The organism is Corynebacterium sp. HMSC074E01 (assembly GCF_001808885.1).
Taxonomy (GTDB): Bacteria; Actinomycetota; Actinomycetes; order Mycobacteriales; family Mycobacteriaceae; genus Corynebacterium.
The window spans coordinates 1-114433 of the sequence record NZ_KV794805.1; the positions used below are offsets into that span (position 1 = coordinate 1).

The 114433-nt window shown below is 62.6% G+C and carries 105 protein-coding genes and 1 tRNA gene (1 of these 106 cut by a window edge); 47 read left to right on the forward strand and 59 right to left on the reverse strand.

The genetic code is table 11. From position 1 onward, the window contains the following. Positions 1–223: 223 nt before the first annotated feature. From HMPREF2537_RS00070 to purD, 5 genes are all read right to left on the reverse strand, one after another. The gene (locus tag HMPREF2537_RS00070) at positions 224–907 is read right to left on the reverse strand and encodes a DUF2334 domain-containing protein (RefSeq protein ID WP_070524526.1); all 684 of its coding nucleotides are present in this window, start codon (positions 905–907) and stop codon (positions 224–226) included. Between the two features lie 108 nt (positions 908–1015). Beyond that, on the reverse strand, positions 1016–3124 hold the full coding sequence (locus HMPREF2537_RS00075) for a S9 family peptidase (protein WP_070524528.1): 2109 nt from the start codon (positions 3122–3124) through the stop codon (positions 1016–1018). A 9-nt stretch (positions 3125–3133) separates the two neighbouring features. After that, positions 3134–3991, reverse strand: a complete 858-nt coding sequence (locus tag HMPREF2537_RS12590) for a phosphoribosylaminoimidazolesuccinocarboxamide synthase (RefSeq protein WP_070524530.1) — start codon at positions 3989–3991, stop codon at positions 3134–3136. 368 nt (positions 3992–4359) lie between these two features. After that, positions 4360–5799 carry an adenylosuccinate lyase gene (gene purB / locus HMPREF2537_RS00085; protein WP_070524535.1) on the reverse strand — a complete coding sequence of 480 codons (1440 nt, stop codon included), beginning with the start codon at positions 5797–5799 and terminating at the stop codon, positions 4360–4362. A 39-nt stretch (positions 5800–5838) separates the two neighbouring features. Further along, positions 5839–7113: a phosphoribosylamine--glycine ligase gene (purD, locus tag HMPREF2537_RS00090; RefSeq protein WP_070524537.1), complete on the reverse strand. Its 1275-nt coding sequence runs from the start codon at positions 7111–7113 to the stop codon at positions 5839–5841. 34 nt (positions 7114–7147) lie between these two features. Here purD and HMPREF2537_RS00095 point away from each other — a divergent pair, with 34 nt between their 5' ends. Then, on the forward strand, positions 7148–7576 hold the full coding sequence (locus HMPREF2537_RS00095) for an HIT family protein (protein ID WP_070524539.1): 429 nt from the start codon (positions 7148–7150) through the stop codon (positions 7574–7576). A 23-nt stretch (positions 7577–7599) separates the two neighbouring features. Here the strand turns inward: HMPREF2537_RS00095 and HMPREF2537_RS00100 are convergent, their stop codons facing one another. The 3 genes from HMPREF2537_RS00100 to HMPREF2537_RS00110 all read right to left on the reverse strand — a co-directional run bounded on the left by HMPREF2537_RS00100 (position 7600) and on the right by HMPREF2537_RS00110 (position 10674). Then, positions 7600–9051 carry a sensor histidine kinase gene (locus HMPREF2537_RS00100; protein ID WP_070524541.1) on the reverse strand — a complete coding sequence of 484 codons (1452 nt, stop codon included), beginning with the start codon at positions 9049–9051 and terminating at the stop codon, positions 7600–7602. Positions 9052–9062: 11 nt separating this feature from the next. Beyond that, entirely contained in the window at positions 9063–9767 is a 705-nt protein-coding gene (locus HMPREF2537_RS00105) for a response regulator transcription factor (RefSeq protein ID WP_070446030.1), read from the reverse strand. Between the two features lie 133 nt (positions 9768–9900). Continuing rightward, positions 9901–10674 (reverse strand): MerR family transcriptional regulator, encoded by a 774-nt coding sequence (locus HMPREF2537_RS00110; RefSeq protein ID WP_070524543.1) that lies wholly within the window; start codon positions 10672–10674, stop codon positions 9901–9903. Positions 10675–10754: 80 nt separating this feature from the next. On the opposite strand from HMPREF2537_RS00110, the gene HMPREF2537_RS00115 reads away from it, so the two are divergent. After that, positions 10755–12044: an MFS transporter gene (locus HMPREF2537_RS00115; RefSeq protein ID WP_070524544.1), complete on the forward strand. Its 1290-nt coding sequence runs from the start codon at positions 10755–10757 to the stop codon at positions 12042–12044. A gap of 50 nt (positions 12045–12094) precedes the next feature. Here HMPREF2537_RS00115 and HMPREF2537_RS00120 read toward each other — a convergent pair whose 3' ends face one another. Beyond that, positions 12095–13840, reverse strand: a complete 1746-nt coding sequence (locus tag HMPREF2537_RS00120; protein WP_070524547.1) for a pyruvate dehydrogenase — start codon at positions 13838–13840, stop codon at positions 12095–12097. 169 nt (positions 13841–14009) lie between these two features. On the opposite strand from HMPREF2537_RS00120, the gene HMPREF2537_RS00125 reads away from it, so the two are divergent. Together HMPREF2537_RS00125 and HMPREF2537_RS00130 are read left to right on the forward strand one after the other, a co-directional pair. Then, on the forward strand, positions 14010–15512 hold the full coding sequence (locus tag HMPREF2537_RS00125) for an MFS transporter (protein ID WP_070524549.1): 1503 nt from the start codon (positions 14010–14012) through the stop codon (positions 15510–15512). Further along, on the forward strand, positions 15496–16023 hold the full coding sequence (locus HMPREF2537_RS00130; protein WP_070524551.1) for a TetR/AcrR family transcriptional regulator: 528 nt from the start codon (positions 15496–15498) through the stop codon (positions 16021–16023). The genes HMPREF2537_RS00125 and HMPREF2537_RS00130 overlap by 17 nt, the downstream gene beginning before the upstream one ends. A gap of 42 nt (positions 16024–16065) precedes the next feature. On the opposite strand, the gene HMPREF2537_RS00135 is transcribed toward HMPREF2537_RS00130, so the two are convergent. Next, positions 16066–16138, reverse strand: a tRNA-Thr gene (locus HMPREF2537_RS00135). Positions 16139–16323: 185 nt separating this feature from the next. Here HMPREF2537_RS00135 and HMPREF2537_RS00140 point away from each other — a divergent pair. Genes HMPREF2537_RS00140 through otsB form a run of 5 tightly spaced genes read left to right on the forward strand, consistent with a single transcriptional unit; the run spans position 16324 to position 21130 of the window. Then, the gene (locus HMPREF2537_RS00140; RefSeq protein WP_070524553.1) at positions 16324–18000 is read left to right on the forward strand and encodes a threonine/serine exporter ThrE; all 1677 of its coding nucleotides are present in this window, start codon (positions 16324–16326) and stop codon (positions 17998–18000) included. Positions 18001–18050: 50 nt separating this feature from the next. Then, a complete protein-coding gene (locus tag HMPREF2537_RS00145) occupies positions 18051–18410 on the forward strand; it encodes a hypothetical protein (protein ID WP_070524555.1) in 360 nt (119 codons plus the stop codon). 2 nt (positions 18411–18412) lie between these two features. Beyond that, a complete protein-coding gene (locus HMPREF2537_RS00150; protein ID WP_070524556.1) occupies positions 18413–19834 on the forward strand; it encodes an alpha,alpha-trehalose-phosphate synthase (UDP-forming) in 1422 nt (473 codons plus the stop codon). After that, entirely contained in the window at positions 19831–20355 is a 525-nt protein-coding gene (locus HMPREF2537_RS00155; RefSeq protein WP_070524558.1) for a hypothetical protein, read from the forward strand. Before HMPREF2537_RS00150 ends, HMPREF2537_RS00155 begins: the two co-directional genes overlap by 4 nt. Before the next feature lie 31 nt (positions 20356–20386). After that, positions 20387–21130, forward strand: a complete 744-nt coding sequence (otsB, locus tag HMPREF2537_RS00160) for a trehalose-phosphatase (RefSeq protein WP_070524560.1) — start codon at positions 20387–20389, stop codon at positions 21128–21130. On the opposite strand, the gene HMPREF2537_RS00165 is transcribed toward otsB, so the two are convergent. After that, positions 21127–22212 carry a LacI family DNA-binding transcriptional regulator gene (locus HMPREF2537_RS00165; protein WP_070524562.1) on the reverse strand — a complete coding sequence of 362 codons (1086 nt, stop codon included), beginning with the start codon at positions 22210–22212 and terminating at the stop codon, positions 21127–21129. The two genes, otsB and HMPREF2537_RS00165, sit on opposite strands and share 4 nt — an antisense overlap. Before the next feature lie 72 nt (positions 22213–22284). Between HMPREF2537_RS00165 and HMPREF2537_RS00170 the strand changes: the two genes are divergently transcribed. From HMPREF2537_RS00170 to HMPREF2537_RS00185, 4 genes are read left to right on the forward strand one after another with little or no spacing between them, the layout of a single operon-like run. After that, entirely contained in the window at positions 22285–23391 is a 1107-nt protein-coding gene (locus HMPREF2537_RS00170; RefSeq protein ID WP_070524564.1) for a metal ABC transporter solute-binding protein, Zn/Mn family, read from the forward strand. Next, on the forward strand, positions 23392–24093 hold the full coding sequence (locus HMPREF2537_RS00175; protein ID WP_070524566.1) for a metal ABC transporter ATP-binding protein: 702 nt from the start codon (positions 23392–23394) through the stop codon (positions 24091–24093). Continuing rightward, entirely contained in the window at positions 24071–25033 is a 963-nt protein-coding gene (locus HMPREF2537_RS00180; protein WP_210383594.1) for a metal ABC transporter permease, read from the forward strand. Before HMPREF2537_RS00175 ends, HMPREF2537_RS00180 begins: the two co-directional genes overlap by 23 nt. 9 nt (positions 25034–25042) lie before the next feature. Then, the gene (locus HMPREF2537_RS00185) at positions 25043–25882 is read left to right on the forward strand and encodes a CE1 family esterase (protein WP_070524571.1); all 840 of its coding nucleotides are present in this window, start codon (positions 25043–25045) and stop codon (positions 25880–25882) included. 33 nt (positions 25883–25915) lie between these two features. Here the strand turns inward: HMPREF2537_RS00185 and HMPREF2537_RS12305 are convergent, their stop codons facing one another. From HMPREF2537_RS12305 to HMPREF2537_RS00220, 8 genes are all read right to left on the reverse strand, one after another. Continuing rightward, entirely contained in the window at positions 25916–26197 is a 282-nt protein-coding gene (locus HMPREF2537_RS12305; protein ID WP_080550367.1) for an ATP-binding cassette domain-containing protein, read from the reverse strand. 305 nt (positions 26198–26502) lie between these two features. After that, positions 26503–27153 (reverse strand): AAA family ATPase, encoded by a 651-nt coding sequence (locus HMPREF2537_RS00190; protein ID WP_010188886.1) that lies wholly within the window; start codon positions 27151–27153, stop codon positions 26503–26505. After that, on the reverse strand, positions 27150–27827 hold the full coding sequence (locus HMPREF2537_RS00195; protein WP_246818734.1) for an AAA family ATPase: 678 nt from the start codon (positions 27825–27827) through the stop codon (positions 27150–27152). Before HMPREF2537_RS00195 ends, HMPREF2537_RS00190 begins: the two co-directional genes overlap by 4 nt. 75 nt (positions 27828–27902) lie before the next feature. After that, the gene (gene rlmB / locus HMPREF2537_RS00200; protein WP_070524573.1) at positions 27903–28853 is read right to left on the reverse strand and encodes a 23S rRNA (guanosine(2251)-2'-O)-methyltransferase RlmB; all 951 of its coding nucleotides are present in this window, start codon (positions 28851–28853) and stop codon (positions 27903–27905) included. Between the two features lie 42 nt (positions 28854–28895). Further along, a complete protein-coding gene (gene cysS / locus HMPREF2537_RS00205) occupies positions 28896–30302 on the reverse strand; it encodes a cysteine--tRNA ligase (protein WP_070524575.1) in 1407 nt (468 codons plus the stop codon). 47 nt (positions 30303–30349) lie between these two features. Beyond that, positions 30350–30832, reverse strand: coding sequence for a 2-C-methyl-D-erythritol 2,4-cyclodiphosphate synthase (gene ispF / locus HMPREF2537_RS00210; protein WP_070524577.1), 483 nt, complete (start codon positions 30830–30832; stop codon positions 30350–30352). Beyond that, positions 30825–31586 (reverse strand): 2-C-methyl-D-erythritol 4-phosphate cytidylyltransferase, encoded by a 762-nt coding sequence (ispD, locus tag HMPREF2537_RS00215; RefSeq protein ID WP_070524579.1) that lies wholly within the window; start codon positions 31584–31586, stop codon positions 30825–30827. Before ispD ends, ispF begins: the two co-directional genes overlap by 8 nt. Beyond that, a complete protein-coding gene (locus tag HMPREF2537_RS00220) occupies positions 31558–32142 on the reverse strand; it encodes a CarD family transcriptional regulator (RefSeq protein ID WP_010188874.1) in 585 nt (194 codons plus the stop codon). Before HMPREF2537_RS00220 ends, ispD begins: the two co-directional genes overlap by 29 nt. A 288-nt stretch (positions 32143–32430) precedes the next feature. Between HMPREF2537_RS00220 and HMPREF2537_RS00225 the strand changes: the two genes are divergently transcribed. Together HMPREF2537_RS00225 and radA are read left to right on the forward strand one after the other, a co-directional pair. Continuing rightward, positions 32431–33006, forward strand: coding sequence for a hypothetical protein (locus tag HMPREF2537_RS00225; RefSeq protein ID WP_070524581.1), 576 nt, complete (start codon positions 32431–32433; stop codon positions 33004–33006). Positions 33007–33209: 203 nt separating this feature from the next. Beyond that, a complete protein-coding gene (radA, locus tag HMPREF2537_RS00230; RefSeq protein WP_070524583.1) occupies positions 33210–34592 on the forward strand; it encodes a DNA repair protein RadA in 1383 nt (460 codons plus the stop codon). Here the strand turns inward: radA and HMPREF2537_RS00235 are convergent. Then, positions 34579–35319, reverse strand: a complete 741-nt coding sequence (locus HMPREF2537_RS00235; protein ID WP_070524585.1) for a hypothetical protein — start codon at positions 35317–35319, stop codon at positions 34579–34581. The two genes, radA and HMPREF2537_RS00235, sit on opposite strands and share 14 nt — an antisense overlap. A 107-nt stretch (positions 35320–35426) precedes the next feature. Further along, positions 35427–36050 carry a carbonic anhydrase gene (locus tag HMPREF2537_RS00240; protein ID WP_070524587.1) on the reverse strand — a complete coding sequence of 208 codons (624 nt, stop codon included), beginning with the start codon at positions 36048–36050 and terminating at the stop codon, positions 35427–35429. Between the two features lie 41 nt (positions 36051–36091). Here HMPREF2537_RS00240 and HMPREF2537_RS00245 point away from each other — a divergent pair, with 41 nt between their 5' ends. Further along, on the forward strand, positions 36092–36952 hold the full coding sequence (locus HMPREF2537_RS00245) for an HhH-GPD family protein (protein WP_070524589.1): 861 nt from the start codon (positions 36092–36094) through the stop codon (positions 36950–36952). Here the strand turns inward: HMPREF2537_RS00245 and HMPREF2537_RS00250 are convergent. Together HMPREF2537_RS00250 and HMPREF2537_RS12310 are read right to left on the reverse strand one after the other, a co-directional pair. Next, a complete protein-coding gene (locus HMPREF2537_RS00250; protein ID WP_070524593.1) occupies positions 36918–38234 on the reverse strand; it encodes a threonine/serine exporter family protein in 1317 nt (438 codons plus the stop codon). The two genes, HMPREF2537_RS00245 and HMPREF2537_RS00250, sit on opposite strands and share 35 nt — an antisense overlap. Then, positions 38234–38404, reverse strand: coding sequence for a DUF4236 domain-containing protein (locus tag HMPREF2537_RS12310; RefSeq protein WP_010188861.1), 171 nt, complete (start codon positions 38402–38404; stop codon positions 38234–38236). Before HMPREF2537_RS12310 ends, HMPREF2537_RS00250 begins: the two co-directional genes overlap by 1 nt. Before the next feature lie 62 nt (positions 38405–38466). On the opposite strand from HMPREF2537_RS12310, the gene HMPREF2537_RS00255 reads away from it, so the two are divergent. Next, entirely contained in the window at positions 38467–39693 is a 1227-nt protein-coding gene (locus HMPREF2537_RS00255) for a lipase family protein (RefSeq protein WP_070524595.1), read from the forward strand. Between the two features lie 18 nt (positions 39694–39711). On the opposite strand, the gene HMPREF2537_RS00260 is transcribed toward HMPREF2537_RS00255, so the two are convergent. Continuing rightward, complete coding sequence (locus HMPREF2537_RS00260; RefSeq protein WP_070524597.1) at positions 39712–40545, reverse strand: DUF1266 domain-containing protein; 834 nt, start codon at positions 40543–40545, stop codon at positions 39712–39714. A 133-nt stretch (positions 40546–40678) separates the two neighbouring features. On the opposite strand from HMPREF2537_RS00260, the gene HMPREF2537_RS00265 reads away from it, so the two are divergent. The 3 genes from HMPREF2537_RS00265 (at position 40679) to HMPREF2537_RS00275 (ending at position 43065) form a co-directional block, all read left to right on the forward strand. After that, the gene (locus tag HMPREF2537_RS00265) at positions 40679–41239 is read left to right on the forward strand and encodes a hypothetical protein (RefSeq protein WP_070524599.1); all 561 of its coding nucleotides are present in this window, start codon (positions 40679–40681) and stop codon (positions 41237–41239) included. After that, positions 41239–42099 carry a hypothetical protein gene (locus tag HMPREF2537_RS00270; RefSeq protein ID WP_070524601.1) on the forward strand — a complete coding sequence of 287 codons (861 nt, stop codon included), beginning with the start codon at positions 41239–41241 and terminating at the stop codon, positions 42097–42099. The genes HMPREF2537_RS00265 and HMPREF2537_RS00270 overlap by 1 nt, the downstream gene beginning before the upstream one ends. A gap of 75 nt (positions 42100–42174) precedes the next feature. Next, on the forward strand, positions 42175–43065 hold the full coding sequence (locus HMPREF2537_RS00275) for a cation diffusion facilitator family transporter (RefSeq protein WP_070524604.1): 891 nt from the start codon (positions 42175–42177) through the stop codon (positions 43063–43065). A gap of 154 nt (positions 43066–43219) precedes the next feature. Here HMPREF2537_RS00275 and HMPREF2537_RS00280 read toward each other — a convergent pair whose 3' ends face one another. Further along, complete coding sequence (locus HMPREF2537_RS00280) at positions 43220–46003, reverse strand: ATP-dependent Clp protease ATP-binding subunit (protein ID WP_070524605.1); 2784 nt, start codon at positions 46001–46003, stop codon at positions 43220–43222. Positions 46004–46259: 256 nt separating this feature from the next. On the opposite strand from HMPREF2537_RS00280, the gene HMPREF2537_RS00285 reads away from it, so the two are divergent. Then, on the forward strand, positions 46260–47525 hold the full coding sequence (locus HMPREF2537_RS00285; protein WP_070524607.1) for a serine/threonine protein kinase: 1266 nt from the start codon (positions 46260–46262) through the stop codon (positions 47523–47525). Between the two features lie 35 nt (positions 47526–47560). Here the strand turns inward: HMPREF2537_RS00285 and HMPREF2537_RS00290 are convergent, their stop codons facing one another. The 4 genes from HMPREF2537_RS00290 to lysS all read right to left on the reverse strand — a co-directional run bounded on the left by HMPREF2537_RS00290 (position 47561) and on the right by lysS (position 52798). Beyond that, entirely contained in the window at positions 47561–48961 is a 1401-nt protein-coding gene (locus HMPREF2537_RS00290; RefSeq protein WP_070524608.1) for an MDR family MFS transporter, read from the reverse strand. A 170-nt stretch (positions 48962–49131) separates the two neighbouring features. Then, positions 49132–50076: a hypothetical protein gene (locus HMPREF2537_RS00295; protein WP_070524706.1), complete on the reverse strand. Its 945-nt coding sequence runs from the start codon at positions 50074–50076 to the stop codon at positions 49132–49134. Positions 50077–50110: 34 nt separating this feature from the next. Further along, positions 50111–51067 carry a hypothetical protein gene (locus tag HMPREF2537_RS00300; protein WP_070524610.1) on the reverse strand — a complete coding sequence of 319 codons (957 nt, stop codon included), beginning with the start codon at positions 51065–51067 and terminating at the stop codon, positions 50111–50113. Between the two features lie 156 nt (positions 51068–51223). Then, positions 51224–52798: a lysine--tRNA ligase gene (gene lysS / locus HMPREF2537_RS00305; RefSeq protein ID WP_070524612.1), complete on the reverse strand. Its 1575-nt coding sequence runs from the start codon at positions 52796–52798 to the stop codon at positions 51224–51226. A 170-nt stretch (positions 52799–52968) separates the two neighbouring features. Here lysS and HMPREF2537_RS00310 point away from each other — a divergent pair, with 170 nt between their 5' ends. After that, complete coding sequence (locus HMPREF2537_RS00310; RefSeq protein ID WP_070524614.1) at positions 52969–55068, forward strand: PhoX family protein; 2100 nt, start codon at positions 52969–52971, stop codon at positions 55066–55068. 27 nt (positions 55069–55095) lie between these two features. On the opposite strand, the gene HMPREF2537_RS00315 is transcribed toward HMPREF2537_RS00310, so the two are convergent. From HMPREF2537_RS00315 to dacB, 13 genes are read right to left on the reverse strand one after another with little or no spacing between them, the layout of a single operon-like run. Next, entirely contained in the window at positions 55096–56043 is a 948-nt protein-coding gene (locus HMPREF2537_RS00315; protein WP_070524616.1) for a 2-dehydropantoate 2-reductase, read from the reverse strand. Positions 56044–56082: 39 nt separating this feature from the next. Beyond that, on the reverse strand, positions 56083–56856 hold the full coding sequence (locus HMPREF2537_RS00320; RefSeq protein ID WP_371326361.1) for a pantoate--beta-alanine ligase: 774 nt from the start codon (positions 56854–56856) through the stop codon (positions 56083–56085). Next, on the reverse strand, positions 56838–57515 hold the full coding sequence (locus HMPREF2537_RS00325; RefSeq protein WP_083298930.1) for a Rossmann-fold NAD(P)-binding domain-containing protein: 678 nt from the start codon (positions 57513–57515) through the stop codon (positions 56838–56840). The genes HMPREF2537_RS00320 and HMPREF2537_RS00325 overlap by 19 nt, the downstream gene beginning before the upstream one ends. Then, a complete protein-coding gene (locus HMPREF2537_RS13140) occupies positions 57516–58766 on the reverse strand; it encodes a DUF6779 domain-containing protein (protein ID WP_070524712.1) in 1251 nt (416 codons plus the stop codon). It lies immediately after the preceding gene. A 5-nt stretch (positions 58767–58771) separates the two neighbouring features. Continuing rightward, on the reverse strand, positions 58772–59245 hold the full coding sequence (locus tag HMPREF2537_RS00335; RefSeq protein WP_070524617.1) for a DUF3180 domain-containing protein: 474 nt from the start codon (positions 59243–59245) through the stop codon (positions 58772–58774). Next, positions 59245–59718, reverse strand: coding sequence for a 2-amino-4-hydroxy-6-hydroxymethyldihydropteridine diphosphokinase (gene folK / locus HMPREF2537_RS00340; protein WP_070524619.1), 474 nt, complete (start codon positions 59716–59718; stop codon positions 59245–59247). The genes HMPREF2537_RS00335 and folK overlap by 1 nt, the downstream gene beginning before the upstream one ends. Then, positions 59718–60089, reverse strand: a complete 372-nt coding sequence (gene folB, locus HMPREF2537_RS00345) for a dihydroneopterin aldolase (protein WP_070524621.1) — start codon at positions 60087–60089, stop codon at positions 59718–59720. Before folB ends, folK begins: the two co-directional genes overlap by 1 nt. Before the next feature lie 4 nt (positions 60090–60093). Then, the gene (folP, locus tag HMPREF2537_RS00350; protein ID WP_070524622.1) at positions 60094–61023 is read right to left on the reverse strand and encodes a dihydropteroate synthase; all 930 of its coding nucleotides are present in this window, start codon (positions 61021–61023) and stop codon (positions 60094–60096) included. 5 nt (positions 61024–61028) lie between these two features. Continuing rightward, positions 61029–61619 carry a GTP cyclohydrolase I FolE gene (gene folE, locus HMPREF2537_RS00355; RefSeq protein ID WP_070524624.1) on the reverse strand — a complete coding sequence of 197 codons (591 nt, stop codon included), beginning with the start codon at positions 61617–61619 and terminating at the stop codon, positions 61029–61031. Beyond that, entirely contained in the window at positions 61609–64059 is a 2451-nt protein-coding gene (gene ftsH / locus HMPREF2537_RS00360; RefSeq protein WP_070524626.1) for an ATP-dependent zinc metalloprotease FtsH, read from the reverse strand. Before ftsH ends, folE begins: the two co-directional genes overlap by 11 nt. 50 nt (positions 64060–64109) lie before the next feature. Then, the gene (gene hpt, locus HMPREF2537_RS00365; RefSeq protein ID WP_070524628.1) at positions 64110–64697 is read right to left on the reverse strand and encodes a hypoxanthine phosphoribosyltransferase; all 588 of its coding nucleotides are present in this window, start codon (positions 64695–64697) and stop codon (positions 64110–64112) included. Beyond that, positions 64681–65640: a tRNA lysidine(34) synthetase TilS gene (gene tilS, locus HMPREF2537_RS00370; protein ID WP_070524630.1), complete on the reverse strand. Its 960-nt coding sequence runs from the start codon at positions 65638–65640 to the stop codon at positions 64681–64683. The genes hpt and tilS overlap by 17 nt, the downstream gene beginning before the upstream one ends. Then, on the reverse strand, positions 65630–66916 hold the full coding sequence (dacB, locus tag HMPREF2537_RS00375) for a D-alanyl-D-alanine carboxypeptidase/D-alanyl-D-alanine endopeptidase (protein WP_070524632.1): 1287 nt from the start codon (positions 66914–66916) through the stop codon (positions 65630–65632). The genes tilS and dacB overlap by 11 nt, the downstream gene beginning before the upstream one ends. Positions 66917–66985: 69 nt before the next feature. Here dacB and HMPREF2537_RS00380 point away from each other — a divergent pair, with 69 nt between their 5' ends. Beyond that, the gene (locus tag HMPREF2537_RS00380; RefSeq protein WP_070524634.1) at positions 66986–67459 is read left to right on the forward strand and encodes an inorganic diphosphatase; all 474 of its coding nucleotides are present in this window, start codon (positions 66986–66988) and stop codon (positions 67457–67459) included. Positions 67460–67664: 205 nt separating this feature from the next. Next, positions 67665–68501, forward strand: coding sequence for an endonuclease domain-containing protein (locus HMPREF2537_RS00385; protein WP_070524636.1), 837 nt, complete (start codon positions 67665–67667; stop codon positions 68499–68501). A 78-nt stretch (positions 68502–68579) separates the two neighbouring features. Here the strand turns inward: HMPREF2537_RS00385 and HMPREF2537_RS00390 are convergent, their stop codons facing one another. Genes HMPREF2537_RS00390 through HMPREF2537_RS00400 form a run of 3 tightly spaced genes read right to left on the reverse strand, consistent with a single transcriptional unit; the run spans position 68580 to position 71589 of the window. Beyond that, a complete protein-coding gene (locus HMPREF2537_RS00390; protein ID WP_070524638.1) occupies positions 68580–69509 on the reverse strand; it encodes a S41 family peptidase in 930 nt (309 codons plus the stop codon). Continuing rightward, positions 69506–70906: an FtsX-like permease family protein gene (locus HMPREF2537_RS00395; protein WP_070524639.1), complete on the reverse strand. Its 1401-nt coding sequence runs from the start codon at positions 70904–70906 to the stop codon at positions 69506–69508. Before HMPREF2537_RS00395 ends, HMPREF2537_RS00390 begins: the two co-directional genes overlap by 4 nt. After that, complete coding sequence (locus HMPREF2537_RS00400; protein ID WP_070524641.1) at positions 70903–71589, reverse strand: ABC transporter ATP-binding protein; 687 nt, start codon at positions 71587–71589, stop codon at positions 70903–70905. Before HMPREF2537_RS00400 ends, HMPREF2537_RS00395 begins: the two co-directional genes overlap by 4 nt. 98 nt (positions 71590–71687) lie before the next feature. On the opposite strand from HMPREF2537_RS00400, the gene HMPREF2537_RS00405 reads away from it, so the two are divergent. The 7 genes from HMPREF2537_RS00405 to HMPREF2537_RS00440 all read left to right on the forward strand — a co-directional run bounded on the left by HMPREF2537_RS00405 (position 71688) and on the right by HMPREF2537_RS00440 (position 80673). After that, a complete protein-coding gene (locus tag HMPREF2537_RS00405; RefSeq protein ID WP_070524642.1) occupies positions 71688–72392 on the forward strand; it encodes a sensor histidine kinase in 705 nt (234 codons plus the stop codon). Positions 72393–72395: 3 nt separating this feature from the next. Further along, positions 72396–73052: a LuxR C-terminal-related transcriptional regulator gene (locus tag HMPREF2537_RS00410; RefSeq protein ID WP_070524644.1), complete on the forward strand. Its 657-nt coding sequence runs from the start codon at positions 72396–72398 to the stop codon at positions 73050–73052. Between the two features lie 132 nt (positions 73053–73184). Then, positions 73185–75191, forward strand: coding sequence for a hypothetical protein (locus HMPREF2537_RS00415; protein WP_070524645.1), 2007 nt, complete (start codon positions 73185–73187; stop codon positions 75189–75191). Positions 75192–75227: 36 nt separating this feature from the next. Further along, positions 75228–75530 carry a rhodanese-like domain-containing protein gene (locus HMPREF2537_RS00420; RefSeq protein WP_070524647.1) on the forward strand — a complete coding sequence of 101 codons (303 nt, stop codon included), beginning with the start codon at positions 75228–75230 and terminating at the stop codon, positions 75528–75530. A gap of 297 nt (positions 75531–75827) precedes the next feature. Then, complete coding sequence (locus tag HMPREF2537_RS00430) at positions 75828–76157, forward strand: type II toxin-antitoxin system HicB family antitoxin (RefSeq protein ID WP_070524656.1); 330 nt, start codon at positions 75828–75830, stop codon at positions 76155–76157. Between the two features lie 61 nt (positions 76158–76218). Further along, positions 76219–76695 (forward strand): MarR family winged helix-turn-helix transcriptional regulator, encoded by a 477-nt coding sequence (locus HMPREF2537_RS00435; protein WP_070524659.1) that lies wholly within the window; start codon positions 76219–76221, stop codon positions 76693–76695. Next, the gene (locus tag HMPREF2537_RS00440; protein WP_070524661.1) at positions 76696–80673 is read left to right on the forward strand and encodes a Pls/PosA family non-ribosomal peptide synthetase; all 3978 of its coding nucleotides are present in this window, start codon (positions 76696–76698) and stop codon (positions 80671–80673) included. It abuts the gene before it with no gap. An 87-nt stretch (positions 80674–80760) separates the two neighbouring features. Here HMPREF2537_RS00440 and ppk2 read toward each other — a convergent pair whose 3' ends face one another. The 5 genes from ppk2 to HMPREF2537_RS00460 all read right to left on the reverse strand — a co-directional run bounded on the left by ppk2 (position 80761) and on the right by HMPREF2537_RS00460 (position 86719). Then, on the reverse strand, positions 80761–81660 hold the full coding sequence (gene ppk2, locus HMPREF2537_RS00445) for a polyphosphate kinase 2 (protein ID WP_010188788.1): 900 nt from the start codon (positions 81658–81660) through the stop codon (positions 80761–80763). Between the two features lie 153 nt (positions 81661–81813). Beyond that, positions 81814–81948, reverse strand: a complete 135-nt coding sequence (locus tag HMPREF2537_RS13095; RefSeq protein ID WP_256375150.1) for a hypothetical protein — start codon at positions 81946–81948, stop codon at positions 81814–81816. 47 nt (positions 81949–81995) lie between these two features. Next, on the reverse strand, positions 81996–82187 hold the full coding sequence (locus HMPREF2537_RS00450; RefSeq protein ID WP_070524663.1) for a hypothetical protein: 192 nt from the start codon (positions 82185–82187) through the stop codon (positions 81996–81998). Between the two features lie 637 nt (positions 82188–82824). Continuing rightward, positions 82825–84471 carry a chaperonin GroEL gene (gene groL / locus HMPREF2537_RS00455; protein ID WP_070445838.1) on the reverse strand — a complete coding sequence of 549 codons (1647 nt, stop codon included), beginning with the start codon at positions 84469–84471 and terminating at the stop codon, positions 82825–82827. A gap of 274 nt (positions 84472–84745) precedes the next feature. Next, positions 84746–86719 (reverse strand): OPT family oligopeptide transporter, encoded by a 1974-nt coding sequence (locus HMPREF2537_RS00460; RefSeq protein WP_070524664.1) that lies wholly within the window; start codon positions 86717–86719, stop codon positions 84746–84748. A gap of 96 nt (positions 86720–86815) precedes the next feature. Between HMPREF2537_RS00460 and HMPREF2537_RS00465 the strand changes: the two genes are divergently transcribed. The 8 genes from HMPREF2537_RS00465 to HMPREF2537_RS00500 all read left to right on the forward strand — a co-directional run bounded on the left by HMPREF2537_RS00465 (position 86816) and on the right by HMPREF2537_RS00500 (position 96103). Beyond that, positions 86816–88183: a dipeptidase gene (locus tag HMPREF2537_RS00465; protein WP_070524666.1), complete on the forward strand. Its 1368-nt coding sequence runs from the start codon at positions 86816–86818 to the stop codon at positions 88181–88183. A gap of 239 nt (positions 88184–88422) precedes the next feature. Further along, complete coding sequence (locus tag HMPREF2537_RS00470; RefSeq protein ID WP_070524668.1) at positions 88423–91338, forward strand: Na+/H+ antiporter subunit A; 2916 nt, start codon at positions 88423–88425, stop codon at positions 91336–91338. After that, positions 91338–91838: a Na(+)/H(+) antiporter subunit C gene (locus HMPREF2537_RS00475; RefSeq protein WP_070524670.1), complete on the forward strand. Its 501-nt coding sequence runs from the start codon at positions 91338–91340 to the stop codon at positions 91836–91838. The genes HMPREF2537_RS00470 and HMPREF2537_RS00475 overlap by 1 nt, the downstream gene beginning before the upstream one ends. Then, positions 91831–93627, forward strand: coding sequence for a Na+/H+ antiporter subunit D (locus HMPREF2537_RS00480; RefSeq protein WP_070524671.1), 1797 nt, complete (start codon positions 91831–91833; stop codon positions 93625–93627). The genes HMPREF2537_RS00475 and HMPREF2537_RS00480 overlap by 8 nt, the downstream gene beginning before the upstream one ends. Beyond that, positions 93624–94142, forward strand: coding sequence for a Na+/H+ antiporter subunit E (locus HMPREF2537_RS00485; RefSeq protein WP_070524673.1), 519 nt, complete (start codon positions 93624–93626; stop codon positions 94140–94142). Before HMPREF2537_RS00480 ends, HMPREF2537_RS00485 begins: the two co-directional genes overlap by 4 nt. Further along, a complete protein-coding gene (locus HMPREF2537_RS00490; RefSeq protein ID WP_010188770.1) occupies positions 94142–94414 on the forward strand; it encodes a monovalent cation/H+ antiporter complex subunit F in 273 nt (90 codons plus the stop codon). Before HMPREF2537_RS00485 ends, HMPREF2537_RS00490 begins: the two co-directional genes overlap by 1 nt. Then, complete coding sequence (locus HMPREF2537_RS00495; protein WP_070524675.1) at positions 94411–94791, forward strand: monovalent cation/H(+) antiporter subunit G; 381 nt, start codon at positions 94411–94413, stop codon at positions 94789–94791. Before HMPREF2537_RS00490 ends, HMPREF2537_RS00495 begins: the two co-directional genes overlap by 4 nt. An 88-nt stretch (positions 94792–94879) precedes the next feature. Continuing rightward, positions 94880–96103: a glycosyltransferase 87 family protein gene (locus HMPREF2537_RS00500; protein ID WP_070524677.1), complete on the forward strand. Its 1224-nt coding sequence runs from the start codon at positions 94880–94882 to the stop codon at positions 96101–96103. A 165-nt stretch (positions 96104–96268) separates the two neighbouring features. On the opposite strand, the gene HMPREF2537_RS00505 is transcribed toward HMPREF2537_RS00500, so the two are convergent. Genes HMPREF2537_RS00505 through HMPREF2537_RS00515 form a run of 3 tightly spaced genes read right to left on the reverse strand, consistent with a single transcriptional unit; the run spans position 96269 to position 98499 of the window. Then, positions 96269–97405: a glutamate--cysteine ligase gene (locus tag HMPREF2537_RS00505; protein ID WP_070524679.1), complete on the reverse strand. Its 1137-nt coding sequence runs from the start codon at positions 97403–97405 to the stop codon at positions 96269–96271. Between the two features lie 48 nt (positions 97406–97453). Beyond that, positions 97454–98218 carry a LytR C-terminal domain-containing protein gene (locus HMPREF2537_RS00510; RefSeq protein WP_083298932.1) on the reverse strand — a complete coding sequence of 255 codons (765 nt, stop codon included), beginning with the start codon at positions 98216–98218 and terminating at the stop codon, positions 97454–97456. A 26-nt stretch (positions 98219–98244) separates the two neighbouring features. After that, a complete protein-coding gene (locus HMPREF2537_RS00515; RefSeq protein WP_010188760.1) occupies positions 98245–98499 on the reverse strand; it encodes a DUF3263 domain-containing protein in 255 nt (84 codons plus the stop codon). Between the two features lie 16 nt (positions 98500–98515). Between HMPREF2537_RS00515 and HMPREF2537_RS00520 the strand changes: the two genes are divergently transcribed. Genes HMPREF2537_RS00520 through HMPREF2537_RS00535 form a run of 4 tightly spaced genes read left to right on the forward strand, consistent with a single transcriptional unit; the run spans position 98516 to position 102413 of the window. Beyond that, on the forward strand, positions 98516–99130 hold the full coding sequence (locus HMPREF2537_RS00520; RefSeq protein ID WP_010188758.1) for a peptide deformylase: 615 nt from the start codon (positions 98516–98518) through the stop codon (positions 99128–99130). Beyond that, positions 99130–100128: an N-acetylglutamate synthase, CG3035 family gene (locus HMPREF2537_RS00525; RefSeq protein ID WP_070524680.1), complete on the forward strand. Its 999-nt coding sequence runs from the start codon at positions 99130–99132 to the stop codon at positions 100126–100128. Before HMPREF2537_RS00520 ends, HMPREF2537_RS00525 begins: the two co-directional genes overlap by 1 nt. Before the next feature lie 5 nt (positions 100129–100133). After that, positions 100134–100943: an exodeoxyribonuclease III gene (locus HMPREF2537_RS00530; protein WP_010188756.1), complete on the forward strand. Its 810-nt coding sequence runs from the start codon at positions 100134–100136 to the stop codon at positions 100941–100943. Positions 100944–100949: 6 nt separating this feature from the next. Continuing rightward, positions 100950–102413, forward strand: a complete 1464-nt coding sequence (locus tag HMPREF2537_RS00535) for a phospholipase D-like domain-containing protein (protein ID WP_070524682.1) — start codon at positions 100950–100952, stop codon at positions 102411–102413. Between the two features lie 397 nt (positions 102414–102810). Here the strand turns inward: HMPREF2537_RS00535 and HMPREF2537_RS00540 are convergent, their stop codons facing one another. From HMPREF2537_RS00540 to HMPREF2537_RS00555, 4 genes are read right to left on the reverse strand one after another with little or no spacing between them, the layout of a single operon-like run. Continuing rightward, the gene (locus HMPREF2537_RS00540) at positions 102811–103986 is read right to left on the reverse strand and encodes a multidrug effflux MFS transporter (RefSeq protein WP_083298931.1); all 1176 of its coding nucleotides are present in this window, start codon (positions 103984–103986) and stop codon (positions 102811–102813) included. Continuing rightward, the gene (locus tag HMPREF2537_RS00545) at positions 103983–104747 is read right to left on the reverse strand and encodes an ABC transporter permease (protein ID WP_070524686.1); all 765 of its coding nucleotides are present in this window, start codon (positions 104745–104747) and stop codon (positions 103983–103985) included. Before HMPREF2537_RS00545 ends, HMPREF2537_RS00540 begins: the two co-directional genes overlap by 4 nt. Then, positions 104747–105685 carry an ABC transporter ATP-binding protein gene (locus tag HMPREF2537_RS00550; protein ID WP_070524688.1) on the reverse strand — a complete coding sequence of 313 codons (939 nt, stop codon included), beginning with the start codon at positions 105683–105685 and terminating at the stop codon, positions 104747–104749. The genes HMPREF2537_RS00545 and HMPREF2537_RS00550 overlap by 1 nt, the downstream gene beginning before the upstream one ends. A 39-nt stretch (positions 105686–105724) precedes the next feature. Next, positions 105725–106213 (reverse strand): NUDIX domain-containing protein, encoded by a 489-nt coding sequence (locus HMPREF2537_RS00555; protein ID WP_070524690.1) that lies wholly within the window; start codon positions 106211–106213, stop codon positions 105725–105727. Positions 106214–106297: 84 nt separating this feature from the next. Between HMPREF2537_RS00555 and HMPREF2537_RS00560 the strand changes: the two genes are divergently transcribed. The 3 genes from HMPREF2537_RS00560 to HMPREF2537_RS00570 are packed head-to-tail and all read left to right on the forward strand — an operon-like array spanning position 106298 to position 111428. Next, positions 106298–107734: a hypothetical protein gene (locus tag HMPREF2537_RS00560; protein WP_070524692.1), complete on the forward strand. Its 1437-nt coding sequence runs from the start codon at positions 106298–106300 to the stop codon at positions 107732–107734. Further along, complete coding sequence (locus HMPREF2537_RS00565; RefSeq protein WP_070524694.1) at positions 107734–108825, forward strand: glutamate ABC transporter substrate-binding protein; 1092 nt, start codon at positions 107734–107736, stop codon at positions 108823–108825. Before HMPREF2537_RS00560 ends, HMPREF2537_RS00565 begins: the two co-directional genes overlap by 1 nt. Further along, complete coding sequence (locus HMPREF2537_RS00570; protein WP_070524696.1) at positions 108825–111428, forward strand: tetratricopeptide repeat protein; 2604 nt, start codon at positions 108825–108827, stop codon at positions 111426–111428. Before HMPREF2537_RS00565 ends, HMPREF2537_RS00570 begins: the two co-directional genes overlap by 1 nt. Positions 111429–111468: 40 nt before the next feature. Here the strand turns inward: HMPREF2537_RS00570 and HMPREF2537_RS00575 are convergent, their stop codons facing one another. Both HMPREF2537_RS00575 and pta read right to left on the reverse strand, forming a co-directional pair. Continuing rightward, positions 111469–112689 carry an acetate kinase gene (locus HMPREF2537_RS00575; protein ID WP_010188744.1) on the reverse strand — a complete coding sequence of 407 codons (1221 nt, stop codon included), beginning with the start codon at positions 112687–112689 and terminating at the stop codon, positions 111469–111471. Then, complete coding sequence (pta, locus tag HMPREF2537_RS00580; RefSeq protein ID WP_070524698.1) at positions 112690–114054, reverse strand: phosphate acetyltransferase; 1365 nt, start codon at positions 114052–114054, stop codon at positions 112690–112692. It lies immediately after the preceding gene. A gap of 355 nt (positions 114055–114409) precedes the next feature. Here pta and HMPREF2537_RS00585 point away from each other — a divergent pair, with 355 nt between their 5' ends. Beyond that, positions 114410–114433, forward strand: partial view of a glucose PTS transporter subunit IIA gene (locus HMPREF2537_RS00585; RefSeq protein WP_070524700.1) — the 5' end (the start) only. 2100 nt of this gene lie beyond the right edge of the window; 24 of the gene's 2124 nt are visible here — the first part of the coding sequence; the start codon lies at positions 114410–114412; the stop codon falls past the right edge of the window.

Below are 114433 nucleotides of genomic sequence, written 5' to 3' on the forward strand. Positions count from 1 at the left end.
CCGCCAACCACAACCAGGTTGACGGGGATACCGGCGATCCCTAGCCACGATTCACGCGCTTCCCACTGGGGGTTAAGCCCTTAAAGGGCGAAACCCGCCAACCGGATGAAGGTTGACGGGTACTCCGGCGATCCTGGAGGGCGCGTCTCCCTATCCATACAGGCCAGCGGACACCGGGATATGCGGATGGTTTAACGTGACGTGAGGATTCGGGTGGGCACGGCTAGCGCGGCGCAAAGGCCCTGTAGTCAGCGGGGCTGGCGCCTGCTTCGATGGCGCGCTCGGCGGCCTTGAGGAAATCGGACACTACCTTGCGGTCATCGAGGTTGCGGCCAGAGATTGATAGACGGACAGTGTTACCGCGCTGCGCGGAGCGCTCCGCGGCGCGAATAATATTGCGGCGCCACCACTTGGCCGAACCGAAGCCCTCGCCAAAAGACAGGTTGCGGGCTTGGTGGAGCTCGCCGGTGCGCAGGTCATGGATGCCACGGGTGGAGGCAGCAAAGTCGAAATCAAACTCGGGAAGGACTTCTAGTGTTCCCTCCGACATGCGCCAGCGCGGTGGTGCAAAAATAGTCGGCTCAAAGCCGATTCTGGCCATCTGCCGCGTCGCGCCCTTGAGGCGCAGACGCGCCTCGTGCGCATCCAGGTTTGCGAATTCCGCACGACGACCCTGCACGGCTTGATCAAAGCCGTTGAGGATGAGCACTCGGCCTGACTCTGCCTGCTCACGCAACCACGAGCGCGTCGACTCATCCTTAGCTAGGTGCCAATTGCCATCGATGTGGGGTGCCACCAGCAAGGAAACAGGAACGTTTGCTTTGTCGAACTGCATGAGCAGATCTGAGGCTTGGCTTCGGGTGTCGTCGAAGATACTGGAAATCGAAACCAGAAGGTGGCCATGCATAAGAAGAATTATCGCACAGCCACCGCCCCGGCGCGCGCTGAAGGAGATTCGGCGCTCCCCCACATGGGCAGCGTGTAGCTGATTAGCCACACAGCGCACGCGGCAAGCCTAAGACTCAGCACCCGTGGCCTGGTTAATCAGCCACGCATACTCGAATGCCGCCTGCCGCCACTTGGCGTAGCGTCCGGACACACCACCATGACCGGCGGCCATCTCAGTCTTGAGGAGGAATTCGCCGCCGGTGGCGACGTCGCGAAGCTTGGCTACCCACTTCGCCGGCTCCACATAGAGCACGCGGGTGTCATTGAGCGAGGTCAGTGCCAGAATATTCGGGTACTTCTGCGGCGCAATGTTCTCGTACGGCGAATAGGAAGCCATGTAGTCGTAGACCTCCGGGTCGTGGTACGGGTCGCCCCATTCTTCCCACTCCACCACCGTCAGCGGCAGCTCCGGCATGAGAATGGAGGTCAGCGGGTCCACGAAGGGCACGTTGGCTTCGATGGCCTTGAACCTATCCGGCGCCATGTTTGCCACCGCTCCCATAAGCAGGCCACCGGCCGAGCCGCCCTCCGCCACCAGCTGCGAAGGCGTGGTCACGTTGCGCGCGATGAGGTCATCAGCCACCGCGATGAAGTCCGTAAACGTGTTCTTCTTGGCCAGCATCTTGCCATCGTCGTACCAGTTGCGGCCCATCTCACCACCGCCGCGAACGTGTGCCATGGCAAAAATCATGCCGCGATCCATGAGCGACAAACGGAAAACCGAGAAATACGGGTCCATATTCGCCTCATAGGAGCCATAACCATAAAGCAGCGCCGGGTTCGGCTGCGTGCGGTCCAAGTCCGCGCGGTGCACGATGGACACCGGCACCTCCGTCCCGTCCGGAGCCTTAGACCATACGCGGTAGGCCACGTACTCATCCTTGTCATAGCCGCCCGGGACTTCCTGCTCCTTGAGAAGCGTGTACTCGCCAGTGGCCACGCGGTAGTCAAAGAGCTGTGCCGGCTGGATGAAGGAGGTATAGCTCACGCGCAGCACCGGTGCATCCCACTCCGGGTTGCCGGCCACGCCAACGGTGTAGAGCTCCTCGTTGAAGTTGAGCTCGCTAAGAGAGGCCCAGCCTTCACGCACGTCCATCACCGCGGCACGGCCAATGCCGCCGCGGCGATAGCCCACGACGATTTGGTCGCGGTAGCAATCCACGCCCTCAATGCGCACTGTGTCATCATGCGGCATGAGGAGGGTGAGTTCATCTAGGGCAGGCAGATCCTCAGTAACCGGACAGTAGCCCAACGCAAAGTTGGGGCCGGTGGCATTGTGCGTGACCACCCAATAATCGGTACCTGCCACCACTGCGTGGTCGACGTCGTAGTCCACGCCGGCCTCGCGCTCCCAGAGGCAGCGGAACTCCCCTTCGGGATTATCCTGCTCGAGCACCCACGCCTCATTCGTCGTCTTCGAGCCGGAGACAATCATGATGTACTTCTCGCTGCGGGTCGTGCCCACGCCAATGCCGAAACGCGAATCCTCCTCGCGCATGACCACGACGTCCTCCGACTGCGGGGTGCCCACGCGGTGGCGCCACACGGTGTCCGGCCGCCATGCGTCATCCACGGTGGTGTAGAAGATGAACTCCTCCCCCACCCACGTCGCGCCGTAGAAGATGCCTTCCAAGCGGTCCTCCAACAGCTCACCAGTGCGCAGATCCTTGATAAACAGCTCAAAGCGCTCGTCCCCAGCCACGTCGACCGAATAGGCCAACAAATCACCGGAATCGCTCACCGTGGACGCACCCAAGGCGAAGAACTCGTGGCCTTCGGCGAGCGCGTTGACGTCGAGAAGCACCTGCTCCCCGTCGGGAGCGCCTTCCTCCGGAATGGTCGGCGGCGTCCACGGATCAGAGCCTTCCGACACCGGGATGCGGCAGCTGTAGCCGTACTCCTTGCCCTCCTCAGTGCGGCCGTAGTACCAGTACTTGCCGCGGCGCTGGGGCACGGACATGTCCGTCTGCTTGATGCGGGACTTGACCTCGGAGAAGATGTTCTCCGTCAGGGTCTCCAGGTGCGCGGTGCGCTCCTTGGTGTAGGCGTTTTCCGCCTCAAGGTACTCGCGGGTCTCCGGGGCGTCTTTCTCACGCAGCCACTCGTAGTCATCGACGAAGCTGCGGCCGTGGAACTCTCGCGTGATGGGCCGCTTGGCAGCAATCGGGGCGTTCATTCAGCCTCCTTAAAAAGTGGTTCCGGACAGGCGTTCAAAGGCCTCAACATAACGCGCGCGGGTGGCCTGGACAACGTCGTCTGGCAGGCGCGGCGGCGTGGACTCCTTGTCCCACCCGGAGTTGGTGAGCCAATCGCGCACGTACTGCTTATCAAAGGAAGGCTGGACCTTGCCTTCCTCATAGGTATCGGCCGGCCAGTAGCGCGAGGAGTCCGGGGTGAGGACTTCATCGGCCAAGACCAAGGTGCCGTGCTTGTCGACGCCAAACTCGAACTTCGTATCCGCCAAAATAATGCCCTTCTCCTCCGCCAGTGCGGCGGCCGTGGCGTAGATGCGCAGGGTGGCATCGCGCAGCTCCTCGGCGCGTTCGCGGCCGAGCTTCTCCACGACGACATCGAAGGAAACATTCTCATCGTGGTCGCCCTGCTCCGCCTTAGTGGCTGGGGTAAAGATGGGCTCGGGCAGGCGGGAAGCTTCGGTCAGCCCCTCGGGCAGCTCGACGCCGCACACGCTGCCGGATGCCTTGTATTCCTTCAGCCCGGAACCGGTGAGGTAGCCGCGGGCGACGCACTCGAAGGGCAGCATGTCGAGCTTCTGCACGACCATGGCGCGTCCGAGGACTTCTTCGGGAATGCGCTCATCATCGAGCGGGCCGGCGAGGTGGTTCGGGAAGTCAATGGCATCGAAGAAGAACTTCGAGGTCGCCGTGAGCACGCGGCCCTTGTCCGGAATGGCGGGCTCAAGGGCGTGGTCATAGGCGGAAATGCGGTCGGAGACCACCATGAGCAGGGTATTGCCGTCGATTTCGTAGATATCGCGCACCTTGCCGGAGGCGATGTGGGCATAGGAAGAAAGTTCTGGACGCATGACATACATCCTAGACCCGTCTAGGCTGCTTCAAGATACATCCCAAACTTGGGGAGTAAGGCCTGCGCAGCATCGGTGTACAAGAAGGAATCCCGCCGGCACCGGCGCTACCGGTTCAATGCATCCCCAGAATGGTCTAAAAGCTAGTGTTGGGTAGCCCGGGGATGTTGATAGAAGGTCGTTTCGATCAAATAAGGACGAGAAAACTCAATCTGGGCAACCTTATTTGATCGAAACGTACATGGACCGGGCCAGCGCGGTACGTTTTCGTAAATAGAGCGCCGAAAACTCGCGTTTGAGAGGGCTTGTCTGCGAAAACGTACCGCGCCGGGTCGCCCCAGCTCACCGGATACCCCCAGGCGCGTGAGCTAGAGGATTTCGCCCGGGGTGTAGGCCGCGGCCTTCGGGTGCTGGTCAACAATCGCCTTGATGCGGCCCAGAATCTGGCTCACCTGCGACTCGGCAGCACCGAGGAAGGCGTGCTTGTCCGACAGCGCGGCCTCGAGGGCGGTGGCATCGAGCGGCAGGCGCTCGTCGGCAGCTAGGCGCTCGATAAGGTCCTGCTCCCCGCCATTCTCACGCATGTTGAGCGCCACGGCGACGGCATTTTCCTTAATAACCTCGTGCGCGGTCTCACGGCCCACGCCCGCGCGCACCGCCGCCATGAGGATGCGGGTGGTGGCGAGGAAGGGCAGGTAGCGCTCTAGCTCACGGTCGATCATCGCCGGGAAGGCACCGAATTCTGCCAGCACGGTGAGGAAGGTTTCAAACATGCCGTCAATGGCAAAGAAAGCATCCGGCAGTGCCACGCGGCGCACCACCGAGCAGAACACGTCGCCCTCGTTCCACTGCTGGCCGGACAGGTCCGCCACCATCGTCAGGTAGCCGCGCAGGATGACCTGGAAGCCACCGACGCGCTCGCAGGAGCGGGCATTCATCTTGTGCGGCATCGCGGAGGAACCAACCTGGCCCTCCTTGAAGCCTTCAGTCACGGTTTCGTTGCCAGCCATGAGGCGAATGGTCGTGGCCAGCGAGGACGGCGCAGCACCGAGCTCCACCAGCGCGGACACAGCATCAAAGTCGAGGGAGCGCGGGTAGACCTGCCCCACCGAGTTGAAGACGCGGGAGAAGCCTAGGTGATCCGCAATGCGGGTCTCCAGCGCCGCGAGCTTGTCTTCGGAGCCGCCCATCAGGTCGAGCATGTCCTGCGAGGTGCCCATCGGGCCCTTGATGCCGCGCAGCGGGTAGCGGCTCAGCAGGGATTCCACGCGCTCGATGCCCAGCAGCAGCTCGTCGGCAGCGGACGCGAAACGCTTACCCAGGGTCGTGGCCTGAGCGGCGACGTTGTGGGAACGGCCGGCCATCACCAGCGTCTGGTACTGCGCGGCACGCTCACCGATGCGTGAGACCACCGCGATGGCTTTATCACGGGTCAGCTCCAAAGAACGCAGAATCTGCAGCTGCTCCACGTTCTCCGTCAGGTCACGCGATGTCATCCCCTTGTGGATGTGCTCGCAGCCGGCCAGGGCGTTGAACTCCTCGATGCGCGCCTTGACGTCGTGGCGCGTCACGCGCTCACGCTCCGCGATGGAGGCGAGATCTACGTTCTCAACCTGCGCCTCGTAGGCGGCGATAGCCGAGGCAGGGATGTCGACGCCAAGATCCTTCTGCGCCTTCATCACCGCGATCCACAGCTGGCGCTCCAGGATGATCTTGTGTTCTGGGGACCAGATTTCAGCCATCTCTGGGGAAGCGTATCGAGCGGACAGGACGTTGGAAATGTTCTTCTTTTCAGCCACGTCGCTCATTATTCCACGCCTCGCCCCAAAGGAGGCATTATCAGCAGATTAGATGCTGATCTGGCCCTTCTCCGCTGGCAGCGCGATGTCTGTGCGGAAGAAGCTGCCCTCCAGCTCGATACCGCCGAGAACCTCGTAGGCGGCGGCGCGGGCATCGGCGAGGGTGGCACCACGGCCGAGAACGTTGAGGACGCGCCCACCGTTGGAGACGTAGCCGCCCTCCCCCGTGGTGGTGCCGGCATGGAGGATCCGGGTGGGATCATCAAGATCCGAGGAGGTAATCGGATCGCCCTTGCGCGGCGAAGCCGGGTAGCCCTCGGCGGCCAGCACCACGGTGACGGCATAGCCGTCTTCCCACTCCAGCGGCGCCAGCTCCGCTAGCTGTCCGGTCGCGGTGGCATTCAAAACCTCACCCAGCGGAGACTTCAGCAAGGCGAGCACCGCCTGCGTTTCCGGGTCACCGAAGCGGGCATTGAATTCCACCACGGCTGGGCCTTCCTTGCCCCATGCCAGGCCGGCGTACAGCAAGCCAGAGTAGGGAGTGCCACGCTTGACCATTTCCTTGGCTACGGGCACGCAGACTTCGTCGACGATGCGCTGGACGCCGTCGGCAGGCAGCCACGGCAGCGGGGTGTAGGCGCCCATGCCGCCGGTGTTGGGGCCTTCATCGTTGTCATAGGCGCGCTTGTGGTCCTGTGCTGGGAGCAGCGGGACGACGGTCTCACCGTCCACCAAGCAGAACAGGGAGACTTCGGGGCCGTCGAGGAAGGACTCGAGCAGCACCGGGTTGCCGGCGGCGTGGACGGCGTCGACGTGTGCGCGGGCGTCCTCGCGGGATTCGGTCACCACCACGCCCTTGCCGCCGGCCAGGCCATCATCCTTGACCACGAAGTGCGGGCCAAAGCGGTCCAGCGCGGCCTCAATGTCCGCATCGCTGGTACCGGGGGCGAGCTGCTCCGAACGGGCGGTGCGCACACCGGCGGCCGCCATGACATCCTTGGCAAAGGCCTTGGATCCCTCGATCTGTGCCGCGCTTGCCGACGGCCCGAAGACCGCAATGCCGCGCTCACGCAGAGCATCCGCCACGCCCTTCACCAGCGGCACCTCCGGCCCGATGACGACCAGATCCGCATCAATATCAACCGCCAGCTCCGTCATACGCGCGGGATCGTCCACCTGGGAATACTCCGGGTGAATAGTGGCTTGCTTGGCATGTGCCGGAGAACCCGGCGCGATGTGCAAATCGGTAACAGAGGGGTCAGATTTAAGGCCAGTGAGCAGGGCGTGTTCGCGGCCGCCCGAGCCAATAACGAGAATGCGCATGCCGTCTATCTTAACTGGCGGTAGCCTAGGGGCCATGTCTTCCGTATTTACAAAGATCATCGAGGGCGAGCTGCCTGCTCGCTTTGTCTACCGCGACGAGAAATGCGTGGCATTTTTGTCCATCGAGCCGCTGCGTTACGGCCACACCTTGGTGGTGCCGATCGAGGAGGTCGACAAGTGGACTGACCTCGATTCTCAGACTTGGGCACACCTCAATGAGATCGCCCTAGAGATCGGCGGCGCCATTAAGACGGCCTTTGATACCCCGCGCACCGGCTACATCATTGCTGGCTTCGACGTGCCGCACACTCACATCCACCTCTTCCCCACCGAGAAGATGGAAGACTACGACTTCGCCAAGGCCTTCGCTGCCGACGCCACCGACCCCGCCGCCATGGACGAGGCCGCCGCGCGCATCCGCCAGCACCTCGGCACGGATGAGGACGGCCGCCGCGACAGCTAAGAGCTGACTGCTACCTTTGGCAGCTAGGCACTAGCTGCCGCCTTGGGGAGGCGGACGGTAAAGACCGATCCGCTGCCCAGCTCGGAGTCCACGGAGATCGAACCGCCGTGTTGCTCCACGAGTGATTTCACGATGGCCAAGCCCAAGCCCGAGCCACCCGTATCGCGGGTTCGTGAAGTATCCGCACGGTAGAAGCGCTCAAAGATATGGGCCGCATCTTCGGGGGAGATGCCCTTGCCGTCATCGGCGACGTCGATAAGCACGTGCTCCTCATCATCCCGCAGGGTCAGCGTCACCGATGCCTCCTCACCACCGTGGCGGATACCGTTGGACACCAAGTTAAGTAGCACCTGGTGCAGGCGGTCCGCGTCACCGTTGACCATCGGAATCCCGGAGGCCTCATTCTTGACGTTGATCGTGCGGCCAGCAAAGGCCGCGCGTGCCGAAGAACCCACGGAAAGCACGAGCTCCAACATGTCTACCTCGCGCATATCCAAGCGCGATCCCTCCGCACGCGTCAGGGCGAGCAAGTCCTCCACCAGCAACGACATACGCTGCGATTCGGCGTCGATCTTGCTGAAGACAAATTCCGGATCCTTAGTCGCCCCCGAACGGTATAGCTCCGTGTAGCCGCGCAGACTGGTCAGCGGGGTGCGCAATTCATGGGAAGCATCGCCGACAAAGCGGCGCATCTGCTGCTCTTTTTCCTGTGCATGGACGACGGAGTTCTGCAACCGCCCCAGCATGACGTTAAGCGCCGCGGCCAGCTGGCCTACCTCGGTGTGTGGCGGCCACTCCGGCACACGTTTATCCAGGTTGCCGGCCGCGATTTGGGAGGCCGTTTTTTCCACCACGCGCAGCGGACGCAGCGCCCGGTGAATAAGCCACATGCCTACGAGCGCGATGATGAGCATGACCAGCGCCGCGATAATGACCTGGACCATCGCCAGGCCTTTAAGGATGGAGTTTTCCGTCGTCATGTCTTTAGCGACAACCACCACGGAGCCATCCGTTTTGAGCTTCGCCACGGCGCGCCATTCGGTTTCGCCCTGAATTGAGCGAACGGTGCTAGGTTCACCGCCAACGACTACCGAACGAGCATCCGGCAACGCCGCCGTCGGCCGCGTAGTCACCACGGAGCCATCGGGATAATACGCCAGTGCTACATAGTCCGTCGGGGGGCGGCGGCTCCCGTCCTGCGGCGTGTAGAAAGCCGCGTCGAGGTTGCTGGCCCAAGAACTCAGGGCATCATTCAGCTCGGTGTCCACACGGGTGTAGAGCACGTTGCGCATGATCGACGAGACCGCCAGGGAGGACATAGCCAGGCCCAGGCCCGAAACCAGCACCATCAGGACGAGCAGCCACGTGCGCAGGGGCAGCGCTTTAGGGCGCTGCATGCGCCGGCGCAGGGCGCTATTCCGCACCGGCGTGGATCCAGCATCCGGCCCCTGAGGGTTCGCGGTGGATTCGCTCATAGTGAAAAAGCCTACGAGCGCGGTGTGCGCAGCACATAACCGACACCGCGGACGGTGTGGATGAGCGGTGTATCGCCGGTATCAATCTTGCGGCGCAGGTAAGAAATGTAGGACTCAACCACGTTGCCATCGCCGCCGAAGTCGTAGTGCCAAACGTTATCCAGGATCTTGGACTTGGACAGCACCACCTCGCGGTTCTGCATGAGGTAGCGCAGTAGGTTGAACTCGGTGGGCGAAAGCTCCACGATCTCCCCTGCCTTGGTGACCTCGTGGGTGTCATCATTGAGGGTGAGGTCGGCGTAGGTCATGGTGGCGTCGCCGTTCTGGTCATCCACCGTGCTGCCGCGGCGCAGGATCACGCGCAGGCGGGTGATGACCTCTTCGAGGCTGAAGGGCTTGGTGACGTAGTCATCCGCACCAATGGTCAACCCATGGATGCGCTGATCCACGCTGTCTTTGGCGGTGAGGTAGAGGACGGGGCCGTCGAGCCCCTCCGCGCGCAGCTTGCCCAGCAACTCAAAACCATCCATGCCTGGCATCATGACGTCCATGATGTAGGCATCAGGGTTGATCTCACGCGCGATGCGCAGGGCTTCGTTGCCAGAGTTGGCGCTGTGCACGTCGAAACCTTGAAATTTCAGGGAGACGGTGAGCAACTCAACAATATTTGGCTCGTCATCGACGACAAGTACCTTGACGTCCTTTGAATCATCCATGGTCCCGCTTTGGTCCTTTCTCCGCTTCTCTTAACGCCAGGTGGCGCCAGGGATATCTCATTCAGAATGAGAAGTATTGCACTACGCCTTCCCAGCGTACTGAGCGGAGTCTGTACGTGCGCTGTGAACCAAACTAGTCCCACGCGATGTTGTCCAAATCCAAACCTTCCGCCCGGGCTTGCGCTTCAATCAGTTGGCGCAAGTAGCCGGCATTACCGCGGTAGGTCTCATCGAAGCGCGGATCCTCGCAGTACATGCGCGCCAGGATCACTTGCTTGGACCTCGACACCGGGTACCACTGGGCAATGAGGGCGCGGTGCTTGTCGACGATCTCCTTCGCCTCCTCGCTGCCTGCCTTTAGTCCCGCCTTCGCGGCCTCCTCTAGCTCGGCCGCAAAGTGTTCATGCTCCACGGAGAATTCCTCCCAGTCCTTCTTTCCCATCGATTCCGCGACGGCCGCACTGGCCGCCCACTCTGTGCTGTCTCCCCACTTCTCGTGGGCTTCTTCCTGCAATTGGGGCCATGCGTCACCCAGGTTGCGCATTTTTTGGCTGGGGCTTAGGTTCTTATCCATTTCAGTCTCCTCAATTAGTCTTTCCACTGCGTACAACATGGCATCGACGTCGGCTCGCCGCTTCTGCAAAGCCTCGTGTTGGGCACGGAGGCGGGCCAGGGTGGCGGAGGAAGGGGCATCGAGAAGCACTGCGATGTCCTTCAGTTCAATTCCCACGCTGCGATAAATCAGGATGTCCATCCCGCGTTGCACGTCATCTTCGGTGTACAGGCGGTGATCACCCCCAGTGCGCCACTGTGGGCTGAGCAGCCCAATGTCATCCCAGTGCCGCAACGTGCGGGTGGTGACTTTGAGGATTTCGGCAACGTCGCCGATGCTGTAGTCGTTACGCATGCCGTTGAGCCTAAAAGTTGACGTCGCGTTAAGTGCAACTCCTGCCACTCAGCACATGTTTTTGCCTACGATAATGAAGCATGACTCACGCCTCGACACGCACTGACCGCCTCACCGTGGCTGCTTGGGCCCTGTGGGACTGGGGTTCGGCAGCTTTCAACGCGGTTCTCGTGACGTTTATTTTCTCGGTCTACCTCACCGACTCGGTGGGCCAGCAGATTGATTCGCAGTTCACACCGGCACAATGGTTGTCGTGGTCCATGACGGTGGCGGGGCTGGTGATTTTTGCGGTCACCCCCGTGATGGGCCAGCGCTCTGACCGGCTGGGCACGCGGCGGCGCGCGCTGGGTTTCTGGTCCCTGCTGACGTTCTTGGTCATGGCTAGCTTATTCTTCATCCGCAATGATGCGCCCGCGTATTTCTGGCTCGGGCTTATCGGCCTGGCGGTAGGTTCGATGACCATCCAATTCGCCGAAGTCAATTACTTTGCCCAGCTCAATCAAGTGGCCTCCGAGGACAAGGTGGGCCGGGTATCCGGCTTGGGATGGTCGGCGGGCTATTTCGGCGGCATCGCGCTGCTGCTCATCTGCTATTTCGGATTCGTCTCCGGCGAGGGCGGCGCACTAGGGCTAAACACGGAGGGCGGCTGGAATATCCGGCTCGTAGCGTTGCTTTCAGCAGCGTGGTTTGGGTTGTCTGCCATTCCTGTGTTGCTGCGTGTGCCGGAGATTGCGCCGTCGGGTGAATCGACGGGTGGTGTGGCGGCGTCTTACCGCGAGCTGTGGCGCACGGTGGTGACGCTGTGGCGGGAGGACCGCAATGCCTTTGCTTTCCTCTTCGCTTCGGCCATTTTCCGCGATGGGCTCTCGGCCGTGTTCAGCTTCGGGGCGGTGCTGGGGGTGTCCGTCTATGGATTGTCTCCCGGTGACGTGCTCATCTTCGGCGTTGCCGCCAACGTTGCGGCCGCGCTCGGCGCGGTGGCGGGCGGGCTGATCGACGACCACGTGGGCCCCAAAGCCATCATCCTCACCTGCCTGGCTATCTTGACGCTCATGGCCGGCATCATGTTCGTGGCGCAGGGGCCGACGGCCTTCTGGATCTGCGGACTCATCTTGTGCCTATGTGTGGGACCAGCCCAGGCTTCCGCCCGCGGTTTCTTGGCGCGCGTTGCCCCGCCAGGGCGCGAAGGCGAGATGTTCGGCCTCTACGCCACGACCGGGCGGGCCGTGGCGTGGTTGACGCCTTTCCTGTTCGGTGTCTTCGTCTCACTGTTGGGCCAAGGCGACCGGGGAGGCGTGCTCGCCATTGGGCTGGTCCTGCTCGTAGGAGCCCTCGTGCTCATCCCGGTCAAAGACCCCGCCAAGGTGTGAGCTCCTTCGACGTAGCCCCCTTTTAATGTGTGGCGCTTAACGCCGGCACATTAAAAGTCCTGCGGGCGCGGGATGTTGCGCAGGTTGGACTTCGCCATGGTGAGCATCTGACCCACGCCGCCGCCGAAGACGGTGCGGGTTGCCGCCTTGGAGAAGCCGAGCAGCTGCTCAAAGGTCAGTGTGGGTGGCAGGGAGAGGGCGTTGGGGTCGGTGACGACGTCGATAAGCGCAGGCCCGTCGTAGGCCAAAGCCTCCTTGATGAGGCGCGGCGCTTCCTTCGGGTCCTCGATGCGGAAGTGCTTGATGCCCGCGCCCTCCGCAATCTTGGCGTAGTTCACGTGCTCGTGGTCGGTCTCATGCTCCGGCAGGCCCTGGACCAGCATCTCCAGCTTGACCATGCCGAGGGAAGAGTTGTTGAACACGAACATCTTCACCGGCAGGTTGTGCAGCTTCACCGTGAGCAGCTCTCCCATGAGCATGGACAGCCCACCGTCGCCGGAGAAAGTGATGACTTGGCGGTCCGGGTGTGCCGCCTGCGCGCCGATGGCCATCGGCAGGGCGTTGGCCATGGTGCCGTGGCGGAAGGAACCAATCTGTTCGCGCTTGCCGTTCGCAGTGATGTAGCGCGCGCCCCAGACATTGCACATGCCGGTATCGACGGTGAAGATGGCGTCGTCATCGGCCTGCTGGTCGATGAGGTCGGCGATGTACTCCGGGTGGATCGGCGTGTGCTTTTCGACGCCTGAGGTGTAGGCCTCAACGACGTGATGCAGCTTGTCGTAGTGCTTCTTGAGCATCTTGTCGAGGAAGGAGCGATCCTTCTTCTCCTCCACGTGCGGCAGGATGTTCTCAATGGTGGCGGCGACATCACCCGTCACCGGATACTTAATGCGGGTGCGGCGGCCAATGTGGGAGCCATCGATGTCGACCTGGGCCACGTTGGCATCCGGCAGGAAGTCGTTGTAGGGGAAGTCCGTGCCCAGCAGGATGAGCAGGTCTGCCTCGTGGGTGGCCTCGTGTGCCGCACCGTAGCCGAGCAGGCCGGACATACCGACGTCGAAGGGGTTGTCGTACTGGATGTACATCTTGCCGCCCAGGGCGTGGCCGATGGGAGCCTTGATCTTCTCGGCCAGCGCAAGGACCTGCTCACGGGCATTCTTGACGCCGGCGCCAACGAAGAGGGCGACAGTCTTGGCCTCATTAATGGCCTGGGTCAGCGCAGCGGCCTCTGCCGGGTCCGGGTAGACAACCGGGCGGCCGGAGGAAATAACGGAGGAGGTGAAGGTGTCCTCTTCCGCCTCTTGAGTGGAGACATCGCCCGGGATGACGAGGACGGACACGCCCTTGCCAGCCATGGTGCTCTGAATGGCGTGGTGCAGGACCACACCTCCCTGCTCCGCAGAGTTGACCATCTCGCAGTAGCCGGAGCATTCCTGGAAGATGGCCTCCGGGTGAGTTTCCTGGAAGAATTTCGAGCCGATCTGGCGGGAAGGAATGTGGCTGGCCAGGGCAAGGACCTTGGCGCCGTTGCGGTGGGCGTCGTAAAGCCCCTGAATAAGGTGCGTATTTCCCGGACCGCAGGAGGCGGCGCACACGGCGAGGTTGCCGGTGGTGAGGGAATCGGCCTCAGCGGCGAAAGCTGCGGCCTCTTCGTTGCGGACGTGGACCCACTCGATGGAGGATTGCCGCACCGCATCCACGATGGGGTTGAGGGAATCACCAACGAGGCCATAGATGCGCTTGACCCCCTGGGCTTCCAAGGTTTCTACGAGTTGCGTGGCGTAATTGCGTGCCATGTTTTACCTCTCTAACTTTTGTCGCTAACGGCACCCAGTGTTCTCCTACCCGATGATGTTTCGCCACCATAAAGCTGCTTTCTCACGTCACGCAGACTTTGTGACTTTAACAACAAGCCAACATTCAAGGCTTTGAAACTGTAACGACCGTTCGCTATAGTTTCGCAGCATGACAGACGTTCACACGAAAGCCTCCGCAGAGGCCTTAAGCACCTCAGCAACCCGCCGGTGGACCTTCTTTGGCGTAGTCTCCCTAGGCCTTCTCATGATCGGCCTGGACAACTCAATCCTCTACACCGCACTGCCAGAGCTCTCCGAGCAACTCCATGCGAACTCTCTGCAGCAGTTGTGGATCATCAACGCTTACGCGCTCATGCTCGCCGGACTCCTGCTGGGAACCGGCACGTTAGGTGACAAGATCGGCCACCGCCGCATGTTCGTTATCGGCCTCTGGGTCTTCGGCATCGCGTCGCTGGCCGCGGCACTTGCGCCCGGCGCGTGGGAGCTTGTCGCCGCCCGTGCTTTCTTGGGACTCGGCGCCTCCATCATGATGCCCGCTACCCTGGCGCTGATTCGCTTGACCTTTGAAGATGAGATTGAGCGCAACACCGCCATCGGCATTTGGGGTTCCATCGCCGTCGTCGGCGCGGCCGCAGGCCCCACGGTAGGTGGCTTCTTGCTTGAGCACTTCTGGTGGGGATCGGTCTTTTTGGTCAACGTGCCCATCGTCATCATCGCGCTCACCCTCACTGCGTTCCTCGCCCCGCCTAACGTGGCGAACCCGGCGAAGCATTGGGATTTCTTATCTTCCCTTTATGCGCTGATCACGCTGGCCTCGCTGGTGCTTCTCATCAAGTCTGTAGCCAGCCCCCACCTCAACGCCATGCTTATTGGGGGCGCGCTGGCTGCCTGCCTCATTGGTGCTGTCTTCTTCACTCGCCGCCAGCACAAACTGGAAGAGCCGCTTCTCACCTTCGATATCTTCCGCTCCCCCATCTTCAGTGGTGGCGTGTTGGCCGCAGCCGGCGCCATGTTTGGCATGGCCGGGCTGGAAATGACCACCACGCAGAAGCTGCAGTTGGTGGACCTCTACTCTCCACTGCATGCTGGGCTCATCATTTCCCTCATCGCGATTGCAGCGCTGCCCATGTCTGCGCTGGGTGGGGCTAACCTGCACCGCTGGGGTTTCTTGCCCATCATTGCCGGCGGCTTCCTCGCCATGGCAGCAGGCATTGGCTGCGTGGTGTGGGGCGGCACGCACGAGGTCTTCCCCGCATACCTGGCTGGTCTGTTCATCACCGGTCTCGGCGCGGGTTTCGTGATGTCGGTGTCCTCCACCGCCATCATCGGCGCCGCGCCTGCCTCACGTTCCGGAATGGCCGCGGGCGTGGAGGAAGTTTCCTATGAATTCGGCACGCTGCTGTCCATTGCGGTCACCGGTTCAGTGTTGCCTATGCTCTATAAGGGCGGGCTGCCCGAGGACATTCAAAGCTTGGGTATGGATGCACTCCACGACCCCGCGCTCGCAGAGGCTGCCGGCCCCGCGTACACCGACGCATATCTGGCCACCGCCGCTGGACTCGGCGTAGTCATGCTCATCTTCGCCGCGGTCACGGGCTGGTGCTTCCGCACCAACCCCACTTCGGGAGGTGCCGATGCCACGCGTAAGTAAGAAGGTTGAGGCGCTCGAAAAGGCACTCGCCATCATCGAGAAGGATGGCGTCCACGCACTAACCTACGATTCCCTGGCCACCGCCACAGGCATGAGTAAGTCGGGGCTCATCTCCCACTTCCCTACCCGCCACGAGCTGCTCATCGACTGCCACAAGCTCTGCGCGGAGCGCTGGGAGGAAGAGCTCATCGGGCTCTCCGGTGGCAAGACGGCGGAGCAGTTGAGTCCTCGCCAGCGCTACCGCGCCACATTGGAGTCGATGGGCAAGAATGACCCGCTCATTGAATTGCTCATGTCCATCCACTCGCAGTCCCATCCGGACTTCCAGGAGGTGTGGAAGGACGTCGATAGGCGCTGGATCCCCGACCCTACCGACGAGGATGAATCCGTCGTGCTGGCCTCGATCATCGCCGACGGCCTGTGGGTCCACGATCACCTCACCGACCGCCCCCTGCCGCCACAGCGACGCCGCGCGCTTATCGACGTTGCCTTAGGCCACCTCGCCGAATAAACCCCAACTATGAAAAAGGGGCCTTGAAAAAGGCCCCTTTTGAGCTGGAGACGAGACTTGAACTCGCAACCTACGCATTACAAGTGCGTTGCGCTACCAATTGCGCCACTCCAGCACCGCGGCTAATCCGCTATGGGAATCGTACCTGAGCCCACCCCCTAGAATGAAAGCCAGGGTGCCTGCGCTGCGGAAAAGTGGGCGTGATTGCCGCGAAAAGCACTGGCAGGTGCATAAATCGACGGTAGTTACTAAAGTGCTGACTTACCGAACCCAGAAGTGTTGTTGAGGTCTATCTTTTCCGTGTCTGTTCTTTCTTCCTTGCGCCAGCGCCTGCTGTACCGGTCGGCTCCGGTCGCCACCATTGACGCCGCTAAAGCCGCACCACCGCCCTCCCCTCTCGCCCCTGTCGATCTCACCGATCCGGCCCAGGTCACCGGCGTCATGGAGATCGCTGCACGCGTTGGTGAAATCCTCATTGCGGCGGGCTCAGCCAATACCGACGTGCAGGCGCAGATTCACCTCGTCGCATCCTCCTATGGCCTTCACTACTGCCACGTGTCGATTCTGATGAACACCATCACTATCCACACCTCCATCGGCACCGGGCCGGATAGGCACAACCTCCACGTCTTCCGTGTAGCGCCGAGCATCGCCGTGGACTTCACCAAACTCTCCGCCGTCGACCGGCTCATCCGCTCCATCCACTCCGGTGCGACCCCGCCGGCGATGGCGGAAAAAATCCTGGATGACATCGACGCGATGAAGAACCCCTATTCCAAAACCACCATCGTCAGCGCATGGGGTGCCATGGGTGGATTCATCGCCGTGATGCTGGGCGGCGACCTTCTCGTCGGTGTTGTCACCTTCCTCATTTCAGCACTCATTATGGGCACGAACATGTTCCTGGCGGACTATCGCTTGCCGCCCTTTTATCAAAACCTCGTCGGCGGCCTGCTCGCCGTTGTCCCTGCCGCCATCCTCTACAACGTCTTCGCGGGATTTGGCATCCAGATGCTGCCCTCCCAAATCATCGGTTCCGGCATCATCGTGCTGGTGGCGGGCCTGACCTTGGTGCAGTGTCTGGTGGACGGCATCACGCGCGCGCCCGTGACTTCATCCGCCAAGTTCTTTGAGGCTTTGATGTCCACCGGCGCTATCATCGCCGGCGTTGGCCTAGGTATCCAGGTGGCGGCGTGGTTGGGCTTCAGCCTGCCGCCGCTGGCGACACTCGCCCCGCCCGTCTATCACCAAATCCCCCTTCTGGTGCTGTGCGGTGGAATCGGTTCTGCCGCCTTCGCACTAGCGCTGGGAGCCTCGTGGTCCGAGGTCACCATATCTGGGCTCACCGCTGCCGCCGGTATGGTTTTCTACTATTTCCTCGTCGTCTTATTGGGCGTCGGAGCTGTCGTCGCCTCCGGTATTTCGGCCGTGGCGGTCGGCCTCGCCGGTGGTCTCCTCTCCCGCCGCTACATGATGCCGCCGCTCATCACCATGATCGTGGGCTATACCCCCATGCTGCCGGGCCTGACTTTGTACCGCGGCATGTACGCCATGCTCAACGAACAGCTCATTACCGGTCTGACCAACCTGGCCAGCGCCCTCGCCATTGCCGGTGCACTAGCCGCCGGCGTGGTCTTCGGTGAGCGTGTCGCCCGCCGCCTGCGCCGCCCGCAGTACTTCCGTCCCTACACCGCGTTCAAGCGCTTGGGCACGTTCTCCTTCTCCCGTGCCACCCGCTTGGCGCAGCGAGCACGCATCCCCCGCGTACCCCTATCGCCCTTCGCTCCGCGCCACAACCTGCCGGCCCCACCTCCGCAGTACGGCCCCAAACCGCCCACGCCTGCACAGCAGGCGCGCTTCCAGCAGGGCGATGCCGTCACGGACATGTGGCCCGTCACCACGCAATTCCCAGCGCAGCGCCCCACCTACACAGTTCCCGGCAAAGATGACCCGGGCGCCCCTTCGGGGCAGCAATAGCGTAGAATAGCCGGTCTGAAAGCTTTCACACTTCATTCCAGGAGGACTCCGTGCCACCAAAGGTCACAGATACTCAGCCCGCCGCTGATCAGACTCATGCAGTAGAGGAAGAGACCGCCCGCGCCGCGCGCCGCGTCGTCGCCACCTATGCGGAGGATTTCCTCGACGGCGTGACCCTCATGTCGATGCTGGGCGTCGAACCAGAAGGCTTGGTCCACCGCAAGGTTTTGGCCGAGCAGGCCGATGCTGCTCCGAAGAAGAGCAGCAAGAAGGCCACGAAGAAGGCCTCCAAGAAGTCCACAAAGAAGACAACCAAGAAGGCTACGAAGAAAGCCACCAAGAAGGCCACGAAGAAGTCGACCAAAAAGGCTACAAAGAAGGCAACTAAAAAGGCCGCGAAGAAGGCCTAGTTATGTCCGGGCGCAGCAATAGCTTCGTAGTCGTGGCCAACCGCCTACCGGTGGACCTCGAGACCGCCGCCGATGGCACCCGCGAGTGGAAGGCCTCCCCTGGGGGCCTCGTCACCGCGCTCTCCCCTGTCCTAGAAGAACACCAGGGCTGCTGGGTGGGCTGGCCCGGCGTGGCCGACGAGGCTCCCGAGCCTTTCACCACCGACAACGGTGTCCTGCTTCACCCGGTGCGCCTGACGCAGGAGGATTTTGAGGCCTTCTACGAGGGCTTTTCCAATGCCACCCTGTGGCCGCTCTACCACGACCTCATCGTCACCCCCATCTATAACCGCGACTGGTGGGACACCTACCGCGAGGTCAACCTGCGTTTTGCCAACGAGGTGGCGGCCGTCGCTGCGGAGAATGCCACGGTGTGGGTGCAGGACTATCAGCTGCAGCTCGTGCCTGGCATCCTGCGCCAGCTGCGCCCCGATCTCACTATCGGTTTCTTCCTCCACATCCCCTTCCCCTCCCCGGATCTCTTCCGCCAGTTGCCGTGGCGTGAGGAGCTGGTGCGGGGGCTTCTCGACGCCAACTTGATCGGCTTCCACCTCGAGTCCAACGCCCGCAATTTCTTGGAGCTGGCCCGCGCTCAGGGCCTCACAGTAGAAGGCGAGGTCAGTACCCGCGAGGTGACCGCCCACATCGTGACGAATAGCGGTCATTCCGTCGGGGTCGGGGCCTTTCCCATCTCCATTGCGGCGAGTGAGTTCGCTGAGGGTGGCGATGCAGAGGACGTCGCCCAGCTCCGCGCTGAGTTGGGCAACCCCGCACACGTCATTTTGGGGGTCGACCGCTTGGATTACACGAAGGGAATCCTGCAGCGCCTCACTGCCTTCGAGGAACTCCTCGAGACCGGGGCACTGAATCCGGAAGAAGTAACCTTCGTCCAACTGGCTACTCCCTCGCGCGAGCGCATCGATCATTACCGCGCCACGCGCTCGAAGGTGGAGGAAGCTGTGGGCCGCATCAATGGACGCTTTGGGCGCCTCGGCGCGCCGGTGGTGCATTACCAGCACAGTTCCGTGCCGAAGGACGTCCTGCGGCGCTACTACCGGCTCGCGGACATCATGCTGGTCACGCCGTTCAAGGACGGCATGAATCTGGTGGCCAAGGAATACGTGGCTTCCCACAGCGATGGCTCCGGCGCACTCGTGCTCTCCGAATTCGCAGGCGCTGCAGCAGAGCTCACCCAAGCCAACTTGTGCAATCCCTTCGACATCGAGTCCATCAAGCGCGCGCTACTCTCCGCGGTCAAGGCGCTGGAGGAATCCCCCGAGACCATGCGCGAGCACATGATTGCTATGAACGAGCAAGTCCGTCAGCACGATATCGCGCTGTGGTCGCAGTCCTTCCTCGGCGCGTTAAACCAGGAGCAAGCATGACGCAGCACCGAACAGCTGCAGCGCTCACCTCTGTGCTCAGCACTGCGCTGCTCGCGCTTGGGGTAGCCGGGTGCGCTTCCACGGAGGAGGAACCTACCCCACGCGGCGACGACCGCATTGTGGGGAAGGATTGGCAGGTTATCAACCTCTATACCTCCCCTGATGCTCCTTCCACCATTCCGGACGACACCGCGCAGGTGCCGCACATGAGTTTCGGCGAGCACACCGCCGTGGGCTCAACTGGCTGTGTCTCCTTCACTGCTGAGGTTTCGTTCCACAAGGATGACAAGGCCTCCACCATCTGGGAGGGCGATGTGATGCGGGTGGAGAAAGCCATCTACGAGAGCCCGCCGCGCAGTGTTGATTGTGAGGGCTCGGTGCAGTGGGCCGATTCGCTCATGCGCAACCTCATCGCCGAAGGCCATGAATTTGACTTTTCCCTTAACCCCAACAATCAACTGGTCTTGACGCTGCGCACCGACAAGGTGGATTCCCCCATCATCCGCATGGCCTCACTGTAGCCCTGAAGATTTCAGCGCTAGGGTGGGGACCATGATTGATGCCCTTGCCTCCGCTGAACACCTCGCGGTCGTTTCCGACTTTGATGGCACCTTGGCAGGCTTTGCCCGTAACGCATATGAAGTAAGCCCAGAGCAGCGCTCGCTCGATGCCCTGGCCGCCCTAGCTCAACTCCCGAACACTACCGCCGCGGTGCTCTCTGGCCGGCACCTAGAGGGCCTAAAACAGGTGTGCCCGCTGCGCGAACCGGTGCTTTTTGGCGGCTCACACGGAGCTGAGTCCTCGTGGGAAGACTCCGCGCTAACCCCGGAGATGGAAGCCCACCTGGCTAAGAAGGAAGCAGAGCTCAAGGAAGTCATCGCCCGCCACCCCGGCGCGGAATTGGAAATCAAGCCCTTCCAGCGCGTGCTGCACCTGCGCGCATTGGAATTACAGGACCCGGACGCCGCGGCCGCAGCCTATGCGGAGGGAGAGGCCCTAAGCGCCGATGGTTTCCCCAAGACTGCGGGCAAGTGCGTCGTCGAGTTCTCCGCAACGCAAGCCACGAAAGGCACGTGGATTGAGGCCCTCCGCCAGCGCGTCGGCGCCACGGCGGTGGTCTTCTTAGGGGATGACACCACCGATGAAGACGGCTTCGCCGTGCTCAACCAGCCGCCAGACCTCGGCGTCAAGGTCGGCGAGGGAGATACGCAAGCCGCTTTGCGTGTGCCCGATATCTGGGCCGTATCCGATTTTCTGGAAGAACTCGCCGCCGCACGCGCGCAGCACAGCGCTTAAGCTCCGGCCGGGGCCACTGTGCGCCCAGGGTGGAAGGTGGTCTCCAACAACACGCGCGGCACCTCGCCGCGCCCCTCGATAAGTCCCGCCAGCATGCGCCCGGCTGCTGCCCCTTTCTCTTTATTCGGTTGCACGACGGTGCTTAGCCCCAGCGCCAGGGCGGGCGCGATCCCGTCGAATCCGGTGACGGACAGCTGCTCGGGAACAGCAATTCCATGTTCGCGCGCATAAGCCATCACGCCGAGCGCCATCGAGTCCGTCGTGCACAACACCGCTGTGAGATCCGGGTGCTTAGTCAGCAGTTCCTCCGCGGCCGCATAGGCCGTACGCGGATCGTTGATGTGACGCGCCACCACGGGGATATGTGCAGGATCGAGGCCGGCTTGCTCGAAGACATCAAGCGCACCCAACACACGCGAGCGCTGGACGTGCATGTCCGCCGCGGCGAGCTGCGCGGCCGTCACTTCGCCGTCGAGACGCTCACGGTGCAGGCGGATGGTGAGGATTCCGATGCGGATATGGGAGGCGTCGACAAGCGCCTGCGCCGCCGGAGCGATCGCGGCGCGGTCATCGATGCCCACGAAGGGCAGGCCCGAGTCTGTGGGCTGGTCGCACACCACCACCGGCAGGCCGCGGCGCCGCACTGCTTCAAGGTAAGCATCACCCGCCGCCACGGAATAGACCACGAAACCGTCGACGGCAGCCGACCCTACGAGCTGCGCTGCCTGGGCGTCACTAGGAGCACCGACGGTATCTGGACCAGCGGGAATAAGGGTAAGCGTTGTGCTCGCCCCCGCTGAGGCCTCCGCCATCCCGGCGAGGAAGTCCACCGAGGCCATGTCTTCGAAGGCATAGGAGAGGTGCTCGGTGAGCAGGACCCCCAGCGAGCCCTGGCGGCGCGTGCGCAGGCTGCGCGCGGTGGGATCCGGGCCGGTGTAGCCGCGCTCAGCCGCGGCGGCGAGGATGCGCTCGCGGGTGGCAGGCGCCAGCTGGTCCGGGCGGTTATACGCGTTGGACACCGTGGTGGGAGACACCCCAAGTTCGGCGGCCAGGGAGGCCAGCGTCGTGCTGCGTTTGGACATGACGGTAACACTACCCGTTTTCAACTCATTATCATTTGACAACAATTTTCACTAACGCGTACAAATAGGGACATGACCACTTCCTTCTCACGCCGTGCTTTCCGACGTCCCACCGCTCTCCTCTTCGCCGCCACCTTGGGCGCTGCCACGCTGAGCGCCTGCTCTTCCAGTGGCGATAGCGCCGACGGCGGCTCGGATGCCGGTTCCGACAAGGAGACAATTCAGGTCGTCGCCTCGACCTCCATCTGGGCTGACGTGGCCCAGGCGGTGGTCAACACCGCGCAGACCGACGTGAACATCGACGTCCACCCCATCGTGAGTGGCAATAGCGTGGACCCGCACCACTTCGAGCCCACCGCTGCAGATATCGCCCGCGCCAACGAGGCCGACGTCATCATCGCCGGGGGCGGCGGCTACGATGCCTGGCTCTACCAGGCCGTCAAGAACCAGGACCAGATCATTCACGCCCTCCCGCTCACCGCACACGATCATGGCGATCATGATCATGGAGAAGAACACGACCATGCGCATGACCATGACGAACATGGTCATGAAGAAGGACACGAGCATGCGCACGACCATGACGAGCATGCGCATGACCATGACCACGCTCACGAAGGCGAGACCGTGACCATGGACGAGGCCAAGAAGATCGCCGCCGAGCACCCCGAGCAGATCACCAACATCGATGGCAACGAGCACGTGTGGTACGACGCCGCAGCCATCGAGAAGGTGGCGACCGAAGTGGCCGAGCTCGTTAACGAAACCAACCCGGAAGCCAAGGCCACTGCTGATCCGCTAGTCGAGCGCGTGGAGGGCCTGAAGGCACGCATCGAGAAGCTCCCGCAGCGCAACTACGCGCAGACCGAGCCCATCGCGGACTACATCTTCAAATACACCGAGAGCACCGACGCCACCCCGGAGGGCTACCGCAAGGCCACCGTTGCTGAAGGCGAGCCCACCGCCGCCGATTTGGCCCGCTTCCTTGAGGACATCAAGCAGGACAAGATCGACCTGCTCATCTTCAACCCGCAGACCGAAACCGACATGACCAAGCGAATCCGCGCCGCCGCCGAGGACAAGAACATCCCGGTGGTAGAGATTGGTGAAACCCCGCCGGAGGAGACCAACTTCCTCGACTACTACGAAGAAGTCGTCAATGCACTCGAGGCTGTGTAAGTGCTCATCTCTTTTAAAAATGCCGCAGTAGAACCACTGTGGTCGGACATGAACCTCGCCGTAGACCGCGGCGAGTTCATCGCCGTTTTAGGCCCCAATGGCGTGGGCAAGTCCACGCTGCTGGGAACCATTTTGGGCACCCGCCAGCTCACTGCGGGCAGCGTGGACGTTGGCTGCCGCGTGGGCTTTATCCCGCAGCAAAGAATGTTCCCGCAGGACCTGCCGCTGCGCGCCCGGGATCTCGTGTCGCTGTCCCTAGCACACGGCACGGTGCGCAACCGGCGCCCTGCCCGGGGACGCGTCGACGAGCTCCTCGCTGAGGTCGGTGCCACCGGAATTGCCAACCGCCGCGTGGGCCAGCTCTCCGGCGGGCAGCAACAGCTCATCCGCCAAGCCCAAGCCCTGGCCAATGACCCAGAACTCATCCTCGCGGACGAGCCGCTATTGTCCTTGGACCCGGCGCGGCAACAGGCAACCGTCGAGAAGCTCAATGCGTGGCGCCACGAGCGCGGCACCTCCGTGTTCTTCGTTACCCACGGCATCAACCCGGTGCTGGGCGTGGTGGATAAGGTGCTCTACCTTGCGCCCAATGGTCACATGTTCGGCACGGTCGATGAGGTCATGCGCTCCGAGGTGCTCTCGGAACTCTATGGCTCCTCCGTGACCGTTCTCAACGTCGATGGGAGGCTCATCGTTGTCTAGATTCATCGAAGATACCCAGTACCTGCTGGGCGTTGATTTCGTGCAATCCTCGCTCATCGCCTGCGCGCTGCTGGGAATCCTCTCCGGAGTGATGACCTCACTCATCGTCCTGCGCCAGATGTCCTTTTCCGTGCACGCCACCTCAGAGCTCGCGCTCATGGGCGCGGCCGCGGCTTTGCTGTTCGGCCTCAACATCGGCTTTGGTGCGATTGCTGGCGCCATCGTCGCGGCCATCATCCTGGCGGTTCTGGGGTTGAAAGGCCAACAAGACAGTGCCATCGGCGTGGTCATGAGCTTTGGCCTGGGCCTCTCGGTGCTCTTTTTGCACCTCTACCCCGGCAACGCCAAGACCGCGATGACGCTCCTGACGGGACAGATCGTCGGCGTTTCTTCCGCGTCGGTGTGGCTGCTCGCCGCCACGACCGCCATCATCGTTGCCGTGGTGGCGTTGTTCTGGCGCCCGCTGCTCTTCGCTTCTGCGGATCCCGTCATGGCCCAAGCCGCCGGCGTGCCGGTGAAGTCCTTGGCGGTCTGCTTCGCCATCCTCGTGGGCCTGACGGCCGCGCAGTCGGTGCAGATCGTCGGTTCCCTTCTCGTCATGGCGCTGCTCATTACCCCGGGCGCAGCGGCGGTACAGATTACCTCCTCCCCGCTGCGCGCGGTGGTGTGGTCCACCATCTTCGCGGAGGTCTCCGCCGTGGGCGGCCTGATCCTCTCCCTGGCGCCGGGCCTGCCCGTCTCGGTCTTCGTCACGAGCATCTCTTTTGTTATTTACCTGGTCTGCCGCGGCATCGGCTGGGCTCGCAGCCGCAAGGCCGTCCGCGACGACGTCGCCGCCCGCCGCGCCTCCCAGGAACACTTCCGCGCCGCCACCGATCGCGCCGACGCCGAGACACACCACACCTCGACGCACGATGAGCACTGCGCGCATCAGGATTAGGCTAGATGCGTGACTTTGGAACGCCGTAGCCTCGAATTACAAGACCGCACCCGCACGTACCTCGTGTACCGCCCGAATGATGACGTCGAGCGCCAGAGAGACCTCCTCCTGTTCTTCCACGGCTCCCTGCAATCCGCGAACGTCATCCGCCGCTTCACTAACGGCACGTTCGATGACCTCGCCACCCGCCACGGCATGCTTGCGGTCTACCCCACCGGCGTGGAACAGCACTTTAACGATGCCCGCGCCACCCTGCCCGTCGCCGCGCGCGAACTGGGCATCGATGACGTCGCCTTCACGCGCGCCATCCTCGACGAGCTGCGCGCGGAGCAGGAGATTGGCCGCGTGTTCCTCTGCGGCTTCTCCAACGGCGGGCAGATGGTTATCCGCTTGCTCTTCGACGCCCCCGGGCTTGCCGATGCCGCCTGCGTCTTCGCCTCCACTCTCGGCGCCGGCGCCAACCATGCGCCCACCAATCCGGACTCGGCGTACCAACCCACCCCGGTCATGTTCGTCCACGGCACGGGCGACCGGCTCGCGCCCTATACGGGCGGAACGGCGGGCATTGACCCGAAGCGCACCCGCGGTGCCGTCACCGGCGCGCAGGAGAACGCCGCACGCTTCGCGGAGCTCAACCATGCCGCCGGCCCAGAGCGCACCCACCTTTTCCCCGACACCGTTGTCGACCGCTGGGAGCCGGCAGACGCCACCGGCGCGCCGGTCGAGCTCGTGAGCGTCGAGGGCATGGGCCACGTCATCCCGTCGGGCAACGAGCTGGACCCACGCCTGGGTAAAAACACGGATTCCTTCATCGCTGCCGAGCTCGTGGAGGAATTCTTCGGGCTCTAGACTGCACGTGCGCCCCATCGTGTCTCACTCCACTCAGCCCCAACCTCGGGTCGAGGCCGTTCGTAGGTGAGCGTCGAGAAGCAATAATTGTGGATTACCGACCAGTGCTTTGGCGATTCCTAGACGCTGTTTCATACCGAGCGAAGCATGCTCGCAGGAAACACTGTGGTGCAATGAAAGGCCTACAAGGGATAAAAGATCCTTCAGTTCATCATTCAGTGAACCTTGTTGTAGTGGTCGGCAATGTCGTTGACGATCGCGTAGAGGTCGCGTTCCATCGCGTAGGTTTTCTTTTCTCGCGTACTGACTAATCACACTTGCAACCCGTTGTTATCTAGAGAATTATTACGTCCCAGCGTGATGTTGCACACGTCTGTGCATGTATGTACTCTCGATGTCACGGTTTGCTGGCGAAGATTCTTCAAGTTACCCGCAGCTGAATCTGTACAAGGTGAAAACGGCAGGCAAAGGACCGAGTCGTCCTCGTCTCTAAGCCGTGGAACCCCAATCCTCCAGAACCTTGTATTCGGCACACGCACGCAATCTGAATGTTCAAGATGTGAAGTACTGGCCAGCAACCAAGAAGTAAAGATCGCCATCCAGCTTTCTCGGCCCTGAATCTAGCATCCGGAGGCGTAGAGAAACTCACGCAACGACTGAAACGCCAGCGTCTGTGTCACGTCGCGCAGCTCAAGGAAGAACCCATCTTCTGTAATTTCAACAATCCGCGCACCGGGGATGGCTGCCACAATCGGCGAGTGCGTCACCACGATGAACTGCGCACCCGCCTCCGCGGCGCGATGGATTTCCGCCATGAGCGTCATCTGCCGCACGAGCGAAAGCCCAGATTCCGGCTCGTCGAGGATGTAGAGCCCGCGCCCATCAAAGGAACGCTGCACGACGTCCATGACGGACTCGCCATGCGACATCGCGGTCGAACCAACGTTGTAGTGCGCCTCCGCTCGCAGGAAGTAGCCGTCCTTGGGCGCGGTACCTAGCCGCAGGCTCGCCCACCTCCGGAGGGGATTGATGGGACCGGCGGAGCGCTGCACACCCCATATCCCACCGCGCTCAGGAAAGCCGTACTCGAAGGCAATGCCCTCGGCGAGCGTCGACTTTCCTACCCCGTTGTCCCCGGTCAGCACGGTCACCGGCGCACGCAGGTCCAGTCCTTGGCGTCGCAGCGCCACGAAACCAGGAACGGAGGACACCCACTCAGGTCCGTGGCCGCCGTCCAGCGCGGCATAGGCGTCGACATAGAAGTCTCTCATTCGCCCTCCCCAATAAGAAACGCGGCGGTCCCCAATGGATCGGCAAGGAACTCGCGCGCGGCGTGGACAGCTTCCGTCGCTTCGGGAGCGACGGGCGCAATCCCCTTGTCGCCGAACGCGTAGACGGTCGCGCCTTGCATGCTGAGGAAGACTGGCGAGTGCGTCGCGAGGATGACCTGCGCGCCCTGGGCGGCGAGGCGCTCGAGCTGCGTGACAACCTCGACCTGCCGGGGATAGGACAAGCCGTCTTCCGGCTCGTCGAGAATGATCATTCCGTCAGAATGGAAGCGTCTCTCGACGAGGGCGAGCAGACCCTGGCCGTGGCTGAGAAACGGCAGGTCACTGAGCGGATCGGGATTCTCCGGGCTGTGGATCTGGTGGTGATACTCGCTCAAGTTGAGGAAGGTCTCGCCGCGCAAGAAGTACACGTCGCGCGGGTTGTGCGCCCGCGAGCAGATGAGCCACTCGGGATAGTCCTCGTCGCCGGTGGCAAACCGGGCGTGGCGCGAGCCGCCCTCGGGATTGACGCCAAGCCCCACGGCGATGGCCTCGAGCAGCGTGGATTTTCCGGCGCCGTTATCCCCCACGACGACGGTCACGGGCGTAGGCAAACGCAAGGCGCCGCCGGGCAGCGCTGCGATGAGCACGCCCAGGCGGCGCATGTGTTCCGGCACGCCGGGCAGTCCCTCCCCAATAAGCTCCGGGGCGGGACGCACACTCGTGAGGAACATGGCGACGAAAGCGTGAGCCTACTTCTGGGCCGCGCGACGCTGGCGGGCGAACTCGGAAAGCACCGCACCTGCCGCCACGGAGGCGTTGAGGGATTCAACCCAGTCGGTCATGGGGATGGACATGATGGCATCGCAGTTCTCGCGGACGAGGCGCGAAATGCCTTTGCCCTCAGAGCCGATGACGATGACAACGGGGTCGGTGCCACCGTTGTAAGTATCGAGGGTGTGCTCGCCTCCCGCATCCAGGCCAACAACCTGGTAGCCGGCCTTCTGGAAGTCCTGGACCGTGCGGGTCACGTTGGTCACGCGAGCCACCGGCAAGCGCGCGGCGGTGCCGGCGGAGGTACGCCAGGCCACCGCGGTGACGGAGGCGGAGCGACGCTCTGGGATGATGACACCATGGCCGCCGAAGGCCGCGACGGAGCGGATGACTGCGCCGAGATTGCGCGGGTCGGTGATGTTATCGAGGATGACGAACATACCCGGTTCCTGGGCATCGCGGGCCCGATCCATCAGGTCATGAACGTCGGCATACTTGTACGGCGGGATCTGCAGACCAATGCCCTGGTGCATGCCGTTACCGGTCATGCGATCCATCTCGTGGCGCTGGACCTCAAGGATCGGGATGTTGCGGGTATTGCACATGGCCACTGCCTCCGACAGGCGGGCATCATTACGCGTGCCCTGCACGATGTAGAGGGAGGTAGCAGGCACCTTGGCGTGCAGGCACTCGATGACCGGATTGCGGCCGACGACCATCTCCGCGGTCTCCTTGTGGTGGCGGCCCGAATTACGGCGCTCGCGCTCCAGCTTCGCCTTGTGCTTGGCGTGGTAGATACGGTCCTCGGCCTTGGGCGTGGGCCCCTTGCCGGCTAGGCCCTTGCGGCGCTGGCCGCCAGAACCTTTCGTGGCGCCCTTCTTATTCGTCTTGCGGATACCTGCGCCGCCGCGGCCATGGGTACGTGCCATAGTTCTTCTCCTTATGTTGTCCTCGGCCTATGCCAAGGACGGTTAATCCGCCAGGGACCAGGTGGGGCCGTCGGCGGTGTCGATGATGGTAATACCCGCGGCTGCAAGGCGGTCGCGCACGGCGTCCGCAGTAGCCCAATCCTTTTCTGCGCGGGCGGTGGTGCGACGCTCCAGTTCGGCCCGAACGAGAACGTCCAGGGCCGCTTCAGCGCCGCTTTCTTCGGCACTATCTTTCCACTGTTCATCCAAGGGATCAAAGCCAAGAACCGCGGCCATGGCGCGCACGGCACCGGCAAGACGCTCGGCTTCCTCCCGGTTGCCTTCACTGAGCGCCTTATTGCCCGCGCGCACGGTGGTGTGGATTTCCGCCAGCGCCTTCGGCACAGCAATGTCATCGTTCATTGCTTCCTCGAAGGCCGGGGTCCACTCGCCCTTCTCGACACCCTCGAACTTGCCCACAAAGTCCTCGATGCGGCGATAGCCCGCCGCGGCCTCGGTCAGTGCTGCCTCCGAGTATTCCAATACCGAGCGGTAGTGCGCGGAACCCAAGTAGTAGCGCAGCTCCACCGGGCGGACGATCTCCAGCATGTTGGCAATGGAAAGCACGTTGCCCAGGGATTTCGACATCTTCTCTCCGGCCATGGTGACCCAGTGGTTGTGCATCCAGTAGTTGGCAAACTTGTCACCCGCCGCATGCGACTGCGCAATCTCGTTCTCGTGGTGCGGGAACTGCAGGTCCAGGCCGCCGCAGTGAATATCAAACTCGCCGCCCAGGTAATAGGTCGACATGGCCGAGCACTCCAGGTGCCAGCCCGGGCGGCCCTTGCCCCACGGGGTAGGCCAAGATGGCTCGCCCGGCTTAGCCGCCTTCCACAGCGCAAAGTCCTGCGGGCTGCGCTTGCCCACGGCATCCGACTCGCCCTGCTCCATGTCCTCGACGCGGTTGCCAGACAACGCACCATAGTCCGAGCCTTCCGTGGCATTCCACGCCGCGACGTCGAAGTAGACGGAACCGGAATCACCTTCGCCAGGCACGGCATACGCGAAGCCGGCGTCGATAAGCCGCTGCATGTACTCCACCATCTGCGTCACAAAGCCCGTCGCGCGCGGCTCTACAGAGGGCGGCAAAACGCCCAGGGTGTTATAAGCCTTGGTGAACTCGCGCCCATAGGTGGATACCCACTCCCACCAAGGGCGATTATTCTCGGCTGCCTTGGTGAGGATCTTGTCATCGATATCGGTGACGTTGCGCACCAAGGCCACGTCATAGCCCTGCGCGATAAGCCAGCGCCGCAGAATGTCGAAGGCGACGCCGGAGCGCAGGTGGCCAATGTGCGGCTGGGACTGCGGGGTGGCACCGCACAGGTAGATCGACGCTTGGCCGGGGCGAACCGGCTCGAACTCACGTTGGCTGCGGGTGGCGGTATCAAAAATGCGCAAAGTACTCACCCGGCCTAGTCTAATTGACTCGGGCGCGGCGGCTAGCGCGAGACGGCTTAGGCGCGCCAGACCACGGCGGTTGCCACGGCAGCGCGGCCCTCCTTACGGCCGGTGAAACCGAGATGATCCGTCGTCGTCGCAGAGACGGACACTGGGGCACCGAGAATTTCGGTCAGCACGGACTCGGCTTCTTTCCGCCGCGGGCCCATCTTGGGGCTCTGTCCAACCAACTGTGCGGCGGCGTTGCCGATAATGAAGCCTTCCTTCTCCAGCAACTCGCGGCACTCGCGCAGCAGCTGGGCACCGGAGACCCCGTCGTACTCTGGCCGGCCCACGCCGACGAAGGAGCCGAGGTCGCCGAGGTTGGAGGCGGAGAGCAGGGCGTCGACAAGCGCGTGGCTCACCACGTCACCATCGGAGTGGCCCTCGCAGCCATCCGCGTCCTCGAAGAGGAGACCTGCGATCCAGCAGGGCTTTCCGGGCTCGATCTGGTGGGCGTCGGTGGCGATTCCCACACGCGGGATAATCGGGTTAGTCACTAGGCACCTCGAAGATGGTCGGTTCGGCCTCATCCGTCACGGCCTTGGCCAGGACGAGGTCGATGGGGGTGGTGATCTTGAAGGCGAAGGTATCTCCCTGCACGGTCTCCACGCGCTCGCCGTGCCATTCCATGAGGCTGGCGTCATCGGTGGCGACGAAGTCAGGGTCCTGCGCCCAATAGTCTAGGTTGGCGCGGCGCAGCGCAGCCAGGTCAAAACCTTGCGGCGTCTGCACGGCACGCAAGCGGGAACGGTCCGGGGTGGACAGGACCGTCTGGCCCTCCACCTCTTTGATGGTGTCCGCCACGGGAAGGACCGGGATGACTGCGGTGGCACCGTCGAGCACGCGCTTGGCGACGCGCGCGATCATCCCCGGCGGCGTCAATGCACGGGCGGCGTCGTGGATGAGCACCACGGCATCCTCATCCGGGATGGCCTGCAGACCCGCCCAGACGGAATCGGCGCGCTCACCCCCGCCGTGGACGATGCGCACGGGAACATCAGAATCGATGCGGTTGAGGATACTGGCGGCATAACCCTCCATGGAGGGGCTAACGAGAACAATGATCTCATCGACGAATTCCGAGGTGATCATGGCCCGGACGGAACGCTCCAGCAAGGTGCGCCCGCGCAGCTCCACGTAGGCCTTGGGAACCTCGGCCCCGAGGCGCGTCCCCTGACCGGCGGCCGCGACGAGAGCAATGACGCGGGCGGTGGAACGGGTATTAGTCTTCGTCGTCGAAGGAGAGGTCATCGAGATCGACGTCATTGTCAATGTCGGTGGTAATGGACTTGTCCTCCACCAGGCCGGCGGCGCGGTGGCGCTCGATGGTGGCGTTGATTTCCTCCATCATGGTGTCAGCCTTCTTCTCATCAACCGGCTTGGCAAGGGAGAGCTCACCGACCAGAATCTGGCGGGCCTTGGCCAGCATGCGCTTCTCGCCGGCGGACAGGCCGCGGTCCTGGTCGCGGCGCCACAGGTCACGCACGACTTCCGCCACCTTGTTGATATCGCCGGAGGCGAGGCGCTCCTGGTTGGCCTTGTAGCGGCGGGACCAGTTGCCGGCCTCCTCAACGTCTACTTCGCGCAGGACGGAGAAGACCTTTTCGAGGCCTTCCTTGCCCACGACATCGCGCACGCCCACCATCTCAACGTTCTTGGAAGGCACACGGACCACCAGGTCGGACTGGTTGATTTGGAGAACGAGGTATTCGAGCTCCTCGCCGCCCATCTCCCGCGTTTCAATCGCCGTAATCTTGGCGGCGCCGTGGTGGGGGTAGACGACGACCTCTCCGACCTTAAATTCCATTGCCACTCCTTGTGAAGCCTTTGAGACGATGCCCATCGTGTGCGCTCGGCGTACTCTCGGTGGGCCGCATATACAGGGAGTCTATTCTAGCACGCTGCTTTCTACCCCTCCTCCCCCGCCCAGGTGCTGCGCACTGACTGCACTACACCACAATGGCGGCTGATATAAAGCCCGGCTACCCCCGGTCTACCCAAGGGGTTTAGCGGAAACTGTGTGCTTTCCCCCCAGAGGTACTAGGCTAAAGCGTTGATAAGCTTTGTGATCGCAATTCAATGGAGGACACTCACAGTGCAGTCCCTGAAGTCCGCCGCTCGCTGCGGTGCCATCATGTCAGTTACCGCCCTCTCCGCGCTGGCCTTGGCGTCCTGCTCGGCCGGTCATGTTGCGCAGACCGCGGAAAAGGTGATTGCTGTCGACGGCGCATCCGCAAGCTCCGAAGATGGCAAGGTGGCCGTACGTGACGTCACCATTCAGGTTGAGCCGGACACCGGTGAGACCTCCCTGAAGTTCGTCGCCGTTAACCAGGGCTACAAGGTTGATGACGTTACCCTCGAGTCCGTCAGCGTCGATGGCCAGGACGTCCCTCTGGAAGGCGTCGAGCCGCTTCCGCGTGATCATGCCCTCTACGCCGATTCCCAGGCGAACCTGGACCGCCTCCCCAAGGATGGCAAGGACGAAAAGATCACCTACGTGACCACCTCCCTGGAGAATGAGGACTATGGCTTTGGCGGCTCCCGCCCGGTGACCTTCACCTTCAACACCGGCACCATTGAGGTTGATGCCACCGTGTCTGCCTCCCCGCTGCAGTCCGGCAACTATGACCGCGACCCGCAGTCCACCGAGGGCTACGCCGAGAACAAGTAGGCCTTTTCTTCATAGAAACCGCCCCAGCTGCCAAAGTTGCAGCCCGTGATTCAAAGTTCCGGGAAAACTTTGGCAGGTGGGGCGGTTTCTTTTACGTTTTTACATAGCGTTAAGAGAGAGAAGAAGAGCCGTCCCGCGGTACATGGCCTGCACCGTCCTGCAGGCTGACGTCGATGTCCACGCGGCTTACTAGAGTGAGAAGCATGGCAAAAAAGGTTCGTCCCGTCCACACCTGCTCCGAGTGTGGCTTCGTCTCCCCCAAGTGGCTTGGCCGCTGCCCCGAGTGTGGCTCTTGGGGAACGCTTCAGGAAACCGCGGCGGCAGAGAGCGGTACTGCTGCCCAAGCTGCGGTGTCTGGGCGCCGTCCCACAGGCCTAACACCGACGAGCCCGGCGGTGCCGATAACCAAAGTGGGCGCGTCAGCAACGAAGGCCATCAATACCGGCATTGGGGAGCTTGACCGAGTCTTGGGCCGCGGCATCGTCCCCGGTTCGGTGGTGCTTATGGCGGGTGAGCCGGGAGTCGGCAAATCCACGCTCCTGCTTGAAGTCGCTTCCCGCTGGGCGCAGCTAGGGCGCACTGCGCTTTATGCCACCGCAGAAGAATCCGCCGGGCAGGTCCGCGCCCGCGCTGAGCGCACAGGGGCTTTGCACGAGACGCTCTACCTCGCGGCTGAGTCGAACCTCGACGTTGTCTTTGGGCACGTAGAGCAGCTCGAACCCAGCCTGCTCATCGTGGACTCCGTTCAAACCATGCACGCCGCCGGAGTCGAAGGCGTGGCCGGCGGCGTGGCGCAGTCGCGCGCGGTGACCGCTGCCCTGACCACGCTGGCCAAAACCACCGGCATCCCCATCCTCCTCGTCGGGCACGTGACTAAAGACGGCAACGTCGCCGGCCCGCGCGTGCTTGAGCACCTCGTGGACGTCGTCCTGAATTTTGAAGGTGACCGTCAATCCTCCCTGCGCCTTCTCCGGGGCCTGAAGAACCGCTTCGGTGCCACCGATGAGATGGGTTGCTTCGAGCAAACTGCGGCCGGTATTCGGGAGGTCACGGATCCTTCTGGCCTCTTCCTCTCCCACCGCGGCAGCACCCCGGATGGCTCGGCGGTGACCGTCGCCATGGATGGTGTGCGCCCGATTCTGGCTGAGGTCCAGGCTCTCACCGTAGATCCAGTGGCGAAGAACCCGCGACGCGTGGTGACGGGGCTTGATGCCAACCGCGTTCCCATGGTGCTCGCGGTGTTGCAGGCCCGCGCGGGCGAACGCACCAATGACAAGGATGCCTATGTGGCCACGGTGGGCGGCATGAAGATTCAGGAACCGGCAACGGACCTTGCCGTGGCCCTTGCCACGTGGTCCTCCTTGCACGAGCGGCCTTTGCCGCCGAAGACCGTGGTCATTGGGGAGGTTGGCCTCGCCGGCGAGGTGCGCCGCGTGCCCAACTTAGACCGCCGTTTGGCGGAAGCTACCCGCTTGGGTTACCGCTACGCCATCGTCCCGCCCGGAAAGGTGGAGGTCAGCGGGGGCATGCAGGTGCGCCAGGCAGCGACGCTAAGCGAAGCAATCGCTGCGCTTAAAGCAGATTGAAGGGGAGCGCCGGGGAGTAGTTCTCACCGATGACGGAGTGCAAGAAATAAGCACCTGGCTCAGCGTCCTCGCGGTCGGTGCACTTGCCTGGCTCGGAGCGCTTACGGGACCAATCCGCTTGGAAGTAGCGGGTCTCACCGGATTTGAAGGTCTGCTTGCCGGTTTCCACCGAGGCATAGCAATCGGTATCGGCCCACACGCGCTCGTTAGAGCCCATCTTGTAAACCTCGAAGCGCAGCTGTTCCTCATCCAGATCGATGGAGCAATCTGCCGTCGTCGGGTTAAAGACCTCCAAGTAGAAGGTCGGCATCTTATCGGCCGGAACGCTGTCCTCGTTAGTCTTGGCCAGCACCTTGAGGTCTTGGAGGGAACACGTCTTCTTGGTGGGATCGACGGTCAACTCCCCCGGCTTCGCCTCAGACGATGGCGCTTCCTTGTCCTGCTCGCCTTCCTTCGGCTCAGCAGATTCCGAGGCTTCAGCGGATCCCTCGGCCGCGGTGGACTCGGTTGTCTCGACCGGCGAGGTGGTTTCCTTCGAAGGTGCCAAGGTATCCGAAGCCGCTGCCTGCTGCGATTCCGTTCCCGGTTCCTCCGAACCGCTAAAAAGCGCGGTGGCAGCCCAAATAAGAACGATCACGAGTACCAAGATCGCCACGAGCGCGGCGACGCGACGGCGCACATAGATCTCTCGCGGCAGCTGCTTCGGGGTACGGGATGGCTCAGTCACAGCTCTTAGTTTAAGGGGACCGAAGCCTAACCCGGGCCAGCCCGGGGCCGCGTGTCTTGAGCAGCAGCTTCTATGCACTCACCCGAGTAACCGGGTGAGTACAACGGTTACTTCACGCCGTGTAGGACGACGGTTTCCACGCTAGAATCCTCAAGGAGGTAGCGCAGGCCGACGATGCCGAGCGTGCCGGCGTCGAGAAGCCGGCGTGCAGCCGGAATATCGGAGATGATCTGGGAAACCACCTGCGCGGTGTTTTCGCGCTCGAAGTCAGCGCACTCTTCGCGGCCATCGCGCTTGGCCACCAGCGAGGCCGCGGCAACTTGCTCGATGATCGGGCGCTGCAGGCCCGTGGGCAATTCGCCACCATCCAGGAAGGCCTTAGCCGCGCCCACTGCACCGCAGGACTGATGCCCCATGACAACGAGCAGGTTGGCGTGGAGATTTTCTAAGGCGTAATCCAGCGAGGCCATCACCGCGCTGTCCAAAATGTGGCCCGCGGTGCGGATAACGAAGGCATCGCCGAAACCAATGTTGAACACGTGCTCGATCGGCGCGCGGGAATCGGAACAGGCCAACACAATGACGCGCGGGTCTTGCCCCTGGGTCAGCCCGGCGCGCAGCTTCGCATCCTGGTTAACGTCGATGAGGTTGCCCGTAACCAGGCGATGGTTACCTTCCTGGAGGGCTTCCCACACTTTCTGTGGATTCTGAGGAACTTTAGCTAGAGGCATGTTTCTTAGCTTAGTCCTCAGAGCCCTACACTGAGGTGCCTATGGATACCCAAGCTGTCGTGGAATGGTTCGATGCCCATGAGCGCCCCTTGCCGTGGCGCCGGCCGGGCACCTCAGCGTGGGGTGTGCTCTTAAGCGAGGTTATGAGCCAACAAACCCCGGTCGCTCGCGTGGCCCCACAGTGGGAGGAGTGGATGCACCGCTGGCCTACCCCACAAGACCTCGCGGCGGCATCCAAAGCAGATGTGCTGCGCGCCTGGGGAAAGCTGGGCTACCCGCGCCGCGCGTTGCGCTTGTGGGAGTGCGCGAAGGAGATTGGTGAGGGGGAGGTTCCGGGGGACGTCGCCAAGCTCATGGCGTTACCGGGGATCGGTGAGTACACCGCCCGTGCTGTGGCCTGTTTCCATTTTGGCCACAACGTTCCGGTGGTGGATACCAACGTTCGCCGCGTCTATGCCCGCGCAGAGGAGGGGCGCTTCCTCGCGCCACCTCCCGCAAAACGCGAGCTGGCGCAGGTAGAAGCTTTGCTTCCGGAAGAGAACGGCCCGCGCTTTTCCGCCGCACTCATGGAACTCGGCGCCTTGGTGTGCACGGCCAAGAACCCGGACTGTGCCGCCTGCCCCATCAAAGCCTCGTGCGCTTGGCAGCTCGCGGGCTGCCCGGAGCCTAGTGAGGAGGAGGCCGCGCGGGCGAAAAAGCGCGTGCAGAAGTTCACCGGCACGGACCGGCAGGTGCGCGGGCTGCTTCTCGACGTCCTCCGCGCCACCCCTCATCCCGTCGAGCAATCCGCGCTCGACGCGGTATGGCCAGATGCGGCACAGCGCTCGCGCGCACAAGCCTCACTACTCGAGGATGGGTTGATGGATGTCAACGACGAGGGTTTGTTCCACCTGCCGCACTAGGCACGTGTGAGAAGTCGATGAGGTGGCCGAAGGTCCAGTCGCGGTCAGTCAACAGGCGGGCGAGGATGAGCCCGCAGCCAATGGCCGCCACGGCCATCGAGGCGGTAGCGAAGTTGCTCAACGCCTGGTCCATGTTGCCCACGTTGAGGTGATAGACGGTACGGAACATGGCGGTGCCCGGGATCATGATGACGGACGCGGGCACCGTCGTGGTGATGCGCGGTAGGTGTGCGCGTTTGGAGGCCACCGCGCCCAAAAGCCCCACGATGAGACCGCCGGCGAACGCGCCGACGTAAGTCGTGGCCCCGACCCCGATGAGGATTAGGCGTACGAGGTTAGCCACCGTACCCACCGCGGCCGCCACGAGCACCATCCGGCGCGAGGAGTTAAAGAGGAACGCGAATCCGGAAATGCCCAGGAAGCTGGCTGCTGCGGCGGCGAGGTACCACACAGGTGCATAGTCCGGGATTCCCGGTTCCGGGGTCAGCTCCGTGGTCCAGCTGACCAACGCCACGGTAAAGGTCGCAGCGGTGATCACCGTCAGCGCGTAAGTCAGGCGGGATAACCCGGCCTCGAAGTCGAAGCGCGCGAGATCAATGAGCGCGGAGAACAACGGGAAACCGGGAATGAGGAAAAGTACGGCGGCCACATAGCCCGAAGAAAACTCCGATGGATCCGCCACTCCGGCGGCGGCCACGGCCTCGGTGGTGAAGAAGTACACGAGGCTAGCCACCGTTCCAGCCGCCACGATGCAGCCCAGCTGGTGAACGTGCTTGCCGTGTAGGACCGCGCGGGTGAGCTGGCCACAAAAAGCGGCGAGAGCCACCAGCAGAATCGCCAGCGGCGTAAAGAAGTTCAGGACCGCGAAAGAGGCGCACGCAATCGCCGCCGCGGCCGCCAAGAACCAACGATTCCACCGCTTGACCACCCTCGACTCGATGGAATCAAGCATCTCCGTGAGCTCTTCAGCCGTAATGCCCGCGTACAGCCTGTGATGGGTAAGGTCCTCCAACGCCTCAATGCGGGAGGCGTCGACGGCGGGTGAATGCTGCTGGGCCACCACGGTGCGAAACTCGCGGCCGCGGTGAAACGTGCATGTTATCTGGGTGACGCCGACGTTGGCGTCGAGCCGATCAAAGCCGAGCGCGCGGGCGGCACGCTTCATGCCGCGCAGCACGCGGTAGCCGGACGTTCCCGCACCCATGAGCATCATGCCTAGGCGCAGGACGACGTCGGCCTCGTACCCCATGCGGACATAGTCGCTGTTGGGGTGAGAAGTCATTAGCGCCAGCGTCCCCGGAAGTTCAGACCGCCGGGCAGGTTGACCCACATGCCGCCGCGGGAGTTAAAGGTTACGGGGCCGACCTTCGTCGACATCGACGCACCGGAGCCGGAAACGTTGATCCAGCTGTTCTTTCCGGTCTTCTTGCGCTTACGAAAATAGATTCCCATGCGCGCTAGCTTAGCGCAGCGAAGTCGCTGCACCCCAGCGAAAGAAGGATTAGTCTAACGACATGAAACTGATCTCTCCCCGCGCCCTCCTAGCCGCCCTCGCACTCGCGGCTACCGCACTGGCACCCGCAGTGGCATCGGCGGCGCCCGGCACGCCGGTCTCCTCGCATCCGATCGATCACGTGGCTGCCATCTCCGGAGTCAAAGCCGAGAAGATTTCCTACGAATCCACCCTCATGGACGGCCGCCTCACCACCGTCACGGGTGTCATTTACGAGCCTTCCGCTGCGTGGAACGGCCCAGGTGAGCGCCCCACCATCGTCTTCGCACCCGGTACCCGCGGCGCGGGTGATCAGTGTGCACCGTCTAATGCCGCACAATCGGTGGGCAACCTCGCTCTGGGTCCGGCCAACCAGGTCACCATCAATATGAACTACGAGTACGCGCTCTATCAATACGCCGCGCAACAGGGCGTGCGCGTGGTCACGACGGACCTGGCTGGTCTCGGCACGCCAGGTCACCACACCTACGTCAACCACGTTGAGGAAGCGCACGCGGTTCTCGACGCCGCCCGCGCCACCCTCCGCCACGTCAACGCGCCGGCCGATGCCCCCGTTGGCTTCGCCGGCTATTCCCAGGGTGGCGGCGCCGCCGCGGCCGCAGCCGAGTACGCGGCAACCTATGCTCCTGAGCTCAACGTCAAAGGCACCTACGCCGGCGCCCCACCGGCTGATCTCTTCGAGGTTATGAACGCGGTCGATGGCTCCTCCATCGTTCACGTTTTGGGCTATGCCATCAACGGCTATGCGGAGCGCAGCCCTGATTTTTATAACGAGATCGTCACCGAGATGAACCCGCGCGGCATGCACTTCCTCGCCAGTGCCGCCCACGCCTGCATCGGCGATTCGATCGCGACGTGGGGCTTTACCCATACCAGCCAGCTGACCAAGACGGGTGAGTCCTTCGGCGAGCTCGTCCGACGCAAGCCAGCCGCCGCCCAGATGCTCGCGGAGCAACGACTGGGCCAGCGTGCCCTCAACGCCCCGATGTTGGTCATGAACTCCCCCACCGATGACCTCATCCCCTACGAGCAGTCCCGCACGATGGCGGGCAACTACTGCTCACTCGGCGGCACCGTCCAGTTTGAGGCCGCGAACCCCGTCGATATTCTCCCCCGCTCTGGGGCTAACCACGCCGTTGGCATCATCAGCTCGGTTCCACGCGGCGTGGATTATCTGATTGACCGCTTCAAGGATGTCCCTGCACCCTCTAACTGCCAAGCTTCCTAAGGGCTTAGTGCAGAGGCTCTAGTGCAAACCGCCCAGGGATGCGAATGGCTCCTCGGCCTGGATGTCGTGCAAGGGCACGCGCACCCAAGGCGAATCACTGTGTGCGAGCAGCTCGGTGAGCCGTTGCGATTGATCCTTCATCGCAGCGGTGACGTCGGGCTCACCATCACTCGCCCAGATCATTCGGCCCCACCAGAAACTTGCGGCTACGTCAGCCCACGACACGAAGTAGCGCTGCAGGGTCGCCACGGCCTTGTCCGAAATCTGAAGGAACTCTTCTGGAGAGATCCACCCCAGCTCCGTTGCCGGGCCACCAACGTTGTGAACACGGATTATGTCCCATGCGCGCGTAGTGGTGGGCAGTGCCGGGGCCGCTGCTTTGGCAAAGCCCTCCGAGCGCAACATCCTTACGAGGTAGCGGAACTTATGTTCACCACGACGCGGATCCGCGCCTTGGGCAATAAAGAAGTCTTTGATGAACTCGACCTTTTCCTCCACTTCCGCATCTAGCTCGCGCTCGGGGACGTCCTTCACGGCGTATGCGAGGGGTAAAACCAGGTCATTTTCCACGTGCTGGCCACCTTCGAGCAGAGCATCAATAACCTGATACGCTTCCTGTGCACCAGTGACCCCCCAGTTTTGCTCGAGAGATGTTTTGTAGTACTTGGCCGCCCTTGCGTTGATGGCCTCAACCCCTAGCGGGGTCGCAAACGCCTTATTGCTCTTGTACACCATTCCCCAAGAGTGGCGGCGCACCTCATCTTTGCTCGGCGCCGGCTCCGGCCACGGGAACTTTGTAAGGCGGTAGATCCAAGTATCATCAAACTTTGCTGGCGTGAACGTTGAGCTCATACCCACTCAACGTACCGAGGTTTCTGGCGCGGTTCCGTGGTGCCCCATCCATCACCCCTATGCTGGGGGGTGATCTACGCCATAATTCAGCACACCCAGTCACAGTTTTTGATGGGTTGTTAGTCTCGTGTGCATGACAGGACCCCAAATTGCATTGACAGACCGGCCAGATCTCGGTGCTGCACTTAAACGTGCTGGTGATTCCGAGATTGTGCACGCTGCCGCCGCAGCCGTTGTAGAAGGCCTTGGTGTCGACGAAATTGTGCTGGAAGCCGCCGCCACGAAAGCAAGCGGGGTGGATGGTGCCGCGTTTGTCACCAACCGCAGGATCCTCGTGACCGCCGATAAGAAGGATCCAACTCATTTTGAGTTCCTTGAACTTGACAACCTAGGCAACGTCACAGTTCTGCCCTACCAGGATGGCTGGGCCGTCGTGGCTCAGCTCTACAACACATACAAAGTGTGGAGCGGGTTCACGGAAAAGGCCGCGCGTCGCGTGCAGTTTGCCGCCCAGTGGGCCCTGACCGCAGGCCGGGAGGCACGAACGGAGGCCTCGCGCACGGTGTCTTCGGAGGAACTTTTTAAACGGTGGAAAGAAAACAAGCACCGTCTCAATCGCGACAGCGTAGAAGCGCGTGTTGAGTCGATGCGCTCCCTGTATTCCGACATTGATTCACGGTGGTGGACTGAATAATGAGCCGACTTGCATACCCGGGTTCGCCCGATCACCTTAACGGGGCGGAAGACACGTCACACATCAAAGAAGGCCAGACAGTTGCGGATAATGGCTACCGCCATTTCATCAAGCATGGCTCACTACTAGACCCAGGCGCGGCTTCGAAGAATGCATCGGGCACTGCCTCCACGTCGAACCCCACCGCGGGCACGACAGGTGTCCACACCGATGGCCCGAAGCAAGGCCTCAGTGTAAAGAAGCAGCTGTTGCTCCTTCCGCTAGTAATCGCGGTCATCGTGGTGGTAGCGATTGGTTACGTCGCAGCTAAAGACGCTCTCTTTGGTGACAAGTCTGAGGATTCGGCCGCTCCTGCGCAGCCCGCCGCTGAAGCACCTGCCGATTCCGGGGCTTCCAACGGTGACACCGACGGCGCGACCGGTGGCGATTCTGCTGGCGACGCTCAAAGCGGCCTCACCCCCGCCGACCAAGCACCCGAGCCGATTGCTGACTTCGTGGAAGTGTGCACAGATTATGAAGTGATGTTCAGCTACTACGGCGCGGATAACTCCCCTGCCCCAGAAGCGAAAGGCATCAACTGTTCCGTGGATACTACGAAAGCACCTGAGGTTGGTTACGTAGTCTTCACCGATGACCCTGCCGCCACCGCTGCCGTTCGTGACGGCAAACCCGTCTTGAAGGCCGCTGAGATTTCCGCAGAATCAACGCGCGGTTCCACATTCAAGGCCCAGCGATTGGAGGCCATGTTCACTGTTCAGGAAATCCTCCCTGACGATAAGGGCATCGTTGAGTACATGATCAAGAGTGATGACCCTGAGGTGGCAAAGAAATCACTGGTAGATCTCGGCGTGGCCAAGTAAAACCGCATCGATTCGCCCACCGTTTTTCATTTTCATTTAATTGTCAATAGGCACCGGCGGTGATAGGCTGAGTGCATGGCACACGAGCACCACGACCACGATCACTCCAGCACGCCGCTGCGCGCACTTATAATCGCGCTGAGCATTACCGGCACCGTCTTCTTCGCGGAGTTGATCGGCGGCTGGTTGGCGGGTTCGATGGCGCTGATGGCGGATGCGATGCATATGCTTTCCGACGCCGCCGGGCTCATCATTGCGGTGATCGCGGTGTTGATTGGGCGTCGACAAGCATCAGCCCAGGCCACATACGGCTACCGGCGAGTGGAGGTGCTTGCGGCGCTGGCAAATGCGGTGATGGTGCTGGCGATCTCGGTGTGGATTGTCGTCGAAGCGGTGCGCCGCCTGCAGAACCCGGCCGAGGTGCAGGGCGAGGCAATGCTGATCATCGCGGTGATCGGTCTCGTGGCGAATGCGCTATCGGCGTGGGTGCTCCACCGGCACCGCGAATCCTCGATCAACGTGGAGGGCGCGTTCTTGCACGTGCTGGTGGATTTGCTCGGTTCGGTCGCCGTGATTGTGGCGGGCATCGTGGTGCTGACCACGGGGTTTGTGGCGGCGGACGTGATCGCCTCCCTCGTGATCGCGGCGATGGTGCTGCCGCGTGCCTGGCAGCTCATGCGTTTGTCGGCGAGCGTGCTACTCGAGCAGGTTCCGGCGGGCTTCGACGCCAGCGTGATCGAGCCCGCACTGCGGCAGGTCGACGGCGTTGCCGATATTCACGACCTGCACCTATGGAGCCTGGACGGAGTAAACGTGCTTACGACCGTGCATATCGTGCGCGACGGCACCGTCGACACCGGCCCACTGTTGGATGCCGCCCAGCACGCCCTGCGCGAACACGGCATCGAGCACTCCACCATCCAGATCGAGCACCCGGAGCACGAATCCCACGAGACAGTGTGCTGATTCAGTTCTAATACTGGACCGGTCATGGTGTTAAAGAGGGATTAGATTCCGCCGCGCCCGATCGCGCAAAGAAAGCCCCGAACCGCACGGAGTGTCACTCGCATGCGGTTCGGGGCTATTCCTTATGGGCCCAGTGTAGGGCCCGAGTCAGCGCTTAGAGCGGCTGGCCAGCACCGGCACCTGCCGGCGGCGGGTTGCCGTCATCACCATCATCGTTGTGGGATTCCTCAGCGGAGTCGCTACCAGACTCATCGAGGACGTCCGGGGCGACAGTGTCGGGGCCATCGGAGTCTGGGCCGTGAGTTTCGGCATCGATCTCGGTGGCGAGTTCCTCATCGGCCTCACGCACGGCGGTCTCCTCAAGCTCCTTGTCGAAGGTATCCTCCGGCAGCGGGCGCGGACGCGGGGTGAAGGTAAAGGATGCGGAAGAGTTGTCCTTGGACTCGCCGTCCCAGCCTTCAACATCCACGGTGATGATCTCACCGGCGCCAATTTCACCGAAGAGGATCTTCTCGGAGAGCTGATCCTCAATCTCGCGCTGAATGGTGCGACGCAGCGGGCGAGCACCCAAGACCGGGTCGAAGCCACGCTGAGCCAGCAGATCCTTGGCCTTCTGGGTGAGCTCGATGCCCATGTCACGCTCGGAGAGCTGCTTCTCCACGCGGGCGATGAGCAGCTCCACCATCTCGACGATCTGCTCCTGGGTGAGCTGGTGGAAGACCACAATCTCATCGATACGGTTGAGGAACTCAGGGCGGAAGTGCTTCTTCAGCTCATCGTTAACCTTGTTCTTCATGCGCTCGTACTGCGCATCCGCATCATTCTCGGAAGAGCCGGTGAAGCCCAAGCCCACGGCCTTCGAGATGTCCTGGGTACCCAGGTTGGAGGTGAAGATGAGCACCGTGTTCTTGAAGTCCACGATGCGGCCCTGACCATCGGTCAGGCGGCCGTCCTCCAACACCTGGAGAAGGGTGTTGTAGATCTCCTTGTGGGCCTTCTCGATCTCATCGAAGAGCACCACGGAGAAAGGCTTACGGCGAACCTTCTCGGTCAGCTGGCCGCCCTCTTCGTAGCCAACGTATCCCGGAGGGGCACCGAAGAGACGGGAGGCGGTGAAGCGATCGTGGAACTCACCCATATCGATCTGGATGAGGTCATCGTCCGAACCGAAGAGGAAGTTAGCCAAGGACTTCGACAGCTCCGTCTTACCCACGCCGGAGGGGCCGGCGAAGATGAAGGAACCAGAAGGACGACGCGGGTCCTTCAGACCAGCACGGGTGCGGCGGATGGCGCGGGAGACAGCCTTGACGGCATCGTCCTGGCCAATGATGCGCTTGTGCAGCTCCTCTTCCATGTTGAGGAGGCGGTTGGATTCCTTCTCGGTGAGCTTGAGAACCGGAATGCCGGTCCAGTGAGCGAGGACCTCTGCGATCTGCTCCTCACCAACCTCGGCGATTTCCTCCAAGTCACCGGAGCGCCACTGCTTTTCCTTCTCCGCGCGCTCTTCACCGAGCTTGCGCTCCTTATCGCGCAAACCAGCGGCCTTTTCAAAGTCCTGAGCGTCAATCGCTGCTTCCTTTTCCTTGCGGACCTCGGCGATGCGGTCATCGACCTCACGCAGGCCTTCCGGAGCAGTCATGCGTTTAATACGCATGCGGGCACCGGCCTCATCGAGGAGGTCGACGGCCTTATCCGGCAGGAAGCGGTCATTGATGTAGCGGTCCGACAGGGAGGCCGCTGCCTTCAGCGCTTCATCGGTGTAGGAGACACGGTGGTGCGCCTCATACTTATCGCGCAGGCCCTTGAGGATGAGGATGGTGTCATCGAGAGAAGGCTCGTCCACCTTGACAGGCTGGAAGCGGCGCTCGAGAGCAGCATCCTTCTCAATGTGCTTGCGGTACTCATCCAAGGTGGTGGCACCAATGGTCTGCAGCTCGCCGCGAGCCAACTTCGGCTTCAACAGCGAGGCAGCATCGATAGCGCCCTCAGCGGCACCCGCGCCAACCAAAGTGTGGATCTCATCGATAAAGAGGATGATGTCACCGCGCTGGTTAATCTCCTTAAGCACCTTCTTCAGGCGTTCCTCGAAGTCACCGCGGTAGCGCGAACCAGCCACCAAGGATCCCAGGTCCAGCGAGTAAAGCTGCTTATCCTTGAGGGTCTCCGGGACCTTGCCGTTAACGATATCGAGGGCCAGGCCTTCGACCACGGCGGTCTTACCCACGCCGGGCTCACCGATGAGCACCGGGTTGTTCTTCGTGCGGCGGGACAGCACCTGCATAATGCGCTCGATCTCAGAATCGCGGCCCACTACCGGGTCCAGCTTGCCATCGCGCGCCGCCTGGGTGAGGTTGCGGCCGAACTGGTCCAGCACCAGGGAGTTGGAACGCTCACCCGAGCTGCCGGGGCCGCCACGGCCACCCTGGCCAGCGCCGGCACCGGCACCGGCACCTACCGGGCCTGCACCACCCTGGGACTGGTTGCCCTCTCCCTCGTTGCCCTCATAGCCGGAGAGCAGCTGGATAACCTGCTGGCGAACACGCGGCAAGTCAGCGCCTAGCTTCGTCAGCACCTGGGCTGCTACGCCGTCGCCCTCGCGGATGAGGCCGAGCAGCAGGAATTCGGTGCCGATGTACTTGTGTCCCATCTGCAGGCCCTCACGCAGCGAGAGCTCCAGAACCTTCTTCGCGCGCGGGGTAAATGGGATGTGGCCGGTGTGCGGCTGAGAACCTTGACCAATAATCTCTTCCACCTCACGGCGGACATCCTCCAGTGAGATGCCCATGGACTCCAAGGCCTTGGCTGCTACGCCTTCGCCTTCGTGGATGAGTCCTAGGAGGATGTGCTCGGTGCCGATGTAATTGTGGTTGAGCATGCGTGCTTCCTCCTGCGCCAAAACGATGACGCGGCGAGCACGGTCCGTAAACCTCTCGAACATTACCTCTTACCTTTCGCTCTAAATGTGTCATCCACTCTAACGCGCGGGGAGGACACTCCATTCACGATTTCCCTTCCCCCCTTCCCCTAAACCAACATTTCTGCAGGTAAAGGCACTGTACGCCGGTAGCGAACAGGTCATGATAAGGCAGCTTTTCGCACTAACCTGCCACAGAAGCTTCGCCACCTTAGAATGAAGAGGATTCTATATATCTCATCATCGACACCTCCACGAAGGATTTCCTCTCATCGTGACTATGCTCCCAGAATTTTTCACCACCCAGCACCAGCTGCACCAGAAGGCAGTCCTGGACCAAGGAGCGGACTCCACGCTCTTCCTCGTGGAAGATCCCTCGCATGATGAGATGCTCGTGGAGATATATGGCCCGGAAAACCGCGGTGTGCTCCGCCAATCCGGCATCGTGGGGCAGCTTCAGCACAGCGCCATCGCCCCCATCGTGGGCACGGGAACGATGAACAGCGGTCAGGAATTCTTTGTGCGCCGCAGCCTGCCGGGCCAGCAGTTGTCGGATTTCACCTCCTCCGGCATCGGCGCACAGCACCTTTCCCGCGATGAGGCCATCGCTGTCTTCGCGCCGTTGGCTGACGCGACCGATTTCCTGCTCCAGAAAGGCCGCGCCAACTACGCTCTCCGCGCGCTCAATCCGCGCCGCATCATCCTGACCAATAATCGCTCGAATGCCTTCTTCGCGGCAGTCGGCCCAGCCACGGGCTCCGAGGCCCCCAACGCAACGGCGAAGGAAGCAATCGACCGCCTCGCACAACTCCTCGCCGCCGCTTACCCATCCTTCCGCGCAGCAGCCGCTTATACCTCGGCATCCGCCGTGGTTGATTCTCTCCGAAATGCTGGCGCGGGGACCTCCAATGCCAGCATGACCGGCGCCAACGCGGCTGGTATGAACAGGTCCGACACGGGTACGCCGCAGTGGCAACCGGAGCAGCAGCACGCTGCCACCCCGCAGGGCGACTGGGGGACGCAGCCGCAGCAGCAGGTCCCCGCACCCGCCCCCGCGGAAGCCTCCGGAAAACGCGGGTCGACATCGAAGAGCAAGGTCTTTGCTGGCCTCGGCGTGGGTCTTCTCCTCTTGGCCCTGATCGGCGGCCTGCTGTGGTTCTTCTTGGGACGTTCAGCGTGGTCTGAGGCGGAGCAGGCGCTTGTCGACGACCACCCGGGCCTCATCAGCTCCCGCCCCGGCAGGGAAGGTTTTGACGGCGCTACCTGCGAATCCCGCGATCCGGAGGATGGTCAGGACGCGAAGATCACCTGCGTTGGTGACGGTGTGGGCTACTCCGTGGCGCGGTACGGGGACGTCGCCAAGCGCGATGCAGCTGCCCCAGCGCAGGATGCACAGGAACTGTCCAACGGGCAGTGCACCGTGCACAGCTACGATGTTTCCGAATCCGAGCCGGTGTTCTATATGAGCGCCGAGGACTCTGCTGACGCCGTCCTCGTGTGGGGCGAGGATGCCGAAGAGCTACGCCTGAACATGCCGCTGTGCTAAGCCGCGCGCTCACTCCGCGTAGCTAGTCCGAACGATTAGTCCGCACGCCGGAGCAGCGGTGCAATCACCGCAATGGCAGTACCGGCTACGCCGGCGAAGAGGAAAGCCCAGTGCGTTCCCTGAGCCGTCGCTGCGGCCGGCCCCATCCCTGCGGCGGCGCCGGCCTGGGTGCCGCGCGTGAGGAAGACAACGAGCAACGCCGTTCCCGTCGCACCAGCCAGTTGCTGGAAGGTGTTCATGATGGCCGAGCCGTGCGAGTAGAGCTTCTCCGGAAGTGAGGACAGCGCGGTGGTCATCAGCGGCGTCATCATCAAACACATGCCGAGGGAGAAAACTACGTGCATGCCCACGACCATCCACACTGCTGAGTTCTCTCCCAAGGTGGCCATGAGCCACAGGCTGCCCACCATGAACAGTGAGCCCGGAATCATCAGGGGGCGCGGGCCATAGGAATCAAAAAGACGGCCTACAATCGGGGAAAGGAAAGCTTGAAGGATGCCTCCCGGCATCACCGCGAGCCCCGTGGTGAAGGCCGTAGCGCCCAGGGTAGTTTGCAGGTAAATGGGCAGGACCGTGACCATTCCCAGCATGAGTCCAAAGGACAGGACGAGGATGATCACCGCGAGAGTGAAGTTGCGTACGCGAAAAGGTCGCAGATCCATCAGGGCGCGGTCCTCAAGCGCAAGCCGCCTCTGCCGGCGGATGAAGACGACGAGCGCGATAACGCCCACCACGGTGACGGCGATATCCACCCAAGCGCCGCCCTGCAGCATTTTCTCTATCGAGGACAATCCATAAATCAGACCGCCGAAAGCGCACGCGGAAAGGATGACGGAGAGACCGTCGAGTGGGGTATCGCGGTTCTCACCAACATCGCTCAGGCGCCAGAGCCCGGCAACCAAGATGAGGGCGATGAGCGGCACCATGGCCCAAAAGATGACGTGCCAGGTGAAGTGGTTGAGAATGGCCCCGCCAACCGTTGGCCCCAGTGCCGGGGCGACGGAAATCACCACGGAAATAATGCCCATGACCGTGCCACGGCGCTGCGCTGGGACCAACGTCATGGCAACGGTCATGAGAGTGGGGATCATCAGCGCGGTTCCACCGGCCTGAAGTACGCGCCCCAAGAGTAAAACGATGAAGCTCGGGGCGAGGGCCGCCACCACGGTTCCGGCTAGGAAGAGTCCTGCGGAGGCGATGAAAATCTGCCGTGTGGTGAGCCGCTCCAACAGGAAGCCGGTTGTCGGGATGACGACGGCCATGGTGAGCATGAATCCCGTCAACAACCACTGCGCGCTCGTGGCGGGAATGCCATAGTCCGCCATGATGGCCGGCAGCGCGACGGATAGCGAGGTCTCGTTGAGAATCATGACCATCGCCCCCAGCACCAGGATGCTGAGGTTGATCACTACCTTGGAGGGAATCTCAGCGGACATGCTGCCAGCCACACCTTTCAACTACTTAACTCTGTGGACCTCGCACTGGAGCTGTGAAAGTCAGCGCGCGAAGATTTTAGAGTACTCCCAAGGTCACCGGGCATGCCACATGAGCCAAGCCGCGGGCCTTCTTAAGACCGCCGCGGCTGGCGATGGCTTCGTGATACGCCTTAGGGCATGGTCTCCATGTTGCGGGGTGTGATGACCACGACGCTGCCACCGCTGTCCAGACTGCAGCCCAGCAGACGGTTTTCAGGGGTATCCTCCCACAGTTTCGGTGCACCGTAGGAACAGTGTCCAAGGTCAGTGGTGAGGTGGCCACGGTTTCCGCCCTCGCCGGCCTGCCAATCATGGTTGGCGTATTCATCCAGCAGCTCCATGGCGTCAGTGCAGTCGGTGCCATCTTCCTGCACGTACACCAAGCCGGTCTCCTCCCCGCGTGTGCCGCTCTCACCGCACACCGCTCCGGTGTTGGCCATGCCATTCGCATCTGGCTTCGCGGGGAAAGTATCGGAGTAGTACTGGCCATCGTCCTTGACGGTGAAATGGTGCCCGTTCGCCTTGACCACGAACTCGTTGCCGCTGAGTGCTTCAAAGGTTCCGCCATCAAAGCTCACGGTCTCACCCTCGTTGAGCGTTGCAACCTCTGTCGGTGTATAGAACTCAATGGCCCACACCGGGAAGAAGCCGCGGTCGCCGAGGTAGCTCACCGCATTTGACCTCCAGCTCTGCATAACCGGCCCTGGATAAATTGGCGGATCGGCAAAATCGACCTTGCAGTTCGGGGCATCAGCCTCTTCGTGAATGAGGCAGAGGACGCGCCCATCAGGGCTCTTGACGGCCGGGATGGGGTTCGGAATGGTCGCCAGATCACCGCCGGCCATAAAGTCTTGCGGATCGCGTTCCTTCAATCCGCCGGGTTTGTCTTTGTCAGGCTTGTCGCTGCTCGGCGCCGCCGCCTCGGAAGTGTCATCAGAGGCTGACTCAGAGCTGGCAGAGCTGGATGAGTTCTGTTGGAATTGTGGCTCATCGCCCGCCGGTTCGCTCGTGAAAGAACACGAAGCCACGGCGCAGGCCATGAGGGAGGCAGAAAGGATAGAGAGAAGCTTCTTCATAACAATCATCGTTCCACGAAATAGCGCTGTGCCACTAGTTTTCCGAATGCTTCGGATCTTTAGGATTTGCAGCGTCAAGAAGAATAACGCGACCGGTACCGGATAGATCTTCACAATGAATCCGACGTGCATACGGATTGGGTGTTTCAACGAATTCCGGTTCTTTGTGGGAGCACTTCCAGCCGTCAAGCTCCAGGATTCCGCGAGTGTTCACTTCTTTTATGTCCCACTCGTAGTTGACGTACTTGTCCACGATGTCCATCGCAGTCGTGCAATTCGTCCCGTCTGTCTGCACAAAGACCTTCTGGCGGCCAAAATTAGTATCGGCCTCTCCACAGACGGCACCTACAGGCGCATAGCCATTGGAGTCCGGCTCCAGCGGATAGGTATCCGCCGAAAACTGGCCGCCGTCCTTCACGGTGAACTGGTGCCCTTGGGCCTGAACGGTGAATTCATCTGCGCTAGGGGCTTCAAAAACCACGCCGTTGATATCGACTTTCTCGCCCTCCTCCAGCAGCTGTGGCGGAACCACGTCCCCCGGGTCCACTACGCCACTGGGGAAGAAGCCTGCGCCATCTTTGAAGATCACCATGTTCGCCTCCCACTGCGGGTTTTCGGGGTCGGGCACAATGGGGGGATTGTCAAAACCAACTAAGCACGTCGGCGCTTGAGAACCCTCATACAGAGAACACCGCACCCTACCGTCTGGGCTGGCTATACCCCAGGCAACCGTGGTCTCATACCTGAATCCAGTGGCGCGGAACTCTTCGGCATCGCGTTCTTTGAGCCCGGAAGATTGAGAGCCAAACTCCGGCTCACGATCTGTGGAATCGCTCGCTGCCGCAGTACTGGGTTCCTCCGAAGCGATCTCTGTGCCAGAGCTATCCACAACTTCGAACCGAGGAGTGTCCTCGGTCTCTTCATCCGGGGAGCAAGCCACCAAACCGGCCGCCACCAGCGGCAGTGTGAGAAGAGAGAAAAGTTTTTTCATATTTTGTATTGTTCCACGCAGGCAGGCTTCGCGCGGAGTGATGTGCGCTGCAGCGAAACTGAAAGCTCTTAAAACAGCTCCTAAAACAACAACGCACAAGCCTTCGGCTGCGGGGCCAGTGGCTTGTGCGTTGAGTGCGTAGAGCTTACGCGGAGACTAATGCTCAGGCTTCACGATGGGGAAGAGAACGGTCTCACGGATACCCAGGCCAGTCAGGGCCATGAGCAGGCGGTCGATGCCCATGCCCGTGCCGGCTGTCGGAGGCATTCCCTGCTCCATGGCGGCGAGGAAGTCCTCGTCCAAGACCATGGCTTCCTCATCACCGCCGGCGGCCAAGCGCGCCTGATCCTCAAAGCGCTCGCGCTGGATAACGGGATCCACCAGCTCCGAGTATCCGGTAGCCAGCTCGAAGCCGCGCACGTAGAGATCCCACTTCTCGGTCACACCCGGCAGGGAGCGGTGCTGGCGGGTCAGCGGAGAGGTCTCGACCGGGAAGTTCTTCACAAAGATCGGGCCCTCAAGCTGGTCCTCGCAGAGCACCTCCCAAATCTCCTCCACCAGCTTGCCGTGGCCCCAGCCACCGTTCTTCGGGACGTCGAGCCCGATGACGTCAGCAAGCGCCTTGAGCTCCTCGACGGTGGAGTCGATGGTGACCTCCGGCTGGCCAGGGAACTTGCGCTGTAGTGCCTCGTTGAGGGAAGGGTACATCTCAATCTCCGGCCACTCTTCGCCGCCAAAGTCATACTCAGTGCCATCCGCCAAAGTAACGGTGGTGGAGCCGAAGACCGCACGTGCTACCGATTGGATGGACTCGCGAGTGGTGCGGGCACAGTCGTTGTAGTCGCCCCAGGCGGCGTAGGTCTCCAACATAGCGAATTCCGGGGAGTGGGAGCGGTCGACGCCCTCGTTGCGGAAGTTGCGGTTGATCTCAAAGACGCGATCGATGCCGCCGACAACAGCGCGCTTAAGGAAGAGCTCCGGCGCGATGCGCAGGTACAGGTCGATGTCCAAGGCATTGGAGTGGGTCACGAACGGGCGGGCCGCCGCACCGCCGTGGAGGGTCTGCAGCATCGGGGTTTCGATCTCCACGAAGCCCTCATCTTCCAGGTAGTTGCGCAGCGCGCGCATCACCTTCACGCGGGTCATGGCATTCTTGCGAGCCTCCTCGCGCACGATGAGGTCGTTGTAGCGCTGGCGCACGCGGGTTTCCTCATTCATGTCAGCGAAGGACACCGGAAGCGGGCGCAAGGACTTCGCCGCCATGGTCCATTCGTTTGCCATGACGGAGAGCTCGCCGCGGCGCGAGGCAATTACTCGGCCGCGCACGGAGATGAAATCACCCAAGTCAACGTCGGACTTCCACGCGGCTAGGCGCTCCTCCCCAACCTCTGCAAGGGACAGCATGGCCTGCACCTGGGTACCGTCGCCATCCTGCAGGGTGGCGAAGCACAGCTTGCCGGTATTGCGCATGAAGATGAGGCGGCCGGCGATGGCCACCTCAACGTCAGTCTCCTCACCAGCGCTGAGGTAGGTAACGCCCTCTTCCGCGGCTGGCTCCTCGCCTTCGGCCACCACCTGGAACTGCTGGCGAAGATCCCGCAGGGAGATCGTGCGGTCTACGGTCACCGGATAAGGTTCGGTGCCGGACTCCAACAGTCGAGCGCGCTTCTCGCGGCGGATGCGCAGCTGCTCGGGAACGTCAGTAACTTCAGTATTCTTCTTCTCGCTCACGGTTGTCTAGGGTAGTCGATCCCCATACGCTGGCGCGATCCCGGTTCACAGAGTGTTCATCTGGCGGTTAGACAGTATCAACCGCGCGGTCATCTCAACCGTATTAACTCATGAGGTCCGTTGCGACATCTCTACGCAACTAACGATTTCGATTTTGGAGCATAACTTTCATGGCACTCAATGGCCGCAATCTCTTGGCTAACATGTTTACCTCTTCTCGTTCTTCCCTTACCTGCACCTACAAGTGCGGTAACGCCTGCTTCGGCGAGTGCGAGAACACCTCCGATAACCCTTACTTTGGTGACCAGTTCTCGCGCCGCACCGCACTGCGCGCCGGCGGCCTGGCCGTGGTCGCCGTCGGTGGTTCCTCCGCGCTTGCCGCGTGTGCCGCACCGGACGAGAAGGATTCCGCGGCCGGAAGCGGTTCTTCCTCCAAGACCAGCGAGGTGAAGGGCTCTGACATCGAGCTCACCTCCGCCGAGGGCATGCACTTTGAAGCCGTAGAGGCCAATACCAAAGATGAGGTAGTCATCCCGAAGGGCTACGAGCAGTCCGTACTTATCGCCTGGGGTGACCCGGTCATCGAGGGCGCTCCGGAATTCGACGTCAACAACCAGACCGCCGCGGATGCGGAGAAGCAGTTCGGCTTCAACAATGACTTCGCCGGCCTCATCGAGCACCCTGATGACAAGAACCGCATGATCTACATGTGCTCGCACGAGTACACCACCGAGCCGATGATGTTCCCGAACTACGACCCGGAGAACCCCACCGAGGAGCAGGTGAAGATCGGCTGGGCTGGCCACGGTCACACCATCCTCGAGGTCTCCAAGGTGAAGGGCTCCGGCGAGCTCAAGCGCGAATTCGGCCCGCTCAACCGCCGCATCACCGCTACCACCCCGTTCACCCTGGTTGGCCCAGCTAAGGGCACCGACCTGGTGAAGACCTCCGCTGACCCGAAGGGTGAGAAGGTCCTGGGTACCCTCAACAACTGCTCCGGTGGCGTGACCCCGTGGAACACCATGCTCTCCGGCGAAGAGAACTTCGACCAGTACTTCGCCGGTGGCGATGTCAAGGATGAGAAGGCCGCTGAGTCCCTCAAGCGCTTCGGCATCGAGGAGGGCCCATCCGACCGTAAGTGGGAAAAGTACGATGACCGCTTCGATGTAACCAAGGAGCCGAACGAGCCGAACCGCTTTGGCTGGCTCGTGGAGATCAACCCGCTGGACCCGAAGTCCACCCCGATTAAGCACACCGCAGTGGGCCGCTTCAAGCACGAGGCCGGCAACATCCACATCACCAAGGATGGCACCGTGGTCTGCTACTCCGGCGATGACTCCCGCTTCGAGTACGTCTACAAGTTCGTCTCCTCCAAGAAGTACAAGGAAGGCGACCTGGAGCACAACATGACCATCCTGGACCACGGCACCCTGTACGTGGCCAAGATGGAAGGCAACTCCCCGGAGAAGGAAATCGACGGCTCCGGCGTCCTGCCGGAAGACGGTGCCTTCGACGGCAGCGGCGAGTGGGTCAAGCTGCTGACCTCCGATACCGACAACAACAAATTCGAGTCCCACGTGGACGGCATGTCCGCCGAAGAGGTCGCCGTCTTTACCCGTGAGGCCGCCGACAAGGTGGGCGCCACCAAGATGGACCGCCCTGAGGACGTCGAGGTTCACCCGGAGACCGAGAAGGTCTACATCGCGCTGACCAACAACAAGTACCGCGGCGCCACCGGCGAGAACGCCAAGAAGAACAAGGAAGACGCCAAGGAATGGGCTCCGGTCAAGGAGAACAAGAACGGCCTGGTCATGGAACTCGAGGATGACCACGCCGGCGAGAAGTTCACCTGGAACCTCTTCCTGGTCTGCGGTGACCCGCGTGAGGCCAGCACCTACTTCGGCGGCTTCGATAAGGAGAAGGTCTCCCCGATTTCCTGCCCGGATAACCTGGCCTTCGACAACCACGGCAACCTGTGGATCTCCACAGACGGCAACGCGCTGGATTCTAACGACGGCCTCTATGCCGTGACCACCGAGGGCGAGACCCGCGGCGAGCTCAAGTGCTTCCTCACCGTCCCGGCTGGCGCGGAGACCTGTGGGCCGATCGTCGACGATGACCGCGTCATGGTCAACGTTCAGCACCCGGGCGAGGCTGACGACGCCACCTTTGAGAACGCCACCTCCCACTGGCCTGACGGCGGGAAGTCCACCCCGCGCCCGGCCGTGGTTGTGGTGTGGAAGAAGGGCGGCAAGATCGGTACCGAATAAGGCACCGACGTTGCGTAGTGCGCACTCCTAGGCGGTGCGCAGCTGCGCCTCCAGCACCTCCTGCGCAAAGTCCCACAACGGGGTTGCAACGCCAGCTTTGACGCCCATGCGTCGGATCGCTCCGACCTGGGCGTCTAATTCGTTGGGAAGCCCTTCCTTGATATCGCGCTGCATCGAGGACGTACTGTCCGGGTGCTGCTGGCGGGCAAACTCCATGGTCTGTTCCACCACGTTCTCCGGCAGCTTCACGCCGAGTGCGCACCCGACAGCCTCGACTTCCCGCATGAAGGCCTCGAGCTGGCCGGGGATTTCCTGGCAGAGGTACCCAATCGGTTTATCCACCAAGGCGCCCAGAGTGCCTGTCGGGGTGACGAACATGGCTTTCGACCAGACGTCGACAAGCGCGGCGTCGTGGAACTTGCTGGAGGCACCCGCCTCCTTCAGCGCGGCCGCCAGCTCCTCGCCCGTACGCCGCAGGGACTCCGGCGCATCGTCACTCAGCGGCCCGAAAGCCAAAGCCAAGGGCCCCGGATTGCGCTTGATCCGTGCCGGGCCCAGGCGCGTGGCATAGACGCGAGCGACACCGGCAAGGATGTTTTCCTCCCCGAATTCCTCGGCCGCCACGTACGGAATCTCGACCGAGTTGTGCGTGGTCACCACCGGGATTCCCTGCAGGGCCTCGCGGTCCTCCACGCTGCCAAAAGTCTCGTTGCCCGGCAGCGCCTTCGACGCGATAATCGCCACGTCCAACCCGCCCAAGAGTTCTTTGACCTCGGCAAAGGTTTGGGCAGCTGGGACCTTAATGTCCTCGGTGGTGGTGGGTTCCGCGTGGGCGTCGATCAGCGTCACGCCCGTCTCCCCCAGCACCCGCAAGGTCTCACCACGGGCCACGAAGGCGACGTCGTGGCCCGTTGCTTTCAGTTTTCCGCCAAAGTATCCGCCGATGGCGCCGGCTCCCAGAATTCCAATCTTCATGTCTCCAACCTAACTGGTGGAGACCTGCGCCACAGACTTTTATCCGCGCTGTTCTAAGTTTCGGAACCCAATTCCCAACGGCACGCCCGCGTTATCGATGAGCCGCACCCCACCCACGGTGGCTGCGATTAAGAGGCGGGCATCGCCCTCTGCGGGGGCCTCACCCAGGTCGCGTCCGCGCAGTTCCACGTACTCCGGCTCCACGCCCGCGGCGGCCAACACTTCACGTGCCACGCGGACGACTTCCTCGGCCCCGGACTCCGCCGCGTACGCACCGGCGGTGAGTGCCGCCGACAGCGCGCTGGCCTGCTCGCGGGTTTCGGGTGCGACGTCAGCATTGCGCAGGCTCATCACCACTCCGTCCGGCATGCGCACCGAAGGAACTCCCTGCACACGCGCCCCGATGTGAAGGTCAGTAAAGGCCTGCTGGGTGGCCACGAGCAGCTCGTAATCCTTCTCCCCCATGAGCACATCGCTGGGCCCCAGCGCACAGGTCAGCGCCACAATGCGGGTCAGCTCCGCGCTCACGTCCTCCATGCCGTGATCGGGTGCGAGGACCCGCGTGCGCTGGCTCTGCTCGCCATAGCGCCACACTACGTCAACGCCGCCGAGTGCAGAGGTGTCCGTCTCCGGTTCTACCGCCACGACGACCACGCCGCCGCGCACGCGTTGGGCCGCCTGTACCAGGGCAAGGTGCCCGGCGTGAATATCGCGGCCCAGCGGTACGAGTACCACACGCTTGCCCGTCTTGCGGTAGGCGCTGCCGACCATGCGGATGCGCTCGATATCCTCCACTAGGAGTTGTTCTGCCACGGCGCTTCCTTTCTTACTGCCCACAGTTCCAGTTCTTCCATATTCTTCTTCTCACCCACCATGCGGGCGACGTCGCGGTAGTTGCGCGCCATGCCCAGTTCTACGGCGGCGGGATAAGCATCGATGATGTCCCCGGCGTCGAGGTCAAAGGTGCTGCCCATAAAATCGTCGATAATCCCCGCCTTAAGCGCCGCCCACGCGCTGAGTTCACCGAGCATCTCCGCGTAATACAACCGCGCCGCGCGTTCGGCACGGCGGGCTTCTGGCACCGCTTCTGCCGTTTGGTGAATCTCTGAGAGCAACAATCTAATGACGGTGTCCGCCACCTCATCGAGAGTGCCCACCGCGTAGGAGTCACCCAGGGGCGCTGCGGCAATGGTCACGCACCCGCGCGTTTCCAGGTCATCGAGTGCTTCCACACCGGCCAGCAACGAGGTATGGATGACGATCTGTCTCGGGCGCACGTGCTTGGCGACGTCTCCCACAGCTGCCTCCAGCTCTCTCGCCGTTGCAGCGATAATCAGTGCATCGAAGCGGTCCAACTGGGCGGGGTCCTCAAGGCTCTCGATGGTATGGCCCGCCCACTCGAGGTGTCGCGCGAAGTTAAGGCCGGCCCGGGAGCTACCCCAGACCGCCACCCGCATGCGTGGTGCCTTCATCTACTTCTTGTCGCCCTTGTTCTGCTGTTCCTGCTGACGCTTGCGGCGTGCCATGAGCTCCGCCACGGAGACCGCGCCCTCGCGGTGCTCATCGCTGCGGCGGCGGCCACGGGTGCTGGGCTGTGCGGTGTCTGCCTCCGGCCTGCGGTGGCGGTGGTGCGGCTGCGCGGGGGCAGGGTTCTCCTTGACGTGCTGCCCGCCCGCGGCGCCCTGGTTCCACTGCACGGCCTGGAAGCTATCGGTCTTGAATTCCGGCGTCTTCTGCTGCGGCTGAGCCTGGGGACGTGGCTGTGCCTTTGGCTGCGGTTGGGGCTGCTGCGGCGGCTTCTGCTCGGCGCGTGCCTGTGGCTTCTGCTGCGGCTCGCCCACGGGGCGGAACGCCGGAGGACGGCCCTGTGACGGCTGCGGTGCGCCGAACGGGGATGGTGCTGGGCGGGTGCCCTGCTGTTCTGCGGGTTTCCCGGCGGGTTTCGCGGCTGGCTGCTCGGCGGGCTTCGGGGTGGGTTGCTGAGAAGGCTTAGCAGCTGACTTCGGAGCAGGCTGCTGAGTGTTGGCACGGGCATTATCTGCCAGCAGGTTATCCAGCGGATTGCTCACCGGGTGGGTCGGCTGCGAGCCGAGGCGGCCTGCGACGGCGTCGGCAGACGGCGCGCCGCCGGACTTCTGGGTGAAGTTCACGTTGGGGGCATCGCCGCGCTCATCCACGCCAGCGCCGCCGGCCTTGCGCTCCAGCTCCTGGATGCGGCGAGCCTCCGCATACAGGGCGGCAGGCTCGTAGACCCACTCGCGCCCCGAGATCTCCTCGATCTGGGTGCGGATGGCTTCCAGCTCAGAACGAATCTCCGCCAGGACCTGACTGTTGTCTGCTGTGGAAGGTCCGGAGGCGGTCAAGGTGGATGCGGCATGGGCGCGCTCTACTGCCAGTAGCTCCTTGGCTTCGTGTGCCTGGCGGCGGTAGCGCACCACCAGGAAGAAGCCCAGCACCGCGGCCCACAGGGAGGCGAGCAGGGCAATCTTCAGCGCATTCGCCGAACCCGAAATCAGCATGACCAGGCTGGCAATAACCGCGAGGATGACTAGAACGATGAGCCCGATGGAACCGGCGTCCGTCTTCGAGCCGGACTCAGAAGTCTCTGAAGTCTCTGCCGACGTTGGCGGCTGAGAGTCCGGCTGCGCAGAAAACTGGGTCGTCGGGCGATCATCCGGGGCCGACTCGTGCTGTGGCTGAGGGGCGTGGTGCGGGCTCGTCATGCCCACTAACTTACCGCTTGTGCACCATCAGTTGGAGGTGGCACCTCGCAGTGTCGCTCCAGCACCACTCCAGCGATACACATCGCGGCACCACCCAGCGCCGAGGACACCACCCCGGCCAGGTCACCGGACGCAGCGACGAGCTCACCGGCGCGCGGCACGACATAGACCGCCATGCCCGCATAGGCCCCGCCCACGATCGCACCCGTCCACGCGGAGGCTTTACCGACGAGCAGGAATTGCGCGATGGTCATGGGATTCAGCTGCGAATTATCCAGGCCGATGCCGTGTTCATCCTCTTTGGCGTTGCGGACTTTGAGGGTAAGGAGGCCGCACACCACAGCCATGGCCCAGAGAGAAATCGACACCGTTGCCGGAATGGCCAGCATTGAGCCATAAAAGCGGGTGGTGAGGATGGCGGCCGCCGCGGCCACGAAGAGGGCCGTGCCGATGAGCGCGCCTACCGACGTCCTTGTCATTACTCCCCCAGTTCCTTCACCGCAGCGACCTCGTCTTCATCGAGGCCCGCGATGAGCTCGCGCACCGAGGTGCCGTTGAGCTGTGCGTTCTCATCCGCGGCCAACCACGGCACGAGGACGAAGGCGCGCTCATGCGCATAGGGGTGCGGGAGGGTCAGCTCAGGATCATCGGAGGTCACGCCGTCAACCTGCACGATGTCCACGTCCAAGGTGCGCGGACCCCAGTGCCGCACGCGGACGCGCTCGGCGGCCTCCTCCAGCTTCTGGCCACGGCGAAGAAGTTCCAGCGGGGTGCAATCCACGTCCACGATGAGCACCGCGTTGAGGAATTCATCTTGATCGGTCACGCCCCACGGCGGGGTGGCATAAACCGGGGAGGCAGCGACGGTCTCCTCAGCAAACTCATCAAAGACGGTCTGCAGCAGCGCACGGCGGTCCTCCATGTTGGAGCCGATGGACAAGACAGCGCGCATTAGCCTGCCATCCGCTTCCGGGAGCGGCGCGCTACGACCGCGACGTCGGCAAAGGTACGCGGGATGGGTGCCTTCGGCTTGTGGATGGTCACCTCGATGGCGTGGAGGATCTCAAAACGCTGCATCGCGGTCTCAGCGACCTCCTCAGCCACCGTCTCGATGAGGTCCCGGGAGGGGCCCTCGACGATGTCTGCGGCGACGTCAGCAAGCTCGGCGTAATTCACCGTGCGGGACAGGTCATCCTCAATGCCCGCGGTGTCCAACCAACATGTGACGTCCACGATGAAGGGCTGGCCGGTTTTCTTCTCTTCCTCGAAAACGCCGTGGTAGCCAAAGCATTCCAGGCCGGTGAGCTCGATGCGATCTGCCATGGGCTTAAGCCCTCCCCAGCGAAGTCGAGACCACGGTTCCTCCATCGGCGCCGTTGGCGTAGCTACCGGAGGCATGCGCGCCACCGGTGTAGGCCGCGCCCGCATTCCAGGCGGCGGCGACATCCACGGCATCGCGCGAGACATCGACCTCGTGCACGCGCACGCCCCACGCTCCCATCTGTGCGGAGATGGCGGTCACGGCCGCGGTGGCCGGATCCGCGAGCAGCGGGCTGGACTCGGCACCCCGATCCTCCCGGATGGCGGCGAGGAAGCGCTTGCGGGAAGCGCCCACGAGCAGCGGAAACTCGCCCTGCAGGAACTCCGGCAAGGCCTTGAGCAAAGCCCAGTTATCCTGCGGGGACTTGGCAAAACCCAGGCCCGGATCCACGACGATATTGTCGTGGCTAACACCGGCTTGCAGGGCGTTATCGGCAAGCTTCGCCAAGGATTCGTGGACATCGCGCACGACGTCCCCGCCGTGGTCGGCCACTCCGGCCGCGCTGCCGAACTGGACGGTGCGCCAGTGCATGAGGCACACCGGCAGGCCGGTAGCCGCCATCGTGCGGTACATGTCCGGGTCGGCGGCACCACCAGAGACGTCGTTGATCATGTCGACACCGGCTTCGGCGGCCGCTGTGGCAACCGAGGCCCGCATCGTGTCCACCGAGGTCTTGATCCCCTCCTCGTGCAGCGCCTTGATGACGGGCACGACGCGACGCTCCTCCTCCTCGGCCGCAACACGCACCGCACCCGGGCGGGTGGACTCGCCGCCCACATCGATCATGTCCGCGCCGGAGGCCACCAAATGCCGGGCGTGCGCGATGGCGTCGTCGACATTAATCCAGCGTCCGCCGTCAGAGAAGGAATCTTCCGTGACGTTGACGATGCCCATGACCAGCGTGCGGCCGGGGACGGTGAGGTTGCTGACTGCCATGGAAACTAGCTCCTAATGAGGCTCATGACCTCCGCACGGGAGGCTGCATTCTTCTTGAAACCGCCGCGGACCGCGGATGTCGTCGTGGTCGCCCCCGGCTTACGGATGCCGCGCATGGCCATGCACAGGTGCTCGCACTCGATGACGACGATGACGGACTGCGCGTGGAGGACCTCCACCAGCGCATCGGCGATCTGGCTCGTGAGGCGCTCCTGCACCTGCGGGCGCTTGGCGTACATATCCGCCAGGCGTGCCAGCTTGGACAGGCCGGTGACGTGACCGTCGGAACCAGGGATATAGCCAATGTGCGCCGTGCCGTAGAAGGGCACGAGGTGGTGCTCGCAGGTGGAATAGATGGGGATATCGCGCACGAGGACGAGCTCTTGGTGCTCCTCGGCAAAGGTCTTGTGCAGGACCTCAGTCGGGTCCTGGTGGAGTCCTGCGAAGACCTCGGCATAGGCGCGGGCCACACGGGCCGGGGTCTCGCGCAGGCCCTCGCGGTCGGGGTCCTCGCCCACCGCGATGAGCAGCTCACGGACGGCGGCTTCGGCACGCTCGTGATCGAAGTCGCGCTGCGCCGGGATGTTATCGCTCATTGTTCTGGCCGTCCTTGTACGGGTTGTTGCGGTATTCATTCTCTCCCCAGCCGGGTGCTCCCCAGGAGTGGCCTTCCGGCTTGGCATGGCGACCGCGGCGTTCCGGTTCGCGCGGCTGAGGTTCTGGTTGCGGCTGGGATTCTGGCTGTGGAGCAGCGGCATTCGGCACACGCGGAATCTCTTGGGTGTCCTCGTGGCTGGGGCCGGCCTGTTCTGGGGCCACGGTCTCCTCCTGCGCCCCATCGCTGGCGGCCTCGTCTGCGCTGAGCTCGCGGCCGGTGGGTTCGGTGATCTCGGATTCGCCGAAGAAGGTGTTGCCCTTGTCCGGGTCCACGTAATCGCCGGCGTGCTGGCCAAAGCTGAAGCCGATCTCCTCGACCGGCGCCGCCGATGCAGTGCCACCGGCTTCGCCGCCGTTCTCCTTCGCGCGCTCAAGCTCCGCCTGGCGGCGCTCGCGGGCGGCGCGAGAAGCGTCGAGAAGCGTCATGCGTTTCGGCAGCTCCTCACCGCGCTCCTGGGCCAGCTCCACCGGGGTCTTCACCGGCTCGCGTCCAGCCTGGCGCGGGAAGCGAGCGTCCTCGTTCGGGAAGACGTCGAAAGCCTCGCGCGGCTCGATGCCCTTGAAGATGCCCTCGAGGTCCGGGCGGCGCAGGGTTTCCTTCTCCAGCAGCATCTCGGCGAGCTTATCCAGGTAGTCGCGGTGCTCGGACAGGATGTCATAGGCCTGCTGGTGAGCGCGGTCCAGCAGGTAGGCCATCTGCTCGTCGATCTTGGCAGCCACGGCATCTGAGTAATCAATGCTTCCACCGCCGCCGGCATAGCTGAAGGGATCGCCCTGCTCCTGGCCGTACTTGACGGTGCCCAGGTCCGGGCTAAAGCCATACTCAGTCAGCATGGAGCGCGCGATCTTGGTGGCGTGCTCAATATCGGAGGATGCACCGGTGGTCGGTGCGCCGAACACGAGCTCCTCCGCGGCACGCCCGCCCATGGCGAAGACAAGGCGAGCGAAAAGCTCATCGCGGGTGTACATGCCCTTATCGTCTTCCTGCGCGGTCATGGCGTGGCCGCCAGTGCGGCCGCGGGCCAAGATGGTCACCTTGTAGACACGCTCGATATCCTTCAGCGCCCACGCGGACAACGTGTGGCCACCCTCGTGGTAGGCGGTGACCTTCTTCTCATGCTCGGAAATGATCTTGCCCTGGCGGCGCGGGCCGCCGACGACGCGGTCGGTAGCCTCCTCCAGCGCGTCATAGGTAATGACGTTGCCGCCAATGCGGGCGGTGAGCAGGGCGGCCTCGTTGAGCACGTTGGCCAGGTCTGCACCGGACATGCCAGCGGTGCGCTTGGCCAGCTGCGCCACGTCGACTTCCTTGGCCAGCGGCTTGTCCTTGGCGTGCACGCGCAGAATCTGCTCGCGGCCGGCCAGGTCCGGGTTGGTCACCGGGATCTGGCGGTCGAAGCGGCCCGGGCGAAGAAGCGCGGGGTCCAGGATGTCGGGACGGTTGGTAGCGGCAATGAGGATGACGCCTTCACGGTCGCCGAAGCCATCCATCTCCACGAGCAGCTGGTTCAGCGTCTGCTCGCGCTCATCGTGACCACCGCCAGTGCCGGAACCACGCTGGCGGCCCACGGCGTCAATCTCATCGACGAAGATGATGCACGGGCTATTCTGCTTGGCCTGCTTAAACAGATCACGCACGCGGGAAGCACCCACGCCGACGAACATCTCCACGAAGTCGGAACCAGAAATGGAATAGAAAGGCACGCCGGCCTCGCCCGCGACCGCGCGGGCCAGAAGCGTCTTACCGGTACCCGGCGGGCCATAGAGCAGCACGCCGCGCGGGATCTTCGCGCCCAGCTCATGGTAGCGCTCCGGATCATCCAGGAAGTCCTTGATCTCCTGCAGCTCATCCACAGCTTCATCCGCGCCGGCCACATCCGCGAAGGTGTTGGTGGGCATGTCCTTGGTCAGCTCCTTCGCCTTGGAGCCACCGATGCCGAACATGCCGCCCGCGCCCTGCTGCATGCGGGTCATCATCCAGAACAGCAACGCGAAGAGGATCAGCATCGGCAGCAGGAAGCTGATCATGGAGCCAATGAAGGAATCCTGCGTGACCTTGGTCTGGTACTTATCCGCACCAGAATCCTTCACCGCGTTGAAGACCTGCTCGGAGGCGCGTGCCGGGTACTTGGCAATGACTTCCTCGATACCCTCCTGCTCTTCTACCGTCACCGGTTCTCTGAGCTTGAGGCGCACCTGTTGCTCGCGATCATCGATCTGCGCTTCCTCGACGTTCTTAGAGCTCAACTGCTCCATGGCCACGGAGGTGTCGACCTGCTTGAAGCTCCGGGCATCGTTGCTAAAGAACGTAAAGGCGTACAGCAGAATGAGAACCAGGCCCGCGATCGAGCCATAGCGGATGATGTTCTTGTTTTTCATTAATTACCTTGCGAATTCGAGGCCTCAAACCAAAAGAGGGCAAGAAAAGACTAATCGTTGCTGTAGACCGCAGGCTCCAGGGTGCCCACGTAGGGCAAGTCGCGGTAGCGCTCCGCGAAATCCAGGCCATAGCCCACGACGAACTCATTCGGGATGTCAAAACCTACATCGAAGAGATCCAGCTCCGCCTTGACTACTTCGGGCTTGCGCAACAGCGTCACCACTTCCAGGGAACGCGGCTGGCGGCCCTGCAGGTTGCGGATGAGCCAGGACAAGGTCAGGCCGGAATCAATGATGTCTTCCACGATGACAACGTCGCGGCCCTCGATATCGCGGTCCAGATCTTTCAGAATCCGCACCACGCCCGAGGATGAGGCAGAGTTGCCGTAGGAGGACACCGCCATGAACTCCAGCTGGGACGGGATAGCCAGTTTGCGGGCGAAATCCGTCAGGAAGAAAACCGCGCCCTTGAGCACGCAGACCAAGATGAGGTCCTCGTCGGTGTTGCTGTATTTCTCGGACACGCGATCCGCCATCTCCTGGATGCGCGCCTGAAGTTCATCTTCGGTGATGAGAACGTTTTTGATGTCCTCTCCATAAGGATTGGCGGGGACGGCTAAATCATGGTTGTCGTGCACGTGAGCGCTCCTTTGCTGACCGAGGCAATATTGACAGTTTGCCACCAACGCGTGCGACTTCCAACCTTGTGCCTTTCTTTTCACTGCGGACGGCGACGGGGCCTTGTCCATGCCACCGCGTGCACAGGGCATCGATGCCGCGCACTGCCTCGCGAGTAACCTCTACTCCTTCCTCGCGCAGCCACGCGGCGATCGCCCGGCGGCGCTTCGGTTCTGGGAGAACGGCCAGCGCGGTGCAGTCGGTGGTGGGGTGGGTGCTGAGGAGGGCGTCGTCAAGCGCGGCGTCGTGGGCTGCCTGGGCTAAGGCCGGGACGGGGTCTCCGCCCACGATCTCCTGCAGGCGCGGGAGGATCTCGCGGCGCAGTGCCACGCGGCGGAAGGCCAGGTCCTGGTTCTGGGGGTCCTGCCAGACCTCCAGCCCCAGCTCCGCGCAGGCGGCCTCGGTCTGGGCGCGGCGCACGCTGAGCAGGGGGCGCAGGACGTGCACACCTTCGACCGAGGAACGCTCGCGCATGCCCGCCACTCTCCCGCGGAGGGCGCTGAGCAGCAGGGTTTCGGCCTGGTCATCAGCGGTATGCGCCACCGCCACCTCTTCCCAGGGTGCGAAGGCACGGTACCGGGCGCCGCGGGCTTCGGCCTCCACGGAGCCTTGCTTGCCGACGTCCACCCGCAACACCTCCGCCCCCGCCCCCAAAGCGCAGGCCTGCTCAGCAGCCCGGCGCGCCTGCGTGGCCGAGCCTTCCTGCAAACCGTGATCGACGCACAGCGCTGTCACCTCGTGCCCCTCTGCGAGGAGTGCTGCGGTCAGCGCCAAGGAGTCGGCGCCTCCGGACAGGCCCACCGCGATGGCGCGTGGTTGCTCACCCATCACGGCGCGCGCAGCGACGCGGCAGGCCAAGAAGTTGGGGCTTGTGCGCGGCCAGAAGGGCTTCTTAGAAGTCATGGAGTGCGGCGGCGAGGGCGTCTTGGGCCTGGCGGGCGGAGGTGACTTCGCCGTCGTTGACCAGGAAGGCGAAGGCGTAAACGCGGCCCGACTGCCCCTGGGCGGTGCCGGTCAGCGCGGAAGTTCCCGTGAGGGTGCCGGTCTTGGCGCGAACGTACCCGCGGGCGGGCGACTCGTGATAGCGCTCGTAGAGGGTTCCTTCGCCGCCGGCAAGAGGGAGGTAGCCCAGGAGTGGGCGTAGCTCGTCGGTGGCTACGGCTTGATCTGCGATGTGGGCGAGGAGCCCGGCGGGGATGCGGTTATCGCGGGAGAGGCCGGAGCCGTCCTTGAGGGTAACGCCGTTGACGTCGATGCCGGCTCCACGTAGCTCGTCGAGGATGGCCTTCGTGGCGCCCTCGAAGCTTGCTTCCCTACCCTGGCTGACGGCCAGCTCGCGGGCAATGGCCTCCGCCATGACGTTGTCAGAATCTTTCGCGGCTTGCTGGGCTCGCAGGGCCAGCGGCTCGGACTCGCTGGAGGCGATGACCTCGGAGTTTTCGGGTGAAGCAGCGATATCCGCCTCGTCGGCTCCCAGGCGGGTGGCCAAGGCGCGGGCAACATCGAGGGCCGGCTCGTGGGAGCGCGGAACGTCGCCGGTCTTTTCCCCGATGCGCCCACCATAGAGCATGGCCGGCTGGATGGGAGCGACATAGCCGCCATCAATATTGTCATCGTCCCAGCCCGGTGCTTGGTCGGGGCCGGCCCAGATGGAGGTGTCGATGGAGACCCGCGTGACGGTATCCATCTTCTGCTGAATCTGTTTCGCCAGCTCATCGAGGCGCTCGTCCGTCAGCCAGACATCGCCGGCGGCCTTGATAACAACTTCGCCTTCCTGCTCACCTGCGACCACTTCGGTGGTGAGGCGTTCTTCCTCATCGAGCGCGAGTGTTGCTGCGGCGAGGGTGAGGACCTTGGTGGCGGAGGCCGGGGTCAGCGGCTTCGCGGGCTCGCGCTCCCACAGCACCTCGTGGGTGGTGGTGTCGATGACCTGGCCGCCGAAAGTGGCGAGGGCCTTGTCTTTGCCCAGCTCATCCAACTTCGCTTTAAGCGCGGCGGTGTCTATCTCACCAGGCTCGACGGGCTGGACCAGTGTTGTGGGTTCTTCCTGCTTATAGGGCTGACCGTGGTCCAGGTGATCGTAGGTGCGTTGGACTTCTACGCCCACTGCGGCCGTCGCCGCCACGGCACCAGCCGTGACGAGGGCCGCAGTACTCCACCAGACATGCTTAGCTTTCATCGCCCTTTAGACTAGCGCGGTAGACTAAGCGGAGCACATACCAACCTATTAGTTATGGAGGATTCAGCCGTGAGCGTTGAAGTAACCATCGAGATCCCTAAGGGCTCCCGCAACAAGTACGAGATCGACCACGAGACCGGCAAGGTCCACCTCGACCGCTACCTGTTCACCCCGATGGCCTACCCGGCTGACTACGGCTACATCGACCACACCCTGGGTGAGGACGGCGACCCGTTGGATGCACTGGTCATCCTCCCGGAGCCGGTTTTCCCCGGCGTTGTTGTGGAGGCTCGTGTCCTCGGCGTGTTCAAGATGACTGATGAGGCCGGCGGCGACGACAAGCTGCTCGCCGTCGTCGATGACCCGCGCTGGGAGCGCTACCAGGACATCAACGATGTGGAGCAGCACATCAAGGACGAGATCGAGCACTTCTTCACCCGCTACAAGGACCTGGAACCGAACAAGGAAGTTACCGGCTCCGGCTGGGGCGACAAGGCTGAGGCAGAGAAGATCCTCGAGGAAGCGAAGGCTCGCTTCAAGTAGGCCGCCGCGTTCCGCACGTTGAGGGACGTTTCGATCAAATAGGGGTCCAAAACCAAAGGTTTGAGAGGCCTTAGTTGATCGAAACGTCCTTTTTCTTTGTCGCCGCGACAACTCCTCGTTCGTGACGTACGATTCGATCAAATAGGGGGCCGAAAACAGCGGTTTCTGGGGGCTTATTTGTTAGAAACGTACGCATCGGGGGCACATGGAAATTTTCGAGGGACGCGCGGGGACTCGCCGCGCAGCTAAGGGCCAAGCAATCAAGATTTGTCACGGTCTGTATTTATCTGCAGCGCCAACACCGCGCCAACTCGCTGAAATCGTCTCGCGGCGTTGGCCAGACTCAGCTCTGGACGGCTACTCCGCCGCCCAGCAGTATCTTGGCCAAGAGCTGACCTACCCACTTTATTTTCTTCGCGCTGGAACGATGGCATCGAGCGCGTTCTTTCGCAGTCGGCGGGCGCGGCCCAAGGCACTGGGCAGCATGAACGGGGTGAACGTGTGCAGTCCACTGCAGTGCATTGAGGCGATGGAGCACGAAGATGCCGGAGCCTTCATTGAGGCTTTCTTCGCCGGGCCGCACGGGCGCTCGCGCATCGAGACCGAGCAGCTGGACTTTCGCCGCCTGCCCAAGCACACGCGCGAGGTGCTGGAACGGGCCATCGTCGGAGCGGATAGCAAGCCGGAGCGCGACCTGACCCGGGGTCTCGAGCCCCACGTCAAGGTCCGCAACAACGTGCGGGTTGGGCCCTACCGATGGGACTTGGTACTGGAGGAACACAAGGTCGCCATCGAGGTGGACGGCTATGCCTATCACAAGGGCGAGAACCGGCAGCGTTTCGAAATCGACCGCCAGAAGCTTAACGACGCCATCCAGCGCGGCTACCGGCCCCTCCACTTCACCGCCGCCACGATCGAGCATCACCTCGACGTCGCTGTTCACCAGGTCCTCGCGGTCATCAAAGGGCGGGGCGAGTTCGTGCCTCCACCTTGGAAGTGGCACCACTACTGGAGGTGGCAAGGCGAGCGTTGGGCAGGCTAGCGTTGCGGCTTACCAGCCGCAACGTGCCGACAACGAACTGGGCTGGCTAACGCTGCGACTTACTAACAATGCAGCTAACTAGCTGCAGTGGGAAGCGAGCCAGCCGTCGAGCTCGGATTCCGGGGCATCGGGGTTAATCGGGTCCTCGGCGAATTCCTCACCTGTGCGCGCCTTGTCCTTGGCAGTGGTGAGCATGAGCGAGCGGCCGTCCGGATAGTCCAGGACCACGTTGGCGGAGGCGTAGCCGGCGGTCGGCTCGCCGAAGGTGCGCACGTTGTCCAGGCCGCGGAAGGCCAGGAGGGTGGCCTCGCCGGAGGACGCGGTTTCGTCGTCGGTGAGCACAGCGACGGGAACCTCAAGCTTGCCGCCCGACGTGGTTGTCGGCGTGCCACCGCCGGTGACGGAATTGCCGTCGATGACCACCTCGGATGTGCCCATGCGGCTGACGAAGGACAGCGCGGGGCCGTCCGGCAGCAGCGGGCTTAAGCCCGCGTACATCGGGCCCATGTCGCCACCACCGTTGCCGCGCAGGTCCACCACAGCGGCACAGGCCTCCGGGTGGGCGGTCAGGCCTTGAGCCAAAGTGTCGGCATAGGCCTGGCCATCATCGTGGCGGCCGATGGAGGGCACGGTAGCGCGCAGGACGCCATCGTTGAAGTCGACCGAAGGCTCAGTGCTTTCGGCGGCCTTTTCCTTTTCGACGCTAAAGACTTTGGAGTGCTTGCCACCGGCGGCGTCGATGGCGGAATCGAGGAGCTCGGCGTTCGTGGGGTCCTCTTTGAAGGCCTCGCGGGCGCGCTGGAATTCTTCGCTCTCGCCATAGATTCCGGAGATCGCTGCAGTATCCACCATCGCGGTATTGATGCGCTTCTCGCTGGCATTGAAGAGGAAGTAGGGCTTGCCCAAGAGCGCTCCGCCATAGGAAGGGCCGAAGAAATACACGGCCGCGGCCACAGCAACAAGGGCAACAAGAAACAGTCCGCCGAAGATTTTCAGTACAGTTTTCATTCTTTCCTCCCTCCCGTGCGCAGCACGTAGCCGCGCAGGGGTTCAACAAGGACAATGGCTAGCAACGTGACCAACCAACCTATGGCCAGGAAACCGAAGGCCATGAGCATGCGGCCGAGAACGTCGACATCACTTTGATCGACGCTGGAGAAGAACATCAGCGCGGCGATACTGCCACCAAAGAGGAAGCCGAAGAAGCTCAAGCCCACCACCGGCCCCATGATGGTTAGGGCACCGGAGCGGAACTGGAATCCGCGCGGCACGCCCATGAGATCCAGGGAGCGGATGAGCTCCTTGTCCTCAAAGATGCCGGAAACCTGGCCCAGGATGATGGACATGGTGGTCAGTGTGAAGCCAAAAATGAGGGTTAATAGAACACCAGTGGAGATGTCTTTGAACACCACGTTCATTCCCTGGTCTTCCTTCAGGACCATGGCCAAGGCATCAGAGCCCAGGGGCGCGGCAACGAGGAAGCCCGTCAAGTATCCGAAGAAGCCGATGGCAGCACTCCGCTTCCATGCCGGGCGCGCATTGCCCGCTACGCGCTGGCAGGCCACGAAGTGCGCGTTTCCGGGAAAGAGGGACATGATGTGTGCGCCGAGCTGCAGGATGAAAGGGGAAATGAGGTTGATACTCATCACCATGCCAAACATGACCACGATGACCATAGCGGTCGGCGGCCCCGCCTTACCGGAGAGCAGAACACCACCGATACCTGCGATGATGAGGAAGACGATGACACGCCACCAGCGGTAGGCCGCGGGCATCTGGCGCTTGGCGACGCCCAGCGGGCTCACGCGCACGCGCTGCATGCCGGCGAGTGCGGCACCGATGGCCAGCAGGAAGAGCACACCCGCCACGGCGAGGTAGCCCCACCACGGGAGGAGAAGCTCGGACAGAGCAATGGAACGCATCTGGAAATCCAGCTGGGTGAAGACCGGCGCGACGAGCAGGCTGATCAGCCCGCCGAGCACGATGCCGATCACTGCCTGGAGGCCGGTCTCGACGATGACCATGCGCTCCACCTGGCGGGAGCTCAATCCCAACAGGCGCAGCGTGGCCAGGCGCTGCTCCCTGCCGGAAGCACCCAGGACGGCGGCTTGGGCAGTGAGGTTAAACAGCGCCGGAAGAATGAACGCGCAGGCCAGCAGGGCCAGGGCGAACCACGGGTAGAGGAAGGCCTCCATCTCGTTGCCGAAGGCCTCCTGCAGAGCGGGCGCGGCATCCTCAACGTGCTGGGCGCGCTCCCAAAACATCCACGTACCGCCCGCCACCAGGAAGGCGATGGCGGAACCAATGGTCAGGCTCACAATTGCCAGAAGCGAGACAATACCCGTTCCCGAGCGCGCGCGAATCGATTCGCGCTGCAGGTCAAAGACTAAAGTCGCGGTGTTCATCGGATCACCTCGAGGCGGCGGTCATCGTGAATGATGCCATCGCGAATCTCCACGCGGCGCTGCATCCAGTCGGCCACCTTCGGGTCGTGCGTGACCATGACCAGGCTGGCACCCGACTGGCGCACGATGGTGGTGAGCATCTGCATGACCTCGTGGCCCGTGGACTGATCCAGCGCACCGGTCGGCTCGTCGGCGAAGACCACGCCCGGAGAAGCCACCAGCGCACGCGCAATGGTCACGCGCTGCGCCTGACCGCCAGAAACCTGCGCCGGGCGGCGCTCCGCCAAACCACCCAGGCCCAGCTGATCTAAAAGCTCCATCGCGCGCTTGCGGGCCGCACCCCGCCCCATACCGTTAAGCATCGCGGGCAGCGCCACGTTATCCACGTTGCTCAGCTCCGGCAGCAGCTGGCCATCCTGGAAGACGAAGCCGAAATTGCGCAGGCGGGTGCGGGAGCGGGGGCCGTCGCCAAGCGCGGAAAGCTCCTCATCCCCGTAGCGCACACTGCCGTGCGTGGGGGTGAGCACGCCGGACATGCAGTGCAGCAGCGTGGACTTGCCAGAACCGGACGGCCCCATGACGGCCACGAGCTCGCCCGGTTCAATGTCGAGGGAGATTCCGGCGAGCACCGGGCCGCCGCCGAAATCCTTGGTGATGTCTGTCAGGGAAAGTGTCTTTGCCATGTCTCTCATTCCACCGTGAAGGGCCCGCGGAAAGAACAGCCCTAGCGTTGCTCTTTAAGGTAGTGCCAGCACTACCCCTGTGATCAGTAGAGCCCGTTATGCTGAAAACCGTGTTCCGAAGAAAGCCCCAGCCCACCAACCATGAGCAGCAGCAAGCGGAGAAAATCGCGCAGCTCACGGCCTCGCGTCGCGCCATCGCGGATGCCTACGAGGTGGAGCGCGCACGCATCGAGCGCGACCTGCACGACGGCGCGCAGCAATACCTCGTGGCCGCGAGCATGAAGTTGGGGGAGGCTCTTCTCGACGCCCCCTCTGACCTCGCCGTGCTGCTTACCGCCGCCAAACAGGACGTGGACCGCGGCCTCAAGTCCTTGCGCGCCACGGTGCACGGCATCCACCCGCAGGTGCTGCAGGATCACGGTTTGGTGGCCGCGCTTGCCGACGCTGCTTCTTCCCACGGCCCCCACGTCAGCGTCTTCGCCCCGCATCCTTTGCCCAAGCTTTCCGCCTCCGTGCTGGCCTGCGGCTACTTCTTCGGCACGGAGGCTTTGACCAACGCTGCCAAGCACGCGCCCGGCGCGCCGGTGTCTGTTTTAGTGACCGCGGATGCCTCCTTGAAAATCGCCGTGGTGGATGAGGGGCCAGGCGGCGCGCGGGTGGTGCCGGGCCATGGCTTGGCGGGGATGGCCGAGCGCCTCGCCGCTTTCGGCGGAGAGATGACTCTGTCCTCTCCCCCAGGCGGGCCGACGAGGCTAGCGTGCTCGATTCCTCTTCTTCTCGATCGCGGACAGTCAGGAGTTTAAGAAATGAGTTTGAGAATCGTCGTGGCGGATGACTCCGCCATTCTGCGCGAGGGCCTCGCCGGCCTTCTGGAGCGCCGCGGGCATTCGATTGTGGGCCAGGCGGACTCCGCACCGGAGCTTGAGGCCGTTGTGGATAAGCTGCGCGATGAGCTTCCGGACATCGTCATCACGGACGTGCGCATGCCGCCAGGCATGGGCGATGATGGCTTGAAAGCCGCCGTGAACTTGAGAAATGCATACCCGGGCTTACCCGTCATGGTGCTCTCCCAGTATGTAGCCCCGGCTTACGCGGTGGAGCTCTTCGACTCCCCCGATGCCGGCACCGGCTATCTTTTGAAGGACCGTGTCTCCGAAGTGCGGGACTTCCTCTCCAGCCTGGACGTGGTGGCTCAGGGCGGCACCGTCATCGATCCCACCGTGGCCCAGGCTTTAATGAGCTCCGGGCGCAGCGGCTTGGGCGAGCTCACCCCGCGCGAGCGCGAGGTGCTCGAACTCATGTCGCGCGGCAAATCCAACAAGGACATCGCCTCTGAGCTCGTCCTGTCTTCCGCCGCGGTGGCCAAGCACGTTTCCAATATCTTCACCAAGTTGCGGCTGGATCCCAGCGAGGACAACCGCCGCGTGAAAGCCATTCTGGAGTACCTCTCCGCGCACCGCTAAAGCCCGCGCCTGCCCACCGTCCACACGAGCGCCCTGACAGGGACCGTTCACAGGATCCCAAGGAAACTGTGACGCAAGACGCATAAGCTTGTCCGTGCCCTTACCCAACCCACTCTGGAAGGACCCCGCTTAATGGACGTGCAGCTCAACATCGTGCGCTTTAACCGAGAAAAAATTGCTGACCATGACTATTTTCTGGAGTTAATTCAGACGGAAGGGCTGGCCTCCTTCCGGAAGCCCGATCCAGAAATGGAAGAAGCATCGGCCGCACTCTCCAAACTTTTCGGACAGGACGTGCCCGCGCATTCGGCCGTCACGGTCACGATGGATTCGAGCGATTTAGAGCTCCAAGAAAAGCTAGCTTTGCTGGCGTATTACCACGGCTTGGTGGTCTTCATTGGAACCACGGACATCCTCTTTAATGCGACTGGAATCCCCACGAGCAGCAATGGCCTTTCCTCCATCAGAAACTGCATGGGAACTATGTGGCGACAGGTCAGCAGACCTATGCTTGATCGCGCCTTTGAGGACGCCCTGCGCCTGCCGGTGTCCGAACAGACGTGGATTCAGGTAATCAACTATGGCTCGGAAGAACGAAGCTACGGCCTCGAAATGTCCATGCACGTGCGCGCAAGCGGACAGTTCGAACTGATATGGTCCAGCCTCCCTCCAGAGGCCACTCAACCGGTATTCCGCACGCTCACTGTCGATACCTATGAAGAATCACGAGAGATTCTGCTTTCCTTCAGTGATCACAACCCGTTGATCGAAGAACTTGCGTGGGAGCCGTTGCCTCAACGCGCATCTAAGCCAATCCTGGATCCTTCAGTCCGCCACGAAACACCCTGGCGCCGGCTGGACGCGGTGAAGGAGCTCCCCGCAGGCGTGATGGTCCACCTGCATAAATGGCCAACATTTTCCTTGGCCTACGGCCGCAATGCACAAGGACAGTGGACCGCGAAAGTTTACGATAACCTCGGCACCGACAATGTGCAGACCTTCGACATCGCAGACGAAGCCATCGCAGTGGCGGAGCACTATTTAGACGGCAACGGCGAGATGATTTCCACAGTCTTCCCGGACTCTTCATCTTCGGATCCGGCGCCGTACACCACGGTCACCGCAATGGAGCTGCCGGAGCGCGAAGAGCAGTGGACTGAAGCATCAGTATGCATGATGCACCGCATCCGCGCTGACCATAATGGCGAGCCCAGCCCTCGGATGCAGAAATATATTGAGAGGATTAACACAAAGCTCGGAAGCGAAATCCTCCTCGCCGAGGAGCACGTGGAGGCACAAGCACTCACACGGCTGCTCATCCCTGCTGATGTCAGGACGGTCACGATAGAGAGGCTTACTCATCTGGCGCAGGATTACGGCATTTCGCTTGTTGTCGATGATTCCCTGGCACTGTATAACCCGTCGGGCAAGCCGCTTCCGGGAGCCGAGAGCTGCCAGTTGAAGCTACTCGCGGATAAGTTGTATGTGAACACCTGGGAGGTGGCCACATCCTCCTCCGTACTCGAAGCGGGGCTTCGCCTCTTCACAGGATGGAGGCTTGAGGTTCGATCCGGGAGTCAGGTGGACTTCCAGGAGCGTTATACCTTGGAAACAACCTATACGGGCGACAACGTTTCGCTTGACCTTGTCACCCCCGACGGGAACCTACACGAAATCCCATCCATCTCACTGCCCCTTGCTCTGGATTTGATGGTTGAATTCACCTACTCCCCAGCGCAGTTGGTGGACAAAGTGAATTGGCAAGATCAGAAGTCGTCCTCAGATATCCCTGAGGACGAGCGCTTCATGGTCAACGCCACGGTCTTCGGCTCAGCTGCGTATCTTTTCAACGATGACCTTCTCGAGGCAGTTCGCCAGGACGGCTTCCCCGAAGTGGGAGCGTGGGTAGCGGCCTTTGACCGAATAGTCCCGGGCGACTACTGCCAGGTCGACCGTGTGGAACCCTCAGAAACAGGAGCGGCACGCTACCTCGTCGAATGGGGCCACAACAACGGTGAGGAAGAAAACTTCCAGATGCTCCTTGAGGACATCGACGAAGCCTTGTCCCTCCTTGAACGGTTTGTGAACGGGGACCGCGCAGAGTTTGAGGCCCTTCCGTGGACGCGGCGAGTGGAGTAACAGCACTAGGCCCTATGCGTGACTAGGGTATGGGGCATGAGAAACGTAACGCCCCAGGAAGTACCTGAGAACGCCCAGCTTATCGACGTCCGCGAGGACCACGAGTGGAACACCGAGTATGCCCAAGGCGCCACCCATATCCCGATGGGAGACCTGGTCGAGCGCCTCGACGAGATTGACCCGGACCGCGATATCTACGTCATCTGTCATGCAGGCGGGCGCAGCATGCAGGTCTGCCAGTACCTCGAGCACGCGAAAGGCTGGGATGTCATCAACGTCGACGGTGGCACGGATGCGTGGAAGACCCAAGGCTGCCCTATGGTTTACCCAAACCACTAGTGGTACCATTTGCGGTACCATGCAAGTGTGGTTTCCAAGATAGAAAAGATCCTCACAAAGATGCGGACCTCACGGACAAACGTCCGCTTCTCAGAGCTGCAACTTGTGTGCGACTTCTACTTCGAACGCCAAGAAAGCGCCGGAAAGAAGCGGCGTGGAACTTCGCACATCGTTTATAAAACCCCGTGGCAGGGAGACCCCCGAGTCAATATCCAAGAGGGCCGCAACGGGAAAGCGAAGCCCTTTCAGATTCGCCAAGTTTTAGCCGCAATCGACCGCCTTCCCTAGGAGCAGATCATGAACCTCGCAGACAAGTACACCTACCAAACCGCTTGGTCCGAAGAAGATGGCGAGTTCGTGGCCACAGTCCTAGAGTTCCCTTCCCTGTCATGGCTGGATACTACTGCGGCCACCGCAGAGGCCGAGTTGCGCAGCGTCGTCGAAGAAACCCTAGAAGATATGCAACGCAACAATGAACACATCCCAGAACCATTCGGACAACGAAGCTACTCGGGGAAGTTCAACCTCCGCATACCTCAGTCACTTCACCGAGACCTGACCATCGAAGCAGAACGGGAAGGCGTTTCTCTCAACACACTCATTGTGCAGAAGCTAGCCTCAACCTAAAACTAATGGGCCACAACCCATGATTTAGGCATGCCACCGTAGGCGCGTTAGAATCATCGGCATGCCTTCATTGAATTCTGTTTCCATCCCTACCGCGCTCCTGGAGTCCCCCTCCTTCCAGCTGGAGCGCCTCCGCCGCCGCACCCGCGAGGGCGTCGAGGCCGCGCTGCAAACGCAGAAGACCACCCTGCGCGAGTACTGGGTTCTCACCTGCCTCGTTGCGGAGGCCGCGTCCTCGCAGTCCGCACTATCGGAAACCTTGGCCATTGACGCCTCCGACATGGTGCGCCTGCTCGATTCCCTGGAGTCCCGCCACTGGGTTAAGCGCGAGCGGGATGCCAAAGACCGCCGCCGCCAAATCATTGCCTCCACCAAGAAAGGCGTGAAGGCGCACAAGGAGCTCACCGTTTTGGTAGCGAAGGCTGAGGACGAAGCCCTCGACGCGTCCACCAACAAGCAGCTCAAGCACCTGCGCAAGCTGGCCACCGCCATCATCGCGGCTGACGCACCCGGTGATACAGAAAGCAGTGATGCTTAAATGTCGGAACCCGATAACCTTCCTAGTACTGGGGGCCGCCACGCCCTCCGCACAGACGAGCCCGAGACCCCGACGATGCCCGAGGTCCCCGAACACTACCTGCTAGGCTCCGAGGCCGCCCCCGCGCGCACCCTCTGGGATATCGTTCAAACCACCGCCGAGCACTACCCCGAAGCCGCCGCGCTCGACGACGGTGAAATCCTCACCTACGCCGAGCTGCTTGCCGACGTCTCCGCATGGGCCACCGAACTCTACGCCAGTGGAGTGCGCCGCGGCGACCGCATCGGCATCCGAATGACCTCCGGCAAGCGCGAGCTCTACCTGGCCATCCTGTCCACGCTCGCCGCCGGCGCGGCCTACGTGCCCGTCGACGCCGACGACCCCGATGAGCGCGCCGAAATGGTCTTCGGTGAGGCCGATATCGACGGTGTCTTCACCGACGAAGGTTTCCGCATGCTGCGGGAAGGTGGGGCGGCGCGCCCCACGTTCGACGAAAGGGACGGTAGAGACGGCGCACTTTTCCAGGAGCCGCGCCCCGAAGACACCGCGTGGATCATTTTTACCTCCGGATCGACGGGCAAGCCCAAGGGCGTGGCCGTCAGCCACCGCTCCGCGGCCGCCTTCGTCGACGCCGAGGCAGCCCTCTTCCTGGCAGATAACCCGCATGGCCCGCTCGGCCCGGACGACCGCGTCCTGGCCGGCCTGTCCGTGGCCTTCGACGCCTCCTGCGAGGAAATGTGGCTGGCCTGGGGTCACGGTGCCTGTTTGGTCCCGGCCCCTCGCTCCCTGGTGCGCTCCGGGATGGACTTGGGTCCCTGGCTGATTCGCCGCGACATCACGGTGGTCTCCACTGTGCCGACCTTGGCCGGCCTCTGGCCCGCCGAGGCCCTAGACAACATCCGCCTTCTCATCGTTGGCGGCGAGGCCTGCTCCCAGGAGCTCACGGACCGCCTGGCCACCGAGGACCGCGAGATGTGGAATACCTACGGTCCCACCGAGGCCACCGTCGTGGCCTGCGCGCAGCGCATGCTGCCCGGCAAGCCCGTGTCGATTGGGCTGCCGCTGAAGGGCTGGGATCTGGTGGTCGTCGACAAGCACGGCGTCCCCGTGAACATCGGTGAGGTAGGCGAACTCGTCATCGGTGGTGTGGGCCTGGCTGCCTACCTGGACCCGGTGAAGGATGCAGAGAAGTACGCGCCGCTGGAGTCCCTGGGCTGGGAGCGCGCCTACCGCACCGGTGACCACGTGCGTTTGGAAGAGGATGGCCTGTATTTTGTGGGCCGCGTCGATGACCAGGTCAAGATTGGCGGCCGCCGCATCGAGCTCGGTGAGGTGGAGGCTAACGTCGCCGCCCTGCCGAACGTGTACAACTCCGCCGTGGCCGTGCAGAAGACACCGGGCGGCGAGTCCGTGCTCGTCGGCTACGTCTCCCTGGATGACCCGGATGCAGGATTCGACCACGAGGCGGCGCACGTCCGTCTCGCGGAATCCATGCCGGCGGCGCTCGTCCCCCGCATCTGCGTCATGGATGAGCTGCCGATTCGCACCTCCGGCAAGGTGGATAAGAAGGCCCTGCCGTGGCCGCTGCCAGGAGTAGGCGTGGAGGCAGACGGCCTCAACCCCACCGAGCAGTGGTTGGCGGAGCTGTGGGTGGACACCCTGGGCGTGTCCGTCGAGGACGTCAACGCCGACTTCTTCTCCCTCGGCGGCACCTCCCTGGCCGCGGCGACCCTGGTCGGCCGCATCCGTGAGCGCTTCCCCACCGTGGCCGTGCGTGACCTCTACGACCACCCGCGCCTGGGCTCCCTGGCGGAGCAGCTTGCCGACGCCGAATCCGCCGAGGACTCCGGCCCCGCCCGCGAGGTAGCGCCCGTGCGCGCCGGCACGCGCATCGCGCAAACGCTCATCCAGATCCCGGTGATGGCCATGGCCGCCACGAGCTGGCTGGCGTGGTTGCTCTTGGGCTCCAACGTGGCGAACCTGCTGGGCGTGGACTGGGCCATGACCACCCCGTGGTGGCTGGTGGCCATCCTGCTCGTCGTCTTCGTCACCCCGGTTGGGCGCATCCCACTGGGTGGTTACGGCGCGCGGCTTATCACCGCCGGCATCACGCCTGGCGAGTACCCGCGCGGCGGTTCCACGCACCTGCGCATTTGGGCCGCTGAGCGCTGGGTTAATGCCATAGGCGCCAGCTCCCTGGCGGGCGCTACCCGCGTCAATAACTATGCCCGCGCCTTGGGCGTGAAGATTGGCCGCGGCGTGGACCTTCACTCATTGCCACCCGTCACCGGCCTGCTGACCTTGGGCAAGCACGCCGCTATCGAACCGGAAGTGGACCTCACCGGCTACTGGCTGGACGGCGACATCCTCCGCGTCGGTGCCATTGAGGTCAAGGAAGGCGCGCGCGTGGGTGCGCGCTCCACGCTGCTGCCGGGCACCGTCGTGGGCAAGTACGCCCACGTAGAGGCCGGCTCCACCGTGACCGGGCGCAAGAAGGTCAAGGACGGTCAGCGCTGGTCCGGCTCCCCTGCAAAGAAGGTGGGCCGCTCCAAGCACCGCTTCCCGTCCCATGCCCCGAAGCGCCGTCCGCTATGGGTTCCTGTGTATGACTTCACGTCCGTCCTGCTAGCCGTGCAGCCCATTGTGGCGCTGGCGGTCGGCGCGGCTGTCGTCGTTAGCCTCATCGCGCTGACCGATGGCTCCGCCTTCGTCGGCTCCATCTTCTTCGCGCCGCTCGGCGCCCTGGTGGCATTTGCTACCTATATGCTGCAAACCTGGCTGGGCGTGCGCTTGCTTTCCATTGGCATCACGCCCGGTGTTGCACCGGTGCGCTCCGCCAAAGGTTGGCGCTTGTGGACCATCGAGAGGCTCATGGATGAAGCTCGCACTCAGCTCTTCCCCATCTATGCCTCGCAGCTCACCCCGGCGTGGCTGCGTTCGCTGGGTGCGACGATTGGCAAGGACGTGGAGATTTCCACGGCCGTCATGGTGCCCAAACTCACCGAGGTCAAAGACGGCGCCTTCCTGGCGGATGACACCATGATCGGCGGCTACGAGCTCGGCGGCGGTTGGATGCTCACGGGTGAGACCAAGGTGGGCAAGCGCTCCTTCGTGGGTAACTCCGGCATCACGGGTCCGGGCCGCAAGCTGTCGAAGAACTCGCTGGTTGCCGTTCTCTCGTCGACGCCGAAGAAGACTAAGTCCGGTGCCAACTGGTGGGGCTCCCCACCGGAGCGCATGCGCCGCGTCGAGGCCCACGTGGAGGGTGTGCAGGGCGAGTCCCTCACCTACTCCCCGGGCTTTGGGGTCAAGGCCGCACGCGGTGCGATTGAGACCATGCGCCTGTTGGCGCCGATGACCTCGGCCATGCTGCTGGCGGGGACCCTGGCATCGCTCTACGCGCTTGCCGACGCCCTCGGCATCGCCGCCGCCTGGGCCCTCGGCGGCCTCATCCTCATGGTGGCGGGCGCTATCGCGATGACGGTCACAGTAGCCGCGAAGTGGATCTGCGTGGGCACGCAGACCGCCGGCGACCACCCGCTGTGGTCTGCCTTCGTGTGGCTCAACGAGCTGCAAGATACCTTCGTTGAGGCGGTTGCTGCGCCGTGGTTCTTTAGCCACACCTATGGCATGGGTGAGATCAACCTGGGCCTGCGCGCGCTGGGCGTCAGGATTGGCCGCGGTGCGTGGATCGACTCCTACTGGTTCCCGGAGACCGATCTCTGCATCGTGGGCGACGGCGCATCCGTCGGCCCGGGCACCGTGGTGCAAACGCACCTCTTCCAGGACCGCGTGATGAGCCTGGACACCGTGACCATTAAGGCTGGTGCCACCTTGGGATCGCATTCGGTGGCGCTGCCAGCCTCGGTCATTGGCAGCGTGGCAACCGTCGGCCCCGGTTCCTTGGTGATGCGCGGCGACCAAGTCCCTGGCAACTCCGAGTGGCAGGGCAACCCGATTGAACCGTGGAAACATTAGCTACATAAAGAAAGAGGCGGCAGGATTCCCTGCCGCCTCTTTCTTTATGTATGCACGAGCCGCTAATGCGCGGTCGGTGCGTGGCAACTAGTCACCGATCTGGTCGCGGCCACGCTTGACAATCTTGTCATCTACCTGATCAACGAGCTCGTGGTCCTTGTTCGTGTACTCAAACTTGGAGAGCACGTAGCGCATCGCGTTAATGCGGGCGCGCTTCTTATCGTTGGACTTAATGGTGATCCACGGAGACTCTTCAGTATCCGTGTAGCGGAACTGCTCCTCCTTGGCGCGGGTGTAATCATCCCACTTATCTAGCGATGCCAAGTCCATGGGCGAAAGCTTCCACTGACGGACGGGGTCGATCTGGCGAATAGCAAAGCGGGTGCGCTGCTCCTTGCGGGTCACGGAGAACCACAGCTTGGTAAGCGAAATACCAGAGCCCAGAAGCATATTCTCCAGCATCGGCACCTCACGCAAGAATTCCGCGTGCTGCGACTCCGTACAGAAGCCCATGACACGCTCCACACCGGAGCGGTTGTACCAGGAGCGGTCAAAGAAGACGATTTCACCGCCGGACGGGAAGTGTTGAATATAGCGCTGGAAGTACCACGAGGTGGACTCGCGCGGGGATGGCTTCTCTAGCGCTACGGTGCGTGCACCACGCGGGTTGAGGTGCTCGTTGAAGCGTTTAATGGTGCCACCCTTGCCCGCGGCATCGCGGCCTTCAAAAAGGATGATGTGGCGCTGGCCGGTTTCCTTGGTCCAGTTCTGCCACTTCAGCAGCTCTATCTGCAGGGCGCGCTTGATGGACTCGTACTCATCGCGCGTCATGCGCTCTTCGTAGGGGTAGTTCTCGCGCCAGGTCTCGACGGGCGAGCCATCCGGCATGATCAGCGAAGGATCATCTTCATCAGAGTCATCGACGACGTAGCCGTCGGTCTGTGCAAGGTCGATCTCGGGGAGTTCGTCGTCTTTAATGTCAGCCATACTTTTAGTTTAACCCGAACCAACACCACAAGTGCCCTAAACCTTCGCAGTTACCCCTTCCCTCAAGACAGCAATCAAAACGAAAAGAAGGCCTACCGAAACGGTAGGCCTTCTTGCTTCAGTGAGCTTTAAAGCTCAGAGCTGAGGTTGTTCTTAAACGAACATGCCGATCAGTTCGGAAGCACCCTTAGCGACCTGAACCAGCGGCTGCATGATAGCGGCGATGCCGGAGAAGTCGAGAGCAATTGCGGAAGAAAGGTTGAAGGCATCAAACAGAACGGAAGACATAGATTCTCCTATGATGAATTAGTAGGGGATGGGCGTAAACCCGATTATTACTTGCTGCTCAGCAGAGCGGAAGAGGTGTTGGAGAAAGCGTCGCCAACCTCGTACTCGTCGCTCTGAAGACCGAAGAAGATGTCAACAGCGTTGTTCAGAACGGTCGGCAGGTTAGCGGCAATCTTACCCCAGCCTTCCCAGGTGTGAACAAAGTTGTCGAGGTGAGTCTGGATGAGGGAGAGATCCATAGTGAACTCCTATTTTAGGTCCGAAGCGATTCAGTGCCCCGGAGGGGTTTGCAGTTTGCAGACACCCTCAGTGGGCGTCACAAGAAGTATTTTGGCACAAGATGACAACAAATCAAGTTCATTTGAGTCACAAGTTTCGCCAACTCTAAACCTCGGCAATCGACACTCGAGCGCTCCATCACCTTCCCCGCTAACGGGGCGCACACTTTAAAAACGTATTCTAACTGGGGTTTTATGAAAGGCGCAGGGATTAAGCTGCGAAAAACTCACGGCATTGCGTAACGTTTTTCGCTCTAGCAAGCGATAGCCTTTAGCCATTCTCTTTCAACCGCATCAGTTTCTGCTGAAAATAATTCTTGAAGGGGCACCCCCATCTGGGGGTCTAAAGTTAATGGTGGGACGCCTGTTACTAAAGGGAGTGGAGCCACACTCCTCGCCGTGATTTATATGGTGAGGTGCAAATCTCTCATATTGATACCGAAAAGCTCTCAAAGAGCACATCTGAAGAGCGAAGTGGCCGAGACACGCCGAAGCGCCCCACAAACAGCGTTTATCGCCATTTGTGGGGCGCTTCAATTCCTTGATGGTTCGGCTCCATCGTCTGCCGCTAGGGCGACGTACGGGGCCTTCAGGAGGCTTAGAAGCCCATGCCGCCCATTGCGTCAGCGTCCGGCATGCCAGCGCCTGCACCGGCCGGTTCCGGCTTATCAGCCACAACAGCCTCGGTGGTCAGGAACAGAGCCGCGATGGACGCAGCGTTCTGCAGCGCGGAGCGGGTGACCTTAACCGGGTCGTTAATACCCGCAGCCATGAGATCCACGTACTCGCCAGAAGCGGCGTTGAGACCCTGGCCAGCCGGCAGGGAGGCGACCTTGTCAGCGACAACGCCCGGCTCCAGGCCAGCGTTCTGAGCAATCTGCTTCAGCGGAGCAGACAGCGCCTCACGGACAATCTTGACGCCGGTTGCCTCGTCACCGGTGAGGTCGGAGAGGGAATCCAGAACCTCAGCTGCCTGCAGCAGAGCCACGCCACCACCGGCAACGATGCCCTCCTCAACAGCAGCCTTGGCGTTGCGCACGGCATCCTCGATGCGGTGCTTGCGCTCCTTAAGCTCGACCTCGGTAGCGGCACCAACCTTGAGGACTGCCACGCCGCCGGCCAGCTTGGCCAGGCGCTCCTGCAGCTTCTCGCGGTCGTAGTCGGAGTCGGAGTTCTCGATCTCGGCGCGGATCTGCTTGATGCGGCCGTCGATCTGCTCCTGGGAGCCAGCACCCTGAACGATGGTGGTCTCATCCTTGGTCACAACGACCTTGCGCGCCTGGCCGAGGTACTCGATCTCGGCGGTCTCCAGGGAGAGGCCGACCTCCTCGGAGATAACCTGGCCGCCGGTGAGGATAGCCATGTCCTGCAGGGTGGCCTTGCGGCGGTCACCGAAGCCCGGAGCCTTCACAGCAACAGACTTGAAGGTGCCGCGGATCTTGTTGACCACGAGGGTGGACAGGGCCTCGCCCTCAACATCCTCAGCGATAATCAGCAGCGGCTTGCCGGTCTGCATAACCTTCTCCAGCAGCGGCACGAGGTCCTTGATGTTGGAGATCTTGGAGGAGACCAGCAGGATGTACGGATCCTCGAGGACTGCCTCCTGGCGCTCCATATCGGTAGCGAAGTAACCGGAGATGTAGCCCTTGTCGAAGCGCATACCTTCGGTGACCTCAAGGTCAACGCCGAAGGTGTTGGACTCCTCAACGGTGATAACGGAATCCTTGTTCACGGAGCCGTTGCCCACGGTGTACATAGCCTCGGCGATCTTCTCGCCGATTGCCGGGTCAGCGGCGGAGATTCCTGCAGTGGTGGCGATCTCTTCCTGGGTCTCTACTTCCTTCGCGGAGGAGAGCAGAGAGTCAACAACCTTCTTGGTGGCGGCCTCAATGCCGCGCTTGATGCCCATCGGGTTGGAACCAGCGGCTACGTTGCGCAGGCCCTCACGCACGAGAGCCTGTGCCAGAACGGTAGCGGTGGTGGTGCCGTCACCGGCGACGTCATCAGTCTTCTTGGCTACTTCCTTGACCAGCTCAGCGCCAATCTTCTCGTACGGGTCCTCGAGCTCGATCTCGCGCGCGATGGAGACACCGTCGTTGGTAATGGTCGGGGCGCCCCAGGACTTCTCCAGGACGACGTTGCGGCCCTTGGGGCCGAGGGTGACCTTGACGGCGTCGGCAAGCGTGTTGAGGCCACGCTCGAGGCCGCGACGTGCCTCTTCATCGAAGGCAATGATCTTTGCCATGTGTTTGTGCTCCTTAAGCTTTGTTGAGGACGACACTCACGTCTGATCTATGACGGACGCCCGCGACGGCACGGCTGGCGAGTGTTCTCCAGCCCCAACCACATAGATGACTCTGTTTATTTCTGGCACTTGCCATGTGGAAGTGCTAGCGACCATTCTGGCACTCAGACCTACCGACTGCAAGGTTCAACACGAACGCTATAAGCGAACGGGCGGTGCAAAAACACCGCCCGTTTGATCGAACCGCCCTTTAAAAAGAACCAATCACGCTGTCTTAAGAAGCAGCCTTCTTCGCCGTCCACTTATATGCCGCAGCGATACCGCCAACGAAGAGGATGACGCCAACGAACTTGGCTCCCGTGCCGCCCTCGAAGATCTCCAGCGGGGAGTCGCCGGCCGATGCCGCGATAATGCCCGCGTTGACCACACCGAAGAGGGACTCGCCCACGATGAGGCCGGTGGCCAGCAACGTACCCATGCGCTTGACAAAATCCGGCTTGGACTGGCGTGCCGCCCAACGGTTGTAGAAGTAGCCCAAGAACGCACCAATCGGCACCACAATGGTGATCGCCGCCGGCAGGTACATGCCCATGCCCACTGCCAGCGGGGACAGGGAGTACTTGTCGGTGAAGTGGCGCAGGCACTCATCCACGATGATGATGACGGCACCAATCGCCGCGCCCAGACCAATGAGATCCCACGGCAGGGAGTTATCGAAAATACCGGAGGCCACCGAGGACATCAGCGCAGCCTGCGGTGCGGCCAGTGCATCCTCGCCAGCGCCTTCCATGCCCTGGAAGCCAAAGCCGGTGAGCATGACCTGGAGAATCGGCGGGATCACCAAGGAACCGAAGAGGACACCAATGATGAGCGCTACCTGTTGCTTCCACGGTGTCGCGCCAACCAGCTGACCAGTCTTGAGGTCCTGCAGGTTGTCATTGGAAATGGTCGCGATGCCGAAGACAATGGCCGCGGTAAACAGCGTATAAGCCACCAGCGAGAGCGGCTCCGCATCCGTACCGCGGGTCACGGCGGCAATCAGCAGCGCAGCGGCGATGACCGCGATGATGCCAATCGAGGAGATCGGCGAGTTAGAAGCGCCAATGAGGCCCGCCATGTAGCCACACACCGACGCGATAACGAGGCCCACCAGCAAGGTGAAGAGTACGGAGACCATGATCAGCACGCCCATGTGGTCATGAATATCGGTACCGCGCACGAAGTTCCACAGCAGCAAGCCAATCGGAACCATCAGGACCAGGATGGTGCCAATGACATAGGGCGCTGGAATATCGCGCTCCTCCACTGCCATTTGCTGGCCATCCTTACGGTTGCGGGAGGAGGCGAAGGACTCAGCCATGCCTTTGGCAATCGGGCCCGCAATCTTAACCAACGTCCATACGGCCGCGATGGCCATGGTGCCCACGCCGATGAAGCGGATCCTATCGGAGAAGACCGTATCCACGGTCTCCATGATGGCAGCCGGATCACCCAGGCCCTCACCACCGGTCAGGATGGGCAGCAGGATGAGGTAAGAAATAACCACGCCGACGAGCATGGCGATACCCACGGCCAGACCCACGAGGTGGCCCACGCCGACCAGCGCCAGCGAGAGGGAGGTGCCCAGCGTCGTCGCGCCCGAGCCGAATTTGAAGTAGGTGGCCACCTCAGAGGCAGCCGCCTTCATTGCCGCGAGCAAAGCCATGAGCGCGGAGAGGATGCCACCGAAGACGATGACGCGCAGGCCCTTCGCGTTTTCCTCATGGGCGGCCTCGCCGTCCTCACCGGAGCTATCGCCCACCTTGAGGACCTCGGCCGCGGCCACGCCCTCCGGGTAGGGCAGGTCCGAGCCCGTCACCAGCGCACGGCGCAGCGGGATGGAGTACATCACGCCGAGCACACCACCGATGGCGCACACTGCGGCGGTATCAATGAAGGAAAAGCCCTGCCAATAGCCCACCATCACCAGGCCCGGGAGCACGAAGATGATGGCGGACAAGGTACCGGCTGCCGACGCGATGGTCTGCACAATGTTGTTCTCTTTAACGTTGTGCCCGGCAAAGCGGCGCAGCACCGCCATGGAAATCACGGCGGCAGGAATGGACGTGGCAAATGTCAGGCCTACTTTGAGGCCGAGATACACGTTGGCGGCAGTAAAGATCAGAGTGATGAGTCCACCGATAATAATGCCGCGCAGCGTGAGCTCGCGGAGCGTGGACTGGGAACCTTCGGCGGTCGTCGTCGCCATGTCAGGTCCTTTCTAAGGAATAGTTACTAGAACCCGGAATATATTACTCCCTACTTGTCGATAGACCGATTCGGGGATACGAGTAGGTTGGAGGGCATGACCAAGATTTCTGAGTTTGTGAACAACGACCGCGAAACTATCTTCAACCAGCTCAAGGAGCTCGTTTCCTTCAATTCCGTCCACAACGAGCCGGGTCTAGAGGACCAGACCGCGAAGGCAGCGGAGTGGGTTCACGCCGCGCTTGTCGACGTCGGCTTCACCCCCGAAGCCATCACCACCGCTGATGGTTCCACGGCGATCGTCGCCAAGCGCCCCGGCAAGGAGGGCGCGAAGACGGTGCTGCTCTACTCGCACTATGACGTGGTGCCCGCCGGCAACCCGGAGGCCTGGGATTCCGATCCTTTCACCCTGACTGAGCGCGATGGCCGCTGGTACGGCCGCGGCGCCGCGGACTGCAAGGGCAATGTTGCTATGCACCTGGCGGCCCTGCGCGCGCTCGACGCCCACGGTGGAACCGACCTTAACCTCACCGTGCTTATTGAGGGTTCCGAGGAACGCGGCGGCGAGGGCCTGTCCGCGCTCATCGAGGAACGCCCGGAGCTTTTTGCTGCCGACGCCATCCTCATCGCCGATGCCGGCAACGCCAAGGTGGGTGTGCCGACGCTGACGACCTCCCTGCGCGGCGGCTCCCAGATCAACGTCAAGGTCTCCACCCTCCACTCTGCCGTGCACTCCGGCCAGTTCGGCGGCGCGGCTCCCGACGCCGTCAAGGCGCTCATGCGCGCGCTGGATTCCCTGACGGATGAGTACGGCCGCACGACTATCGACGGCGTCGATTGTGCGGGTTCCTGGCCGCTGGCCGAGGGCCAGGACACCGCCTACCGCGAGGAGAACTTCCGCTCGGATGCCCAGATGCTCGAGGGCACCGAGGTCATGGGCGCGAAGGATCCGGCCGGTGCCACCGCCATCGCGGATATGATTTGGGCCCGCCCGGCGATTACCGTCACCGGTTTTACCTCCACCCCGGTGGCCGAGGCCGTCAACGCCGTGCCCGCTACCGCCGAGGCCAACATCAACCTGCGCACCCCCGCCACCATGGATCCCCGCACCACCGCGGAGGCCGTGGCCGAGCACCTGAAGAAGCACGTCCCGTGGGGCGCACACATCGAGGTCACCATCCTGGAGGCCAACCTGGGCTTCGAAACCGATCCGGCAAAGCCCGCCGTGGCTCTACTCGGCGAGTGCCTCGGCGAGGCTTTCGGGGCCGAGACCATCACCCAGGGCATGGGCGGATCCATTCCGCTGACCGTGGAGTTGCAGGAGAAGCACCCGAACGCGGAGATCGCGCTCTTTGGTGTGGAGGAGCCGCAGTGCACCATTCACTCCGCCAATGAGTCGGTCGACCCGAGCGAAATTGAAAAGATCGCCATCGCCGAAGCGCTCTTCCTCCAGCGCTTCGCTTAAGTGGCGCGATCCCGCTCGGCAGAGCCATCCGCCGGGCGGGGTCCCGCTTCCTTCCGGATGCACTCTGGACGCGCTGTTGGTGACGTGGCGGAACGCCAACAGGAGACGCATTTATAACTGTATGAAACGAAAATGTGAAAATTGGGATTTCAGACTGTATCGTGAGCATTAGTGAACGCCCGCCAGTGCGGTGGGTTTAGCCCAGTCCCCCGACAAGGAAAGGACGCCACTGCAACCTCGTGCTCACCCTCTTTTGCGCTTTGGTCATCGCCACCATTGCTGCCCCATTCCTCATTTTCTACCTTGGCCGCCGCGCCTTCGGGCTTTTGGCAATCGCGCCCGCGGTCGGCTTCTTCTGGGTACTCCAGCAGCTCACCACTGGCACGCTACGCAACGGCAACCAGCTGGCTTATGACCTCAACTGGATGCCGGCGGCACACCTGAACATCAGCTTCCGCATGGACGCGCTTTCCGCGTTATTCAGCCTCATCATCCTGGGAGTAGGCGCGCTGGTCTTGCTTTATTGCTGGGGCTATTTCGACCATTCCCGGCGGCGCCTCGCCCTCTTCGGTGGCCAGATGGTGGGCTTTGCCACGGCCATGTATGGCCTGGTGATTTCCGATAATTTCCTGCTGCTCTACGTCTTCTGGGAAATCACCTCCCTGCTGTCTTTCCTCTTGGTGAGCTACTACGGCGAGCGTGCCTCGTCGCGTCGATCAGCGCAGCAGGCCCTCATGGTGACCGTTCTGGGCGGCCTCGCCATGTTGGTGGGTATCACCCTCCTCGGCCGCCAGACCGGCGCGTGGTCTTTCAGCGGTATCGCCGCCACCGAAGACCTCGCCAACACCCCCTACCTCACCGTGGCCATCGTGCTGATTCTCTGCGGTGCGCTCTCCAAGTCCGCCATCGCCCCGGCCCACTTCTGGCTGCCCGGCGCCATGGCCGCGCCGACCCCAGTCTCGGCCTACCTGCACTCCGCGGCGATGGTGAAGGCCGGCATCTACCTCGTCGCGCGCCTTGCCCCCTCGGTGCATGACATTTCTACCTGGCACCTCGTGGTCATCCCCCTTGGTGCTTTCACCATGTTGCTCGGTGGCTGGATGGCGCTCAAGCAGCGCGACCTGAAGCTGGTTCTGGCCTACGGTACCGTCTCGCAGCTAGGCTTTATCACCGCCATCATCGCCATCGGATCCCGCGAGACCATGCAGGCAGGGCTGGCGCTGACCTTCGCGCACTCCCTCTTCAAGGCCGCGCTCTTCATGATCGTCGGCGCTATCGACCATTCGACGGGAACCCGGGACATCGACAAGCTTGCGGGCCTGGGCAAGAAGAAACCCGCGCTGTACATCCTGGCCATCCTCCCCGCGATGTCTATGGCCGGTATCCCGCCGCTGCTGGGCTTCGTGTCCAAGGAGGCCACGCTCGAGGCGATCATGCACGAGGAGCTCTTGGTCGGCATGCCGCGCAACATGCTGCTCGTGACGGTCGTCGTCGGCTCCGCGCTGACCATGGCCTATGCGCTGCGCTTCCTCTGGGGCGCGTTCTCCTCGAAGGGGCAGGAGGAGCCCTCTGAAGCGGTAGCGAATATGCACCACATCGGCCCCTTCCTGTGGATCCCGCCGACGGTGCTGACTCTGCTGACCATCTTCTTTGGTCTGCTGCCGCTGCCTTTGTCCCACGGCATCACGCAGCACCTGGACAACACCTTTGGCGCGAAGCACGCGTCCGAACTAGCGCTATGGCATGGCTTCACCATCCCGTTGCTGCTCTCCGTGGTCATCATCGTCGCCGGTTCTCTCCTGCACTGGCAGCGCCAAGCCCTCACGAAGGCCCAGTTCACCTACCCGGCCTTGGGCTCGGCCGATGACTCCTACGACGCCGTCATCAACGCCCTGCGCCAACTCTCCCTGCGCATCACCGCTTCCACGCAGCGCGGTTCGCTGCAGTTCAACCTCACGGTCATCTTTGCCACCCTCATGGTGCTGCCCATCGTCATGCTCATCCGCGGCGACCTCACCAACGTGCACATGATCGTGGCCGAGAACCCCTGGCAGGCCATCGCAGCGGTGGTCATCATCATCGCCGCCATCGCCGCCACGGTGCTGGATAACCGCCTCTCCGGCGTCATCCTGGTGGGCGCGACGGGCTACGCCTTGTCCTTCATCTTTGCGCTTCACGGCGCGCCGGACTTGGCGCTGACGCAGCTCCTCGTGGAGACCATCATTATGGTGCTCTTCATGCTCGTGCTGCGCCGCATGCCGGCGAATACCGAGTGGAAGCAGGACCCCAAATCCGGCCGCCTGCGCGCGTGGCTGGCGGTGGGCGTGGGCCTGGCCGTCACTGTGGTGGGCATGTTCGCCATCAACGCCCGGCGCGAGGAACCCATCTCGCAGTACATGCCGGAATTGGCCAAGGAGATCGGCCACGGCGCCAACACGGTCAACGTCTTGCTCGTGGACCTGCGCGCGTGGGATACCTTCGGCGAAATCACGGTGCTCATCATCGCGGCGACGGGTATCGCCTCGCTGATCTACCGCACGCAGAGTTTCACCCGCTCCTCCCGCCGCCCGACCTTGCAGGTCACCGGCCGCCGCTGGCTGGCCGCGGGCGTGGAATCAGAGAAGGCGCTCAACCGCTCGCTCATGGTGGACGTGAGCACCCACATCCTCTTCCCCTCGATGATGGTGCTCTCCCTGTACTTCTTCTTCGGCGGCCACAACGCCCCCGGCGGCGGTTTTGCCGGCGGCCTCGTGGCGGCCTTGGCGCTGATTCTGCGCTACCTGGCGGGCGGGCGCGAAGAGCTCGATGAGGCGCTGCCTCTCGACGGCGGCCGCACCATGGCGGTGGGTCTGCTTCTTTCCCTCAGCGCAGTTATCACCCCGATGCTCTTGGGCTATCCGCCCCTGACCACCGGGTACACGAAGGTCGGCGTGCCGCTCATCGGTGATGTATCCCTGCCTTCGGCGCTGATTTTCGACGCCGGCGTCTACCTCATCGTCGTCGGCCTCACGCTCTACGTCCTGTCCTCCTTGGGCGCCAAGCTCGATGAGGAAGAAGAGATGCGTAAGCAACGCGCCCGCGACCGCGCCCGCTCCCTGGCACGCCGGGCGAACGAGAAAGAAACCACTGCCACTGCAGAGAAAGGACGCGCCTAATGGATGCCAACCTCATGCTCCTACTCGCTGCGGGCGTACTCTGCGGCGCCGGGGTGTACTTGTTGCTAGACCGCGCCATGACCAAGATGCTGCTCGGCATCTTGTTGCTGGGCAATGGTGCGAACCTCTTCATGCTCATGGCCGGCGGTAAGGCTGGCTCGCCGCCAATCGACGGCCGGACTTCCCTGCCCTATGGCGAGGAAATCGCCGATCCGCTGGCTCAGGCGATGATCCTCACGGCCATCGTCATTTCGATGGCGCTGACCGGCTTCATTCTCACGTTGGCCTACCGCCAGTACCGTTACCGCACGGCGGACGTGATTGAGGACGACACCGAGGACACCGCCATCGCGGCGATGGCCTCGCGCCCGGGCAATGGCTCGGCTGCCCCGGACCACGATGCTTCCAATGACCCGACCACCGGCCGCAACACCAAGGAAGGCGATAAGTTTGGCCCCGAGTTCTTCGAGGCTCCCGTGAAGGAGGCCACCGATGAGTGAGACCATCTCGCCCCTGGTGGATCTGTTGCTGCCGTATATCAGCTACCTGATCCCCCTGCCGATCATCATCCCGGCTTTGGCCGCCGCGCTGGCGATGCTCTTTGCGCGCAATGCCCATGCGCAACGTCGCATCGCCTTCTTCTCCCTGCTCACGCTCGCCACGGTGAACGCCGCGTTGATTTTCATCGCGGATACCACCGGCATTCAGACCGTGCAGGTGGGCGGCTGGGACGCGCCGGTGGGCATCACGCTGGTGGCGGACCGTTTGTCCACGGTCATGCTCTTTACCTCCTCCGTCGTCCTGTTCTCCGTGATGTGGTACGCCATTTCCCAGGGCGTGCGCGACGGCACCAAGGACGAGCCGGTGGCGGTCTTCCTGCCCACCTACATGTTGCTGACCATGGGCGTAAACGTGTCCTTCCTGGCCGGTGATTTGTTCAACCTCTACGTGGGCTTCGAAATCTTCCTCGTGGCCTCGTATGTGCTGCTGACCCTCGGCGCCTCGCCTGCGCGCGTGCGTGCGGGCGTGGGATATGTCATGGTCTCCATGGCCTCCTCGCTCATCTTCGTGCTGGCCTTGGCTTATATCTACGCCGCGGTGGGCACGATGAACATGGCCCAAATTGGTATCCGCATGGAAGATATCCCGGCGGGCACGCGCTCCGCAGTGTTCGCCGTACTGCTCATTGCCTTCGGCATTAAGGCGGCCGTCTTCCCGCTGGACGCCTGGCTGCCGGACTCCTACCCCACCGCACCTTCGCTGGTCACCGCAGTCTTCGCGGGCCTGCTCACCAAGGTCGGTGTCTACGCCATCATCCGCGCGCGCACCTCCATCTTCACCGCTGGTGGGTTAGATAACCTGCTCATGTGGGTCGCGCTGGCCACGATGCTCGTGGGTATTTTGGGTGCCATCGCCCAATCGGATATCAAACGATTACTGTCCTTCACGCTGGTCAGCCACATCGGTTATATGATCTTCGGCGTTGCCCTCGGAACCGCGCAGGGCTTGTCAGGCGCCATCTTCTACGCTGTGCACCACATTCTGGTGCAGACCGCGCTCTTCCTGGTGGTGGGCCTCATCGAGCGTCAAGCCGGCACCTCTTCGCTGCGGCGCTTGGGCTCGCTGATCTACACCGCACCGCTCATCGCTATTTTGTACTTCATCCCGGCCATGAATCTGGGTGGCATCCCGCCCTTCTCCGGCTTCCTGGGCAAGATCATGCTGCTCCAGGCGGGCGCGAACGAGGGATCGTGGATGTCGTGGGTCCTCATCGGCGGCGCGGTGGTCACCTCGCTGCTCACTCTGTACGTCATGGTCCTCGTCTGGGCCAAGGGTTTCCTGCGTGACCGCGGCGACGCACCCGAGGGCAACCTCGCCATGGTGCGTCCTTCCCCGCTGGGCGAGGTCACCGAATACGTTGAGCTGGAAGAGCGCGATGACGTCGGCCGCGTGCCCTTCGGCATGCTGGCCTCCACTTCCCTACTCGTCATCGCTTCGGTGTCGATGTCCTTCCTGGCGGGACCCATCTCCGGGGTGACCACCCGCGCGGCCACCTCGGCGCAGGATGACTCCATCTACCGCTATGCCGTGCTGGGTGATTCTGCCGAGGACCCGACGCGCCACCTAGACCCCGCTGAGCGCTACGAGGAGGGCGCGGATTCTCGCAAGAACCGGAGCGAGCCCATCCCGGATCCGGAGCCGGTGGCACCGACAACGAAGACGTCGCCAAGCGCTACGCCCGCCCTGCCCACCACCGTGAGCAAAGATGAAAAGGAGGTATCGCGATGAGATTTGCCGGGCTTAAGCACCGCTTCCGCCCCTGGTTCATGGTGTGGATCATCGTCATGTGGTGCATGCTCATGGGCGAAGTCACCGTGGCGAACCTGGTAGGTGGGCTGCTTGCCAGCCTGTTCATCGTCTTCGCGCTGCCACTGCCGGCGATGCCCGTGGCGGGGATTTCGGTGAGCTGGGGAAAGCTTTTCATCTTCATGGTGCAGTGGTTTGTGGAGCTGATGGAAGCTTCCGTCAAGGTGGGCTGGCTGGCGGTGCGCCCGCAGGAGGTGCCCAAGACGGCGATTGTCAGGCTCCCGATGCGCTTGGAGAATGAGTTCGTTCTGGCGCTGGCGGTCAGCCTGTACAACCTGCAGCCGGGCGGCACCGTGTCCGATATCGACATTGCCAACCGCATGCTCACCATCCACCTGCTCGACGCCGATTCTGAAGCCCACCTGGAGCGTGAGATCGCGGCGGTGCGCAAGCTGGAGGCCGATATGATTGCCATCTTCGAAAGGAGCCACCCCTGATGGATACTGACGTGTATAACATCCTGCTCACCGTGGCCGCGGGCTTCCTCGTGGTGGCCTTCCTCATCACCACGTGGCGCATCGTCATCGGCCCCAACTCGCTCGACCGGCTCATCGCCATGGACGGGCTGGTGGCCATGTTCCAATGCGCCCTGGCCACCTATATCTGTTGGACCTTGGACACCACAGTCTCCAACGCGATGCTGGTCGTGGCTCTCCTCGGCTTCATCTCTACGGTTTCCGTTACTCGCTTCAGGAAGAGGGATTCATGAGTTATGCACTGATTGCCGATGTCCTCTCCATCATCCTCATCCTTGTCGGCTCGATACTCATCTTGGCGGCCGCGATTGGAGTGGCACGTTTTGGGGACACGATGGCGCGCGTGCATGCCATCGCCAAACCCCAAACCACTGGCCTCATCTTCACCATTCTGGGCGCCATCATCAAGGTAACGGGCTCGGAGTATTTCAGCGTGGCAGAAAAGGGTGACCTGGGAATCCTCATCCTTCTAGTCCTCTTTGCCATGATCACCAGCCCGGTGACCGCACAAAGAACCACGCGTATCGCCCGCCGTGAGGGCCTGTACGGCCCGCCGGAGTCAATGCTGCGCAATGAGGCCCCTGCCGCGCGTTCCATGCGCCGAAAGTAGGGACACGGGCCCCTTCTCCCAGGAAAAGAGGGAGCGTTAATATAGGCTGCAAAAGGCAATAATAGGTGCTCATCCGAGGAGAGTCGACGTGAAGAAGCTGCAAGGCGTACCAACAATATGCGCTGTCCTCGCAATGGGTATCGCTGTGATGGTGTACAAGTTCAGCCACTTCGATGGACCCCACTCCTTCACCTATATCCTCCCCTTCGACCTCGCCATCTACCGCATGGCGGGCGAAGACCTCAACGCGGGCGGCCTGCTTTACGACGCCCCCTATATCTTCCAATTCCCCTTCACCTACCCGCCCTTCGCGGGTCTGCTGTTCAAGGTTTTGCCCTTCTTCAGCAAGGGTGCGCTGACCATTATCTGGCCCTCGCTCATGTTCCTGGCAGTGCTGGCGATCGTCGTCATGATCTTCCGCGAGCGGGACGTGAAGATGACCCCAGCCGCGGTACTCGTCGCGGTGCTGCTTACCGCGCTCACTCCAGCGAATGAAGCGATGCACGGTTCGCTCTACTACGGGCAGGTCAATGTCTTCTTGATGCTGCTCGTGGCTTTGGATTTCCTGCCGCTCAAGCGCCGCCTGCCGGGCGTGGGAATTGGCTTAGCTGCGGGCATCAAGCTGACCCCGGCTTATATGGGTTTGGCTTTGCTCTTTGAGAAGCGCTGGTGGGCCGCCCTGGGAGCGGTCATCACCTTCTTGGTGACCGTGGTACTCGGCTTCCTCTTCGTGCCCGATGCGATGGATTTCTGGACCGATGCCATGTTCAATTCTTCCCGCGTGGGTGAGCACGCCAACCCCGGGGCGAAGTCGCTGCGCTCGCTTATGTTCCGCGAGCTCGGCATCGATGGCGGCATCTGGTGGCTGCTGGCGGTCATCGCGGTCTTCGCGCTTACCTGCTTGGCGCTGCGCACCGCATACCTGCGTGGCAACCGTACCGCGGCCTTCGCACTGACTGGGCTCAGTACGTGCTTGGTCTCCCCCTTCTCGTGGTACCACCACTTCGTGTGGACCATCCCGTTTGTGGTCATGGTCTTCGTATCCGTCAACCAGGCGCTAACTGCACGGCTGTCCGGTAAGTTCGGCGAGCAGCTCGCCGGTCTTGCCTCCGTGGCGGCCCTGTTCGTGGTGTCGCTGCCCTTCATGTCGGTGCCGGTCTGGTTCACCATGTCCACGGCCAACCTCGACGCGATCGAATCCTTCCAGCCGTGGGCGACCTCGCTGTGGACGCTGTCTTGCATCGCCTTCATCGCCGTCTACGCAGTGTGGGGCTTCGTCGCGCCGCGTAAGCGCGCGGTGGAGAAGAGCTAGGGGGCGTTTCGATCAAATAAGGGGGCAAAACCCGCCTGTTTTAGCGCACTATTTGATCGAAACGGCCTCGTCGAGGCGAGACAGCTTCCCCAAAGTACGTTTCGATCAATTAAGGCCCTGAAAACCATCAGTTTCCGGGCCATATTTGATCGTTCGGTACTCACTCTAAAGCCGCAAAAGCTGCTCCATCTCATCCGCGGTGGCCTTGACCACCTTCTGCCAGCTGCCGGTCTCCTCATACAAGCGGCGCTGGCGCTCATAGCCTGCCCCGGAATCGATGATCTCCTGCACCAGCTGCAGCTCCCGGGCACAGCCCAGCTCTTCCGAGAGCGGGGCCAGCTCCACCAACAGATCCGCCAGCTCATCCTTGATCCAACGCTCATCGGTTTCGCGCGAGGTAATGACCAGCGCGTCCATGCCATAGCGCGCACCGCGCCACTTATTCTCTGCCGCGTGCCACGGCTGGAGGGTTGGCAGCTGCTCGCCCGCATCGATCATGCGGTCATAGTGCACCACCAGGCAGTGCGTGAGCGCCACGATGGCGGAGAGCTCGCGAAGGTTGGAGGCGGCGTCGGAAATGCGCACCTCCACCGTTCCCCACTTCGAGGCCGGGCGGACATCGAAGTGCATCGAGCCAGTGTGGTTGATGACTCCCGAAATAGCCTGGTCCCGCATATAGGACTTCCACTGCTCCCAGTTTTCAAACTGGTAGGGCATGCCGGCGGTGGGCAGCTGTTGGTAGAGCATCGTGCGGTTGGAGGCGTAACCAGTATCGAGCCCCTCCCACCCCGGCGAGCAGGCAGAAATGGCCAGCAGGTGGGGGTACTTCGTCATCAGCGCATTGATGATGGGCCACACGCGGTCCTCATGGCTGATGCCGACGTGCACGTGTGTGCCCCACAGTAGCATTTGCTGGCCCCAGTACTGGGTGCGGTTGATGATTTCGGAGTAGCTCTCCTTCGCGGAGACGGGGTTCTTCCGGAAGTCCGTGAAAGGGTGCCCGCCCGAGGCCCACAGACGCACGTCCATGGAATTGGCCGCTTCACGCACTGCGCTTAGCGACGCCTCAAGGTCCCCCATCGCCTCCGGCACCGTCCGGCACACCCCGGTCACCAGCTCCACGGTGTTCTGGAGGAATTCCTTTTCCAAGTGGGTGTCGGGGTGAGCGGCGTGTACGCGGTCAATGAGCTCCGCACCACGCGGCACGAGGTCCCAGGTCACTGGGTCAACGAGGGCGACTTCCCATTCCACGCCCAGGGTGGGCTCGGGTGAACGGGCGAAGTTCTCTTCCGGAATATTCACCCATTCATCCTATCCACCAACAGGGTGAATTTAATAAGTTTTTATTCCCTAGGCTTGGGGAACGGCGAGGACGACGACGACGGCATCGCCCTTGGTGTATTCCCCGGTCAGCTCGGCCGGGTATGGCGCGATGGCTTCCGCCGGAACGTTGCCGCCGTAGTACTGGGCGGCGACTTCCTTGGCCAGGTTCTCGGCCGCGGCATCACCCTGTGGGAAGAAGATGGTGGTCTTCGGCGCGACGAGGACATCATCGCTGATGTTTCCTACCTCGGCGACCTTGAATTTCTCGGTCTTGAGGCGCTCTGCCTCGTCAGCCGCGTAGTTAGCACGGCCGGAGTTGTTGAAGACGTTGACGGGGATCTCCGCCTGCGGGCGGTCAGCGTTGCCTGCGGCGGCGCCCGCCTCAGCGTTCCCTTCGCGGCTCTCCTTGCGCTCGGCGCCGGCCTGGTCGGCGTTCTCCGAGTCAGCGTCGGCATCAGCCGGGCGCTCGTTCTCGGCGGCATCCTTGTTCTTATCGGCTTCGCCCTCCGCACCTCCGGTGGCAACATCGCCTTCAGCTCCACCGGTGGCGGGACCGGAGACGGCGGCGTCGTTGGCCGGCGCGTCCTGCGCGGTGTCCTCGGAACCATCCGAGGTCATGGCGTAGAGAGCCCACATGCCGAGCATGACGGCCACGGCGATGAGCACCATGGCGACACCACGCAGCGGGAGCTTGCTAGCGGAGGCCGGGGCGGCGGCAGCCGAATCAGAATCGGCGGCGTGGCGCGCGCGGTCAGCGGACGAGGCAGAGTTTTCCGGATTCACATTAGTCACATTGGTCACTCTAGTATCTATGGGCCTTAGTCCGGCGTATTGTCGCGTGCGGCGCGCCGGACGTCCTCGCGGGCGTCGCGAAGCCGGCGCAAACGTGTCACCAACAGCGGGTAGGAAGCATGCGCGGCGGGGTTATCAAGGAGCACGTTGAGGCGTTGGTGATAGCGCACCGGAGTAATGTCCAGCTGCGCACGGATGGCCTCCTCCTTGGCTCCGATATCGCGCGGGGCGTGGGACTCGAACTCCAAAATCGCGGCGTCTAGGTCTGACAGGGAATGCATGCTTAGACTGTATGCCATGACTATTCGTCCCATCGTTATCCACGGCGACCCGGTCCTCCACAATCCCACCGAGCCGGTCACCGAGCCCATCGATTCCCCCGAGCTGCAGGAGCTCATCGCGGACATGCACGAAACCATGGACGCCGCGCACGGGGTCGGTCTAGCCGCCAACCAGATCGGCGTGAACAAGCGCCTCTTTGTCTACCACTGCCCCGACACCGACGGGCCAGATGGCACCGAGCTTCCCGAAGGCGGCATGCGCCGCGGCTGCGTGATCAACCCGGTGCTGGAAACCTCCGAGATCCCGGAGACCATGCCGGCTGATGACGGCTCCGAGGACGAAGGCTGCCTCTCTGTCCCCGGCGAGGGCTTCCCCACCGGCCGCGCCGACTGGGCGCGTGTGACCGGCAAGAATGAAAAGGGCGAGGACATCTCCATCGAAGGTTATGGTTTCTTCGCGCGTATGCTGCAGCACGAGACCGGCCACCTCGACGGCTTCGTCTACACCGACGTGCTCACCGGCCGCTACAAGCGCCAGGCCAAGAAAGCCATTAAGCGCAACGGCTGGACCGAGGCCGGCCTCACCTGGCTGCCGGGCGAGGACGAAGACCCCTTCGGACACGAGGACTAATGTCCCGCATCTTCCGCTCCGATTCCGTCCAAGTGGGCGAACGCGTGGTGGCCCGGCGCGATTTCGGCGGCGTGCACAGCGACGTGATTGGCCACGTGCTCAGCCTGGAACCGCTGGTCATCCGCCCGCAGGAAGTCGGCGGCTACCCCTCTTCGCTCGACGCAGTGGAGATCCCGCCAGAGCAGCTCAAGATTATTAAGCGCCTCTCCCCACGCACGGTCCGCAACTCCGATATCCGCGCCGTCGAAGTGGCCACCGCGGCGGCCTTCCCGGGCAAGGAACACAAGTGGACCTCGGATGGCCAGTGGCTCATGCGCGCGGGTGATGGCGTGACGGGCCGCTCAAATTCGGCGGTGCCGCTCGGCCCTTCCGCGGGATTCCTGCCGGTGCCAATGGAGGAGATCGAAGCGTTTTATGAGCGCCACGATCTTCCGGTGTGCTTGGCCATCCCGGAGCGCATCGGCAAGCCTGCTGAGAAGCTCGTGGCTGCCGAGCCTGAAGCCTGGGAGCTCGAGCCGGAGATCCTGGTGATGGTGCGCGATTTGGAGGATCTGCCAGAACCGGAAGAGGTCACCTTCCGCATCGATGCGCAGCCCGATTCCGAATGGCTCGATCTCTACCACTTCCGCGGCCAAGCTTTGCCACCTCTAGCCCTGGAGTACCTGCGCAGCCACATCGAGGGAACGATGGGCTTTGGGCGTCTCCTCTCCCCTGCTGGTGAGACCATCGCTATTACGCGCGGCACGCTCACTGAATCCGGTGACGGCACCGTGTGGCTGGGTTACTCCGCCGTGGAAGTGGCCGAAGGTTGGCGCCGCAAAGGTTTGGGCACCGCCTTGGGCGCGCACATGCTGGCCTGGGGCAAGGCCCACGGCGCGGAGAAGGCCTACCTGCAGGTCGTAGCGCATAATACGGCGGGAATTCGGCTCTATGAGAAGCTCGGCTTCCTAGAGCAACACCGCCACCGTTACGCCCGCCGCCTGACTCAAGTACCCTAAACCACATGCGCATCGCTACCTGGAACATCAACTCCGTTCGCACCCGCGCTCAGCGCGCGGTAGATCTTCTGGCCAAGCACGACATCGACGTGCTCTGCCTGCAAGAAACCAAGGTGGCGGATGCGAAGTTCCCACGCGAGCCTTTCGAGGAGGTCGGCTACCACGTGACCTGCCACGGTCTCAACCAATGGAATGGCGTGGCCATCCTGTCCAAGGAAGAACCGGAAGAGGTCCAGACCTTCTTCCCCGGTCAGCCTGGTTTCCACAAGGACCCCGCCAAGGAGCAAGCGCGCGAGGCCCGAGCGGTCTCGGCCCGCGTCCGCGGGATTGAAATTTGGTCCCTCTACGTTCCCAACGGGCGCGAAATCACGGACCGGCACTTCGATTACAAGCTGGACTTCCTCTACTCCTTGGCGCGCTATGCGGAGAACCGGACGCAGTCGAAACTCTTGCTCACGGGTGACTTCAACATTGCGCCGTGGGATGAGGACGTCTGGGATATGTCCCCCTTCCGTGGCAAGACGCACGTCACCGAACCGGAACGCGCGGCCTTCCAGATGCTGGAAGAGGCCGGGCTGGTGGAAGTCACCCGCCGCTTCACCGAGGAAGATCGCTGGACCTACTTTGATTACAAGTCCCTGCGCTTCCAGAAGAACGAGGGCATGCGGATCGATTTCCAGCTGGCCAGCGAACCCCTCGCACGCCTCGTCGAAGGAGCGCAGGTGGACATGGTTGAGCGCGCCGGCGACAAGACCTCCGACCACGTGCCGCTGATCGCGGATTTCGATGTCCCCGATTTCGCGTCAGTGCGCTAGCCTGCCATGAACCTCAACATCGATCTCTCCGTCTGGCAGTTCGTACTGCTGCTCATTGATTACGGCATCAAAATTATCGCCATCGGCGTGGTCCCCGAAGGCCGCCGCCCCTCCAGCTCCACTGCCTGGCTGTTGGCCATTCTTGTGCTGCCCATCGTGGGTCTGCCGTTGTTCTTGCTCATGGGTTCGCCCTATATCAACCGCCGGCGCCACCGCATTCAGCAAGAAGCCAACGCACTGCTTAACGACGTCACCGCCTCCACCCCCAACCACCCCTCCGGCCGTCTCTCCCCAGAGGTGGAATCCCTCATCCAGCTCAATCGCAACCTCACCGGACACCCAGCTCTCATTGGTCACAACAAAGGCCTGCATGCCTCCTATGAGGAGGCCATCCTGGCCATGGCCCGGGCGGTGGACCGCGCTGAGAAATACGTGCTCATCGAAATCTACATCCAGTCCTGGGATGAGGTGACGGATGTCTTCTTCCAATCCCTCGCGCGCGCCCGCGAGCGCGGCGTGGAGGTCAAGCTGCTGCTAGATCAGATTGGCAGTTTGAAGTACAAGGGCTACTTCACGCTGGGCAAGCGCCTCACCGAGATAGACGTCGACTGGCGGCTCATGCTTCCGCTGCAGCTGCACAAAGGCCGCTTCCGCCGCCCGGATTTGCGCAACCACCGCAAGATCGTGGTCATTGACGGCCACACAGGGTTCTTGGGCTCGATGAACATGATCAAGCGCGAGTACAAGACCAAAGACCGCGCATGGATCGACTACATGGTCGAGATGACCGGCCCTGTGGTGACGTCCTTGGCCTCGGTGTTCGCGGTGGATTGGTACCTGGAATCGGAGGAGCAGCTGTCCTTGGACATGCAGCCTTATGACGACGCTATGACGGCGGACTCCAACCACCTCCAGTTGGTTCCCTCCGGGCCCGGTTACACCACGGAACCCAACCTGCGCATGTTCAATTCGGTGGTGCACCACGCTAAGGAAAAACTCATCCTTTGCTCGCCCTACTTCATCCCGGACGAGTCCCTCTTGGAGGCGGTCACCACCGCGTGCTACCGCGACGTTGAGGTGGAGTTGTTGGTTTCTGCGAAGGCGGACCAGTTCATGGTCAACCACGCGCAGTCCTCCTACTACCAAGCACTGCTGGAGGCTGGCGTGCGAATCTTCCAATTCCCTGAGCCCTTCGTGCTGCACTCCAAGTTCATCCTGGCGGACCCGAACCTTCCGGAGCGCGATCCACTGTGCATGTTTGGTTCCTCCAACATGGACATGCGTTCCTTCGGCCTCAACTATGAATCGACCATGCTGGTGGCCAAGGGCGACCTCATCGAGGACTTCACCCAGCTGGCCAGGAATTACAAGAAGGTCTGCCACGAGCTCACCCTCGAAGAGTGGAACGAGCGCGGACTGCTGCGCCGCTACGTGGACAACGTCATGCGCCTGACCTCGGCGCTGCAGTAGGGCTGCGTGGGGACCCGCACGTGGTTCCAGTCAAACGGTTCCTCTGGGGGCAAACAAACCTTCTGCGAGGCGGTAGATGGTTCGTTTGGGGGCAAACGAACCATCTGACTAGAACCATCTCTGAGGATGGCAAGAGCCCCGCCCTGGTGTACTCGCCGCGCACGTGGCGCGCGCCACAAGACATCCGACGAAGGCATCTAGTAAATGGCATCTCCCAGAAGGCATCTCTCAAAAGGTGTTTTTGGTGCTAAAAACGCCATCTAGGACCCGCAAAAGGCGTTTTTAGAGGAAAAGACGCCTTTCGACTGATGCCATTTGTGGGATGCCTTTTGCAAGGCGCCGTTTGGGTGCTCGATGGCTTGAGTTCGGCGGCCTGTGCACGAGACGGCGCGGTGCACTACGCGGCGCCGCGGGCCAGCCGCGTGGACACTGCAAGGCCGCACAGCGAAATTAAGCTGCAGCAGACCATTCCGGTGGCCATGGTCAGCGCCGCATTTGAGCCCCAGCCCATGAGCGGGCTGATGACGCTGGCCAGCATGGATTGGCCAAAACCCATAATCGCGGAGACACTGCCCGCGCGCGGGCGCATGAGGCCCGTCGCCAACGCGGTGGCGTTGCCCATGATGAAGCCGGTCGGCGCCACGCAGGCAAAAAGCACGAGGAGGCATGCCCATACCGGAGCGCCAAGCAGCACCGACAGCAACAAGAGCACCCCGCACACGAAAACGCCGGTCACGCCAATGCGCAGCATGACCGCCGGCGAAACCGAATCCATCGCCCGCGAATTCACCAGCGTGGCTGCGAAGAGGCCCACGGAATTAATGCCGAAGATCAGCGAATATCCCAACGGTGAAAAGCCCCACTGGTTCTGCACCACGAAGGCCGAGGCGGCGATGTAGCAAAACATCGAGCAGAAGCCGAAGGCCATGGTCACCAGGTAGCCCCACACCCGGGCATTGGTCAAGACCGCCCAGTAGTTGCCCGCCACCGTGCGAAACAGCCCGGCGCGGGAGCGCCCACCCGCGGTTTCCGGGACGATGGCAACAGCCAGCACCAACTGCACCGCGTGCAGCCCGGCGAGTACCCAGAAGATGCCACGCCAGCCCAGCGGCTCCGCCAGGACGCCACCCAGCACCGGGGCTACCGCCGGCGCGATGCCTTGCAGCGCCATGAGCAGCGAATAAGCCTTCGCGGCAGCCGCGCCGTGCACAAGGTCCGGAACCACCGCGCGGGCAAGTACCACGCACGCGCCGCCGCCGAGGCCCTGCAGTATGCGGGCCGCCACGAGCACGGTGGCCGTCGGAGCCAGCGCCGCCAACACGGAAGCGAACAGCGCGAGGGAGGCACCGGCGACGAGGAGGCGTTTGCGCCCGATGGCGTCGGAAAGCGGGCCCATGACCAGCTGTCCCACTCCCATGCCGATGAAAAAGCCCGAGATGGTCAGCTGGACCATGGCCCGGGTGGTACCCAGATCGGAGAGGATCGCCGGCATCACCGGCAAATACATATCAGTGGCAAAAGGCGCTGTTGCGGACAACAGCGCCAATGTAGCCAGGAGCGGGTAAGGGATCACGCGTCGCGCTTCTCCAGCACGATGACGCCCAGAATCCACAGAACTGCGGCCCAACCGAAGAAGACGAGGGCCTCAAAGCCTACCGATGACCAGGGCGCGTTCTCATCGACATAGTTCACCGCCCAGTTCTGGAAGGCGGTAAAAGGCATGAAGTGAATGACTTTATCGCCCACCAGCGGCAGCACGCGCACGATATTTTCCAAGCCCAAGTACAAGATGAGGCAGATGGCCACCGTGCCGGCGGTCTGCCGCAGCAGCATGCCTAGGCCCTGGACAAAAGCAACCACGCCGAAGGCCGCGAGCGGGAAGGCCCACAGCATGTACTTGCCGTCCTCGCTGGCAAAGGGCTGGAAGGCCTCGGCCGCAGATTCGTTCGTAGTCAAATCTGCCAACACGAAGATGTACACCAGGCCCAAGAATGCAATGACGGCCGCAATGACCCCGTAGAGCAGCAGCTTGGCGCAGGCCACGGTCCAACGCTGCGGGTTGGCCATGAAGGTCAGGGATTGCGTCTTATAGCGGTACTCCGTGGTCACCACCATCGCGGCCTGGATCATGATGATCGGCATGCCCATGAGCAAGATGATGGAACCCAAGCTGCGCTCCTGCAGCGGGCTAATGCCCAACACGGCTTCGCCCGCGTTGAGCGAGTTCAGCAGCGTCCAGCCGGTCACGATGAGGAAGATGAGGACCGTGGTCCACCAGAAGGACTTCGTCGTGCGCAGCTTCGTCCACTCCGAGTGAACAGTATTGAGAAACATTAGCGCTGTACCCCTTCCTGCGGTGCCTCCGCCTGGTACTGCACCGCGCGATCCGTCATAGCCACATAGGCCTCTTCCAGCGAGGCGCGGTGGAGCGTCAATTCCGTCAGCGGCACGCCCGTGGAGTACGCCAGCTGGCCCACGTAGTCCGTGGTCTGCTCAGGGATGATCAAAGTGGGGCGCTGCTCCTCGTCGACCGATTCCCTAAAGGAAATGCCGGCCTCCTTCAGCGCCGAGCCGAACTCGCGCAAGTGTTCCGAGCGCACGATAACCGAAGAGCTGGAGTTTTCCTTCACAAAGTCATAGGTGCGCTGATTGGCCAAGAGCCGGCCGCGGCCAATGACCACCAGGTGGTCCGCCGTTTGCGCCATCTCCGCCAGCAGGTGGGAGGAAATGAGCACCGTGCGGCCTTCAGCTGCCAGCGCGCGCACGAGCGAGCGCACCCAGCGGATGCCCTCCGGATCCAAGCCGTTAACCGGCTCATCCAGGATTAGTACGCCCGGGTCTCCCAACATGGCTGCCGCCAGGCCAAGGCGCTGGCCCATACCGAGGGAGAAGCCGCCGGCCTTCTTGCCCGCAACATCAGCCAAGCCTACAAGCCCGAGCACCTCATCGACGCGGGAGGTCGGGATGCCGTTGGCCTGCGCCATCCACGTCAGGTGGTTGGCGGCGGTGCGGTTGGCGTGGACCGCTTTGGCGTCGAGAAGCGCGCCCACCTCACGCAGCGGGTTCTTCAGCTCGCGGTAGGGTTTGCCGTGCACCAGGGCGGTGCCAGCGGTGGGCTTGTCCAAGCCCAGGATCATGCGCATCGTCGTTGATTTTCCAGCGCCGTTTGGTCCCAGAAAGCCGGTCACTTGTCCCGGCTCCACCTGGAAGGTGAGGTCATCGACGGCGCGGACAGACTTGTACTGTTTGGTCAGTCCGGCTACTTCAATCATGTCCTACAGCGTGCCACAGGTTCCCGCCGCGCGCCTGTATCAGCTGCCGTTTTCTTCCCAATACTTCAGCAGCCGCGGTAGTGCTTCCCGGAAGGGAGCCAAAAGCTCCAGCTCTTCTATCTGGTTAAAGGGCACCCAGCGCAGCTCAGCAGATTCTTCGTTGGCGGTCGTGGCCAAGCGCTGCCCCGAAAGAGTCCGCGCTAACACCGTGGTATAAGTCCAGCCTTCCTCGAAGGGCCCGGCGGTAACGAGCGAGCCTAGAACCTCGACGTCCGCCGGCGAGATTCCGGTTTCTTCCTCCGTCTCCCGCAACGCTGCCTGTTCCGGGGACTCCGGCTTATCCCGCGCCCCGCCCGGGATTCCCCAGGTCCCACCGTTATTCGTCCACGTAGCGCGATGCTGCAGCAGCACGTCATCCCCCGCCACGAGGAAGAGGCCAGCGGCGCCAAACTTGCCCCATACCGGCACCCCGCCCGGACCTTTAGACCAGCCATCACCGGAAAGCTCTGGGTTAACGCGTGTACACATGTCTTATACGATACGCGAGAATAAGCCCACGCCACCCTGCCCCAAATCATCGCGCGATGGGGTGCGGGGCGCTATCCTAAGGGAATGACCGGCCCGGCCACCGAACTGCGCGAGCACTCCCCCGAATCATGGGGCGATCATTGGCTCGATGAGGTCACCGAGCCTGCTGCCCCGGCTTTTAGCCGCCCCACGCAGCTGGCCATGAGTTCCTTCTCCGGCCCAGCGCGCGTCCTCCGGCGCTTTTATAGCTTTGCTTCCACCACGCCCGGCAAGCTGTTTACGGTCACCGTCATCCTGACCGCCGCGCTCGCGGCAGCCGGGTTTTCTATGTCTTCTTCCTCGGCCGCGCGCCACGATGACCTGGATACTCTGCTGACCTCCACGGAGCCGATGTCGAATGCGGCGCATCACCTCTACACCAACCTGTCTCTGGCCGATACCGTGGCCACCACCGGCTTCGTGCAGGCGGGCGTCGAACCGGAGCATAACCGCAACCGCTATAACGAGGCCATCGATGCCGCGTCGGTCGCCGCCACGCAGGCCATCGTGGGCACCTCCGCCGAGGATGAGCGCGTGCGCGAGCTCGTCACCTTTATCCAGCGCGAGCTGCCGGTGTACACCGCCCTCGTGGAAAAGGCGCGTGTCAATCACCGCGCGGGCCACGCCGTGGCGAATTCCTATATGTCCAACGCCTCGGCGCTCATGCGGACCCAGATTCTCCCCGCCGCCGCGGAGCTGTTCACCCTGACCTCGGAGAAGGTGAGCCAACAGCAGCAGCGTCTGACCCGCCCGCAGTGGGTTCCGCTGTCCGGGCTGGTTGCCGCACTCATTTTCCTCGGCTTGGCGCAGTGGTGGCTGTGGCGGCTGACCCGCCGCCGCTTCAACCGTGGCTTTGTGGCGGCCACGGGGTTGCTGTTCCTCGCGCTGGTGTGGGCCTCCGCCTCCAACTTCGCCACGTGGGCCTCGGGCCACCAGGGTTTCGAGACGGTGTCGCGCCCCTGGGACTCACTGACTGCCTCGCGCATTGAGGCCCAGCAGATGCGCACCTCGGAGACCCTCGCCTTGGTCCTGCGCTCCTCCGAGCAGGACATGTCCGTGCACTTTAGCTCCACGGTGTACTCCGTGGACCAGGCTTTGCGGGACTATGAGCAGGCGCTTAGCGACGACGACTTCCCCTCCTCCGATCCTTCCCTGATTCCCCGCGCCAAGCAGGCAGTGGAGGACTGGACTTCCACCCACGAGAAGTTCACCGAGGACCTCGCTAAGGGCGACTACGATGGCGCGCTGTACCAGGCCACCGCCATCGATCCGGACGGTGACCCGACCGCCGCCAGCGCCTTCAACGCCGTGGATAGCTCCTTGGCCGCGCTCATCGACCAAGCCCGCGACGCCATGCGCACCTACCTGGTCCAGGGTCTCAACGCCATGACGATGGTGTCCACCGGCGTGCTCCTGGCCACCTTCGGCGCGATCATCGCCGTGTGGCTAGGTATTCGTCCCCGTCTGCAGGAGTACCTGTGATGCGCCGCCGAAACTCTCAACGCTTAGCGTGGACCACAGCCCTGCTCGTGCTCAGCAGCGCCGTGGCGCTCAGCGCCTGTGAGCCGGAGCCGCCCAGCACGCAGGACCCCATCCTTCCCTCCACCGCGAACCTCGATTCCACTCCGGGGCCGCCGCTGCCGGAGGATGCCATCATCGAGCCCGCTGGCACCGGTGAGGTATCCCGGCAAAGCGATGCAGAGGCCTATGGCTCCTACCGCCCGGACGATAAGAAGCCGGAGGAACGCGTGCCCGATATCCTGGCGCGCGGACGGCTCATCGTGGGCGTGGACCGCTCCAATAACCTGCTCAGCTACCGCGATACCGCCAGCGGCGAGGTGCGCGGCTTCGAGGTCGACATCGCCCGCGAAATCGCCCGCGATATCTTTGGGGATCCCAACAAGGTGGACTTCCGCTTCGTGGAAGCTTCCGAGCGCGCGCGTGCCCTCAACGACCGCACGGTGGACATCGTCATCCGTACCATGACTATTAGCCCCAAACGTCAGCGCGAAGTCACCTTCTCCATTCCCTATATGCAAACGGACGCTCGTTTGCTGGTGCTGAAGAACTCCGGTATTGAGTCCATCGCGGATACCGCTGGGATGACCCTGTGCGCGACGAAGGGTTCCACCATGGTGGACGCGATACGCACGCACGCGCCTGCTTCCGACATCCTGGAGACCCGCGCCTGGGGCGATTGCCTCATGGCCCTACAGCTGGGGCAAGCGGATGGCATCGTGGTGGATGATGCGCTGCTCTCCGGCATGTTGGCCCAGGATCGCTACACCGAGATTGTCGGTGGCCCCCTTGAGAGTCAAAACTACGGCGTGGCAGTGCGCAAGCCCGATGGCACGTATGACTCGCGCCCGCTTATCCGTCAGGTGAACTCCACGCTGGAGCGCATTCGCAAGGACGGGACCTGGCAAAGGCTCTTCAACGAGTGGCTGGGGGATTATATGGACCAGCCCATGCTCCCGGCGCCAAAGTACCTCGATGAGACCCCACCCGCGACGGAATCGCAGCCGAGTTCCCCAAGCAGCAACCACCCCGGTGAGAAGAAGGAGGGGCACTAATGTCGCACCGCTTCAGCGAGGATGAGCTCGACCACCTCACGCCCGAAGAGCACGAGGACGCTGCTCTCGAAGCTGTGGAGCTCGAAGCACCCGCCGACGCTACCCAAGCCGTCCGCTTCGATCCCTTCGCCGATGAGGAGGATGATCTCTCGGAGGATCACCTTCTCAGCACCTCGCCTGCGGAACCAGGTGATCCGGGAACAACGGCTTCCGGTGCCGGTAACACGGAAGCCTCCGACCGCACCGCGGCCGTACCTTTCGATCCTTTCGCCGATGACTACGAGGAAGATGACCCCACTGCCACCGGCGCCGTCCTATCCCCTTCCGGTCAGCCCGGCACGCACGGCACCGCGACGAATAAGCCTGGCGATGGCGAATACGTCGATTCAGACAACATCGCGGCTCTGATCGAAGAGCTGGGGCAGCTGCGAGATCGTCGCAAAGCAGAGGACCCCTCGCAGGCCTCCCGCCGCCGCGCGCTCGATACCTTCCGCCAGCGCCGCAGCACCAAGCGCACCGACCGCGAAGTGGCCGATGGCATGGCCACCTTGCCCTTCGTGGTCCCGGATGATCCCACTCAGGCGCTTATCGATCCGCAGGATGCGCCCCGCGCCGCCCCGCCGCAGCTTAAGCCGGGTGACATGGTGGCCGGCCAATACGAAATCCTCGGCGTGCTCGCCCATGGCGGGTTGGGCTGGATCTACCTGGCCAATGACCACTTCGTCTCCGGGCGCATCGTGGTGCTCAAGGGAATGCAATCCACCAACTCCGCAGAAGAGACCGCCACGGCGGAGGCGGAGCGCGAATTCCTCGCGGACATCACGCACCCGAATATCGTGAAGATTTTCAACTTCATCGATGATCCCCGCGTACCCGGCGGCTTCATCGTCATGGAGTACGTCGGCGGACCTTCGCTGAAGCAGCGCCGCAACGACCAGGCCAATGACCGCTTCCCGGTCGACACCGCGATTGCCTACATCCTGGAAATCCTGCCCGCCCTGGATTACCTGCACGCCCGCGGCGTGGTCTACAACGACTTGAAGCCCTCCAACATCATCGTCACCGAGGACCAGGTCAAGCTCATCGATCTGGGCGCGGTCTCCGGCATCGGTGCCTTCGGACACATCTACGGCACGCAGGGTTTCCAGGCGCCGGAGATCTCCACCCAGGGCCCCTCTGTGGCCAGCGATATTTACACCATCGGGCGCACCCTGGCCTGCCTAACGCTGAAGCTGCCGGTGGAGGATGGCGTCTACAAGCCCGGCCTGCCCTCCCCCACGGAGGAGCCGCTGCTGCGCCGCTACCTTTCCTTCTACCGCCTCCTCTTGCGCGCGACCGATCCGGACCCGGAGCGGCGCTTCGCGTCCGTCTCCGAGCTGCGTGACCAGCTCTTCGGCGTCCTGCGCGAGGTCATCGCGCTCCGCGATGGCATCCAGCACCCTGCTCAGCATTCCGTCTTCTCCCCGCAGCGTACGACCTTCGGCACGAAGCACCTGGTCTTCCGCACCGACCAGCTCATCGATGGCATCGACCGCACCGTCCGCATCACCGCCCCCGAGGTGGTCTCCGCGCTGCCCATCCCGCTCATTGTCCGCTCCGATATCGGCGCCCCGCTGCTGCAGGGTTCTTCCTATACCGAGCCGCAGGAAGCGCTAGAAACCCTGCGCCAGGCCATGCAGACCCCGGAGTACGAGGAGTCCGCCGAGATTCCCCTCGGCGTGGTGCGCGCCATGATTGACCTGGGCTATATCGGCCAGGCCCGCGAGTGGTTGACCTCCATCGAGGAGCGCTTGGGCAAGGACTGGCGCTTCCACTGGTACTCGGGCGTGACCGAGCTGCTCTTGGACAAATACCGCGAGGCCCAAGCCCATTTCGCGCACGTCCTCGACGTGCTGCCCGGCGAGGCTGCACCGAAGCTGGCCATCGGCGCGGTCAACGAGCTCATCCTGCAGCAGCTGGGTTTTTCGGAGGCCGCGCTGATCGACGCCTCCGTTGCCCGTGCCTGCGCCAACCTCACCACCTCGCTGGCGGATCTGCCCAACGATGCTTTTGAGGACCAGCCAGGTATCTGGGACCACATCACCGATGATCCGGCCCACCTGCGTTTCAACTCGCTGCGCCTCTACGGCATCGTGTGGGCGACGAACCCGACGACGGTCTCCTCCGCCTTCGGCTTGGCCCGCCAGCTGCGCGCCGAGCACCAGGTTGAGCTTGCCGTGGCCACCTTGGATAAGGTGCCCAACGCCTCGCGCCATCACCGCATGGCCCGCTTGACCACGGTCCTGCAGCTCATCGTGCATGATCTCTCCGAGTCACGCATCCGGCGTGCTGCCCGCCGCCTAGAGGAGATTCCGCAGAACGAGCCGCGCTTCTTGCAGATCAAGATTGCGGTCATCTCCGCCGGGCTGACCTTCCTGCGCGAGGCAGACCTCGACGCCGCGGCCTCCCCCAACGATCTTTTCGAGTTCCCCTTTACCCAGCGCGGCCTGCGCTATGGCCTGGCGGATACCCTGCGGGCATTAGCCCGCCAAGCACCATTCGCCCGCCACCGCTACGCGCTGGTGGACTTGGCCAATAAGGTCCGCCCAGTCACGATGTTCTAGCCGCCAGCGCTACCGGCCGGCGGCATAGCCGACGCTCGACTTAGTACAGGCCCGCCTCCCGGGCCATGGCAGCAATACCTGCGGACTTCTGCGCGATAGCCAGCTCCTCGTTCGTGGGCACCACGAAGACCTTGACCTGGGAATCCGCGGTCGAAATCATGCGCGGCTCCTTCGAGCGCACGAGGTTGGCTTCTTTATCGAAGTCAATGCCGTACATGTCCAGGTTGTACAGCGAATCCTGGCGGACCTCAGTATCGTTCTCGCCCACACCGGCGGTAAACGTAATCGCGTCCACGCGGCCCAGCGCAATCATGTACGCGCCGATGAAGCGGCGCAGCTGGTGGATGTAGATGTTGTAGGCCAGCCAGGCGTCCTGGTCCTCGTTGTTGATGCGCTCGCGCAGCACGCGGAAGTCGTTGACACCCGCAATGCCCTTCACACCGGAGCGCTTGTTCAGAAGGTTATCGATCTCATCGATCGACATCCCCGCCTCACGCGAGAGGTGGAAGATGATACCCGGGTCAATATCGCCCGAGCGCGTGCCCATGGCCAGACCTGCCAGCGGGGTCAGGCCCATCGAGGTATCGATCGGGCGGCCGTTGCGAATCGCCGCCGCCGAAGCACCGTTGCCCAAGTGCAGCGTGATCTGGTGAACATGCCCTGGGTCACGGTCAAGAAGCTTCGGCACCTGCTGCGAGACGAACTCGTGGGAGGTTCCGTGGAAGCCATAACGGCGGATGTCATACTGCGAGGCCACATCGTTGTTGATGGCGTAGAGCGCGGCCGCCGGCGGCATGTGGTTGAAGAAGGCCGTATCGAAGACCGCCACGTGCGGGATCTCCGGCAGCAGCTTGCGCGCCACGCGGATGCCGTCCAGGTTCGCCGGGTTGTGCAGCGGCGCGAGCGGAATGAGGTCCTCGATCATGGACTCGATCTGATCCACGATGAGCTGTGGCTCGCTGAACAAGCGCCCGCCGTGTACCACGCGGTGGCCCACGGCGATGACCTCGACATCCGTCGGGCCCACGCCATGCTCGTGCATGATGCTAAACGCGCGGTCCAGGCCGAAGGAGTGGGTGGGAATCTCCAGCTCTTCCTTGAATTCCTCACCGCCCGTCTTGACGGTCACCGCACCCTGCGGCTCACCAACCTGCTCCACCAAACCGGAGACCAGCGGGGTATCTGTAGCCGAGCTTTCCGGGTCCACCAGCTGAAACTTAACTGAGGAGGAACCCGAGTTGAGAACGAGTACGTACGCCATCTACTTCACCCCTGCCTGAATAGCAGTGATAGCCACCGTGTTGATGATGTCCGGAACAGTCGCGCCACGTGAAAGGTCATTGACCGGCTTGTTCAGCCCCTGCAGAATCGGGCCCACCGCCAGTGCACCACCGGTGCGCTGCGCCGTCTTATAGCCAATATTGCCGGCCTCCAGGTCCGGGAAGACGAAGACCGTGGCCTTACCCGCAACGTCGGATTCCGGCGCCTTCTTGGCGGCCACGCCGGGGTCGCAGGCGGCGTCGAACTGCAGCGGACCATCCACCGCCACGGAAGAGTCGATACCGCGAGCCGCCTCGACGGCCTGCGCCACCTTCTCCACGTCTGGGCCAGCACCCGAGGTACCCGTGGAGTAGGACAGCAGCGCCACGCGCGGGTCCAGGCCAAACTGCGCGGCGGTCTGCGCGGAGACGATGGCGATCTCGCCGAGCTGCTCCGGGGTCGGGTTCGGGTTCACCGCACAGTCACCGAAGGCCCACAGGCGTCCGGGCATCACCATGAGGAAGATGGAGGAGACCACGGAGGCCTCCGGCTTGGTCTTAATGATCTGGAAGGAAGGCTTAATGGTGTGCGCAGTGGTGTGCGCCGCACCGGAGACCATGCCATCGGCCAAGCCCTTGTGCACCATCATCGTGGCGAAGTAGGACACGTCCTTCATGGTCTCGCGCGCCTGCTCCAGCGTCACGCCCTTCTTCTTGCGCAGCTCCGCAAAGTCTGCCGCAAACTCTTCTGCCAGCGGGGATTCCAGGTGGTTGATGATGTCCACGCCAGGTAGGTCGATCCCGAGTTCCTGGGCGCGCTTTTCGACGTTCCCGTCACCCAAAATCGTCAGCTTCGCCACCTTGCCCTTGATGAGCTCGCCTGCGGCCTCCAAGATGCGATCGTCTTCGCCCTCCGGCAGCACGATGTGCGCGCCAATCTCGCGGGCCTGATCCAAAAGCTGCTTCTGGAAGAGCTCGGCGCTCATATAAGGTTCGATCTCTTCCAGGGAGGAAATCGCGCTGGGGATGGAGGAGACGTCATCCACCGCGCCCACCACGGTGGCTCCCACCGAGCGCGCGTGGTTCAGCGCCAGCTCCGCGGCGCGGTCAGGCGCCTCGGAAACCAGCACGAAGGGCAGGCCCAGGGCGGCGGCGGCCTTGGCATCAAAGTCCATAACTCCGGTGCCTTGGAGGACCAGGTTGCCCGCGGGGGCATTCTCCAGGACTTCGCTGAGCGTGGTTCCCAAGTCATCTACCTGGGCGAAGGTGGCCCCCAGTTCCTGAGCCACAGCAGCAACGTCCAAACCGTCGAAGCCGCGCCCAATGACGCTGATGAAGGCGGAATTCCGTGAGGACTTGGCGGTCATGAGAAACCTTTCTCTGCTTAGAAAGCGTGTACCCAAGCTCACATAGTGGGGTACACAGTGACACTACGACACTTTCACAGTACGGGAACACACCCCTTCTCGCCGCCGACTTAACACTGACCATCAGCAACTCCCCAGGCCACTGCCACCTCACCCGAAGCCAAAGTGTGCTATCACACAGAAACTTGTCCTCCCTTGTTCCCTCGGAGTAGGCTCCTAACCAGGATTGTTACTTCGGGCAAGACCTAGGCTCCCCGCTCTTAGCCGTGTGGGGATGGTTCGCTTGTGAACCATTGTGGCCTAGGTCTTTTGTGGTTTTTAGCCACAGTGCCTGCCTACTCTCGAAAGGATTCTCATGTCGACAGAGACTCGCTCGGCA

Coding starts and splice junctions, on each gene's coding strand:
- HMPREF2537_RS00070 (WP_070524526.1), bottom strand. CDS start 907: ATGCATGGCCACCTTCTGGTTTCGATTTCCAGTATCTTCGACGACACC.
- HMPREF2537_RS00075 (WP_070524528.1), bottom strand. CDS start 3,124: ATGAACGCCCCGATTGCTGCCAAGCGGCCCATCACGCGAGAGTTCCAC.
- HMPREF2537_RS12590 (WP_070524530.1), bottom strand. CDS start 3,991: ATGCGTCCAGAACTTTCTTCCTATGCCCACATCGCCTCCGGCAAGGTG.
- purB (WP_070524535.1), bottom strand. CDS start 5,799: ATGAGCGACGTGGCTGAAAAGAAGAACATTTCCAACGTCCTGTCCGCT.
- purD (WP_070524537.1), bottom strand. CDS start 7,113: ATGCGCATTCTCGTTATTGGCTCGGGCGGCCGCGAACACGCCCTGCTC.
- HMPREF2537_RS00095 (WP_070524539.1), top strand. CDS start 7,148: ATGTCTTCCGTATTTACAAAGATCATCGAGGGCGAGCTGCCTGCTCGC.
- HMPREF2537_RS00100 (WP_070524541.1), bottom strand. CDS start 9,051: ATGAGCGAATCCACCGCGAACCCTCAGGGGCCGGATGCTGGATCCACG.
- HMPREF2537_RS00105 (WP_070446030.1), bottom strand. CDS start 9,767: ATGGATGATTCAAAGGACGTCAAGGTACTTGTCGTCGATGACGAGCCA.
- HMPREF2537_RS00110 (WP_070524543.1), bottom strand. CDS start 10,674: ATGCGTAACGACTACAGCATCGGCGACGTTGCCGAAATCCTCAAAGTC.
- HMPREF2537_RS00115 (WP_070524544.1), top strand. CDS start 10,755: ATGACTCACGCCTCGACACGCACTGACCGCCTCACCGTGGCTGCTTGG.
- HMPREF2537_RS00120 (WP_070524547.1), bottom strand. CDS start 13,840: ATGGCACGCAATTACGCCACGCAACTCGTAGAAACCTTGGAAGCCCAG.
- HMPREF2537_RS00125 (WP_070524549.1), top strand. CDS start 14,010: ATGACAGACGTTCACACGAAAGCCTCCGCAGAGGCCTTAAGCACCTCA.
- HMPREF2537_RS00130 (WP_070524551.1), top strand. CDS start 15,496: ATGCCACGCGTAAGTAAGAAGGTTGAGGCGCTCGAAAAGGCACTCGCC.
- HMPREF2537_RS00150 (WP_070524556.1), top strand. CDS start 18,413: ATGTCCGGGCGCAGCAATAGCTTCGTAGTCGTGGCCAACCGCCTACCG.
- HMPREF2537_RS00155 (WP_070524558.1), top strand. CDS start 19,831: ATGACGCAGCACCGAACAGCTGCAGCGCTCACCTCTGTGCTCAGCACT.
- otsB (WP_070524560.1), top strand. CDS start 20,387: ATGATTGATGCCCTTGCCTCCGCTGAACACCTCGCGGTCGTTTCCGAC.
- HMPREF2537_RS00165 (WP_070524562.1), bottom strand. CDS start 22,212: ATGTCCAAACGCAGCACGACGCTGGCCTCCCTGGCCGCCGAACTTGGG.
- HMPREF2537_RS00170 (WP_070524564.1), top strand. CDS start 22,285: ATGACCACTTCCTTCTCACGCCGTGCTTTCCGACGTCCCACCGCTCTC.
- HMPREF2537_RS00180 (WP_210383594.1), top strand. CDS start 24,071: ATGGGAGGCTCATCGTTGTCTAGATTCATCGAAGATACCCAGTACCTG.
- HMPREF2537_RS00190 (WP_010188886.1), bottom strand. CDS start 27,153: ATGAGAGACTTCTATGTCGACGCCTATGCCGCGCTGGACGGCGGCCAC.
- rlmB (WP_070524573.1), bottom strand. CDS start 28,853: ATGGCACGTACCCATGGCCGCGGCGGCGCAGGTATCCGCAAGACGAAT.
- ispD (WP_070524579.1), bottom strand. CDS start 31,586: ATGACCTCTCCTTCGACGACGAAGACTAATACCCGTTCCACCGCCCGC.
- HMPREF2537_RS00220 (WP_010188874.1), bottom strand. CDS start 32,142: ATGGAATTTAAGGTCGGAGAGGTCGTCGTCTACCCCCACCACGGCGCC.
- radA (WP_070524583.1), top strand. CDS start 33,210: ATGGCAAAAAAGGTTCGTCCCGTCCACACCTGCTCCGAGTGTGGCTTC.
- HMPREF2537_RS00240 (WP_070524587.1), bottom strand. CDS start 36,050: ATGCCTCTAGCTAAAGTTCCTCAGAATCCACAGAAAGTGTGGGAAGCC.
- HMPREF2537_RS00245 (WP_070524589.1), top strand. CDS start 36,092: ATGGATACCCAAGCTGTCGTGGAATGGTTCGATGCCCATGAGCGCCCC.
- HMPREF2537_RS00250 (WP_070524593.1), bottom strand. CDS start 38,234: ATGACTTCTCACCCCAACAGCGACTATGTCCGCATGGGGTACGAGGCC.
- HMPREF2537_RS12310 (WP_010188861.1), bottom strand. CDS start 38,404: ATGGGAATCTATTTTCGTAAGCGCAAGAAGACCGGAAAGAACAGCTGG.
- HMPREF2537_RS00255 (WP_070524595.1), top strand. CDS start 38,467: ATGAAACTGATCTCTCCCCGCGCCCTCCTAGCCGCCCTCGCACTCGCG.
- HMPREF2537_RS00260 (WP_070524597.1), bottom strand. CDS start 40,545: ATGAGCTCAACGTTCACGCCAGCAAAGTTTGATGATACTTGGATCTAC.
- HMPREF2537_RS00265 (WP_070524599.1), top strand. CDS start 40,679: ATGACAGGACCCCAAATTGCATTGACAGACCGGCCAGATCTCGGTGCT.
- HMPREF2537_RS00270 (WP_070524601.1), top strand. CDS start 41,239: ATGAGCCGACTTGCATACCCGGGTTCGCCCGATCACCTTAACGGGGCG.
- HMPREF2537_RS00275 (WP_070524604.1), top strand. CDS start 42,175: ATGGCACACGAGCACCACGACCACGATCACTCCAGCACGCCGCTGCGC.
- HMPREF2537_RS00280 (WP_070524605.1), bottom strand. CDS start 46,003: ATGTTCGAGAGGTTTACGGACCGTGCTCGCCGCGTCATCGTTTTGGCG.
- HMPREF2537_RS00285 (WP_070524607.1), top strand. CDS start 46,260: ATGCTCCCAGAATTTTTCACCACCCAGCACCAGCTGCACCAGAAGGCA.
- HMPREF2537_RS00290 (WP_070524608.1), bottom strand. CDS start 48,961: ATGTCCGCTGAGATTCCCTCCAAGGTAGTGATCAACCTCAGCATCCTG.
- HMPREF2537_RS00295 (WP_070524706.1), bottom strand. CDS start 50,076: ATGAAGAAGCTTCTCTCTATCCTTTCTGCCTCCCTCATGGCCTGCGCC.
- HMPREF2537_RS00300 (WP_070524610.1), bottom strand. CDS start 51,067: ATGAAAAAACTTTTCTCTCTTCTCACACTGCCGCTGGTGGCGGCCGGT.
- HMPREF2537_RS00310 (WP_070524614.1), top strand. CDS start 52,969: ATGGCACTCAATGGCCGCAATCTCTTGGCTAACATGTTTACCTCTTCT.
- HMPREF2537_RS00315 (WP_070524616.1), bottom strand. CDS start 56,043: ATGAAGATTGGAATTCTGGGAGCCGGCGCCATCGGCGGATACTTTGGC.
- HMPREF2537_RS00325 (WP_083298930.1), bottom strand. CDS start 57,515: ATGAAGGCACCACGCATGCGGGTGGCGGTCTGGGGTAGCTCCCGGGCC.
- HMPREF2537_RS13140 (WP_070524712.1), bottom strand. CDS start 58,766: ATGACGAGCCCGCACCACGCCCCTCAGCCACAGCACGAGTCGGCCCCG.
- HMPREF2537_RS00335 (WP_070524617.1), bottom strand. CDS start 59,245: ATGACAAGGACGTCGGTAGGCGCGCTCATCGGCACGGCCCTCTTCGTG.
- folK (WP_070524619.1), bottom strand. CDS start 59,718: ATGCGCGCTGTCTTGTCCATCGGCTCCAACATGGAGGACCGCCGTGCG.
- folB (WP_070524621.1), bottom strand. CDS start 60,089: ATGGCAGATCGCATCGAGCTCACCGGCCTGGAATGCTTTGGCTACCAC.
- folP (WP_070524622.1), bottom strand. CDS start 61,023: ATGGCAGTCAGCAACCTCACCGTCCCCGGCCGCACGCTGGTCATGGGC.
- folE (WP_070524624.1), bottom strand. CDS start 61,619: ATGAGCGATAACATCCCGGCGCAGCGCGACTTCGATCACGAGCGTGCC.
- ftsH (WP_070524626.1), bottom strand. CDS start 64,059: ATGAAAAACAAGAACATCATCCGCTATGGCTCGATCGCGGGCCTGGTT.
- tilS (WP_070524630.1), bottom strand. CDS start 65,640: ATGACTTCTAAGAAGCCCTTCTGGCCGCGCACAAGCCCCAACTTCTTG.
- dacB (WP_070524632.1), bottom strand. CDS start 66,916: ATGAAAGCTAAGCATGTCTGGTGGAGTACTGCGGCCCTCGTCACGGCT.
- HMPREF2537_RS00385 (WP_070524636.1), top strand. CDS start 67,665: ATGGAAATTTTCGAGGGACGCGCGGGGACTCGCCGCGCAGCTAAGGGC.
- HMPREF2537_RS00390 (WP_070524638.1), bottom strand. CDS start 69,509: ATGAAAACTGTACTGAAAATCTTCGGCGGACTGTTTCTTGTTGCCCTT.
- HMPREF2537_RS00395 (WP_070524639.1), bottom strand. CDS start 70,906: ATGAACACCGCGACTTTAGTCTTTGACCTGCAGCGCGAATCGATTCGC.
- HMPREF2537_RS00400 (WP_070524641.1), bottom strand. CDS start 71,589: ATGGCAAAGACACTTTCCCTGACAGACATCACCAAGGATTTCGGCGGC.
- HMPREF2537_RS00405 (WP_070524642.1), top strand. CDS start 71,688: ATGCTGAAAACCGTGTTCCGAAGAAAGCCCCAGCCCACCAACCATGAG.
- HMPREF2537_RS00410 (WP_070524644.1), top strand. CDS start 72,396: ATGAGTTTGAGAATCGTCGTGGCGGATGACTCCGCCATTCTGCGCGAG.
- HMPREF2537_RS00415 (WP_070524645.1), top strand. CDS start 73,185: ATGGACGTGCAGCTCAACATCGTGCGCTTTAACCGAGAAAAAATTGCT.
- HMPREF2537_RS00420 (WP_070524647.1), top strand. CDS start 75,228: ATGAGAAACGTAACGCCCCAGGAAGTACCTGAGAACGCCCAGCTTATC.
- HMPREF2537_RS00430 (WP_070524656.1), top strand. CDS start 75,828: ATGAACCTCGCAGACAAGTACACCTACCAAACCGCTTGGTCCGAAGAA.
- HMPREF2537_RS00435 (WP_070524659.1), top strand. CDS start 76,219: ATGCCTTCATTGAATTCTGTTTCCATCCCTACCGCGCTCCTGGAGTCC.
- HMPREF2537_RS00440 (WP_070524661.1), top strand. CDS start 76,696: ATGTCGGAACCCGATAACCTTCCTAGTACTGGGGGCCGCCACGCCCTC.
- ppk2 (WP_010188788.1), bottom strand. CDS start 81,660: ATGGCTGACATTAAAGACGACGAACTCCCCGAGATCGACCTTGCACAG.
- HMPREF2537_RS13095 (WP_256375150.1), bottom strand. CDS start 81,948: ATGTCTTCCGTTCTGTTTGATGCCTTCAACCTTTCTTCCGCAATTGCT.
- HMPREF2537_RS00450 (WP_070524663.1), bottom strand. CDS start 82,187: ATGGATCTCTCCCTCATCCAGACTCACCTCGACAACTTTGTTCACACC.
- groL (WP_070445838.1), bottom strand. CDS start 84,471: ATGGCAAAGATCATTGCCTTCGATGAAGAGGCACGTCGCGGCCTCGAG.
- HMPREF2537_RS00460 (WP_070524664.1), bottom strand. CDS start 86,719: ATGGCGACGACGACCGCCGAAGGTTCCCAGTCCACGCTCCGCGAGCTC.
- HMPREF2537_RS00465 (WP_070524666.1), top strand. CDS start 86,816: ATGACCAAGATTTCTGAGTTTGTGAACAACGACCGCGAAACTATCTTC.
- HMPREF2537_RS00475 (WP_070524670.1), top strand. CDS start 91,338: ATGGATGCCAACCTCATGCTCCTACTCGCTGCGGGCGTACTCTGCGGC.
- HMPREF2537_RS00480 (WP_070524671.1), top strand. CDS start 91,831: ATGAGTGAGACCATCTCGCCCCTGGTGGATCTGTTGCTGCCGTATATC.
- HMPREF2537_RS00485 (WP_070524673.1), top strand. CDS start 93,624: ATGAGATTTGCCGGGCTTAAGCACCGCTTCCGCCCCTGGTTCATGGTG.
- HMPREF2537_RS00490 (WP_010188770.1), top strand. CDS start 94,142: ATGGATACTGACGTGTATAACATCCTGCTCACCGTGGCCGCGGGCTTC.
- HMPREF2537_RS00495 (WP_070524675.1), top strand. CDS start 94,411: ATGAGTTATGCACTGATTGCCGATGTCCTCTCCATCATCCTCATCCTT.
- HMPREF2537_RS00515 (WP_010188760.1), bottom strand. CDS start 98,499: ATGCATTCCCTGTCAGACCTAGACGCCGCGATTTTGGAGTTCGAGTCC.
- HMPREF2537_RS00520 (WP_010188758.1), top strand. CDS start 98,516: ATGACTATTCGTCCCATCGTTATCCACGGCGACCCGGTCCTCCACAAT.
- HMPREF2537_RS00525 (WP_070524680.1), top strand. CDS start 99,130: ATGTCCCGCATCTTCCGCTCCGATTCCGTCCAAGTGGGCGAACGCGTG.
- HMPREF2537_RS00530 (WP_010188756.1), top strand. CDS start 100,134: ATGCGCATCGCTACCTGGAACATCAACTCCGTTCGCACCCGCGCTCAG.
- HMPREF2537_RS00535 (WP_070524682.1), top strand. CDS start 100,950: ATGAACCTCAACATCGATCTCTCCGTCTGGCAGTTCGTACTGCTGCTC.
- HMPREF2537_RS00545 (WP_070524686.1), bottom strand. CDS start 104,747: ATGTTTCTCAATACTGTTCACTCGGAGTGGACGAAGCTGCGCACGACG.
- HMPREF2537_RS00550 (WP_070524688.1), bottom strand. CDS start 105,685: ATGATTGAAGTAGCCGGACTGACCAAACAGTACAAGTCTGTCCGCGCC.
- HMPREF2537_RS00555 (WP_070524690.1), bottom strand. CDS start 106,213: ATGTGTACACGCGTTAACCCAGAGCTTTCCGGTGATGGCTGGTCTAAA.
- HMPREF2537_RS00560 (WP_070524692.1), top strand. CDS start 106,298: ATGACCGGCCCGGCCACCGAACTGCGCGAGCACTCCCCCGAATCATGG.
- HMPREF2537_RS00565 (WP_070524694.1), top strand. CDS start 107,734: ATGCGCCGCCGAAACTCTCAACGCTTAGCGTGGACCACAGCCCTGCTC.
- HMPREF2537_RS00570 (WP_070524696.1), top strand. CDS start 108,825: ATGTCGCACCGCTTCAGCGAGGATGAGCTCGACCACCTCACGCCCGAA.
- HMPREF2537_RS00575 (WP_010188744.1), bottom strand. CDS start 112,689: ATGGCGTACGTACTCGTTCTCAACTCGGGTTCCTCCTCAGTTAAGTTT.
- pta (WP_070524698.1), bottom strand. CDS start 114,054: ATGACCGCCAAGTCCTCACGGAATTCCGCCTTCATCAGCGTCATTGGG.